At 67.7% G+C, this 115343-nt stretch carries 94 protein-coding genes; 30 read left to right on the top strand and 64 right to left on the bottom strand.

Annotated elements, in window-relative coordinates; all coding sequences use genetic code 11:
• Positions 1-261 precede the first annotated feature (261 nt).
• Entirely contained in the window at positions 262-780 is a 519-nt protein-coding gene (locus ACW4E8_RS12040; protein WP_456804719.1) for a MarR family winged helix-turn-helix transcriptional regulator, read from the top strand.
• Positions 781-841: 61 nt separating this feature from the next.
• Here the strand turns inward: ACW4E8_RS12040 and ACW4E8_RS12035 are convergent, their stop codons facing one another.
• The 13 genes from ACW4E8_RS12035 to ACW4E8_RS11975 form a co-directional block, all read right to left on the bottom strand.
• Positions 842-2260, bottom strand: coding sequence for an MFS transporter (locus ACW4E8_RS12035; RefSeq protein ID WP_456804746.1), 1419 nt, complete (start codon positions 2258-2260; stop codon positions 842-844).
• A gap of 121 nt (positions 2261-2381) precedes the next feature.
• Positions 2382-3338, bottom strand: a complete 957-nt coding sequence (locus tag ACW4E8_RS12030; protein ID WP_456804718.1) for a PDR/VanB family oxidoreductase — start codon at positions 3336-3338, stop codon at positions 2382-2384.
• A gap of 26 nt (positions 3339-3364) precedes the next feature.
• Positions 3365-4339, bottom strand: coding sequence for a VOC family protein (locus ACW4E8_RS12025; RefSeq protein WP_456804717.1), 975 nt, complete (start codon positions 4337-4339; stop codon positions 3365-3367).
• Positions 4340-4362: 23 nt separating this feature from the next.
• Positions 4363-5841 (bottom strand): aldehyde dehydrogenase, encoded by a 1479-nt coding sequence (locus ACW4E8_RS12020; protein WP_456804716.1) that lies wholly within the window; start codon positions 5839-5841, stop codon positions 4363-4365.
• 40 nt (positions 5842-5881) lie between these two features.
• Positions 5882-6682: an aspartate dehydrogenase gene (locus ACW4E8_RS12015; protein ID WP_456804715.1), complete on the bottom strand. Its 801-nt coding sequence runs from the start codon at positions 6680-6682 to the stop codon at positions 5882-5884.
• A 12-nt stretch (positions 6683-6694) separates the two neighbouring features.
• Entirely contained in the window at positions 6695-8410 is a 1716-nt protein-coding gene (locus ACW4E8_RS12010) for a thiamine pyrophosphate-binding protein (protein ID WP_456804714.1), read from the bottom strand.
• Positions 8403-9206 (bottom strand): SDR family oxidoreductase, encoded by an 804-nt coding sequence (locus ACW4E8_RS12005; protein ID WP_456804713.1) that lies wholly within the window; start codon positions 9204-9206, stop codon positions 8403-8405. Before ACW4E8_RS12005 ends, ACW4E8_RS12010 begins: the two co-directional genes overlap by 8 nt.
• Positions 9207-9211: 5 nt before the next feature.
• Positions 9212-10066, bottom strand: coding sequence for an IclR family transcriptional regulator (locus ACW4E8_RS12000; RefSeq protein WP_456804712.1), 855 nt, complete (start codon positions 10064-10066; stop codon positions 9212-9214).
• A gap of 38 nt (positions 10067-10104) precedes the next feature.
• Positions 10105-10641: a cupin domain-containing protein gene (locus ACW4E8_RS11995; RefSeq protein WP_456804711.1), complete on the bottom strand. Its 537-nt coding sequence runs from the start codon at positions 10639-10641 to the stop codon at positions 10105-10107.
• A 34-nt stretch (positions 10642-10675) separates the two neighbouring features.
• Positions 10676-11449, bottom strand: coding sequence for an SDR family oxidoreductase (locus tag ACW4E8_RS11990; protein WP_456804710.1), 774 nt, complete (start codon positions 11447-11449; stop codon positions 10676-10678).
• Positions 11442-12503: an aromatic ring-hydroxylating dioxygenase subunit alpha gene (locus ACW4E8_RS11985; RefSeq protein WP_456804709.1), complete on the bottom strand. Its 1062-nt coding sequence runs from the start codon at positions 12501-12503 to the stop codon at positions 11442-11444. Before ACW4E8_RS11985 ends, ACW4E8_RS11990 begins: the two co-directional genes overlap by 8 nt.
• 40 nt (positions 12504-12543) lie before the next feature.
• Positions 12544-12849: a recombinase-like helix-turn-helix domain-containing protein gene (locus ACW4E8_RS11980; protein WP_010811689.1), complete on the bottom strand. Its 306-nt coding sequence runs from the start codon at positions 12847-12849 to the stop codon at positions 12544-12546.
• Positions 12850-13100: 251 nt separating this feature from the next.
• On the bottom strand, positions 13101-13985 hold the full coding sequence (locus ACW4E8_RS11975; RefSeq protein WP_456804708.1) for an alpha/beta fold hydrolase: 885 nt from the start codon (positions 13983-13985) through the stop codon (positions 13101-13103).
• Between the two features lie 314 nt (positions 13986-14299).
• On the opposite strand from ACW4E8_RS11975, the gene ACW4E8_RS11970 reads away from it, so the two are divergent.
• Positions 14300-15394: a porin gene (locus ACW4E8_RS11970; RefSeq protein WP_456804707.1), complete on the top strand. Its 1095-nt coding sequence runs from the start codon at positions 14300-14302 to the stop codon at positions 15392-15394.
• 113 nt (positions 15395-15507) lie between these two features.
• Complete coding sequence (locus ACW4E8_RS11965) at positions 15508-16497, top strand: Bug family tripartite tricarboxylate transporter substrate binding protein (RefSeq protein WP_456804706.1); 990 nt, start codon at positions 15508-15510, stop codon at positions 16495-16497.
• 39 nt (positions 16498-16536) lie between these two features.
• Here the strand turns inward: ACW4E8_RS11965 and ACW4E8_RS11960 are convergent, their stop codons facing one another.
• Entirely contained in the window at positions 16537-18618 is a 2082-nt protein-coding gene (locus tag ACW4E8_RS11960; protein WP_456804705.1) for a 3-hydroxyacyl-CoA dehydrogenase NAD-binding domain-containing protein, read from the bottom strand.
• The gene (locus tag ACW4E8_RS11955; protein WP_456804704.1) at positions 18615-20000 is read right to left on the bottom strand and encodes an MFS transporter; all 1386 of its coding nucleotides are present in this window, start codon (positions 19998-20000) and stop codon (positions 18615-18617) included. Before ACW4E8_RS11955 ends, ACW4E8_RS11960 begins: the two co-directional genes overlap by 4 nt.
• Before the next feature lie 498 nt (positions 20001-20498).
• Here ACW4E8_RS11955 and ACW4E8_RS11950 point away from each other — a divergent pair, with 498 nt between their 5' ends.
• The 7 genes from ACW4E8_RS11950 (at position 20499) to ACW4E8_RS11920 (ending at position 28997) form a co-directional block, all read left to right on the top strand.
• Positions 20499-21683, top strand: coding sequence for an acyl-CoA dehydrogenase family protein (locus tag ACW4E8_RS11950; protein WP_456804703.1), 1185 nt, complete (start codon positions 20499-20501; stop codon positions 21681-21683).
• Positions 21684-21737: 54 nt separating this feature from the next.
• Positions 21738-22877 (top strand): acyl-CoA dehydrogenase family protein, encoded by a 1140-nt coding sequence (locus tag ACW4E8_RS11945; RefSeq protein ID WP_456804702.1) that lies wholly within the window; start codon positions 21738-21740, stop codon positions 22875-22877.
• 356 nt (positions 22878-23233) lie between these two features.
• A complete protein-coding gene (locus ACW4E8_RS11940; RefSeq protein ID WP_035825039.1) occupies positions 23234-24190 on the top strand; it encodes an ABC transporter permease in 957 nt (318 codons plus the stop codon).
• Positions 24190-25107, top strand: a complete 918-nt coding sequence (locus ACW4E8_RS11935) for an ABC transporter permease (RefSeq protein ID WP_456804701.1) — start codon at positions 24190-24192, stop codon at positions 25105-25107. The genes ACW4E8_RS11940 and ACW4E8_RS11935 overlap by 1 nt, the downstream gene beginning before the upstream one ends.
• A 127-nt stretch (positions 25108-25234) precedes the next feature.
• Complete coding sequence (locus ACW4E8_RS11930; protein ID WP_456804745.1) at positions 25235-26902, top strand: ABC transporter substrate-binding protein; 1668 nt, start codon at positions 25235-25237, stop codon at positions 26900-26902.
• 24 nt (positions 26903-26926) lie between these two features.
• Entirely contained in the window at positions 26927-27928 is a 1002-nt protein-coding gene (locus ACW4E8_RS11925; RefSeq protein ID WP_456804700.1) for an ABC transporter ATP-binding protein, read from the top strand.
• The gene (locus tag ACW4E8_RS11920) at positions 27915-28997 is read left to right on the top strand and encodes an ABC transporter ATP-binding protein (protein ID WP_456804699.1); all 1083 of its coding nucleotides are present in this window, start codon (positions 27915-27917) and stop codon (positions 28995-28997) included. Before ACW4E8_RS11925 ends, ACW4E8_RS11920 begins: the two co-directional genes overlap by 14 nt.
• 14 nt (positions 28998-29011) lie before the next feature.
• On the opposite strand, the gene ACW4E8_RS11915 is transcribed toward ACW4E8_RS11920, so the two are convergent.
• From ACW4E8_RS11915 to ACW4E8_RS11905, 3 genes are all read right to left on the bottom strand, one after another.
• Positions 29012-30250 (bottom strand): TetR/AcrR family transcriptional regulator, encoded by a 1239-nt coding sequence (locus ACW4E8_RS11915; RefSeq protein WP_456804698.1) that lies wholly within the window; start codon positions 30248-30250, stop codon positions 29012-29014.
• Positions 30251-30398: 148 nt separating this feature from the next.
• Entirely contained in the window at positions 30399-31982 is a 1584-nt protein-coding gene (locus ACW4E8_RS11910) for a fatty acid--CoA ligase (protein WP_456804697.1), read from the bottom strand.
• A gap of 75 nt (positions 31983-32057) precedes the next feature.
• Positions 32058-32840 carry an SDR family NAD(P)-dependent oxidoreductase gene (locus ACW4E8_RS11905; protein ID WP_456804696.1) on the bottom strand — a complete coding sequence of 261 codons (783 nt, stop codon included), beginning with the start codon at positions 32838-32840 and terminating at the stop codon, positions 32058-32060.
• Positions 32841-33105: 265 nt separating this feature from the next.
• Between ACW4E8_RS11905 and ACW4E8_RS11900 the strand changes: the two genes are divergently transcribed.
• Together ACW4E8_RS11900 and ACW4E8_RS11895 are read left to right on the top strand one after the other, a co-directional pair.
• The gene (locus ACW4E8_RS11900; RefSeq protein WP_456804695.1) at positions 33106-35442 is read left to right on the top strand and encodes a mechanosensitive ion channel family protein; all 2337 of its coding nucleotides are present in this window, start codon (positions 33106-33108) and stop codon (positions 35440-35442) included.
• A gap of 347 nt (positions 35443-35789) precedes the next feature.
• Positions 35790-36986 (top strand): helix-turn-helix transcriptional regulator, encoded by a 1197-nt coding sequence (locus ACW4E8_RS11895; protein WP_456804694.1) that lies wholly within the window; start codon positions 35790-35792, stop codon positions 36984-36986.
• 24 nt (positions 36987-37010) lie between these two features.
• Here ACW4E8_RS11895 and ACW4E8_RS11890 read toward each other — a convergent pair whose 3' ends face one another.
• On the bottom strand, positions 37011-37901 hold the full coding sequence (locus ACW4E8_RS11890) for a LysR family transcriptional regulator (protein WP_456804693.1): 891 nt from the start codon (positions 37899-37901) through the stop codon (positions 37011-37013).
• 106 nt (positions 37902-38007) lie between these two features.
• On the opposite strand from ACW4E8_RS11890, the gene ACW4E8_RS11885 reads away from it, so the two are divergent.
• The 4 genes from ACW4E8_RS11885 (at position 38008) to ACW4E8_RS11870 (ending at position 42220) form a co-directional block, all read left to right on the top strand.
• Entirely contained in the window at positions 38008-39231 is a 1224-nt protein-coding gene (locus tag ACW4E8_RS11885; protein ID WP_456804692.1) for a CaiB/BaiF CoA transferase family protein, read from the top strand.
• Positions 39228-39689 carry a MaoC family dehydratase gene (locus tag ACW4E8_RS11880; RefSeq protein WP_456804691.1) on the top strand — a complete coding sequence of 154 codons (462 nt, stop codon included), beginning with the start codon at positions 39228-39230 and terminating at the stop codon, positions 39687-39689. Before ACW4E8_RS11885 ends, ACW4E8_RS11880 begins: the two co-directional genes overlap by 4 nt.
• Positions 39690-40022: 333 nt before the next feature.
• A complete protein-coding gene (locus ACW4E8_RS11875) occupies positions 40023-41183 on the top strand; it encodes an acyl-CoA dehydrogenase family protein (protein ID WP_456804690.1) in 1161 nt (386 codons plus the stop codon).
• 38 nt (positions 41184-41221) lie between these two features.
• The gene (locus tag ACW4E8_RS11870; RefSeq protein WP_456804689.1) at positions 41222-42220 is read left to right on the top strand and encodes an acyl-CoA dehydrogenase family protein; all 999 of its coding nucleotides are present in this window, start codon (positions 41222-41224) and stop codon (positions 42218-42220) included.
• 31 nt (positions 42221-42251) lie between these two features.
• On the opposite strand, the gene ACW4E8_RS11865 is transcribed toward ACW4E8_RS11870, so the two are convergent.
• The 8 genes from ACW4E8_RS11865 to ACW4E8_RS11830 all read right to left on the bottom strand — a co-directional run bounded on the left by ACW4E8_RS11865 (position 42252) and on the right by ACW4E8_RS11830 (position 53475).
• Positions 42252-43805, bottom strand: coding sequence for a SpoVR family protein (locus ACW4E8_RS11865; protein ID WP_456804688.1), 1554 nt, complete (start codon positions 43803-43805; stop codon positions 42252-42254).
• Between the two features lie 135 nt (positions 43806-43940).
• Complete coding sequence (locus ACW4E8_RS11860) at positions 43941-45203, bottom strand: YeaH/YhbH family protein (protein WP_456804687.1); 1263 nt, start codon at positions 45201-45203, stop codon at positions 43941-43943.
• 37 nt (positions 45204-45240) lie between these two features.
• Positions 45241-47163 (bottom strand): PrkA family serine protein kinase, encoded by a 1923-nt coding sequence (locus ACW4E8_RS11855; protein ID WP_456804686.1) that lies wholly within the window; start codon positions 47161-47163, stop codon positions 45241-45243.
• Between the two features lie 427 nt (positions 47164-47590).
• Positions 47591-48778, bottom strand: coding sequence for an acyl-CoA dehydrogenase family protein (locus tag ACW4E8_RS11850; RefSeq protein WP_456804685.1), 1188 nt, complete (start codon positions 48776-48778; stop codon positions 47591-47593).
• Between the two features lie 136 nt (positions 48779-48914).
• Complete coding sequence (locus ACW4E8_RS11845) at positions 48915-49694, bottom strand: enoyl-CoA hydratase/isomerase family protein (protein ID WP_456804684.1); 780 nt, start codon at positions 49692-49694, stop codon at positions 48915-48917.
• A gap of 23 nt (positions 49695-49717) precedes the next feature.
• On the bottom strand, positions 49718-50701 hold the full coding sequence (locus ACW4E8_RS11840) for a Bug family tripartite tricarboxylate transporter substrate binding protein (protein ID WP_456804683.1): 984 nt from the start codon (positions 50699-50701) through the stop codon (positions 49718-49720).
• A gap of 34 nt (positions 50702-50735) precedes the next feature.
• A complete protein-coding gene (locus ACW4E8_RS11835) occupies positions 50736-52448 on the bottom strand; it encodes a long-chain fatty acid--CoA ligase (RefSeq protein WP_456804682.1) in 1713 nt (570 codons plus the stop codon).
• A 34-nt stretch (positions 52449-52482) separates the two neighbouring features.
• The gene (locus ACW4E8_RS11830; RefSeq protein ID WP_456804681.1) at positions 52483-53475 is read right to left on the bottom strand and encodes a Bug family tripartite tricarboxylate transporter substrate binding protein; all 993 of its coding nucleotides are present in this window, start codon (positions 53473-53475) and stop codon (positions 52483-52485) included.
• Positions 53476-53792: 317 nt separating this feature from the next.
• Between ACW4E8_RS11830 and ACW4E8_RS11825 the strand changes: the two genes are divergently transcribed.
• Positions 53793-54974, top strand: coding sequence for an AraC family transcriptional regulator (locus ACW4E8_RS11825; protein ID WP_456804680.1), 1182 nt, complete (start codon positions 53793-53795; stop codon positions 54972-54974).
• A gap of 13 nt (positions 54975-54987) precedes the next feature.
• On the opposite strand, the gene ACW4E8_RS11820 is transcribed toward ACW4E8_RS11825, so the two are convergent.
• From ACW4E8_RS11820 to ACW4E8_RS11790, 7 genes are all read right to left on the bottom strand, one after another.
• The gene (locus tag ACW4E8_RS11820) at positions 54988-56340 is read right to left on the bottom strand and encodes a TolC family outer membrane protein (protein WP_456804679.1); all 1353 of its coding nucleotides are present in this window, start codon (positions 56338-56340) and stop codon (positions 54988-54990) included.
• Between the two features lie 166 nt (positions 56341-56506).
• Positions 56507-61138, bottom strand: a complete 4632-nt coding sequence (locus ACW4E8_RS11815; RefSeq protein WP_456804678.1) for a beta strand repeat-containing protein — start codon at positions 61136-61138, stop codon at positions 56507-56509.
• Positions 61139-61212: 74 nt separating this feature from the next.
• Positions 61213-62598 carry an HlyD family type I secretion periplasmic adaptor subunit gene (locus tag ACW4E8_RS11810; RefSeq protein WP_456804677.1) on the bottom strand — a complete coding sequence of 462 codons (1386 nt, stop codon included), beginning with the start codon at positions 62596-62598 and terminating at the stop codon, positions 61213-61215.
• Positions 62585-64777, bottom strand: a complete 2193-nt coding sequence (locus ACW4E8_RS11805) for a type I secretion system permease/ATPase (RefSeq protein WP_456804676.1) — start codon at positions 64775-64777, stop codon at positions 62585-62587. The genes ACW4E8_RS11810 and ACW4E8_RS11805 overlap by 14 nt, the downstream gene beginning before the upstream one ends.
• A gap of 305 nt (positions 64778-65082) precedes the next feature.
• The gene (locus ACW4E8_RS11800; protein WP_456804675.1) at positions 65083-65289 is read right to left on the bottom strand and encodes a DUF6494 family protein; all 207 of its coding nucleotides are present in this window, start codon (positions 65287-65289) and stop codon (positions 65083-65085) included.
• A 155-nt stretch (positions 65290-65444) separates the two neighbouring features.
• A complete protein-coding gene (locus tag ACW4E8_RS11795) occupies positions 65445-66689 on the bottom strand; it encodes a CaiB/BaiF CoA transferase family protein (RefSeq protein WP_456804674.1) in 1245 nt (414 codons plus the stop codon).
• Positions 66689-67603 carry an SDR family NAD(P)-dependent oxidoreductase gene (locus tag ACW4E8_RS11790; protein WP_035820693.1) on the bottom strand — a complete coding sequence of 305 codons (915 nt, stop codon included), beginning with the start codon at positions 67601-67603 and terminating at the stop codon, positions 66689-66691. Before ACW4E8_RS11790 ends, ACW4E8_RS11795 begins: the two co-directional genes overlap by 1 nt.
• 189 nt (positions 67604-67792) lie before the next feature.
• On the opposite strand from ACW4E8_RS11790, the gene ACW4E8_RS11785 reads away from it, so the two are divergent.
• A complete protein-coding gene (locus ACW4E8_RS11785; RefSeq protein WP_456804673.1) occupies positions 67793-68695 on the top strand; it encodes a LysR substrate-binding domain-containing protein in 903 nt (300 codons plus the stop codon).
• A gap of 32 nt (positions 68696-68727) precedes the next feature.
• Here the strand turns inward: ACW4E8_RS11785 and ACW4E8_RS11780 are convergent, their stop codons facing one another.
• Together ACW4E8_RS11780 and ACW4E8_RS11775 are read right to left on the bottom strand one after the other, a co-directional pair.
• Positions 68728-69234, bottom strand: a complete 507-nt coding sequence (locus tag ACW4E8_RS11780; protein WP_456804672.1) for a DUF2628 domain-containing protein — start codon at positions 69232-69234, stop codon at positions 68728-68730.
• 194 nt (positions 69235-69428) lie between these two features.
• Positions 69429-69896 carry an MgtC/SapB family protein gene (locus tag ACW4E8_RS11775; protein ID WP_456804671.1) on the bottom strand — a complete coding sequence of 156 codons (468 nt, stop codon included), beginning with the start codon at positions 69894-69896 and terminating at the stop codon, positions 69429-69431.
• A 210-nt stretch (positions 69897-70106) separates the two neighbouring features.
• On the opposite strand from ACW4E8_RS11775, the gene ACW4E8_RS11770 reads away from it, so the two are divergent.
• From ACW4E8_RS11770 to ACW4E8_RS11750, 5 genes are all read left to right on the top strand, one after another.
• Entirely contained in the window at positions 70107-71276 is a 1170-nt protein-coding gene (locus ACW4E8_RS11770; protein WP_456804670.1) for an acyl-CoA dehydrogenase family protein, read from the top strand.
• Between the two features lie 9 nt (positions 71277-71285).
• Positions 71286-72485 carry a CaiB/BaiF CoA transferase family protein gene (locus tag ACW4E8_RS11765; protein WP_456804669.1) on the top strand — a complete coding sequence of 400 codons (1200 nt, stop codon included), beginning with the start codon at positions 71286-71288 and terminating at the stop codon, positions 72483-72485.
• Between the two features lie 74 nt (positions 72486-72559).
• Positions 72560-73942, top strand: coding sequence for an MmgE/PrpD family protein (locus ACW4E8_RS11760; protein ID WP_456804668.1), 1383 nt, complete (start codon positions 72560-72562; stop codon positions 73940-73942).
• Positions 73943-73952: 10 nt separating this feature from the next.
• Positions 73953-74771, top strand: a complete 819-nt coding sequence (locus ACW4E8_RS11755; protein ID WP_456804667.1) for an HpcH/HpaI aldolase/citrate lyase family protein — start codon at positions 73953-73955, stop codon at positions 74769-74771.
• 42 nt (positions 74772-74813) lie between these two features.
• A complete protein-coding gene (locus ACW4E8_RS11750; protein ID WP_456804666.1) occupies positions 74814-75680 on the top strand; it encodes an FAS1-like dehydratase domain-containing protein in 867 nt (288 codons plus the stop codon).
• A 160-nt stretch (positions 75681-75840) separates the two neighbouring features.
• Here the strand turns inward: ACW4E8_RS11750 and ACW4E8_RS11745 are convergent, their stop codons facing one another.
• From ACW4E8_RS11745 to ACW4E8_RS11735, 3 genes are all read right to left on the bottom strand, one after another.
• Positions 75841-76191, bottom strand: coding sequence for a hypothetical protein (locus ACW4E8_RS11745; protein ID WP_456804665.1), 351 nt, complete (start codon positions 76189-76191; stop codon positions 75841-75843).
• 1154 nt (positions 76192-77345) lie between these two features.
• Positions 77346-78317 carry a Bug family tripartite tricarboxylate transporter substrate binding protein gene (locus tag ACW4E8_RS11740; protein ID WP_456804664.1) on the bottom strand — a complete coding sequence of 324 codons (972 nt, stop codon included), beginning with the start codon at positions 78315-78317 and terminating at the stop codon, positions 77346-77348.
• Positions 78318-78373: 56 nt separating this feature from the next.
• Complete coding sequence (locus ACW4E8_RS11735) at positions 78374-79894, bottom strand: class I adenylate-forming enzyme family protein (RefSeq protein WP_456804663.1); 1521 nt, start codon at positions 79892-79894, stop codon at positions 78374-78376.
• 344 nt (positions 79895-80238) lie between these two features.
• Between ACW4E8_RS11735 and ACW4E8_RS11730 the strand changes: the two genes are divergently transcribed.
• Together ACW4E8_RS11730 and ACW4E8_RS11725 are read left to right on the top strand one after the other, a co-directional pair.
• Complete coding sequence (locus tag ACW4E8_RS11730) at positions 80239-81432, top strand: acyl-CoA dehydrogenase family protein (RefSeq protein ID WP_456804662.1); 1194 nt, start codon at positions 80239-80241, stop codon at positions 81430-81432.
• A gap of 11 nt (positions 81433-81443) precedes the next feature.
• Positions 81444-82571, top strand: coding sequence for an acyl-CoA dehydrogenase family protein (locus ACW4E8_RS11725; RefSeq protein ID WP_456804661.1), 1128 nt, complete (start codon positions 81444-81446; stop codon positions 82569-82571).
• A 75-nt stretch (positions 82572-82646) separates the two neighbouring features.
• On the opposite strand, the gene ACW4E8_RS11720 is transcribed toward ACW4E8_RS11725, so the two are convergent.
• The 3 genes from ACW4E8_RS11720 to ACW4E8_RS11710 form a co-directional block, all read right to left on the bottom strand.
• Entirely contained in the window at positions 82647-84434 is a 1788-nt protein-coding gene (locus tag ACW4E8_RS11720; RefSeq protein WP_456804660.1) for an acyl-CoA dehydrogenase family protein, read from the bottom strand.
• Between the two features lie 76 nt (positions 84435-84510).
• The gene (locus ACW4E8_RS11715; RefSeq protein ID WP_456804659.1) at positions 84511-85734 is read right to left on the bottom strand and encodes a CaiB/BaiF CoA transferase family protein; all 1224 of its coding nucleotides are present in this window, start codon (positions 85732-85734) and stop codon (positions 84511-84513) included.
• Positions 85735-85749: 15 nt separating this feature from the next.
• Entirely contained in the window at positions 85750-86736 is a 987-nt protein-coding gene (locus tag ACW4E8_RS11710) for a Bug family tripartite tricarboxylate transporter substrate binding protein (protein WP_456804658.1), read from the bottom strand.
• A 154-nt stretch (positions 86737-86890) separates the two neighbouring features.
• Between ACW4E8_RS11710 and ACW4E8_RS11705 the strand changes: the two genes are divergently transcribed.
• The 3 genes from ACW4E8_RS11705 (at position 86891) to ACW4E8_RS11695 (ending at position 89598) form a co-directional block, all read left to right on the top strand.
• Positions 86891-87775 (top strand): LysR family transcriptional regulator, encoded by an 885-nt coding sequence (locus tag ACW4E8_RS11705; RefSeq protein ID WP_456804657.1) that lies wholly within the window; start codon positions 86891-86893, stop codon positions 87773-87775.
• Between the two features lie 228 nt (positions 87776-88003).
• Positions 88004-89383 (top strand): DUF1329 domain-containing protein, encoded by a 1380-nt coding sequence (locus ACW4E8_RS11700; protein WP_456804656.1) that lies wholly within the window; start codon positions 88004-88006, stop codon positions 89381-89383.
• A 92-nt stretch (positions 89384-89475) separates the two neighbouring features.
• Positions 89476-89598 carry a hypothetical protein gene (locus ACW4E8_RS11695; RefSeq protein WP_456804655.1) on the top strand — a complete coding sequence of 41 codons (123 nt, stop codon included), beginning with the start codon at positions 89476-89478 and terminating at the stop codon, positions 89596-89598.
• Positions 89599-89670: 72 nt separating this feature from the next.
• Here ACW4E8_RS11695 and ACW4E8_RS11690 read toward each other — a convergent pair whose 3' ends face one another.
• The 22 genes from ACW4E8_RS11690 to ACW4E8_RS11585 form a co-directional block, all read right to left on the bottom strand.
• Positions 89671-90462 carry an SDR family oxidoreductase gene (locus ACW4E8_RS11690; RefSeq protein ID WP_456804654.1) on the bottom strand — a complete coding sequence of 264 codons (792 nt, stop codon included), beginning with the start codon at positions 90460-90462 and terminating at the stop codon, positions 89671-89673.
• Between the two features lie 25 nt (positions 90463-90487).
• Positions 90488-91588 (bottom strand): Rieske 2Fe-2S domain-containing protein, encoded by a 1101-nt coding sequence (locus ACW4E8_RS11685; RefSeq protein WP_456804653.1) that lies wholly within the window; start codon positions 91586-91588, stop codon positions 90488-90490.
• A 75-nt stretch (positions 91589-91663) separates the two neighbouring features.
• Entirely contained in the window at positions 91664-92842 is a 1179-nt protein-coding gene (locus ACW4E8_RS11680) for an NADH:flavin oxidoreductase (RefSeq protein ID WP_456804744.1), read from the bottom strand.
• A gap of 83 nt (positions 92843-92925) precedes the next feature.
• On the bottom strand, positions 92926-95367 hold the full coding sequence (locus ACW4E8_RS11675) for an efflux RND transporter permease subunit (protein WP_456804652.1): 2442 nt from the start codon (positions 95365-95367) through the stop codon (positions 92926-92928).
• 38 nt (positions 95368-95405) lie between these two features.
• On the bottom strand, positions 95406-96371 hold the full coding sequence (locus tag ACW4E8_RS11670; RefSeq protein ID WP_456804651.1) for a WD40/YVTN/BNR-like repeat-containing protein: 966 nt from the start codon (positions 96369-96371) through the stop codon (positions 95406-95408).
• Between the two features lie 70 nt (positions 96372-96441).
• Complete coding sequence (locus ACW4E8_RS11665; protein ID WP_456804650.1) at positions 96442-97644, bottom strand: acetyl-CoA C-acyltransferase; 1203 nt, start codon at positions 97642-97644, stop codon at positions 96442-96444.
• 12 nt (positions 97645-97656) lie between these two features.
• Positions 97657-98112, bottom strand: coding sequence for a MaoC family dehydratase (locus ACW4E8_RS11660; RefSeq protein ID WP_456804649.1), 456 nt, complete (start codon positions 98110-98112; stop codon positions 97657-97659).
• 40 nt (positions 98113-98152) lie between these two features.
• Positions 98153-98956, bottom strand: a complete 804-nt coding sequence (locus ACW4E8_RS11655) for an SDR family oxidoreductase (protein ID WP_456804648.1) — start codon at positions 98954-98956, stop codon at positions 98153-98155.
• Entirely contained in the window at positions 98953-100155 is a 1203-nt protein-coding gene (locus ACW4E8_RS11650) for an acyl-CoA dehydrogenase family protein (RefSeq protein ID WP_456804647.1), read from the bottom strand. The genes ACW4E8_RS11655 and ACW4E8_RS11650 overlap by 4 nt, the downstream gene beginning before the upstream one ends.
• Complete coding sequence (locus ACW4E8_RS11645) at positions 100152-101315, bottom strand: acyl-CoA dehydrogenase family protein (RefSeq protein ID WP_456804646.1); 1164 nt, start codon at positions 101313-101315, stop codon at positions 100152-100154. Before ACW4E8_RS11645 ends, ACW4E8_RS11650 begins: the two co-directional genes overlap by 4 nt.
• 11 nt (positions 101316-101326) lie before the next feature.
• Complete coding sequence (locus ACW4E8_RS11640; RefSeq protein WP_456804645.1) at positions 101327-102202, bottom strand: SDR family oxidoreductase; 876 nt, start codon at positions 102200-102202, stop codon at positions 101327-101329.
• Between the two features lie 10 nt (positions 102203-102212).
• Positions 102213-103364 carry an acetyl-CoA C-acetyltransferase gene (locus ACW4E8_RS11635; protein WP_456804644.1) on the bottom strand — a complete coding sequence of 384 codons (1152 nt, stop codon included), beginning with the start codon at positions 103362-103364 and terminating at the stop codon, positions 102213-102215.
• Positions 103365-103384: 20 nt separating this feature from the next.
• The gene (locus ACW4E8_RS11630) at positions 103385-104452 is read right to left on the bottom strand and encodes an acyl-CoA dehydrogenase family protein (RefSeq protein ID WP_456804643.1); all 1068 of its coding nucleotides are present in this window, start codon (positions 104450-104452) and stop codon (positions 103385-103387) included.
• 20 nt (positions 104453-104472) lie between these two features.
• A complete protein-coding gene (locus ACW4E8_RS11625) occupies positions 104473-105639 on the bottom strand; it encodes an acyl-CoA dehydrogenase family protein (protein WP_456804642.1) in 1167 nt (388 codons plus the stop codon).
• Positions 105629-106420, bottom strand: a complete 792-nt coding sequence (locus ACW4E8_RS11620) for an enoyl-CoA hydratase family protein (protein WP_456804641.1) — start codon at positions 106418-106420, stop codon at positions 105629-105631. Before ACW4E8_RS11620 ends, ACW4E8_RS11625 begins: the two co-directional genes overlap by 11 nt.
• A gap of 19 nt (positions 106421-106439) precedes the next feature.
• Positions 106440-107522 (bottom strand): NAD(P)H-dependent flavin oxidoreductase, encoded by a 1083-nt coding sequence (locus tag ACW4E8_RS11615; RefSeq protein WP_456804640.1) that lies wholly within the window; start codon positions 107520-107522, stop codon positions 106440-106442.
• Positions 107519-108409: an enoyl-CoA hydratase gene (locus ACW4E8_RS11610; RefSeq protein WP_456804639.1), complete on the bottom strand. Its 891-nt coding sequence runs from the start codon at positions 108407-108409 to the stop codon at positions 107519-107521. The genes ACW4E8_RS11615 and ACW4E8_RS11610 overlap by 4 nt, the downstream gene beginning before the upstream one ends.
• Before the next feature lie 7 nt (positions 108410-108416).
• Positions 108417-109217 (bottom strand): CoA-transferase subunit beta, encoded by an 801-nt coding sequence (locus tag ACW4E8_RS11605; RefSeq protein ID WP_456804638.1) that lies wholly within the window; start codon positions 109215-109217, stop codon positions 108417-108419.
• A 23-nt stretch (positions 109218-109240) separates the two neighbouring features.
• A complete protein-coding gene (locus tag ACW4E8_RS11600; protein ID WP_456804637.1) occupies positions 109241-110131 on the bottom strand; it encodes a CoA transferase subunit A in 891 nt (296 codons plus the stop codon).
• A 7-nt stretch (positions 110132-110138) separates the two neighbouring features.
• Complete coding sequence (locus tag ACW4E8_RS11595) at positions 110139-111035, bottom strand: VOC family protein (RefSeq protein ID WP_456804636.1); 897 nt, start codon at positions 111033-111035, stop codon at positions 110139-110141.
• A gap of 105 nt (positions 111036-111140) precedes the next feature.
• The gene (locus ACW4E8_RS11590) at positions 111141-111857 is read right to left on the bottom strand and encodes an EthD domain-containing protein (RefSeq protein ID WP_456804635.1); all 717 of its coding nucleotides are present in this window, start codon (positions 111855-111857) and stop codon (positions 111141-111143) included.
• A gap of 251 nt (positions 111858-112108) precedes the next feature.
• A complete protein-coding gene (locus ACW4E8_RS11585) occupies positions 112109-113296 on the bottom strand; it encodes a helix-turn-helix transcriptional regulator (protein WP_456804634.1) in 1188 nt (395 codons plus the stop codon).
• A gap of 232 nt (positions 113297-113528) precedes the next feature.
• Between ACW4E8_RS11585 and ACW4E8_RS11580 the strand changes: the two genes are divergently transcribed.
• Both ACW4E8_RS11580 and ACW4E8_RS11575 read left to right on the top strand, forming a co-directional pair.
• Positions 113529-114359 carry an SDR family NAD(P)-dependent oxidoreductase gene (locus ACW4E8_RS11580; RefSeq protein WP_456804633.1) on the top strand — a complete coding sequence of 277 codons (831 nt, stop codon included), beginning with the start codon at positions 113529-113531 and terminating at the stop codon, positions 114357-114359.
• Between the two features lie 43 nt (positions 114360-114402).
• Positions 114403-115302 (top strand): NAD-dependent epimerase/dehydratase family protein, encoded by a 900-nt coding sequence (locus ACW4E8_RS11575; protein WP_456804632.1) that lies wholly within the window; start codon positions 114403-114405, stop codon positions 115300-115302.
• Positions 115303-115343 lie beyond the last annotated feature (41 nt).

Raw genomic sequence — 115343 nt, 5'->3', positions numbered from 1 at the left:
TAACGCTCTCATATATCACGCCTGCACCCCATAGGGTACCCGTATTGCCGGCAGACCCCGCCCTGGGCCCGCCTATGCCCCTGGACGCAGGTGGTCGCGCAGCCAGGCCGCGCATTGCTCGCCCCGGGCGGCGGGCCAACGCACCACGATGGTCTGGTCGCGGCGGCGCAGCTCGACGGAATTGGCCAGCGCCTGTGAGACAATCGGGCCCGCCAACCGGCCCGAACTCTGCGGCCGGCGGACCCTGACCAAGAGGAACGCATGCCCCGTGACGCCGCGCCCGCCAACGGCCAGCCCGCGCCAGACACCAACAACACCAGCCCCTGGACCGACCTCGACGAGGCCGGCAGCGGCCTGACCGTCGACAATTTCCTGACCACGATGCTGAGCCAGCTGGTCACCGCGCTGCGCAGCACGGTGACCAAGCCCTATGCGGAACAGTTCGGCCTGACCGTGCCGGAGTGGCGCATCCTGGCGCTGCTGGCGCACGCACGCGAGCTGCCGTTTGCCGAACTGGTGACGCAGTCGACCTCGGACAAGGCGCTGGTGAGCCGCACGCTGCGGCTGCTGGAGGAACGGGGATTGGTGCGACTGACCTCAGCCGGCAACACGCCGCGCAAGAAGCTGATCTGCGCGATCAGCGAAGCCGGTGCCGCGCTGCATGACCAGGTGATGCCGCTGGCGCGGCGGGGGCAGGCGCAGGTGATCCGGCAGTTGTCGCCGGAGGAGCGGGAGGCGGTCTACCAGGGGTTGCGCAAGCTGTTGCGCACGCAAGAATAAGGAAAAAGGGCCGCCCCCGGATTGCGGGGCGGCCCGAAGGGAACGGGACGAGCACGCCCGTTCAGACCTCCAGTTCTTCCAGCACCCGCCCCTTGGTCTCGATGCCAAGGAAATGCACGGTGACAGCCGCCAGCGCGGGCACCACGGACAGTGCAAAGAAGGCGACGCTGAGGTTCCCGCTGCCGATGGTGCTGGCAATCAGCCCCGGCGCGAAGATTGCCGCCAGCTTCAGCCACGCCCCACCCAGCCCACACCCCATCGCCCGCACGCTGGTCGGATACAGCTCCGGCGTATAGACATAGGCGGTGATAAAGCCGCTGGCCAGGAACCCCATCGCCAGCGCGCAGAGGGTAGCGACCACGTACACGTTCGACGCGTGGAACACCCCCGCCAGCACCAGCGACAGCGCGCACAGCAGGAACGACACATTGATCACCGGCTTGCGCCCGACCTTGTCGACGATCATCGCGCACACCAGCGAACCGATCACGCCCAGCACCGAGGCTCCGGCGGCGAGGTTCAGCGCCAGCTGCAGCGGCGCGTGGTAGACGGTCTTGTAGACCGTGGGCAGCCACGTCGACAGCCCGTACTGGATAAAGCCGCAGGTTGCCCACAACATCCATACCGCCAGCGTGCGGCCAATATAGGGCTTGCTGACCAGGTCGCGCACGCGGCGGCGCGGGTGCTGGGTCATGCGTTCATAGGCGCTGGTGTCGCCCGGCGGCGGCAGCGGCGTCCTGGCGCGCGCCTCGAATGCCCGCAGCGCAGCGTCGGCCTCTTCCAGCCGGCCCTTCTCGGCCAGCCAGCGCGGCGATTCGGGGATCACGCGGCGCAGGATGAAGAACAGCACCAGCGGCACGCCGCCGATGAAGTACATCACCTCCCAGCCGTAGTGCGGCACCAGCCAGGCGCCGATGCCGTTGGATACCATCAGCCCGATCGGGAACACCACTTCGTACAGCAGCACGAAGCGCCCGCGCCCATGGGCGCGCGTGACCTCGTTGATATAGGTGGCCGCCACCGGCAGCTCGCCGCCCAGGCCCAGGCCCTGCACGATACGCAGCAGCGCGAAGATCTCGAACGACGGGGCAAAGCCGCAGGCCAGGCTCATCAGGCCGATGATGCCCGCACTCCAGCCGATCGAGCGCAGCCGGCCGAAGCGCTCGGCCAGGCCCGGGAACAGCAGCGCGCCAACCAGCTGGCCAACCGACGGCGCCGCGATCAGGAAGCCGATCTGGCCCGGCGTGAGCGACCACTGCGCGATCAGCAGCGGCAGCGTGGCGGCGATGGCGATCACGTCGAAGCCATCGAAGAAGGTGGCCAGGCCGATCAGCAGCCGGGCGCGGATATGCATGGCGTTGCCCGGCATACGCTCGATGCGGGCAACGATATTGCCGCGCGTGAGCGGGCCGCTGCGGGCCGCCGTTGCGCTCTGGCCAGCGCTGTCGGCCGTGGTCACGATACCTGCGGTGGCGGCCACCGGTGCGCCGGGGGACGCTGCGTCTTGTCTCTGGGTTAACACGGGACTTCTCGTCTGGTTCTTCGCGACAGGATTACTCCCTCTCCTCGCATGCGGGAGAGCGGAGCACCCGATCGAGACATTACAGGTCCAGCACCAGGCGATTGCCCTTGCAGCCGGATACGCAGACCATCATGGTCTTGTTGCTGGCGCGCTCGCTGCTGCTGAGCACGCTGTCGCGATGGTCGGGGCAGCCTTCCAGCACCGCGGTCTCGCACGAGCCGCACACGCCTTCGCGGCAGCTGTAGTCCATCTGCACGCCGGCATCGAGCAGCGCGTCCAGCAGCGACTTGCCGGACGGCACCTTGACGGTGGTGCCGGTGCGCGACAGCGACACGGTGTACTCGCCCTCCTGCACGGCCTCGGTCGAGGGGTCGGCGGCAAAGCGCTCGATGTGCACGTTTGGGTAGCCGTGCGCTTCGCAGGCAGCCTCGAACGCCTTCAGCATCGGGCCGGGGCCGCAGCAGTAGAAGTGCGTCTGCACGTCCAGGCCGGCCAGCATCGCCTTCAGGTCCGGCGGCACGCCGGCCTCGTCGTCGAAGTGAAAGCGCACGGCATCGCCATGGGCCGACAGCGGTTCGACGAACGCGGCCTCGGCACGCGAACGGGCGCAGTAGATCAGCGTGAACGACTTGCCCAGCTCGGCCAGGCGGCGCGCCATGCAGACGATCGGCGTGACGCCGATGCCGCCGGCGACCAGCACGGTGTGCGCGGCGCTTTCGTCCAGCGCGAAGTTGTTGCGCGGCGCCCCCACGGTCAGCGTGGCGCCCACGCGCAACTGCTCATGCACGTAGCGCGAACCGCCGCGGCTGCCGCGGTCCAGCAGCACGCCCACGGTATAGCGCTGGCGCGCTTCGGGCGCGCCGCACAGCGAGTAGCTGCGCACCAGGCCGTTGCCCAGGTGCAGGTCGATATGGGCGCCCGGGCTGTACTCGGGCAGGGTCTTCCCTTCGGGATCTTGCAGTTCGATGCTGACCACGCCGCGCGCTTCATAGCGCATGGCGTGGACGCGCAGGGTCAGGGACTGGTGGGCACTCATTGCTGCTTCCTTCGATGGCTGCTGACTTACCGCTTCTCGGTCAGGAACTTGCCTGCCGGTCCGCCCGCGTTCTTCTGGCGGCGGGTGTTGCCGTCGATGCCGCCTTCGATCGCCCATTCGGCGAACATGGTCGGGCCCGGCTCGAAAGCGCGCGGCTCCCAGTGTTCGTCCAGCTGGTCTTCGTCGGCGTAATACTCGATCAGGCCGCCGGCCGGGTTCTTGAAGTACCAGAAGTAAGCCGATGAGATCGGGTGGCGCCCCGGGCCGAGCTGCGTGTCCCAGCCCTTGCGCGAGACATGCATGCCGCCGCCGAAGACTTCATGGATGTCGCGCACGGTGAAGGCAACGTGGTTCAGGCCGCTCTTGGGTTCCGGCAGCTGCAGCAGGAACAGGTCGTGGTGGCCGCCTTCGGGCGTGCAGCGCAGGAAGGCGCCGCGGTCCGGGTAGCGGTCCGACGGCACGAAGCCGAACTTCTCGACATAGAAGCGCTCCGTGGCCTTGACGTCCTTGACGAAGAACACCACGTGGCCCACTTCGATCGGGGTGGCGTGGTCGTAGATCGGGCTGCGCTGGTTCAGGCGCGGCTTGTCGTTCCACGTGTTCATCAGCGCGCAGTCAACCTGCACGTCATGCTTGCGCGTGACCTGGAAGCGCACGGCCAGGCCGTTCGGGTCGGTGCAGCCGATGCGCAGGGTGTCGCCCTCACCCTGGCGCACGAAGCCCGGTGCGTCGGCGATCGCCTTGGCGAGATAGTCCAGCGAAGCCTGCGACTCCACACCCCACACCACTTCGCGCAGCGTCGGGCCGGCTTCGATCGCGGGCGGCAGCGTGGCATCGTCGATGCGGCGCACCAGCACGCGGCAGCCGTTGAGCGTTTCGAAATCCAGGCCCTGCGCGTCGTCGCGCTTGATGGCCAGGCCCCAGTCGGTGAAAAAACCACGGCAGGCGTCAAAGTCATCCGCGCCGTAGACGATTTCGTCGATCCCCAATACCTTGATCATTGCTTCTCTCCAGCCTGCCGGGGTCAGTGGTTGGCCCACGGCAGCGGTTGTTCGTTCAGGCCCCAGTACACGCTCTTCTGCTCCATGTACTGCAGGATGCCAAGGCGTCCCTTCTCGCGGCCCAGGCCGCTGTCGCGCCAGCCGCCGAACGGCGTCGCGATCGAGAACTGCTTGTAGGTGTTGATCCACACATTGCCCGCTTGCACGGCCCGTGCCACGCGCCAGGCGCGCTTGTAGTCGCGCGTCCAGATGCCGGCGGCGAGCGCATAGACGCTGTCGTTGGCCTGCGCGATCAGGTCGTCCTCGTCGTCGAACGGGATCGCCACCAGCACCGGCCCGAAAATCTCTTCCTGGCAGATGCGCGCGTTGTTATCCAGGCCTTCGATGATGGTCGGCGTGTAGAAATAGCCGTTCGGCAGGCCGGCCACGTCGGGACGCAAGCCGCCGGTGCGCAGCTGGCCGCCCTCGTCCACGCCCGCCGCCACGTACGACTCGATGCTGTCGCGGTGGCGGTCGGTGATCAGCGGCCCCATCTGGGTGCGCTCGTCAGCGGGGTCGCCCACGCGCAGGTGCGCGGCGCCGGCGGCCAGGCGGTCGATAAAGGCCTCGTACTGCGAGCGCGCCACGAACAGGCGCGAGCCGGCGATGCACGACTCGCCCGACGAGCTGAAGATGCCGTACAGCACGCCGTTGACCGCATGGTCCAGGTCGGCATCGTCGAACACCATGGTCGGCGACTTGCCACCCAGTTCCAGCGACACCGGCATCATCTTGTCGGCGGCGATATGGGCGATGTGCTTGCCGGTGGTGGTGCCGCCGGTGAACGACACGCGGCGCACCAGCGGATGCTTGGTGATGGCGTCGCCGATGACCGAGCCCTTGCCCGGCAGCACGCTGACCAGGCCCTTGGGCACGCCGGCCTCTTCGCAGATGCGCGCCAGTTCCAGCGCCATCAGCGGCGTGACCTCGGCGGGCTTGACCACCACGGCGTTGCCGGCGGCGAGCGCCGGCGCCATCTTCTGCGCCTCGCTGGCGATCGGCGAGTTCCACGGCGTGATCGCCGCGACCACGCCCATCGGCTCGTAGACGCTCATGGTCAGGCAGTCGCCGCGCTGGGGCGTGATGGTTTCTTCCAGCGTCTCGCAGGCGGCGGCAAAAAACTGAAAGGTGCCAGCGGCGCTGGCCACCAGGGCGCGCGTCTCGCTGATCGGCTTGCCGTTGTCCAGGCGCTGGCGCTGGGCCAGTTGCTCGCCCTGGGCGCGGATCAGCTCGGCCACGCGGTACAGCACGGCAGCGCGCTCATGCGGCTTGCGCTGGGCCCAGCCGCTGGTCAGAAAAGCCTGGTGGGCGCCCTGCACGGCTTCTTCCACGTCCGCCAGGCTGGCGGCGTTGAGCTCGGCCACCACTTCACCGGTGGCCGGGTAGCGCGTGCCGTAGCGGTCGCCGGTCCCCAGGCGCCATTCGCCCGCGATGCAGATGGGGAGTACTTCTTGCGTCTTCATTGTCGTTGCCTGCTAAGTCTGTGGGGCGTGGCTGCCGGGGCTAGATCGATACCGCGTGCGCCCGGTTGCCCAGTGCGCGTACCACGCTGAACACGGTCAGCGCGGAAGTCTTGGGATTGGCCGCGAGCGGCTTGCCGCGCATGGTCAGTTCGAAGCCACCGAAGGCGCCGCGTGCTTCCACGTGATGCACGTTTTCCACGGCGTGCGGATCGGCCAGCAGCTTCACCGACGTGCGATCCAGGCCGAGGCCGGCCAGCGACACCGTGGCAGCCACGTTGGCGTTCTTGGGATACAGGCGCGCCGCGTCGCGTGCCGTGCCTTCGAAGATCACGGTCGGCTCAGTCAACGCATCCAGGTCGAAGAGCTGTTCGGCCGGCGTGCCGGCCCAGGCGCGCGCCGGCTTGCGGCCGGTGTAGATGACTTCATCCAGCCCGCCGACACGCGCCGCGGCCAGCGCATCGATCGCTCCGATCGCACCCGACAACAGCTGCACCTGCGTCCCGCCGCGGCGCGCGGCCGCTTCCAGCCGCTCGGCCATGCCGGGCTCGGACAGCGCGCCCACCGACACCACCATGCATGGGATGCCGCGTTCCAGCGCCGGCACGATGTGCTCTTCCAGCGCATGGTGGCCGGCGCACTCGACCAGCAGGTCGGGGCGGCCCTCGTCCAGGTGCGTCGCCACGCGGGCGCCCGGCGCCAGCGCGGAGACCGCGTCGCGGGCCTCGTCCATCGTGTGCTCCGGCACGATCACCACGTCGAACACCACGTCAGGATCGCTCTTGAGCAATTCCATCACGCCGCGGCCGATCGCGCCGCAGCCAACCATGGACACATGCAGCATCTCCGGTCTCCCTCAGGCGGTAACAGTGGTTTGTTCGCGCGCCGGCTCTTCGTTGTCCTTGTTCACCGGGGGGCCGGCAAAGATGGTCTTGAAGGAACCGATCGACAGCATGTCGATTTCGAGCAGGAACGGGCCGGGCTCGACGGTGGCCGCTTCCAGCGCGGCACCCACGTCTGCCAGGTTGCTCACGCGGGCATGGCGCAGCGACAGCGACTTTGCCAGCGTGGCGTAGTCCGGCGTATGCAGGTCCACGTAGTGGCGGCGGCCGCCGTACTGCGCGTCCTGGATGTTCTTGATCACGCCGTAGCCCTTGTCGTTCATCAGCACGATCACCATGTCGGCGCGTTCCTGCACCGCGGTGGCCAGTTCGCCCAGGTTCAGGATAAAGCCGCCGTCGCCGGCCAGCGTGAAGGTCTTCTTGCCCGAAGCGGTCGCCGCAGCACCGATCGCGGCGCCGATGCCCATCGCCAGGCCCTGGCCGATGCCGCCGCCCAGCGCATGCACGCCGGCACGCGAATCGAAAATGCGCAGATGGCGGTTGCCCCAGGTGCTGTTCGACACGGTCACGTCGCGCACCCAGTTGAAGCTGCGGCCGACCGCGCCCTGCAGCGCCTGCACCAGCGCCGAGTACGGGCCAAGGCCGTCGACCAGGCCGTTGACGGCGGTGTCGTGCGCACGGCGCAGGTCGGCGGCGAAGGCCGGGTCGATCTGCATGCGCTTTTCGAGCCGGTCAGCCAGGGCGTCCAGCGCCAGCGCGGCGTCGCCGCTGACAAAGTAGTCGCTCAGGTAACAGCGGCCTTCGGCGGCCGGGTCGGCGTCGATGCGCAGCAGCGGGCGCGGCAGCTTCAGTTCGTACTTCAGGGTTTCATTGCCGCGCAGGCGCGAGCCCACCACCAGCATCGCGTCGCAGGTCTGGTAGAAGTTCTCGACCGGCTTGTGCAGGTTGAAGGCGCCCAGCGAGCGGGGATCGTCTTCCGGCACGATGCCGCGGCCCTGCGTGCTGGTGACCACGCCGAAGCCCAGGTCCAGCAGGCGCTGCACCTGCTTGCTGGCATGGCGCGCACCGCCGCCCAGCCACAGCAGCGGGCGCTTGGCCTTGACCAGGCGCTCGGCCAGCGCGTCCAGCGCATGGGCCGACGGCACGTGCTGCGGCACCGGCAGCGGCTGCAGGTCGGCCGGCATGTCGATCAGCGCGGCCTGGATGTCGATGGGGATCTCCACGCTGACCGGCCCGGTCGGCGCCGTCAGCGCGGTCTGCACGGCCAGCTTGATGGTGCTGATGGCGGTGTCGGCGCTGCGGATGCGGAAGGCGGCCTTGGACACGGCTTTCAGCATGGTGAGCTGGTCCGGGGCTTCGTGGATGTAGGCGAGGCTCTGGTCCAGGTAAGGCGTCTCGATCTGGCCGGTGATATGCAGCATCGGCGTGCCGGCGGTCAGCGCTTCGACCATGGCGCCGGCGGCGTTGCCCGCGGCGGTGCCGGTGCTGGTCAGGCATACGCCCAGGCCGCCGGTGGTACGGGCATAGGCATCGGCCATATTGGTGCCGCCCGCTTCGCCGCGCGCCGGCACGAAGCGGATCTTGCCGCGCTCGCCCATGGCGTCGAGGATCGGCATGTTGTGGATCGAGATCACGCCGAAGGCGGCCTTGACGCCGCACTGCTCGAGAAACGCCGTGATGGCGCAGCCGACGGTGACCTGCTGTTGTTCGTACTGTTGCTGATTAGGCATGATGGGAGTGTCCTCCGGAGATATCGATATGGCTGCCCGTGGTGTACGAAGACAACGGCGAGGCAAGGAACAGGATGGCGCGGGCTGCCTCGATGGGCAGGCCCAGGCGGCCAAGGGGAATATGTTTCTGCTGGGCCAGGCGCGCGGTCCATGCGGCCCAGTCCAGGTGGCGGTCTGCATCGGAGCGCGCCTCGAAGCGGCGGCGCCACTGGCCCGATTCGACCAGCCCGATCAGGATGCCGTTGACGCGGACACCCTTGGGCGCAAACTCGGTGGCCATCGAGCGCACCAGGTTGAGCACGCCGGCACGGGCGGCCGAGGTGGCCACCATGTGCGGCTCCGGCTGCTGCGCCAGCAGCGAGTTGACGCAGACCACGGCGCCCTGGCCCGAGCGCTCCAGCTGCGGCAGGAACGCGCGCGTCGGGTGGATCACGGAGAAGAACTTGAGCTGCAGTTCTTCCATCCAGGCCGCGTCCTCGGTGTTGGCGAAGGTGGACACGCGACCCTGGCCCGCGTTGTTGACCAGCATGTCGACGTTGCCCAGCGTGGCCTGAACGGCGGCGGCAAAAGCGGCGACCTGTTCAGGCTTGAGCACGTCGCAGGTGGCGGCATAGAGCCGGCACCCGGCAAACTTCTCGCGCAGCTGCGCCTCGGCGCTGCGCAGGCGGCTCTCGTCGCGGCCGCACATGGCGACGGCGGCGCCTGCTTCAAGCAGCAGCTCGACGGTCGCCAGCCCGATGCCGGAGGACCCGCCGGTAACGACGGCAACCTTGCCGCCGAGTTCAATCATGGACATTGTCCTCACTCCCGATACAGATTCACCACCTTGGCGCCACTGCTGTGCAGCGACGGGCGGTAGTCGAGCAGGCGCGACAGCTCGCCCGCGGTATCCCTGACCTTCTCCACCATCGCATCCAGTTGCGCCGGATCGATATGCGCGGCGGGGATGGTCGCGCCCAGCGCCGCCACCACCTTGCCGGTACGGTCGCGCACAGGCGCGGCGATGGTGGAAATACTGGCCTCGAAGAAGCCTTCCTGCAGCACGTAGCCGCGCTCGCGGTCGCGCTGGACGATCTCGTGCAGCTCGTCGACCGTGCGCGGCGTGCTGTCGGAGAAGACTTCGAGGTGAGTCTCCGGATACAGTGCGCGCAGCTCCGCCAGCGACAGGTCTTCGAGCAGCACGCGCCCGAGCACCGTGGCATGCGCCGGCAGACGCGTGCCGACGTTGACCGAACTCGCAAACGGCCGCGGCGACACCGCCTTGGCCACATAGACGATCGAACGCCCGTCGCGCACCACCAGGTTGCTGGGATAGCCGATCTCGTCGCGCAGCCGCTCCAGCAGCGGGCGACCCAGCTCGGTCAGCTCCAGCGACGCCAGGTATTCAAACCCCAGGCGCAGCACCGCCATGCCCAGCCGGAAATCCCGGCCGCCATCGGCGCGCTCGACAAAGCCCAGCATTTCCAGCGTGGCCAGCAGGCGGAACACGGTCGAGCGCGGCACCTTCAGGCGGCGCGCCAGTTCCGCGGCCGACATGGTGCGGTCCTTGCTGCTGAATTCGCTCAGCAGGCGCAGGCCGCGCTCCAGGCCCGGGACGATGTACTTGTCCGGGGTCTCGTTGGCGGCGGGCGTGGCCGGGATGGGGTTGCTGCTCATGGCTTCGGTGAATGCGCGCTGACGGACGTTCGCCGGCATCAGCGCTTGATCTTCGTCAGCGGGTGCTCGGGCGGGTAGGTCGGCGTGATCGGCTTCCTGGCACCCAGCATCACGCACATCAGCGCGTCTTCCTCGCCGATGTTGATTTCCTCGCGGTAGACGCCCGGCGGCACCGAGACCAGGTCGCGGTCGGTCAGGATGGTCTCGAAGCGCTCGCCGTCCTTTTCCAGGATCAGCTTGACTTTGCCGCGCAGGATGAAGAACACCTCTTCCACGTCGGTGTGGATATGCGACGGGCCTTCATGGCCGGCCGGGATGATCATCGTGGAGAAGGTGAAATGCTCGCTCGGCACGGTGTTGGTGTCGGCGGCCACGCCGGTGCCGCCGGTGCCCAGGTAGCGCATCTGCGCGCGGCGGTACTTGGGGTCGTAGTCGGCCTGGAACTTCAGCGCGTCCCAGTCGTACTTGCGCGTGGAGAAGCGCGCCACGCGGCTTTCCATCCACTGGTCGAACGAGGCGTCCTCCGGCTGGTCCCAGGAACGCTTGATGTTTTGTGGTTGAGAAAGATCGCTCATTTGGATTCCTTCTGTTTTCAGTGGATCGGTTGGATCAATGCATGACAAAGCCGCCGTTGACCGCCAGCGTCTGGCCGGTCACGAAACGGGCGAGGTCGGACAGCGCAAACAGCACCGCGCCGCAAACATCGTCGGGCAGTTGCTCGCGCGTGATCGCGCGCTGCTCGCGGTACAGGTCGTGCCGGTGCTGCGGCACGTATTCGGTGGCTTCCACCAGCGTCAGGCCCGGGGCCACGGCGTTCACCGTGATCTGGTCCTTGCCCAGTTCACGCGCCAGCGACCGGGTCATGCCGATGATGGCGCTCTTGCTCGCCACGTAGGCCAGCAGGTTGGGCGCGCCCCACAGCGGCGTGTCAGACGCCAGGTTGACGATGGCGCCGCGGCCGCTGGCGCGCAGCGCCGGCAGGCAGGCGGTGGTCATCAGCCAGGTGCCGCGCACGTTGACGTTCATCACGCGGTCCCAGGTGGCGATGTCGATGGCGGCGGCGTCACGGCCGCCGGAATCCGTCACCGCGGCGTTGTTGACCAGGCCGTCGAGCCCGCCCAGCGCCTTGACCGCGGCCTCGGCGCAAGCCTGCACCGAGGCCGGATCGGACAGGTCCAGCGTGACCGGCACCACCTTCAGGCCGCGGGCGCGCAGGGCGTCGGCTTCCTGCTGCAGGCGCTCGGCCAGGATGTCGGCCATGGCCACGGTGGCGCCGGCTTCGGCCAGCGACTTGACGAAGGCCAGGCCCAGTCCGCGCGCGGCGCCGGTGACCAGCACCTTGCGCCCGGCCAGCAACGTGTTGTTGGTGTTTGCCTCAGGCATGGCTGGCGGCTCCGGCGGGTTGCAGCATGGCGACGGGCTCGTCGGCCACTTCCTGCTCGGCGCGGCGCTTGAGCAGGCGGCGCACGCGGGTAATGCCGGCGTCGTGCTGGTACAGCATCTCGTGGTCGCGCGCGTTCGGGGCCATCATTTCCAGCACCACGCGGTCCTGCTCCAGCACGTCCCAGTGCAGCTGCTCCAGGCGGTTGCGATACAGGAAGCGCCACACGTCGCGCTCCCAGCCCTGCACGTGGCGGGTACGCCAGAAGAACACCATGCAGTGGTCGTCATCCACCGGCGTGGCCGTGCCGACGATGCCGAACGGGCCGCCCGGGCCAACCTTGGCGCGGTACGGAATCGCCAGGCGCAGCCACAGCGTGCCGGTCTCGCCAAATTCGACCCAGTCGAAATTGACGCCGCGCTGGCCGGTCTTCTCGAACACCAGACCATGCTCGGTCTCGCGGATCTGCATCACGGCGGACTTCTCGCCGCTGGCCATCGAGTGCGACACCGCATGCAGGTAGGCACCGTGCATCGGGTCCATCACGTTGTCGATGGCGTAGCGGTAGTTGCAGTCCCAGTGCGCCACGCACAGGAAGTTGCTGTGCTCGTCGCTGACCAGCTCTTCCGGCAGGCGCAGTTCGTCGGGGCTGCCCTCGCCTTGCGGGGCCTGGTCGCCGAACCACAGGAAGATGGCGCCGGCCTTCTCCTGCACCGGGTAGCTGCGCACGCAGGTGCGGCCTTCCAGCGGGCAGCTTTCCACCGCCGGCACGCTCTTGACCTGGCCGTCGCCGCCGACCTCGACGCCGTGGTACCAGCAGGCAACGCGGTCGCCCAGGTTCCAGCCCATCGACAGGCGTGCGCCGCGGTGCGGGCAGCGGTCTTCCAGGGCGTGGACCTGGCCGGCGCCGTCGCGCCACAGCACGATGTTCTGGCTCAGGCGGGTGATGCCGATCGGGGCATGGGACACCGCCCACGAGGCGGCGACCGGGTACCAGTAGTTGCGCAGGCCGGTGTTCAGGCGGGCTTCGGTGCGGGCTTGCTTGTTCGATTCCATGGTTTTCTCGCTTCGAGGCTGGACTTGGACTGGGGCGGGCTCAGGCACCCAGCCGGCGCATTTCGGACAGGAAGCGCTCTTCGGTCCAGGGCTGGCCGTCCACGCCCAGGAAGCCGGCGTCATTGAAGGCGCGCACGATGTCCTGCGGGTTCTGCGCGCCGCCTTCGAACGCGGCTTCGAGGGCATCGCCCAGCGCGTTCTCATAGGCGGTCGGTGCGGCGGCGCGGGTCTGCCAGACGATGTTGGCGACCTTGCCGGGTTGCTCGATATGGCCCTTGCCTGCCACGTTGTTCGGCGCCGGACGCTCCCAGGGCACCAGGTTCGGGTTGTACGAGAGGCTTTCCATTGCGCTTTGCTCCATGTCTTGCAGCGGGGGGACCGTGTTCCGCGTGCCTCGTCGACCGGTCTCGCGATCGCCTGGCTACGTTTTACTAATGAAACACTGGTTTAGATATTGAACACAGGTACGACTATAGACAACGCGGTCGCAAAAATTGACTGGGGTTAACCCGCTATCAGCACTACGAAATCTGGAAGGGGTGGCGCAAGGTGCGCGCCACCGCGTGGGATGCGGCGGCAGGCGCCGCCGCGGTGGCTTCAGATAATGTCGTCCAGCACCGAGCGGATCAGCCGCGCGGTGGCGGCGGCCTGGTCGATATAGCAGGCATGGCCGGCATCCGGGATCAGCGAGAACGGCAGGCCGAAGCGTTCGGCCAGCGTGCTGCAGGCTGGCGGCGTGGTGACGACATCGCGGCTGCCGCAGGCGATCTGCGTGGGCAGGGCGTCCGGGCGCCGCGCCAGGTAGGCGTGGATGTCGTCGCCGCACAGCATCGCCACCGCCTGCCGGTAGCCGTCCGGGTTCAGCCGCTGCATGTTCCAGCGCACCCATGCCTGGGCGCCGGGGTCGGCCTCCTCGCTCAGCAGCCGGGCCGGCCCGCGTTGCGCCAGGCCATCGACGCCCAGGGATTCCAGCGCCTCCAGCCGCTGGCGCGCAACCTCCCTTGCCTCGGCTTCCCTCCCCGCGCCGCCGTAGCCTTGCGCCACGCTGAGCAACAGCAGGCGCGCAGGCAGCTGTCGTGCGTTGGCGACATAGGCCGCCGCCATCAGCGCGCCCAGCGAATGCCCGACGATCAGCGCCGGCTGCACGCCCAGCGCCTGCAGCAGTCCGTCCAGCCGCTGCGCATAGTCAGACGCCAATGGCCGCGCCTGCGCCAGCGGCGACGAATCGCCATAGCCCGGCGCATCCCAGGCGATCACCTGCGCGTGCGCGGCCAGCAGGCTCGCGCACGGCAGCCACGACGCGGCGCCGGAACTGATGCCGTGCAGCAGCACGACCGCCGGGCCCTTGCCCCCCCCGCAGCGGTAGGCCACGCGCTCGCCGCCCGCGCCCACCTGCACCGCGCGCTGGGCAAACCCGCTGTCCAGGGCTTCCAGCAACTGCCGGTCTGGCTCGGCTGGCATATGGGGCTGATTTTGTTCCATATATAAAACTTAGGTTTGAGAATAAAACTTTTGAAGCATAGGCGTGTCGGGGCGCAGCTGGGATGAGGGTTAACGATAAAAAGATCGAAGACCTCCGCGCAGAGCCGGCGTTAGCCGTCGTGAGGCCGCCTCACTAGGGATAACCCTCCTCACATCTTGTGGAAACTCACAGCTATATTTTGCCTGACGTTTCTTATGTTGTTTGATGTTTCATATATAAAACACAAAAGAGACCGAAACAACATTCGCGGCCGCCATCCGCAGTGGCTGCGGACGACAAGACGACAAAACGGAAACCGGAAGGAAACTGGTAGATGAAACTTGCACGAATCGCCGCAGGCCTGGCCGCGGCTTTCCCCCTGCTGGCCTCGGCACAATCTTCGGTCACCCTGTACGGGGTCATCGACACGGGCGTCGAGTATGTGAGCAATGTCGGCGCCAACGGCGACGGCCTGGTGCGCATGCCCAACCTGACCGCCACCGTGCCCTCGCGCTGGGGCATCCGCGGCACTGAAGACCTGGGCGGCGGCCTGAAGAGCATCTTCGTGCTGGAGTCGGGCTTCTCGCCGGATTCGGGCACCTCCAACCAGGGCGGCCGCTTGTTCGGGCGCCAGGCGCTGGTCGGGCTGACCAACCAGTACGGGCAGCTGTCGTTCGGCCGCCAGTACACCATGCTGTTCTGGGCCACGCTCGACAGCGATGTCCTGGGGCCCAATGTGTACGGCTCGGGCTCGCTCGACAGCTACCTGCCCAATACGCGCGCCGACAACGCGGTGTCGTACAAGGCCAACTTCAGCGGCTTCGTGGTGGGCGCCACCTACAGCTTCGGGCGCGATGCGGTCAACGCCGGCCCCAGCCCCTCGGGCACCAACTGCGCCGGCGAGAACGCCGCCGACAAGAAGGCGTGCCGCGAGTGGTCGGCAATGCTCGGCTACGACAACAAGACCTGGGGCGTCACCGCCGCGTATGACTCGCAGCGCGGCGGCCCGGGCGCCTTCGGCGGCCTGACCAACAGCAACCTGACGGACGACCGCCTGTCGCTGGGCGGCTACATGCTGTTCCAGCGCGCCAAGATCGGCGCCGGCTGGATCCGCCGCGACAACGAGGGCAGCCCCACGCCGATCAGCGACCTGTACTACGCCGGCGCGTCCTACGACATCACCCCCGCGGTCAACCTGGCGGGCCAGGTCTACTTCCTGAACTACCACGGCAGCGACAACCAGGCCATGCTTTATACGCTGCGCGCGATGTACAGCTTCAGCAAGCGCACCTCGGCGTACGCCACCGCCGGCTTTATCAACAACGGCGGCCAGCTGGCCATGTCGGTCAGCGGCGGCTCGCCTGGCTCGAACCCGCGCCCGGGCGAGAACCAGTGGGGCTCGATGATCGGCATCAAGCACGTTTTCTGATTTCCTCCGCGCCCCCCGGCGGTACCGTCCGGCGCAAGCAACGCGCCGGGCGCCAACACAGCCATTGGCCCCCGGCCCGTCCGGGCGCCACGTCTTACAGAGGTCTGAACATCATGAAGTCCGTACGCCGCAAAGTACTCGCCACGCTGGCCGCCGCGACCGCGCTGGTCGCCATCACCGGCACTGCCCTGGCCCAGGGCGCATACCCGAACAAGCCCATCACCATCGTTGTGGCCTATCCGGCCGGCGGCGACGTCGACGTGCTGGCGCGCATGTTCGCGGAAAAGCTCGCGCCGCGCCTGAAGCAGTCGGTGGTGGTAGAAAATCGCACCGGCGCCGCCGGCACCATCGGCAGCGCCTACGTGGCGCGCGCCAACCCGGACGGCTACACCCTACTGCTGGCCCCCAACACCGTTGCTATCGCGCCGCTGGTGCTCAAGGCCGGCACCGGCGCCAGCTATGACGTGCAGCACGACCTCACGCCCATCAGCCAGATCGGCACGCAGTCGCTGTTCGTGGTCGTCAACAAGGGCAGCGGCATCACCAAGGTCAGCGAGCTGGTGGCGCGCGCCAAGGCCGGCAAGGTGGAAACCTATGCCACGCCCGGCAATGGCTCGCCGATGCACATCATGGGCGAACTGTTCAACAAGTCAGCCGGCATCAAGATCAGCCAGGTGCCCTACCGCGGCCTGGCGCCCGCCATCGTCGACGTGATCGGCGGGCAGGTGCCGGTGACCTACATCACCTACGGCGCGATCTCGCAGTACGTCGGCAACGGCAGCCTGGTGCCGCTGGCAGTGGCTGACCAGAAGCGCTCGCCGTTCGCGCCCAACGTGCCGACGCTGGCCGAGCTGGGCTACAAGGACGTGGAGATCGGCGCCTGGCAGGCCCTGCTCGGGCCCAAGGGCATGCCGGCCGACCTGGTGCGCACGCTCAACACGCACGTCAATGAGATCCTGAAGATGCCCGACGTGGTGGCGCGCATGGCCACCATCGCGGTCACGCCTTCGGGCGGCGAGCCGGCGGTGCTGTCGAAGCTGATCGCCGCCGACACGGCCCGCTATACCAAGGTGGTCAAGGAGTTCGGCATCCAGGCCGACTGAGTTCGCCCGCCGCGCCGGGGGACTCCCCCCCGGCGCCCTCTATTTGAGGTCCGCAAACTTGCGGCCCTGCGCCACCAGTTCCTCCAGCAGCGGCGCCGGCGCGAAGTCCGCGCCATACAGCGCCTCGTAGCGCCGCATCGCCGCCAGCACCTTGTCCAGGCCGATGGTGTCGGCATAGCACATCGGGCCGCCGCGATACACCGGCCAGCCGTAGCCGTTCACCCAGATCACGTCGATGTCCGAGGCGCGTATCGCCTTGCCTTCCTGCAGGATCTTCGCGCCTTCGTTGATCATCGGATAGATGCAGCGCTCCAGGATCTCCTGCTCCGACACCACGCGGCCGGTCCTGCCCTGTTTCGCGGCGAAGTCGCGAATGACCTGCTCGACCACCGGCGACGGCTTCGCGTTGCGCTGTTCGTCGTAGTCGTAGTAGCCGGCGCCGGCCTTCTGCCCGCGGCGGTCCATCTCGCACAGCACTTCACGCAGCGTCGAGCCGCTGGACTTCTCGCGCACCCAGCCGAGATCAAGCCCGGCGAGATCGCTCATGGCGAAGGGGCCCATCGGAAAGCCGAAGTCGTACAGCACGCGGTCCACGTCCCACGGCAGCGCCCCGTCCAGCACCAGCTTCTGGGCCTCGCGCTGGCGCTGGGCCAGCATGCGGTTGCCGACAAAACCCGGGCACACCCCGACCAGCGCCGCGACCTTGCCGATCTTACGCGCGAGTTCCATCGCGGTGCGGATCACCGGCTTTGCCGTCTTGTCGCCGCGCACCACTTCCAGCAGCTTCATCACGTTGGCGGGCGAGAAAAAATGCAGGCCGATGACCGCCTCCGGGCGCGAGGTAGAGGCCGCGATCACGTTCACGTCCAGCGCCGAGGTATTGGTGGCCAGGATGGCACCCGGCCTGGCGATCCGGTCCAGCTTGCCGAACAGCTCTTGCTTGACCTCCATGTTCTCGAACACGGCCTCGATGATCAGGTCGGCATCGGCCAGCTGCTGCAGGTCCAGCGTGGGCGTGAGCAGCGCCATGCGGGCCTCGACATCGGCCGCACTGAGCCGGCCCTTGCGCGCGGTGTTGTCGTAGTTGCCCCGGATCGTCTTCAGGCCGCGGTCGAGCGCCTGCTGCGAGGTCTCGACGATGGTCACGGGGTAGCCGGCGTTGAGGAAGTTCATGGCGATGCCGCCGCCCATGGTGCCGGCGCCGACGATGCCGATGCGCTTGACCGCAAGCGCGGGCGTGTCGGGTCCCACATCCGGCACGTTCCATACCTGGCGCGAGGCAAAGAAGTAGTAGCGCTGTGCCGCCGACTGCGTGCCGTTGAGCAATTCGGTGAACAGTTCGCGCTCGCGCTTCAGGCCGGCTTCGAAGGGCAGCTCCACCGCCGCCTCGATGCAGCGGATATTGAATTCGGGCGCATCGAAGCCGCGAAAGCGCCGCGCATTGGCCTTGCGGAAGGCAGCGAACAGTTCCGGCTTGCCGCGCGCGGCCGCCACCTTGTCATCGGATTCGCGCACCTTGCGCAGGGGCCGCTTCCCGGCCACCACCTTGCGCGCGAACGCCACCGCGTCGGCACGCAACGAGGCGTCGTCGGTCAGCAGGTCGACCAGACCCATCTCCGCCGCGGCGCTGGCCGCCACATGCGCGCCCGACGTGACCATCTCCAGCGCCTTTTCCGCGCCCACGATACGCGGCAGCCGCTGGGTGCCGCCCGCCCCCGGCAGCAGACCGAGATTGACTTCCGGCAGCCCGCACTTTGCCGAGCGCGTGGCGATGCGGTAGTGGCACACCAGCGCCAGCTCCAGCCCGCCGCCGAGCGCGGTGCCGTGGATGGCGGCCACCACTGGCTTGGGCGCGTCCTCGATCATGGCCTGCACCTCTGCCAGCGACGGGCCCGCCGGCGGCTTGCCAAACTCGGTAATGTCCGCGCCCGCGACAAAGGTCTTGCCGGCGCAGATCAGCACCACGGCCTTGACGGCATCGTCGGCGAGCGCGCGCGCCATGCCGTCGCGGATGCCGCTGCGCACGGCGGCGGACAGTGCATTGACGGGGGGCGAGTCAAGGGTCAGGACGGCGATGTCGGCGTCCACCGTGAGGTCGGTCACGGCGTTGATGGCGGTCATGGATCGGTTCTCCTGGATTGAATCGGTGTGGGGTGCCGGTGCAGGCCCGGCGGATGCTCAAGCGCCGCCCTGCGCCGGCGCGGGTCGACAATGCGCAGGGCCAGTACGAAGGCGGCGCACTTGACCAGGATGGCCAGCGCGAACACGACCCAGAAGCGCACGCCCTGGGCCAGCAGGCCGCCGCAGACCGGGCCGATGGCCATCATCGCGTAGGTGGCGGTATCGGACACCGCCAGCAGCATGGGCCGGTCCTTGCGGCTGCCGAACTCCATGACGAGGTTGTCCGCGGAGATGAAGAAGCCGCCAAAGGCGGCCCCCAGCCCACAGAAGGCCAGCAGGAAGCCGGGCAGCGTGGTGCCGCACAAGAGCAGCAGCGTTGCCGCCACCCACAGCGCGATGCTGGCCAGGAATACCAGCCGGTAGCCGTGGCGGTCGGCGATGCGGCCCCAGGCCAGGCTGCTGGTGGTCTGCGCCAGCAGGTAGGCCAGGCTCATGTAGCCCAGCACCGCGCCGGACAGGTCGATATGAGTGCCGGCATAGATCGCATAGAACGGCATCGCCATCATGCCGAACGCCACCAGCGCACGCGCCACGAAGAAGCGCACGAAATCGCGATCCGCGCGCAGCAGCGCCGGCACCTCGGCCAGGCGGCGCAGGAAGCCCGCCGGCAGGCGCACGTCGTGCAGGGTCGGCTCGCGCATCTGCGTGAGCGCTGAAATGCCGATGCTGGTCAGCACGAAGGCCGCCAGGAAGGTGGCGGCATAGCCGTTGCCCAGCACCTGGTTGCCCACCAGGTAGCGCCCGCCCAGCCACGCCACCGCGGCCGCGGTGAGCCCGCCGCAGAAATTGCGCAGCGCGGTCAGCCGGCCGCGGCGCGCCAGCGGGATGATCTTGGAGGTCAGGTAGTTGAAGCTGACGTTCTGCACGCCGTTGAGCAGCCCGAACAGCAGCAGGAAGAGGCCCGCCGCGACCAGCGCCGCCTCGCCCGACAGCCACAGCGCCGACAGCGCCAGCCCCAGGATCTGCGCGCGCACCAGCCAGCCCACCAGGTAGATCAGCGGCATCACGCGCGGGCGGTGCTCGATCAGCGTGGCGCCCCAGATCGACGACGCGGCCATGCCCGCATATTGCGCGGACAGCACGATGCCGACGGTCAGCTTGGAACCGGACAGCAGGTACAGGTAGGCCGGCACGAAGGTGGGCGCTGTCACCAGCCGGAACCCGGTCATGCCCAGCATGCCGTGCGCCAGGTACGCGCGGGCGTTGCGCGGCAGATGCTGGTCGACATGCTGGAGATAGCACCGCTCAGCCTGTTCATGCGCGCTCAGGTCAGGTCCCTCGTCGGGGCCGGCTACCCGCTCGGGGGTCCGTGCGCCTGTCATGCGCCGGGACCTGTGCCGCCCGATTCCAGCCAGCGCACGCAGTCCGGCGCGCGGGCACCGGGATACGAAACGGTTCGCTCACCGAGCGAAGGCATGACGACGGGCACGGCTCATGTCTCTCTGTGCTTTCCGCTGTTTTAGTGATAGCGGTATGTTTTGAATGGATGCTATCACAGGAAACACCTCAACGCCTGAGCGCGCTGCCGATGGGCACTTACGCCAATTTATCCGGCAATTTCTCGGATATTTCTTGCTCATACAGGAATAGTGACATGCCCCATGGTTCTGCAATGCGGGCCATGGCACACCTGGCCATGGCACCCCGGCATCCGTTTTAGGTAATTGAGTATTGACGCTGCCAGGTGCGACTTGTATAACGGGATACGCCGCCTGGCCGGTCCGCCACAGAACGGACCAGCCAGGTGCGGGCGACCTCACCGGCAGCGCGCCAGAGAAAGAGGCGTCCAGCGACAGGCCCCCGAGAACAAGGAGACACGCGTGGACGAGTTGGAGACCTTCCGGCAGCAGGCGCGCGCCTGGCTGGAGCAGAATTGCCCGGCCGAGATGCGGCAGCCGGTGCGCAACGAAGACGACATCTGCTGGGGCGGGCGCAGGTTCCGCTTCCAGTCCGAGGCCCAGCGCCAGTGGCTTGGCCGCATGGCCGACAAGGGCTGGACCGTGCCCGAATGGCCCACGGAATACGGCGGCGCCGGCCTGGCGCGCGAGCAGGCCAAGGTGCTGCGCGAGGAAATGGGCCGGCTCGGCTGCCGAGTGCCGCTGCAGAGTTTCGGCATCTCGATGCTTGGCCCCGCCCTGCTCAGGTACGGCACCGAAGCCCAGAAGCGCGAGCACCTGCCCCGCATCGCCCGCGGCGAGATCCGCTGGTGCCAGGGCTACTCCGAGCCCAACGCCGGTTCCGACCTGGCCGCGCTGCAGACCCGCGCCGAGGACCGCGGTGGTCATTTCCTGGTCAACGGCCAGAAGGTGTGGACGTCCTATGCCGACCAGGCCGACTGGATCTTCTGCCTGGTGCGCACCGATGCTGCGGCGCAAAAGCACACCGGCATCAGCTTCCTGCTGTTCGACATGGAAACGCCGGGTGTGACGACCCGGCCCATCCTGCTGATCTCCGGCAAATCCCCCTTCTGCGAGACCTTCTTCGACGATGTCGCGGTGCCCCGCGCACAACTGCTCGGCGAGCTCAACGGCGGCTGGGAGATTGCCAAGTACCTGCTCACCCACGAGCGCGAGATGATCAGCGCCATCGGCAGCCGCGGCATGCGGCAGCCGCTTGGCGCGCATGCGGCAAAGACCATCGGGCTGGACGCCGCCGGCCGGCTCGACGAGCCGATGCTGCGCGCGCACATCGCCCAGTTCGAGATCGACGAGGCCGCCTTTGCCGCGGCCGGCGAGCGGGTGCGCGACCTGGCCCGCCAGGGCGAGGGCATCGCGGCGTTCTCGTCGGTGCTCAAGTACTACGGTGCGGAACTGAACAAGCGCCGCTACGAGCTGCTGGTGTCGATCGGCGGCAGCGACGCGCTGGAATGGGAAAGCGAGCGCAGCCAGCAGGGCGCGCTGGCACGCGCGTGGCTGCGCAGCAAGGCGAACTCGATCGAGGGCGGCACCAGCGAGGTCCAGCTCAACATCGTCGCCAAGCGCCTGCTCGGTCTGCCTGGCGCCTGAGCCCGGCCCCGCACGCTTCCCCCCGCTGCTCCGTACCCAGACACGAGTCCGCCCATGCCCATCGTACTGAACCAGACGCAGGAAATGCTGCGCGACAGCGCCCTGACCTTCCTGCGCGAATCCGCCCCGATCTCCGCGCTGCGCACGCTGCGCGATACCCGTGACGAGACCGGCTTCTCCCGCGCCTTGTGGCAGCAATTTGCCGAACTCGGCTTCGCCGGCGTGCTGGTGCCCGAGCAATATGGCGGCAGCGGCCTGGGCGTGGTGGAGGCCGGCGTCATCATGGAAGCGATCGGGCGCACGCTGGCGCCCTCGCCGTTCCTGTCCACCGCCGTGCTGGGCGCGGCGCTGCTCACCCACTACGGCAGCGATGCGCAGCGCACGGCGATGCTGCCCGCCATCGCCGCCGGCCAGCACCTGACCGCGCTGGCACTGGAAGAGAGCGCCAGGCACCGGCCCACGCGCCATGCCCTGCGCGCAAGCGCCGACGGTGAGGGCTTCCGCCTCGATGGCGACAAGGTCTTTGTCGTCGATGGCCACGTCGCCGACACCCTGATCGTGGCGGCGCGCACCGCCGGCGCGCCCGACGACCGCGACGGCATCACGCTCTTCCTGGTGCCCGCCGGCAGCGCCGGCCTCTCGATCGAGCGCACGGTCATGGCCGACGCCACCAATGCGGCGCGCGTGACCCTGCGCGAGGTCCGGCTGCCGGCCGCCGCTGTGCTGGGCACCCCCGGCAATGGCGCCGCCATGCTGGAGCGCGTGCTGGACGTGGGCCGCGCCGTGCTGGCGTCGGAACTGCTCGGCATCGCCGACGAAACCTTCGACCGCACGCTTGCCTACCTGAAGGAGCGCCGCCAGTTCGGCCGCATCATCGGCGAGTACCAGGCGCTGCAGCACCGCGCCGCGCACCTGTTCACCGAGATCGAGATCACCCGTGCCGCCGTGCTGCAGTGCCAGCAGCGGCTCGATGCCGGCACGGACGACGCCGCCGGCCTGGTCTGCGTGGCCAAGGCGCGCGCTGGCACCACCGCGACCCTGGCCGTGCAGGAGGGCGTGCAGATGCATGGCGGCATCGGCATGACCGACGCGCTGGAGATCGGCTTCTTCATGAAGCGGGCACGCACCGCCCAGGAACTGCTCGGCGATACCAACGCCCAGTTGCAGCGCTGGGCGACGCTGCGCGGCTACTAGTCGCGCGCGCTGGCGCAGGCAACGTGCAGCCGGGCCCGGCGTGCGCGTGCCGGCGCGCGTCCCGCACACCGCCGCGGGGCCATGGAAAACCACTAGCTTTTCCGCGCGGCAATCGGGTTGTTTTCGTTTCGAACGATCAGTATGCTGGAATCACAGCCGCGCAAGACCACCCGCAACGGTGTTTCGCCACCGGCGAAATAGCAAGAATCACTCCCCACCTGCAGCAGAATCCTGTGTTGACGGATGCAAAGGGATCGGGAGACAGGAGACGACATGTACCAAGCATCATGCAGATTCGTGTTGCCGGTATCTTCCGTTTCGGCTAGCCGCGCCAAGGCAGCGCTGCGAGGGCTGCGATGAGCGCCTACGTGCTGCGCCGGCTGCTGGCGCTGGTCCCCACGCTCTTGTTCGCCAGCCTGATCGTCTTCACCATCGTGCGCATGGTGCCGGGCGATGTGGTCGACCTGATGCTGAGCCAGAACGACATCAGCGCCGATACCCGCACCCGCGAAGACCTGGTCCGCGCCCTCGGCATGGACCGCCCGATGTGGCAGCAGTATGTGCACTGGGTTGGCGGCATCGTGCTGCGCGGCGACCTGGGCCAGTCCCTGTGGCAGGGCGAGCCAGTGCTGTCGATGGTGACCGCGCGCATCCCCGCCACCTTCTCGCTGGGCGTGATCGCGCTGGTGGTGGCGCTGTCGGTAGCGCTGCCGATCGGCGTGCTGTCTGCCATCCGCCAGGACAGCGCCGCCGACTACATTGCGCGCTCGTTCTCCATCCTGATGCTGGCCATCCCCAGCTTCTGGCTCGGCACCATGGTGATGGTGTTCCCCTCGGTCTGGTGGGGCTGGTCGCCCGAGGCTCGCTACGTGCCCTTCCATGAAGACCCGGTGCAGCATGTGCGCAACATGCTGATCCCCGCCATCGTGCTGGGCATGGCGCTGTCCGCCATCACCATGCGCATGACGCGCACCATGATGCTCGAGGTGCTGCGCCAGGACTATATCCGCACCGCCTGGGCCAAGGGCCTGAGCGAGCGCCTGGTGGTGCTGCGCCACGCCCTGCGCAATGCGCTGATCCCGGTGGTGACGCTGATCGGGCTGCAGGCGCCGCTGCTGATCGGCGGCGCGGTCATCATCGAGCAGATCTTCGCGCTGCCCGGCATGGGCCTGCTGCTGCTCGACGCCGTGCACCAGCGCGACTATCCGGTCATCACCGGCGTGTTCCTGGTGGTGGGTGTCGCGGTGATGCTGATCAACCTGCTCGTCGACCTGAGCTACGGGCTGTTCGATCCGAAAGTGAGGCACCGCTGATGGCCAAGCCCGCCCTGCACCCCAATCCCGTCGCCCCCGCGGCCGCTGCCGCACCGGCCCGGCGCGCCGTGCCCGGCCGCGGGCTGCTCAGTCGGCTGTTCCGCGACAAGCCGCTGGGCGCCGCCGGCGCCGTCATCTGCGCCATCTTCCTGTTCTGCGGCGTGTTTGCCGACCTGCTGGCGCCGTACGGCATGAACGAGATCAACATGCTGCAACGGCTGCAGGCGCCCTCCTGGGCGCATCCGTTCGGCACCGACAACCTTGGCCGCGACATGCTGTCGCGCTGCCTGTACGGCGCGCAGCTGTCGGTGGTGATCGGCCTGTGCGCGGCCACGCTCGCCACGGCGATCTCGGTGCTGCTCGGCATCCTGACCGGCTACCTCGGCGGCAAGCTGGACCTGATCGTGCAGCGCATGGTCGACGCCTGGATGAGCTTCCCGGACCTGGTGATCCTGATCGTGGTGGTCTCGGTGCTTGGCCCGGGCAGCTGGCAGATCGTCTGCACGCTGGGGCTGCTGCTTGGCATCGGCGGCTCGCGCATCGTGCGCAGCGCGGTGGTCTCGGTGCGCGAGAACATGTATGTCCACGCCGCGCAGTCTATGGGCGCATCCACCACGCGCATCCTGTGGCGCCATATCCTGCCCAATGTGCTGCCCCCGGTGATCGTGCTGTTCACCACCCGGGTCGGCACGGCAATCCTGGCGGAATCGGGCCTGTCCTTCCTGGGCCTGGGCGTGCCGCCGCCCGCGCCGACGTGGGGCGGCATGCTTTCCGGCGACGGGCGCACCTTCATGTTCCAGGGTCCGTGGCTGGCGCTGGCACCAGGCATCTGCCTCACCATCGTGGTCTACGCGATCAACATCTACGGCGACGCCCTGCGCGACCTGCTGGACCCGCGCATGCGCGGCACGCGCTAGCGCCTGCCCGAATAGCAGTCCCCTGCCGCGCTGGCGCGGCGGGGCACGGATTTCCCGCGCGGCCATGCCGCCGGGCCAACGGCAGTCGACCACGGAGGGCTTCGGTTTGAACACACAGGCATCCTCGATGTTGGCGGGCGTGGTGCTCGCATTGTGCGCAGCCACGGCGGGCGCCCAGAGCGACGCGCCCAAGTACGGCGGCACGCTGGAGATCGGCTCGGTCTACCCGACCATCTCGGCGCTGTCATGGGACCTCGCCGACTGGAACTGGAAGCAGAACTACGACACCGGCCAGGTCTACGAGCAGCTGTTCGTGGCCGACCTGTCCAAGTCCAGGCGCCTCGGCGGCAAGTACAGCTTCCAGGCCGACGCGTGGCTGCCCGAGGACGCCATCCGCGGCGAACTGGCCGAAAGCTGGAAGTGGCTCGATCCGCAGACGCTGGAAGTCAGGCTGCGCAAGGGCGTCAGGTTTCCGGCCAAGCCCGGCGTGATGGAAGAGCGCGAACTGGTGGCGGACGACGTGGTCTTCAGCTACACGCGCCAGGCCGAAAGCGCGAAGAAGATCCCCACCTATTTCGACCACCTTGCCAAGGTGGAAGCGAAGGACAAGCATACGGTGCTGTTCCGCTTCAGCAAGTACAACGCCGAGTGGGACTACCGCTTCGGCTGGGGCTATTACTCCGGCATCATGCCGAAGGAGGTGGCCACCGCCGGCGCCGGCAATTGGAAGCACGTCAATGGCAGCGGCCCGTTCCAGCTGACCCAGTTCGTGCAGGGCAACGCCAGCACCTATACGCGCAACGCCTTGTATTGGGATACCGAGAAGGTGGGCAGCAAGGATTTCAAGCTGCCCTTCGTCGACAAGATGGTGCTGCGCACCATCAAGGACGAAGCCACGCGCAACACCATGCTGCGCACGGGCAAGCTCGACGTCATGGAAGGCATACGCTGGACCTCGGTGGAGGAGCTGAAGAAGAACGCGCCGCAGCTGCAGTGGTCGCGCTGGCTGTCCTTCACGGGGCAGTACCTGGCCATGCGCGTGGACGCCAAGCCCTTCAACGACATCCGCGTGCGCCGCGCGCTCAACATGGCGGTCAACAAGCAGGAGATCGTCAAGCAGTACTACGGCGGCAATGCGGAGCTGTTTGCCTATCCGCAGCACCCTGACTATGAGGGCTACTTCGAGCCGCTCAGCGCCATGCCTGAGAACGTGAAGGAGCTCTTCACCTACAACCCCGACAAGGCCCGCAAGCTGCTGGCCGAAGCCGGCTACCCCAAGGGCTTCAAGTTCAAGGTGCAAGTGTGCGCATGCGCCCCGGACCATATGGAACTGCTGCCGTTGATTGCCGCGTACCTGGAACAGGTCAACGTGCGCATCGAGATCCAGCCGATGGAGTACGGCGCGTTCCTGTCCGCGATGACGACCCGGACCAATGCGCCCGGCTACATGATGGCCAACGGCCATACCAATCCCACCACCACGATCCGCAAGAGCTTCGTGCCGGGCCAGGTATGGAACGCCGCGCAGTGGGGCAACGACGCTTACACCAAGCGGGTCGAATCCGCCTTCGAGCTGCGCGATCTCGGCAAGCGGCAGGAAGCGCTGCGCGGGCTCACGCGCGACATCCTGGCCGAGGCGCCCTATATCTGGCTGCCCACGCCCTACATGTACACCGCCTGGTGGCCGTGGGTGCGCAACTACGGCGGCGAGCTGCGCGCGGGCGCGGTGCGGCCCGGGCCGATCTATGCACGCATGTGGATCGACCAGGACATGAAGAAGAAGCTTGGCTTCTGAGCCGCGCCACCCGAGGAGACACGCATGACGCAGCCCATCCTGCAGGTCAGGGACCTCACCACGCGCTTTCGCACCGATCGCGGCGTGGTGACCGCCGTCGACCAGGTCTCGTTCGACGTGGCCCCGGGCGAGACCCTGGCCATCGTCGGCGAATCCGGCTCGGGCAAGAGCGTGACGGCCCTGTCGATACTGGGCCTGATCCCCGCCCCGGCCGGATCGATCGACGCCGGCGAGATCGTGTTCGAGGGCCAGGACTTGCTCAAGCTTGGGCAGCGCGGCATGCGCGCCATCCGCGGCAACCGCATCGCGATGATCTTCCAGGAGCCGATGTCGTCGATGAACCCGGCGCTGACCATCGGCAAGCAGATTGCCGAGCCCATCCACCTGCATCGCGGCCTGCCCTGGAAGACCGCGCTGGGGATGGCCGGCGAGCTGCTCGGCAAGGTCCAGATCCCCGAGCCCCAGAGCCGGCTTTCAGCCTATCCGCACCAGTTCTCGGGCGGCATGCGGCAGCGCGCGATGATTGCCATGGCACTGGCCTGCGAGCCGCGGCTGATCATCGCCGACGAGCCCACCACCGCGCTCGACGTCACCGTGCAGGCCCAGATCCTGGACCTGCTGAAGGACCTGGCCGAGCGCATGGGCACGGCACTGATCCTGATCACGCATGACCTGGGCGTGGTGGCGCGCTATGCCGACCGGGTCGCCGTGATGTACGGCGGCAGGCTGGTGGAGACTGCCTCCGCCGAGGCCCTGTACCGGCAGCCCGCCCACCCCTACACGCGCGGGCTGATGGCCTCCGTGCCGCGCATTGACGGGGACACCGGGCAGCCCCTGGTTCCCATCGAAGGCCAGCCGCCTGACCTGACGGCGCTGGGCCCGGGCTGCGCCTTCCTGCCGCGCTGCAAGCAGGCGACCGACCAGTGCCGCAGCGCCCGGCCGCCGTTGCGCGGCGTGCCGGACGCGGCAACGCGGCAGTTCTCCGACCAACATTTCAAGGCGTGCTTCGTCCATGAACTCCATTGAAGCGATAGCGGAGCCGGCAACGGGCAACGGCGGTGTGCAGGCGGGCGTGCAGCGTGACGTGCAGCGTGACGTGCGGGGCGACGTGCAGAGTGGCGATGAGATCCTGCGCGTCGACGACCTCAAGGTGCATTTCCCCGTCACGCGCGGCGTGCTGCTCAAGCGCCAGGTGGGCTCGGTCAGGGCGGTCGACGGCGTGTCATTCACGCTGCGCCGTGGCGAGACCCTGGGCCTGGTCGGCGAAAGCGGCTGCGGCAAGTCCACCACGGGGCTTGCCATCCTCAAGATGCTGGCCGCCAGCGCCGGACGCATCGCCTTCCGCGGCGAAGACCTGGCCAGCTTCACGCGGGCGCAGGAGAAGCAATTCCGCCGCAGCGTGCAGATGGTCTACCAGGATCCCTTCGGCTCCCTGAACCCGCGCATGAAGGTCAGCGACATCATCAGCGAACCGCTGGAGGTGCATGACTTCCCCGGCGGGCGTAGCGCCCGCCGCGCGCGCGTGGCGGAGTTGCTGGACATGGTCGGGCTGCTGCCCTATATGGCGGACCGCTACCCGCACGAGTTCTCCGGCGGGCAGCGCCAGCGCATCGGCATCGCCCGCGCGCTGGCGCTCGGGCCCAGCGTCATCGTCTGCGATGAGCCGGTGTCGGCGCTCGACGTGTCGATCCAGGCGCAGGTGGTCAACGTGCTGATGTCGCTGCAGCGGCGGCTTGGCCTGTCCTACCTGTTCATCGCGCACGACCTGGCCGTGGTGCGGCATATCAGCGACCGCATCGCGGTGATGTACCTGGGCCGCATCGTCGAGATCGCAAGCCGCGAGGCGCTCTACGCCCGCCCCCGCCATCCCTACACCCAGGCGCTGCTGTCGGCGGTGCCGGTGGCCAGCGTGGAAGGCGAGCGCAGCCGCAAGCGCATCGTGCTGCAGGGCGAGGTGCCGAGCCCGATGAATCCGCCGTCGGGATGCCGCTTCCATACCCGCTGCCCGTTGGCGATGGCGCGTTGCCGCACCGAAGACCCGGCGCTGCAGGCGCTGCCGGATGGGCAGATGGTGGCCTGCCACCTCTACACTTGAGCGTGCGCTAGCGCTCAGGGCTCCGACAGGATCCCCATCAGCAACGGCCGCACGAACAGGTCAGCGGCGTTGTCCGGATGGGCGCCGCGCACCCAGCGGGACAACTCCACCGCAGCATTGATCATGCCGTTGACCTGCAGCGCGGCAATGGACTGGTCCAGTGCCCGGATCGAGCCATCCTGCATGCCCAGCACCAGGAAGCGCACGATCCGCGCCGACAGCCGGCTCATGGTCAGCATCTTCTCCTTGCGCATGTCCTCGGGCAGCGCGCCATAGATGGTCAGGCGCAGCAGCGGCCCCTGGCTGGAGAACTGGTATTGCACCAGCGCCCGCGACACCGCGCACAGCTTGTCCCAGCCGGTGCCGGGGCCGTTCTCCACCAGCGTCTGGGTATTGCGGATCACTGCGAACATGCGGTCGACGCAGGCCGAGATCAGGTCGTCCTTGTTCTCGTTGTGGTGATAGAACGCGCCCTTGGTCAGGTTCAGCCGCGCCGAGATGCGGTCGGCCGACGCGCCGCGATAGCCCTGTTCGTTGAGCAGCTCGGTCGCCGCGCGCAGGAAGGCCTCCTGCGTGGTCTCGGGCTTGTCCGGCGCCGGCAGCAGCGCGGACACATCCATCTGCGCATGCCAGCGGGCCGACGGCGCGGCAATGCCGTGCAGCAGCACGTCGACCACGGTCTGCGCCACCTTCGGATAGTCCTCAGGCTCATAGCGCTCCACCCACGACATCGCGCCGGTAGCCAGCGACAGCAGCAGGTGGGCGCGCGCGCTCAGCGCACTGCGCTGCGCCGGATCGGCCGGCGGGCGCTCGCGCAGCAGCTGGCGGATGCGGCGGAACATGTCGGTGTAGGCGTCGAATGCGATATCGGCATGGCTGTCCGGCAGCGCCCGGATCTCGCGAAAACTCATCAGCTCAGGCCGCTCGCCGGTGGCGGTGCGCGCCAGGCGCTCGAAGAACAGCGCGATGAAGGCCTCCACCCGGTCGCGCGGCGCCGGCTGCTGCAGGGCCGCGCTGGCAATATCCACCATCTCGCCGATGGTGCGCAGCAGGCACGCCACCACCAGGTCTTCCTTCTTGCGGTAGTAGTACGTGATGCTGTTGGTGCTCAGGCCCACGTCCTCGGCGACATCCGACAAGGTGGTGCCCCGTACGCCCTGGTGGTTGAAGCGCCGCGCGGCGGCGTCCAGGATGGCCTCGCGCTTTTCGACATAGCGGCGGGTCAGGCGGGCTTGCGCGGGGTCCTTGGACATGGCTGGGGGGGTGTTGTCGCGCAATATTGCGGGTGGACGTCGTGAGGCGGCACGGTGCCTGCGCGGATTATAGCGGGCGCCCCGCTCCCTGCCCGCCAAAGCAAAAGCCCGCCAGTGACGGCGGGCTCTTGCTTGCTGCTTGCCGGCGTCAGTTCACCCGCCGGTTCATCCCTTCCCAGAACGGCTCGCGCAGCTTGCGCCGCAGCAGCTTGCCCGACGGGTTGCGCGGCAGCGCCTCGACAAACTCGATGCTCTTGGGCACCTTGAAGCCCGCCAGCCGCTGGCGCGTCCACGCGATGATGCCAGCCTGGTCCGGCGCCTGCCCCGGCTTGAGCACGACGATGGCCTTGACCGCCTCGCCCCACTTCTCGTCCGGCACGCCGATCACCGCCACGTCAGCCACCTGCGGGTGGCCGTAGATCGCGCTTTCGACCTCGGCCGGATAGACGTTCTCGCCGCCGCTGATGATCATGTCCTTGACGCGGTCATGGATGTACAGGTAGCCCTCGGCATCCATGTAGCCCGCATCGCCGGTGCGCAGCCAGCCTTCGGCGTCGATGGTGCGCGCGGTTTCTTCGGGCTGCTTCCAGTAGCCGGCCATATTGTGCTGCGAGCGCACCACGATCTCGCCGACTTCGCCGGGCGCGAGCTGGCGGCCTTCATAGTCGACCACCTTGATCTCCACGCCAGGCAGCGGCTTGCCCGCGGCGCGCATGCGCGGCACTTCGTCGGTGGTGTGGTCCTCGGGCGGCAGTGCCACGATGGTGCCGGTGGTCTCGGTCATGCCGTACTGCTGCACGAAGCCGCAGCCGAACACTTCAATCCCTTCGCGCAGCAGCGCCGCGGGAATCGGCGCGGCGCCGTACAGCAGGTACTTCAGGCGCGAGTAGTCCACCTGGCGCGCGCGCGGGTCGCGCAGCACGATCTGCATCGCGGCCGGCACCAGGAACAGCTTGCTGATGCGTTCCTTCTCGATAAAGTCGAGCACCGCGCGCGGGTCGAACTCGCGCGCGACCACGCCCTTGGCACCGGACAGCAGGTTGCGCAGGCCCCAGCCGGAGCCGCCGATATGCGCCACCGGCATCGCCACCAGCGAAACATCGTCGGCGACCCAGTGCGACCAGAGCACGTTCTCGCGCTCGCTGACTTCGGTGCCGATGGTCAGGTTGCGGTGCGTGAGCATCGCGCCCTTGGGCCGGCCGGTGGTGCCGGATGTGTACAGCTGCAGCAGCACGTCATGCGCGGCGGGCTGGTGCGCGGGCGGCGTGTCCGGCTGCGCGTCGCGCCAGTCGGTGTAGCACTGCCAGTCGCCTTGCTCGGCGCACGGCTCCATCACCACCACCTTGCGCACCATCGGCAGCGCGGGCAGCAGGTTCCGGACCATTGCCGCCGATTCCGCCCCGACGAAGAGCACCACGGCATCGCAATGGCCGAGGATGAACTCCACCTCGGGCGGCGCCAGGCGCCAGCTGGCCGGCGTCATCACCGCGCCGATCCTGGACGCGCCAAGCAGCAGCTCGAAATAGTGGTCGCTGTTCTTGCCGATATAGCCTATGCGCTCGCCGACCCCGGCGCCTTCAGCCAGCAGGGCCTGTGCCACGCGATTGGTGTTGCGCTCGAACTCGGCATAGGTAGTCTGCCGGCCTTCGAACGCATACGCCACCGCCTCGGGCCGCAGGCGCGCGAAGTGGCGTACCGCGTGGGGCAGTGTCGTCAGGTAGCTGAAGTCCATCCGCGTCTCCTGATTCTGATAGTGGCCGGACCAGCGGTGCGCGGGCCCGGCCACGACGATGTGCTGGCGCTACGCTCAGCGCGGTGCCATGCGGATGGCGCCGTCCAGGCGCACCGATTCGCCGTTGAAATAGCCGTTGCGGCACATCTCGACGGCCAGCGACGCGAACTCTTCCGGCTGCCCCAGGCGCTTGGGGAACGGCACCGAAGCGGCCAGCGCGGCCTTGACGTTCTCTGCCGCGCCCTGCAGCAGCGGCGTATTGAAGATGCCCGGCAGGATGGTGTTGACGCGGATACCCTCGCCCGCCAGGTCGCGCGCGATCGGCAGCGTCATGCCGACCACGCCGGCCTTCGATGCCGAGTACGCGGCCTGGCCCATCTGGCCGTCCTGCGCCGCCACCGACGCGGTATTGATGATCACGCCGCGCTCGCCGCCGGCAGTGTCCAGCGTCAGCATGCCCGCGGCCGAGCGCGCGATGCAGCGGAAGGTGCCGATCAGGTTGATCTGGATGATGCGCTCGAAGGCATCGGTCGGGAAATGCTTGATCTGGTCCGGCGCTTCCTTGGAACGCGAGGCGGTCTTGATGGCGTTGCCCGTGCCGGCGCAGTTGACCAGGATGCGTTCCTGGCCGATGGCGGCGCGCGCCTTGGCAAAGCCGGCCTCGACCTCGGCCTCTGAGGTGACGTTGACCTGGCAGAACACGCCGCCCAGTTCACGCGCCAGCGCTTCGCCCTTTTCCACGTTGAGGTCGAACAACGCCACGCGCACGCCCTGCGCTGCCAGCGCACGTGCCGTCGCCGCGCCCAGGCCCGAAGCGCCACCCGTCACCACTGCCGATACCGATGCATTGAGTTCCATACCGTCTTTCCCTTGTCTCTTGTTCCTGGCCCGGCCGGATCCAGCGCGGCCCCGTGGTTTGATGAAGCCGGCAGGCGCAAAAATCGCCTGTACCGGAGTGGGGTCGAGATTCGTGGATCGGCCGTTGTGACGCATCGTCCGAAGCGACGAATGACGATAGCGCGTGCCTGCGGCGCGCTCCGGCACCCCGCGCGACCGATGCGCTACAGTGACGCGATCGACGGCCATTCCGGCGCCGCCCGGCACCGGCAACCGACTACGAACCATGCACAAACCCGAACCCAACGCCCCCACCCCTGCGCCCCGCTGGCATGCCGCACTGCAGCCGGTGCTGCGTGCGCTCGCCATGCTGGCCGCGCTGTTGACGCTGCTGTCCGCCATCCCGGCGCACGCCACCCCGGCCGGCTCCCTCGCCGCACTGCTGGGCAAGGCGGAGAAACCCGCGGCGCCGGCCAGCGCACCCGCCGCCAGCGTGCCGCTGGCGCAGTCGCTGGACCAGGTGATCGCCACGCTGCAGAACGACGGCGAGCGGCGCACCCTGGTGGGCCAGCTGCAAACCATGCGCCAGGGGCTGGGTGCCTCCGGGGCCGCGCCCGCCTCCGCGGCGGCGGCCCCGGCGGGCGCCTCTGCGCCCGGCCTGATCGGTGCCGTCGCTGAAGTGCTGGACGAGGTCGATACCCATCTGCGCAAGGATCGCGGCCCGTGGCAGTTCTGGCGCTGGCGCACGCGCTTCGCGGGCGAGGAATGGCACGCCGCGCTCACCCACAACGGCACCCGCACGACGCTGGCCTCGCTGCGTGAATTCGCGCTGGTGCTGGCAGCCTGGGCGGTGAGCGGCGGGGTCTTGTGGGAGATCGGCCACCGCATCCGGCGCCGGCGCGCGCGCAAACCCACGCGCGCCGAGCGCGGCAAGCTGCCCGAGCTGCCATCGTGGGTCGACGTCGGCGTCTTCATGCTGCGCCATATCGGGCCCTGGGTGGTGGCATTCGGGCTGACCTTGCTGCTGGCCCAACGCGTATTTGCCCAATCGCCGGCCAGCGTCGCCGCCGTGCTGGTAGCGTATGCAATCGTGGCGGGGGCGATCGCGGCAGCGGTGTGCCAGGTCATCTTCACGCTGTTCCGCAGCGCGCACCGGCAGCTGGCGGTGCGGCAGCTGCTGGCGCACTCACCGTGGCTGCTGTTCTGCACGGGGGCGCTGGCGGCACTGGGCGACGGCGCCACCGACAGCCGCGTGATCGCCGTGCTCGGCACCAACCTGTGCGCGCTGGTGGCCACCGTGGCCAATATCGCCGCGGCCCTGGGCATCGGCGCGTTCGCGCTGCGTTTCCGCCGGCAGATCGGCCAGCTGATCAGCCAGCGGCCGCTGGCCTTCCGCCAGGCCCGCCCGGCCGTGACCGACCTGCTGCGGCTGGCCGGCCAGGCCTGGCACCTGCCGGTGCTGGCGGTGGTGGTGGCATCGGTGGTCGGCACCATCCTGGCCACCGGCCATGCGGATGTGTTCCTGCGCCGCACGGTGGCATCGGTGGCGCTGTTCCTCGCCGGGCTGCTGCTGACGATGGTGGCGGGGCACTCGCCCAAGGCCACCGCGCGCGCGCCGCGCATCCGCGACCGCCGCCGCTCGGCCTACCTGCAGCGCTTCGGGCGCTTTGCGCTGGCGCTGGTGCGCGTGCTGATCTGGGCGGTCTTCATGGAGATGGTGATGCGCGTCTGGGGCACGTCGCTGGTGCGCCTGGCCGAGTCGTCCGCCGCGGGCCGCCATCTCACCGAGACGGTCTTCAGCGTCACCAGCACCGTGCTGCTGGCCTGGCTGGTGTGGCTGCTGATCGACACCTCCATCATGCAATCACTGTCACCGGCGCACGGGCGCGGCGCGCAGCCCAGCCTGCGGGCCAAGACCATCCTGCCGCTGGTGCGCAACGCCTCGTTCATCAGCCTGCTGGTGATCACGGTGATCGCGGTGCTGGCCAACCTGGGCGTCAACGTGACGCCGCTGCTGGCCGGCGCGGGCGTGGTCGGCCTGGCCATCGGCTTCGGCGCGCAAAGCCTGGTGCAGGACCTGATCACGGGGCTGTTCATCGTGGTCGAGGACTCCATCGCCATCGGCGACTCGATCGAGCTGCCGGACCACGCCGGCGTGGTCGAAGCCATGACCATCCGCACGGTCAGGCTGCGCGACGGCCGCGGCGCGCTGCACACGCTGCCGTACAGCCAGATCAAGGCAGTCAAGAACCTGTCGCGCGGCTATGCCTACGCGGTGTTCAACATCGGCATCACCTACCAGAGCGACCTGGACCAGGCGCTGGAGCTGATCCGCACCACCGGCGCCGAACTGGCGCGCGACCGTCACTACGCGCGCAACCTGATGTCGGGGCTGGACATCCTGGGGCTGGACCGCTTCGACCCCAACGGGCCGGTGGTGATGGCACAGTTCAAGACCCGGCCGCTGATGCAGGCCGAGATCACGCGCGCGTTCAACGCGCGGCTCAAGCGCAATTTCGACGCCAGCGGCATCCGCATGGCATCGCCGAGCCTGACGATTCAGGTGGGTGGCGGGGTCGCGCAACTGGCGGGCAAGGAGGACGTGAGCCCTGCGCCACAATAGCCAGCGCTGCTGTGGCATGGGAGAAACGCTGGACTATTTCAGCGTTGAAGATTTTGAAGTTTTCCTCAAGCCTCTTACCATCGCACCGCGGCATGATCACGCCCCTGCCTGGTCTGGCGGGGGGTTGCGCCGCGCAATCCGTGTTTTCCCCAGCGACACGGGGGATAAAACAAACAACATTGTTTGGCATGATTGCGATGCGGCGAACATGACGGGACAATGCCGCCGCCAGCAGCATCCGTATCGGCGCAGATACAGAACGCCAGAACGGGACCGATAACACAAAAAGATGTAGCCACTTGCCGTGGCGCAGAGCAATAGGCGTTTGCCACCGGGGGGATCTGAACATGGGCGAACACCCGACTACGGACGAGGACTTCCATCGTCTGGTCGACTCAATCTACGAGTCCGCGCTGGACGTTGCGGCCATGCCCGCCGCCCTCGACCTCTTTTCCCGATACACCTGCACAGGCAGCCCGCGTTACCTGATCTGGGACAAGCTGGCCGGCCATGCCCGCCTTGGCGTGACCCCGCACGGCTGCTTCACCAGCGGCGTCAGCATGCCCGACTGGCTGCCCGGTCCGCTCGACCTGCCCCATCCTGGCGCTTGCTGCCCCCCCAATGACGCCCCCGCGCTGGCCTGCGACGACACGTCCGCGCTGGCGGCCTCGCACGATGGCGGCATGGCGGATGCGGCCACGGCTGCGCTGGCCTGCAGCGGACTGGAACAAGGCATCCGTCTGATTGAGAACGCCGAGGTTTGCGTGCTGATGAGCGGCACCAGCGCGGGCAGCATCAGCACAGGCCAGCGCGAGCGGCGCCTGGCCCACGTAATGCCGCACTGGGTGCGCGCGGCACGGATGCAGCAGCGCAACTTCGAGCTGAGCGGGCTGGCCAGCCTGGGCCTGGCCGGGCTGGATACGCTGGATTTCGGCGTGATGGTGCTGCAGGCGGACCTGCGCGTGCGCTATGCCAACAGCTGGGCCGAGGCGCTGGTGCAGGCCGACGGCCACCTGTCGCTGCAGGGCGGCGTGCTGCGCGCCCACAGCGACACGCTGCAGGCGGTGCTGCGCAAGCTGCTCGACGGTGCCATGCGTGCCCGCGGCACGGAAGCGGCCTCCGGCTCGTGGATGCACATTACCTCCGGCGGACAGCCGGTGCCGATCATCGTCACGCCGCTGGTGTCGCGCCAGCCGGTGGAGGGGCCGTGGCAGCTGCCGGCCGCGATGATGCTGTTCGGCAACTCGGAATCGCGCTCGGTGCTGGATGCCGGCGTGCTGACCTCGCTGTTCGGGCTGTCGCGCAAGGAAAGCATTATCGCGATCCGCCTGGCTGCCGGCGAAACCCTCAACGAAATTGCCGAGCGCGAATTTCTTTCGCCCCACACCGTGCGCGTGCATATCCGCGACACGCTGCGCAAGACCGGCACGCATCGCCAGTCAGAACTGGTGCGGCTGCTGCACCTGCTGCCGGGCGTGAACCTGGAGCGCGCCGCCGTAGCCCCGCCCCTGCGGCCGCGCGCGCGGCGCCCGCGCGCGGCCTGAAGCGCTGCACCACCCGCCTTCCCATCAGTTCACCGCCGCCTGCGCCGCCGCCAGGAAGCGCTGCACCTGGCGGTCGCCGTCATCGGGCCGCGCCGCCAGCGCAATGCCGATGCGCCCGGCCGGCCGCGGGCTGGACAATGACAGGAAGCGCACGCGCCGGTTGGCGTAGCGCGCCGCCACGCTTGGCACCAGGGCCACGCCAAGCCCACTCTCGACCAGGCTGACCTGGGTCTGCACCTGCACCGCCTCCTGCGTGACGCGCGGCACAAAGCCCGCCTGCTGGCACAGCAGCATTGCCACTGCGTGCAGGTTGGGCACCTGCGCCGCCGGATACATGATGAAGGGCTCGTCCGCGAGCGCGCGCAGCGGGATGGCGTCTGCGCTTGCCAGCGGGCTGTCAGCCGGCACCGCCGCGACAAAGACGTCGTTTTCCAGCGGCGTCAGCGAATAGTTGCCGGTGTTCAGGATCGGGAAGCGCACCAGGCCGGCGTCGATCTGGTGCTTTTCCAGGCGGTCCAGGATCGCGGCCGTGGTGGATTCATGCAGGATCAGCTCGATGCCGGGATGCGCCGCGCGGAACGCCGGGATCAGCTTGGGCAGCAGCGCATACGTCGCCGAGCCGATAAAGCCGATGCGCAGCGCGCCGCGCTCGCCTTGCCCCGCAGCGATCGCCGCGGCACGTGCCTGCTGTGCATGGAACAGCGCACGGCGCGCATCGTGCAGCGCGGCCTCGCCCGCCTGCGTCAGCCGCACCCCGCGCGAGGTGCGCACGAACAGCGCCGTGCCGAGCTGGTCCTCGAGCTTGCGGATGGAAATGGAAAGCGGCGGCTGCGCCATGTGCAGGCGTTCAGCGGCGCGGTGGAAGTTGCCCGTCTCGGCCAGGGCGACGAACTGCTGCAGCTGGCGGAAGTCCATGGCTCGTTAATATCCTGTGAATATCGATTTCTAAAAAACTAATATTAGACCAAGCCTCGCCTGCGGATCTACCCTGTGCCCCACAGTCAAAAAGATCGGAGACAACATGCTGCCGCTTGCAGGCATCCGCGTGGTCGACCTGTCCACGGTGGTGATGGGGCCGTATGCCAGCCAGTGGCTGGCCGACCTTGGCGCCGAGGTGATCAAGGTCGAGCCGCCCGAGGGCGATTCCACGCGCCGCACCGGCCCCGCCACCGAGCCCGGCATGGCGGCCATTTTCCTGGGCGTGAACCGCAGCAAGCGCAGCGTGGTGCTGGACCTGAAGCAGCCGGCCGCGCAGGCCGCGCTGGACCGCGTGCTGGCCGGCGCCGACGTGCTGATGCACAGCATGCGCCCGCAGAAGCTGGCCGCACTGGGGCTGGCGCCCGATGACGTGCGGGCGCGCCATCCGGAGCTGGTCTTTGTCAGCCTGCTCGGCTTTGCCGAGGATGGGCCCTACGGCGGCCGCCCGGCGTACGACGACATCATCCAGGGCCTGTCCGGCAATGCCGCGCTGATGGCGGCGCAAACCGGCGACAGCCGCTACTTCCCCACCATCGCCGCGGACAAGACCAGCGGGCTGGTGGCCGCGCTGTCGGTCTGCGCGGCGCTGGCCGGGCGCGCGCGGCGCAATGCCGACGGCAGCACCGGCCACGGCACGCTGGTCGAAGTGCCGATGTTCGAATCCATGGTCGCCTTCAACCTGGTCGAGCATTTCTACGGCCGCCATTTCGAGCCGCCGCGCGGCCCCAGCGGCTATCCGCGCGTGCTGGCGCCGCTGCGCCGCCCGTACCGCAGCGCCGACGGCTATGTCTGCATGATGCCGTACACCGACGCGCACTGGCGCGACTTCTTCCACGCCGCCGAGCGCCTCGAGCTGGCCGTCGATGCGCGCTTTGCCGACATCGCGGCACGCACGCGGCATATCGAGACGCTGTACGAGCTCACCGGCGAAATCGTGCAGGGACAGACCACTGCGCACTGGGTGGAGCTGTGCGAACGCCTGCAGATCCCGGTGGCGCGCATCAATGAACTCGACGACCTGCCGGCCGATCCGCACCTGGCCGCCACCGGCTTCTTCGAAACCATCGAAGACCCGGCCATGGGCACGTTGCGTTTTCCCGGCGCGCCGGTGCGCTTCAACAGCCAGCGCGCGCCGCTGGGCATCCCGCCGCGGCTGGGCGAGCACACCGGGAGCGTGCTGGCGCAGGCGGGACTATCCGCAGAAGCGATCGCGCAATTGCAACAAAGCGGTGCCGCACGCTGCGCACCCGCCAAGGAGACACCATGACGCATGCAGAACTGCCCCGCCTCGGCCAGGGCTTCTACTGGCAGGACTTGCAGGAAGGCCAGGCCTTCCGCACCTTCGCCCGCACCGTGACCGAGACCGACCTGGTCAATTTCATCTCCGTCACCGGCATGGTCGAGGCCATCTTTATCGAAGCCGGCTATGACGGTGGCGCCATCCAGGGCCGGCCGGTGCCGGCGGCGCTGACCTACACGCTGATCGAGGGCTTCATCCTGCAGACCATGATCCAGGGCACCGGGCTGGCCATGCTGGAGTTGACGCAGCAGATCCACGCGCCAGTGATGGTGGGCGACACTATCCGTGCCACCGTGACCGTGACCGGCATCCGACCGACTTCGCGCAGCGGCCGGGCGGTGGTGGATTCACGTATAGAGGTGTTCAACCAGCGCGAAGAAAAGGTCATGACTTATACCGCGCGCCGGCTGCTGGCGGGACGCTGAACCATACTGCTGCGTGGATGGAGGAAGCAAGCAAAATGAAGGCAAAGATTTTCATCGGTACGGGTGACGGCCAGCGCGCGCATGCGCTTGTCGCGGACAAACTGGCATCACGCGACGGTGCGTGCTTCGCTGCAACGTCTTGCCTACCGATTGCGTGCTCCCTCTCCCGCTTGCGGGAGAGGGTTGGGGTGAGGGCCGGCGGGTCGACGAAGTGATGCGTGTCGGTATGCCAGCGCCTGCCCTCACCCCCTGCCCCTCTCCCGCAAGCGGGAGAGGGGAGCAAACCACGGGCATCTGAAAAGCCTTTGCAATATCAAGCCACAGGATCTCAACGTGACCGCATTACTTTCGACCTTCAGCCTGACCTCCCTGCCGCCGCACGCCGTGGCGTTCCGCGGCGAGGTGCGGGCCTTTCTCGATGAACACCTGCCCGCGCTGCCGCCGGAAACGCGCGCGCGCTCGTGGATGGGCTTTGATGCCGGTTTCAGCCGGGCGCTGGCCGCGCGCGGCTGGGTCGGCATCACGCTGCCGGCGCAGTTCGGCGGCGCGGGCCTGGACCCGTTTTCGCGCTTCGTGCTGGTGGAAGAACTGCTGGCCTGCGGCGCACCGGTGTCGGCGCACTGGATCGCCGACCGCCAGAGCGGCCCGCTGATCCTGCGCTACGGCAACGACGCGCAGAAGGCGCGCTACCTGCCGGCGATCAGCCGCGGCGAGGCCTTCTTCTGCATCGGCATGAGCGAGCCGAACTCCGGCTCGGACCTGGCCAGCGTGGCCACGCGCGCGGTGCGCCAGGCGGACGGCAGCTGGCGCCTGAACGGCCGCAAGATCTGGACCACCAATGCCGACCGCTGCCACTTCATGATCGCGCTGGTGCGCACCTCGGGCACGCCGCAGGACCGGCAGACCGGGCTGTCGCAGTTCATCGTCGACCTGCACGCACCGGGCGTCACGGTGCGGCCGATCCATGACCTGGCGGGCGATGCGCACTTCTCCGAAGTCACCTTCGACGACGTGGCGCTGGCCCCGGACGCGCTGGTCGGCCAGGAAGGCAGCGGCTGGGAGCAGGTCAACGCCGAGCTGGCGTTCGAGCGCAGCGGCCCGGAGCGCCTCTATTCCAGCGTGGTGCTGCTCGACACCTGGCTCGACGCCATGCGCCGGCTGCCGCCGGCACGGCGCGACACCGTGACCGCGGGCCGGCTCGCCGGCCACCTGGCGGTGCTGCGCGCCATGTCGCTGGCAGTCACGTCGCGGCTGGCCGCCGGTGAAAGCCCGGTGGTGGAGGCCGCGCTGGTGAAGGACCTGGGCACGACCTTCGAGCAGTCGATCCCCGCGCTGGTGGAAGCCGCGCTGGGTGATGAGCCCGCGCTGGCGGCCGATGGGGCGCTGTACCGCACCCTGGCCTATGTCACGCAGATCGCGCCGTCGTACTCGCTGCGCGGCGGCACCCGCGAAATCCTGCGCGGCATGATCGCGCGCGGGCTGGGCCTGCGCTGAATCCGCCCTGTCGACCGCCATCCTGAACGAGATACCCCATGCATAACGCCTATTCCGACGCCCTCGACGCGCTGCTGCGCGACTGCTGCCCGCCCGCCACCGTGCGCGCGCTGGAACAGCAGGCCGACCCGCAGCCGCTGTGGCAAGCGCTGCTGGAAAGCGGCTTTGCCGATTGCCTGCTGCCCGAATCCGCCGGCGGCGCCGCGCTGCCGCTGCGCGAGCTGGCGCCGGTGCTCTTTGTCACCGGCCGCCACGCCTTGCCGCTGCCGCTGGCGCAGACCATCTTTGCGCGCGCGCTGCTGCAGGCGCATGGCATCGCCCTGCCCGCCGGCCCGGTCGCACTCGCCGGCTTTGAAGACGGCGCCGGCGCGGCGCTGGTGGCCGATGCCCGCCATGCGCAGTGGTTCCTGCTGCAGGACGGCGAGCGTTGCCTGCTGCTGTCGGCGGCCGACGCCCGCGCCGAAGCTACCGGCGCCCATCACGACCTGACGCTGCGCGTGCCGCGCCCTGACGCCTCGGCGCCAGCGGCCTTTTCACTGCCCGCCGGTAGCCTGCGCACGCTGGGCGCCTGCCTGCACACGGCGCAACTAGCCGGCGCGCTGTCGCACGTGCTCGACCTGACGCTGCAGTACGCCAACGACCGCCAGCAGTTCGGGCGCGCCATCGGCAAGTTCCAGGCGATCCAGCACCAGGTCAGCGAGATGGCCGAGCACGTTGCCGCCGCACGCGTGGCCGCACAGCTGGCCTGCGACAGCGGCTCCGGCACGCCCGACCGGCTGCGCGCGGCCATCGGCAAGCTGCGCGCCAGCGACGCGGTCACGCCGGTGGCCGCCATCGCCCACGCCGTGCACGGCGCCATCGGGATCACGGAGGAATACGACCTGCAGCTCTATACGCGCCGGCTGCATGCGTGGCGCGTGGCCGACGGGTCGGAGCGCTGGTGGAGCCGGGTGCTGGGCGAGGAGGTGTGCGCCAGCGCCGGGCGCAACGCGGTGGAACTGGTGCGCGAATGGTGCGAGCCCGCGCCCGCCGCCTGAGCGGCGGGGCTTAACCCCGGCAATTGCGGGATCAGGCGGCCAGGCTGAGGCCGCCGCCGTGCGGGCGGCGGTGGCGCCGTTCCGGCTTGCACTCGTACTTCAGCTCGGTGCGGCCGTCCTCGTAGGCCACCTCGAGCCGCACGGTGAAGCCCCACAGCCGGGTCACGTGCCGGATCACCTCGTCAAAGTTGTGCGCCAGCGGCCGGCGGTCGTTCTGCAGGTGCCGCAGCGTCAGCGAGCGGTCGCCGCCCACGTCGACATTGGTGACCTGGATATTGGGCTCCATGCCGGAGAGGTCATATTGCGCCGCCATCAGCTGGCGGATCGCGCGGTAGCCTTCATCGTTGTGGATCGCGGTGACGCGCAGCTTGCCTTCGCGATCATCGTCCAGCACCGAGAACAGCTTCAGCTCGCGGATCACGCGCGGCGACAGGAACTGCAGCAGGAAGCTCTCGTCCTTGAAATTGCGCATGGCAAAGTCCAGCGTCTTGCGCCAGTCGCTGCCGGCGAATTCCGGGGCCCAGCGGTAGTCCTCTTCGGTCGGGTTTTCGCACATGCGGCGCAGGTCCTTGAACATCAGGAAGCCGATCGTGTAGGGGTTCATGCCGCTGTAGTAGGGGCTGTGGTACGGCGGCTGGTAAATCACGTTGGTATGCGCCTGCAGCAGCTCCATCATGAACGCATCGTTGACCAGCTTTTCCTCGTAAAGCTGGTTGATGATGGTGTAGTGCCAGAACGTGGCCCAGCCTTCATTCATGACCTTGGTCTGGCGCTGCGGATAGAAGTACTGCGCGATCTTGCGCACGATGCGCACGATCTCGCGCTGCCATGATGCCAGCTTGGGCGCGTTCTTCTCGATGAAGTACAGCAGGTTCTCCTGCGGCTCCGACGGGAATACGATATCCGCCTCGGACGCGTCGTCCTCCGACGCCAGCGCATGCGGCCGGTGCTTGGGCAGGGTGCGCCACAGGTCGTTGACCTGCATCTGCAGGTAGTTCTCGCGATCGGCCTGGCGCGCCTTCTCTTCGGTGATGGACAGCTTCTTGGGCCGCTTGTAGCGGTCCACGCCATAGTTCTGCAAGGCGTGGCAAGAGTCCAGCAGCAGTTCCACCTCGCGTTCGCCGTAACGCTGCTCGCACTCGGCCACGTAGTTCTTGGCAAACAGCAGGTAGTCCACGATGGCGTCCGCGTTGGTCCAGGTGCGGAACAGGTAGTTGCCCTTGAAGAAGGCGTTGTGGCCGTAGCAGGCGTGCGCGATCGTCAGCGCCTGCATCGGCATGGTGTTCTCCTCCATCAGGTAGGCGATGCAGGGATTGGAATTGATGACGATCTCGTAGGCCAGCCCCATGTGGCCGCGCTGGTAGCTGCGCTCGGACGCCAGGAAGTGCTTGCCGTAGGACCAGTGGCTGTAGCCGACCGGCAGCCCCGACGACGCGTAGGCGTCGAGCATCTGCTCGGCGGTGATGATCTCGATCTGGTTGGGATAGGTATCCAGCCCGAATTCGCCGGCGATGCGGGCGATCTCGCGGTCATACCGTTTGATCAGCTCGAAGGTCCATTCCGAACCCGTGGAGAGATAAGCCATCTTCGCCCCTTGTTGCCCGGGCAAGGCGCCAGACCCGTCCGGCGCGCACGGCATCGCCGCGCCGCGTGGTCCGCGTTGCCTCGCCATTTGCCTTCACTGTGGCCCTCCGCAAGGAAGGCCAGGATCGGCGCCACCCTATGCTGCGCGCTTCTGGAACAGGTCGTGCAGCACCGGGTAGATCTCGTCCGCACCGATGATGCGCTGCATCGCAAAGTGATCGAACTGTCCCTTGACCGTCAGATACTCTTCCCAGAGGTTCTGCGGCTCTTCCGATGCGACTTCAACATATGCATAGTACTGCACCAGTGGCAGGATCGAATCGCGCAGCAGGCGTCCGCACAACTCGGAATCACCGGCCCAGTTATCACCGTCTGACGCCTGCGCGCAGTAGATGTTCCACTGGCTCGGCGGATAGCGGTCGTGGATCACTTCCACCATCAGCTTCAGCGCACTGGACACCACGGTACCACCGGACTCGCGCGAGTGGAAGAAGTCTTCCTCATCGACTTCCTTTGCCACCGTGTGATGGCGAATGAACACCACATCGATGCGCTCGTAGTTGCGCTTGAGGAACAGGTACAGCAGCATGAAGAAGCGCTTGGCCAGGTCCTTGCGGCTCTCGTCCATCGAGCCGGACACGTCCATCAGGCAGAACATCACCGCCTGGGCCTGCGGGCGCTTCTTCAGCACGCGGTTGTTGTAGCGCAGGTCGAGCTTCTCGATAAAGGGCACGCGGTCAATGCAGGCACGCAGGTGCCGCATCTTCTCCATCAGCTCGAGCGTGCCTTCGGCATAGGGGCCGTCCTTTTCCAGCGCCGCGCTGTAGTCCAGTTCCAGCTCGCGCAGGCGTTTCTGGTAAGGGCTGGACAAGGCGATGCGCCGCCCCAGCGAGCTGCGCATGGTGCGCAGGACCGACAGGTTGGCAGGCGTGCCGTCGATGGAATAGCCGGCGCGCACCTTGCGCACCTCGGCGATCTTGGCGAGGTGGCGCTTGGCCAGGTCTGGCAGCGCCATGTCCTCGAAGAAGAAGTTCAGGAAATCCTCGCGCGACAGTGTGAAGACGAAATCGTCCTCGCCTTCGCCGCTGTCGCTGGCCCGCGAACCGGTCCCGCCAGCGCCCTGCTGCTGGCGGTCGAAGGAGTCGCCCTTGACGAACTTCTTGTTGCCAGGGTGAATCCACTCGCGCCGCCCGCCCGGGCCGTGGTGGAAGATCGGTTCGGAGATGTCCTTGACCGGAATGGACACCTGGCCGCTCTGCTCGATGTCCATGATCTTCCGGCCGGACACCGCCTTTGCCACCGCTTGCCGGATCTGCTCGCGGTAGCGCTTGATGAAACGTTGCTGGTTGACGGCACTCTTGTTGCCGCCGTTCTCGCGCCGATCGATGACCGTAGCCATAAGTTTCCCTCGTTGAGAGACCTGTTCCGCGGCGCCGTTACGATGACTTTCTTACGCGCAGATACCACTCCACCAGAAGTCTCACTTGCTTGGGCGTGTACCCCTTCTCGACCATGCGGTTGACGAAGTTCTCGTGCTTGTCCTGGTCTTCGCGAGAAGACTTGGCGTTGAACGAGATCACCGGCAACAGGTCCTCAGTGGTGGAGAACATGCGCTTCTCGATCACCATCCGCAGCTTTTCATAGCTGGTCCAGACCGGGTTCTTGCCGCTGTTGTTGGCCCGCGCCCGCAGCACGAAGTTGACGATCTCGTTGCGGAAGTCCTTCGGGTTCGAGATACCCGCGGGCTTCTCCACTTTCTCAAGCTCGTCGTTCAGCGCGTTGCGGTCGAGGATCTCGCCGGTGTTGGGATCGCGGTACTCCTGGTCCTGGATCCACAGGTCGGCGAACGCCACATAGCGGTCGAAGATGTTCTGGCCATACTCCGAATACGACTCCAGGTAGGCGGTCTGGATCTCCTTGCCGATGAACTCCACGAACGGCGTGGTCAGGTACTCCTTGATGTACGACAGCAGCTTGGATTCCTGCTCCGGCGGGAACTGCTCGCGCTCGATCTGCTGTTCAAGCACGTACAGCAGGTGCACCGGGTTGGCCGCCACTTCGGTGTTGTCGAAGTTGAAGACCTTGGACAGGACCTTGAAGGCAAAGCGCGTCGACAGCCCGTTCATGCCTTCGTCGATGCCCGCATAGTCGCGGTATTCCTGGTACGACTTCGCTTTCGGATCCACGTCCTTCAGGCTCTCGCCGTCATAGACGCGCATCTTCGAGAAGACATTGGAGTTCTCGGGCTCCTTGATGCGCGTAAGCACCGCGAACTGCGCCATCATCTTCAGCGAGTTGGGCGCGCACGGCGCGGCCGACAGCGAACTGCTGCGCAAAAGCTTGTCGTAGATCTTCACCTCGTCGGACACGCGCAGCACGTACGGCACCTTGACGATATAGATCCGGTCCAGGAAAGCCTCGTTGTTCTTGTCCGCCTTGAAGGTCGTCCACTCCGCCTCGTTCGAGTGCGCCAGGACGATGCCGTCGAACGGGATCGCGCCGAAGCCTTCGGTACCCTTGTAGTTGCCTTCCTGCGTTGCCGTCAGCAGCGGGTGCAGGACCTTGATGGGCGCCTTGAACATTTCAACGAACTCAAGCAGGCCGCGGTTGGCCAGGCAGAGCCCGCCGGAATAGGAGTAGGCGTCCGGATCGTCCTGCGGAAAATCTTCCAGCTTGCGGATGTCGACCTTGCCGACCAGCGAGGAAATATCCTGGTTGTTTTCGTCGCCAGGCTCCGTCTTCGAGATCGCAATCTGCGACAGCACCGAAGGGCGCAGCTTGACCACCCGGAACCTGGTGATATCGCCGTTGAACTCGTGCAGGCGCTTGACCGCCCATGGCGAGGCAATGGTGTTCAGATACCGGATCGGAATGCCGTAGTCCTCTTCCAGGATCTTGCCGTCTTCCTCTGGCGCGAACAGCCCCAGCGGCGACTCATGGATCGGCGAACCCTTGAGCGCGTAGATGGGGATCTCCTCCATCAGCGCCTTGAGCTTTTCAGCGAGCGAGGACTTGCCACCACCCGGAGGCCCGAGCAGGTAGAGGATCTGCTTGCGCTCTTCCAGGCCCTGCGCCGCGTGCTTGAAGAACGCGACGATCTGTTCGATCGTGTCCTCCATGCCGTAGAAGTCGCGGAAGGCCGGATAGATGCGGATGACCTTGTTGAAGAACAGGCGGGACAGCCTGGGGTCGTGGTGGGTATCCACCAGCTCAGGCTGGCCGATTGCGGCAAGCATGCGTTCGGCAGCAGTCGCGTAGGCAGTCGGATCCTTCTTGCAGATCTCCAGGTACTCCTGGATGCTGTATTCCTCTTCCTTGCGAGCTTCGAAGCGCGTAGCGTAATGGCCAAAAATGTCCATACCTCACTCCCGTCAGAGTTCACGTCCGAGGCGTGCTACCCCTAAGGCTTCGCGCAACGTTCGCGGCACACCACCCCGGCCTGGCGACCTGTCATGTTGCGAAGTCTTTACTTCATCATAGTCAAATAACGGCGATGGTGGTGTCCGAGTTGACGAATCTTGCATCGATGCAACGGCTGTTTCGTTGCTGCATTTTCTGCATGATTTCGCTTCAGCTTTTGGCTGGATTTCCGCTCGGGCCTTGCCCCCGCACGCGACGGGCCATTGACCATGCTTGTGAAACACCTTACACCTTTCCCGCCATCCGTGCACATCCGGTTTTGTAACCATACGCACGAAAGCCGGCACTGGTGCCGGCTTTCGCTTTTGCGCATTTTCTTACGCGTTTGCGCGCACTAGCACGCGCACACTGCTGCTAGCGGACGCGTCAAAGCGTGCGCGCGACCAGCTCCTTCATGATCTCGTTGGAGCCGCCGAAGATCTTGCTCACGCGTGCGTTCGCATACATACGCGCGATCGGGTATTCAAGCATGTAGCCGTAGCCGCCGTGCAACTGCAGGCACTCGTCGATGACCTGGCAGTTCTGCTGCGTGCACCACCACTTTGCCATGGCGGCCGTGGCAGCGTCGAGCTTGCCGTCCATCAGGCGCAGCATGCAATCGTCGACAAAGGTCGCGGCAATGGTGGCGACCGTCTTGCACTCCGCCAGCTTGAAGCGCGTGTTCTGCAAATCGGCCAGCGGCTGGCCGAACACCTTGCGCTGGCGCACGTATTCGGTGGTCAGCTCGATGGCGCGCTGCATGGTCGCCACGGCCCCGAGCGCAATGATCATGCGCTCTTGCGGCAGTTGCTGCATAAGCTGGTAGAAACCCTGCCCCTCCTGCGTGCCCAGCAGGTTGGCGCACGGCACCAGCACGTCGTCGAAGAAGAGCTCGGCGGTGTCCTGCCCTTTCTGCCCGATCTTTTCGAGAATGCGGCCACGACGGAAGCCCGGCAGGTCGCGCGTCTCCACCATGACCAGCGACACGCCGCGCGAACCGGCTTCCGGATCGGTCTTGGCCACCACGCAGACCAGGTCGGCGTGATACCCGTTGGTGATGAAGGTCTTTGCACCGTTTATGCGATAGCAGTCCCCGTTTTCGGTCTGTTCGCGCACCGCACGGGTGCGTATCGCTTTGAGGTCCGAACCGGCGCCAGGTTCCGACATGGCAATGGCCGCCACCATTTCGCCGCTGGCCATTTGCGGCAGCCATTTCTTCTTCTGCTCTTCCGTGCCGTAGTTGAGCAGGTAATGTGCCACGATGCCGCTGTGCACATTATTGCCAAGGCTGGTGCAGACGGCGCGCGACATTTCCTGGGTGATGACGGCCTCGTGGGCAAAGGTGCCGCCACCGCCGCCGTATTCCTCGGGGATGCTGGCGCACAGCAGCCCGATCTGGCCGGCGCGGCGCCAGACCTCGCGGTCGATATAGCCCTGGTCGGCCCAGCGGGCCTCGTTGGGCGCCAGTTCGCGCTCGATGAAGCGGCGCACGGTTTCCTGGAACATCCCCAGGTCTTCGGTCATCCAGGGGGTCTGGCGTACGGCGGGCGCCGTGTGCTGGTCGTGGGATCCCATATGGTGTGCTGATATCAGGGTAAACGAGAAAATGAGCAGGCGACCGGTGCCGTCCGGCCAGCGCCCGCCTGAATACGTAAACTACGGCTTGGCGAGGCAGCCGGATGCTGCGGGGCAGCATGACCGGCGCCGCCGCTCAGTCCGGCCAGCGGTAGCGCAGCGGCTGCTTGGCCATGAAGCGGTCGGCAGCCTCGCGGCGATAGGCGGTGGAGAAGGCAATGCCCTGCCCGTCAGCTTCCATCGCCAGCATGGTGTGCAGGTCCTGGTTCAGCGAGGCGTTCAGCGCCTGCTTGGTCAGGCCCACCGCCACCGGCGATGCCTCGGTGAAGGCCTGCGCCAGCGCCCGCGCGCGTTCCTGCAGGCTGTCCGCCGGCACGATTTCCATGACGATGCCAAGGTCTTGCGCGGCCTGGGCGTTCAGCTCGCGCATCGAGAACATCAGCGCCTTGGCCCGCTGCAGGCCGATCATGCGCGGCAGCGTGTAGAACACGCCACAGTCGGGGATCAGCCCCATGCGCAGGAACGGCAGCCCGAAGCGCGCGCGCGGCGTGGCCAGGATGATGTCGGCCGTCAGCGCCAGGCTGAAGCCTGCGCCATAGGCCGCGCCGTCCACCGCGGCGATGACCGGCACGTCGAGCTGGATCAGGTCTTCCAGCCAGCCGTGCACCTTCTGCAGGCGCTTGCGGCCCTGCTCGGCATCGATCTCGACCTGCATCGAGCTGATGTCGCCGCCCGACGAGAAATCGGTGCCGGCGGCGGTCAGGATCAGCGCGCGCACGCTGTCGTCGGCGCGTACCCGGCGAATCACTTCGCCGATCTCGTCGCGCATCGGCAAGGACAGCGCGTTCTTGCGCGCCGGCGAGTCCAGCGTCAGCGTGGCGACGCCGTCCTCGACGGCAAAGCGGATGGTTTCCATCGGTGGGCTCCGGGAGGCGGGTTTCAGTCGAGCTGGATATTGGCGTCGCGCACGATCTTGGCCCACTTGGGCGTGTCGCCGGCGACCACGGCCGCCAGTCCCTGCGGCGCGGACCCGACCGGCTGCAGGCCCATGCTGGCCAGCTTCTGCGTCACTTCGGGCAGCCGCACGATGCGCGCGGTCTCTGCCGCCAGCTTCGCCGTCACATCCTTGGGCGCATTGGCCGGCAGGAACAGCCCGTACCAGCCGTTGGGCTCGAACCCCGGCAGGCCCAGTTCAGTGAAGGTCGGCACATTGGGCAGCGCCTTGTAGCGCTGGGTGCCGGTGATGCCGAGGATCTTGAACTTGTTGCTGCCCAGGTACGGGTTGGCCGAGGTCACGTCGACAAAGGCGCTGTCCACCTGGCCGCCGAGCAGGTCGCTCATCAGCGGCGCCGCGCCCTTGTAAGGGATATGCGCGATCTCGATGCCTGCCTGCTGCTTGAGCAGTTCGCCATGCAGGTGCGACGAGGTGCCGTTGCCGTAGGAGCCATAGCTGAGCTTGCCGGCCTTGGCCAGCGCCAGGAACTCGCGCATATTGCTGGCCGGCACGCGGTTGGGCACCACGAACAGGTCGGACGACCTGGCGATCAGCGAGACCGGCGTGAAGTCCCTGGCCACGTCGTACGGCGTGCGCTTGTACAGGGCCGGCGACTGGATCAGCGCGGTGATCGCCAGCAGGAGGGTGTAGCCGTCGGCCGGCGCCTTGGCGACGGTGTCGTTGCCCAGCATGCCGCTGGCGCCGGGCTTGTTTTCCACCACCACCGGCTGGCCCAGGCTTTCGGCCAGGCGCTGGCCGATCAGGCGGCCCACGGTGTCGGTGCCGCCGCCGGCCGGGTACGGCACGATCATGCGAATCGGCTTGCTCGGATACGGTTGCTGCGCGAAGGCGCTGCCCGCGCCGCCGAGGATGGCCGCGCCGGCCAGGGTGCCGGCCTGTGCCAGCCAGTTGCGTCTGCTTTGCTGCATGCTGTCTCTCTCTTTCCTGAATTCGGCGCTGGCGTCAGGCGCTCGGGTTGTCCGCCTGCATCTCGCGCTCCTGCAAGGCGCGCCACAGGATCTTGCCGGTGGCCGACTTGGGCAGCGCATCGACCACGTCGACGATGCGCGGCACCTTGTACGCGGCCATATGCTCGCGGCACCAGGCCATGATGCGTTCGGGGTCGGCTTCAGCCGTGCCGCGTGCTTCCGGGCGCAGCGCCACCACGGCCTTGACGGTCTCGCCGCGGCGCTCGTCGCGGGCGGCGATCACGCAGGCTTCGTGGATGGCCGGGTGCCCGTACAGCAGGTTCTCCACCTCGGCCGGCCAGACCTTGTAGCCGGACGCGTTGATCATCCGCTTGAGGCGGTCGCGCATGAAGAAGTAGCCTTCCTCGTCCATGAAGCCGAGGTCGCCGGTGCGCAGGAAGCGCTTGCCGCCGATCTCGATGAAGGTGGCCGCGTTGGCTTCCGGATTGTGCCAGTAGCCCTGCATCACCTGGCCGCCGTGGACCACGATCTCGCCGGTCTCGCCGTAAGGCAGTTCCTGCAGCGTCTCGGGATCGACCACGCGCGCGTCCACGCCGAAGGTGGCGATGCCCAGGCATTCGCGCTTGGGCTGGTTGCGCGGGTTCGACAGGATGAAGGCCGCGGTCTCGGTCATGCCGTAGGCCTCGACGTAGGGCAGGCCGAAACGTTCCTGCAGCATATTGGCCACCGCTTCGGGCATGGCCGCGCCGCCGCCGCCCACGTAGGCCAGGCTCGACAGGTCGCGCGCGTCGATGCCCGGCTGGGAGAAGAAGTCCACCATCATCGCCGGCGGCGCACCCCAGACCGAGACGCGGTAGCGCTCGATCAGGTCCGCGGCCAGCGCGCGGTCCCAGCGCGGCATCAGCACCACGGTGGCGCCCAGGTAGAGCGGCGAGTTCATGCAGTTCTGCATGCCCAGCAGGTGGAACATCGGCGCCACTGCCAGCACCACGGATTCGGGCGTAGCGCCGCGCCAGATCACCGAACCGGCCGCCGCGGTCATCAGCGTGCCGTGGCTATGCATGCAGCCCTTGGGGTGGCCGGTGGTGCCGGAGGTATAGGCCAGCATGCACAGCGTGTCGTAGCCCGCCTGGTGCGGCAGCGGCCGGTGCCCGGCGGCGCTGGCCGCGTCCCAGGCCACCGGCATCGCGCCGGAGGGCGCAGCCTGCGGCGCGGGCGGCGGTTCGCGCAGCCAGGCCGGCACGGCCAGGCCGCCGTCGTCGCGCAGCATGCCGGCATAGTCGTGCAGGATCACATGGCGCAGCGCCGGGCCGTGCAGCGGTGCCACGCGCTGGTACAGCTCGCTGCCGGCAAAGGCGGCGACCGCGCCGCTGTCCTGCACCACATGGGCAAGTTCGGCCTCCAGCCACATCGGGTTGGCCGGCACCACCACGCCTTCGGCGCGCAGGATCGCGTAGTAAGCAACGATGAACTGCGGGCAGTTCTGGCTGAACAGCAGCACCCGGTCGCCCGGCTGGATGCCGCAGGCCTGCTGCAGGTAGCCCGCCATCCGTTCGATCTCGTCCTGCAGCTGGCCGTAGGAAATCGCGGTGCCGAAATACTGGATCGCGGTCTTGTCCGGATAGCGGTGCGCCGCCGCCTCGACGTTGTAGAACAGGCTGGTGCGCGGCGTATGCAGCGCGGCCGGCAGGCCAGGCGGCCAGGCCGGGGAACGGAACGGCTGGTTGGTACTTGTAGCAGGCTTCATTTGCAGCAATCGATACAGGTCAGTCGGGAAGAACTCAGTCCAGGCGGATGTTGTTGGTGCGGATGACCTTGCCCCAGCGTGCGTAGTCAGCCTGGACGGTCTGCGCGAACGCATCCGGCGTGCTGCCGGTCAGGACGATGCCCATGTCGCTCATGCGCTTGCGAATGTCTGGCTGGGCCAGGACGCGATTGACGTCGGCCGAGTACTTGTCGACGATGGCCCGGGGCGTGGCGGCAGGCAGGAACAGGCCGAACCATCCCAACCCGTCCATGCCGGCAACGCCCGCCTCGCGGAAGGTCGGCACATCCGGCAACTGCGGCGAGCGGCTGCCGCCGGTCACGGCCAGCGCGCGCAGGCGCCCCGAGGCGTTGTGCGGCTTGGCGCCCATCACCGAGATGATGGCGGCCGGCACCTGCCCGCCCAGCAGGTCGTTCAGCTCCGGTGCCTCACCCTTGTATGACACATGGACCATGTCCAGTTTGGCGGACTCCTTGAAGATCTCGCCGTACAGGTGGCCGCTTGAGCCGGTGCCGTAGGAGCCGTAGGAGAACTGCCTGGGCTTGGCGCGGACCAGCTCGATGAATTCCTTCAGGCTGGTGGCCGGCACCGAGTTGTGCACGGCAAAGACCAGGTTGGTGGTGCCCAGCTCCGACACCGCGGCAAAGTCCTTGACCGGGTCCACCGGCGGCTTCGCATACAGGCTGGGCGCCTGCACGAGGGTGGTGATCGTCAGCAAGGCGGTATGGCCGTCAGGCTCGGCGCGGGCCACGGCCTCGGAGCCGATCATGCTGCTCGCGCCGGGGCGGTTCTCCACCACCACCGGGCGCGACCAGGCCTTGCCAAGCCCGTCGGCAATGGCACGCGCGAGCACGTCGGTGGCGCCGCCGGCCGGGTATGGCACGACCAGCCGGACCGTCTTCGACGGGAATTGCCCCTGGGCGAAGGCGGCATCCCCACCCAGCACCCCGGCCACGGCCAGCAACCCGGCCCCAAAGCGCCACAGCGCACTACGACGATCTGCCTGCATGTGTTGTCTCCATTGTTTTTCCTGAGGCGGGAACGGGTCTTAGCCCCGTTTCTGGTCCCGTCCGGGCCGGTGCGCCGGCCTTGTATCGGTATTAGCCGCAGAGTGCGCGATGCTGCGGTGCGTGGACAATGACCAGACAAGCCAAAATGATTGGCCGAATCGCTCAGATGGAAGGCAGCCTTTGGCAAATCCCGATTGTGCGGTGCAGTCGCGGCTTGCTAAGGTGGCGAGACGATGTGGCGAAACGTCCGGGAACGCCCGCGGAACCAGCCGTTCCGCGGTGCCGGCGCCGACGCGCCACCGTGATGAGGAGACCCATGCATACCGCTGTCCTGTCATCGCTGCGCCCGACCGTGCCAGGCAAGCTGCACCTCGCCGGCAGCGCACTGCCGCCGGCGCCCGGGCACGGCCATGCCCCAGGCCGTGCCGATGCCCCGGCCACCACGGCGCAGGCCGCGCCACAGGCCTCGGCGCGCCACACCATTGCGATCCAGCATGTGGATCACATCCTGCTGGGCCCGCGCCGGCTGGGCCACGACCTTGCCGCGCTGCTGCGCCGGGCCGGGATTTCGCCGGCGCTGCTGGCCTCGCCCAATGCGCGCGTCACCCAAGGCCAGTACGCGGCGCTGATCCGCACGCTGCGCCGCGTCATGCGCGATGAACTATGGGGGCTGCTGGACCGGCCCGTGACCCCGGGCGTGTTTGCGCAAGCGTGCCGCAACCTGATCCATTGCGCCACGCTGGAGGACGCCATCCGCGCCGGGCTGCGCCTGTACCGGCTGCATATCGACGCCTTCGCGCCACGCCTGCATGTCAGCGCCGACGGCAAGACCGCCTCCGTGGTGCTGCATCCGCGCGCGCCGGCCTCGGCCTGCCGCAGCTTTGCCGAATCGACTTTCGTGTTCCATGCCTACGCGCTGCTCAGCTGGCTGGTCGCCGGCCATATCCCGCTGGCGCGGGTCGACCTGAGCGCCGCGCCGTCACAGGGCGGCCCGGAGACCGAGCGCGTCTTCAAGACCGCCGTGCATTACGGCCAGCCTGTCTCCGTGCTGCATTTCGATGCCGCCAGCCTGCGCCTGCCGGTGATGCAGGACGCCGCCAGCCTGCGCGAGTTCCTGCGCGAGACGCCGCGCAACCTGCTGATCCGCTACCGCGACAACAGCTGCCTGGCCGAGCGCATCCGGCAGCACTTGCGTTCCCACCTGGATGACGAACTGCCGTCGCTGGAACAGATGGCGCAGATGCTGCGGCTCACGCCCCAGACGCTGCGCCGCCGGCTGCGCGACGAGGGCAGCGGCTACCAGAGCATCAAGGACAGCCTGCGGCGCGACGTGGCCATCGGCATGCTGGAGCGTCCGTGCATGACGCTGCAGGACGTGGCACTGCGGCTCGGGTTCTCCGAGCCGAGCACGTTTCACCGGGCATTCAAGAAATGGACGGGCGTGGCGCCGGGCGAGTATCGGTTGCGGGGGATGCGGGGGGAAGCTGTGCCGGGCTGAGGCGGCGCCATCGTTATCTCTGGCCCAGCGGCGGCCCTGTCCGCTGCCCCACCTGCACCATCCCCTCCCTGGGCACCGGCACCTGCAGGGTCGCCAGCAGCAAGCCCATGCCGGCAAGGATGCGGTACTGGCTGGCCAGTTCGGTGTACTGGCCGGTCACGTAGGCAGTGCGGGCGCTGAAGTACTCATTCTCGGCATTGAGCAGGTCAAGCAGGCTGCGCTGCCCGATCCGGAACTGCTTGCCGTAGCTGACGCGCGTGGCATCGCTGGCCTGCACGTATTGCCCGAGGCTCGCCAGCCGGTCCTGCGCCGTCAGGTAGGCGTTGAAGGCCTGCGACACGCTTTCCTGCACCTGCCTGCGCAGCCGGTCCAGGTTCTGTTCCGCTTCCTGAACCTGGTACCCGGCTTCATTGATGCGTGCCTTGTCGGCGTTGCCGCGGAACAGGTTGTAGCGCACCCGCAGCATCACACTGCGCTCATCGGTCGTGCCGAGCACGCGGTCACGGTCGCGCGCCACGCCGACCTCCAGATCCAGCCTTGGCCACATTGCCGCCTTGGCCAGCGAGCGTCCGGCCTGGGCTTCGGCAATATCGGCCTGCCCGGCGCCCAATGCCGGATGGCTGGCGCCTGCCACCTGCTGCGCCTCGCGTTCGGTGGCAGGCAGCACCGCCGACAGCGATTCCGGCCTGGACAACGCCTCCGGCGGCGCCCCGACCACGCGCAGGTAGGCCGTCATGGCGTCCTGCAGGCTGCCCTGCTCGGCCCTCAGGCTGGCCTTGGCCAGCGCCAGGCGGCTCTCGGCCTGGTAGAGGTCGGCGCGGCGCAGCACGCCGTTGTCGGCGCCAAGCCTGATCTGGTCATAGATGTGCTGGTGCGCTTCGAGATTGGCCAGGCCGATGGCCACGGTTTCCTGGCGCCGCAGCACCTCCACATAGACGCCGACCGTGCGCAGCGCGATGTCTTCGGCAGTCGCGCCGACACGATAGGCCGCGCCGTCGATCCGTGCGCCCTGGCGCTCCACGTCGCTGCTGGTGGCAAAGCCATCGAACAGCATCTGCGAGATCGTCACGCCGGCCGCGTGGCTGGCATAGGAAGAGTCAGACAGGCCCATCAGCCGTGTGCTGTGGCTGTCCAGGCGTACGCGACCGGTGGCGGCATTGACATCGACCCGCGGCAGGTAACCGGCGCGCGCCTGCGTCAGCCCCTCGTCCGCGGCCAGCCGGCGGCTGCCCGCCGCCAGCACTTCGGGATTGGTATGCACGGCTTGCTCGACTGCCTGGCGCAGCGCCTGGGCTGCCGCGTGATGCGGCACCACCATGGCTGCCCATAGCAGTACATGTGCCAGCCGGCACCATGTCGTTGTCATGCTTCCCCCACTCGGGCGCACCCGCTGCCTCGTATCGCGCTGGCCGGCGCCTGCGCGATGCGGGAAGCGGTGCGCTACCCGTTTATTATGGTTTTCAACTGCACCGGAATCCGGTCTTACTGCTGCCCTGCATTTCCCTCTCTGAATCCGCCACCGATCGCACGCCTCAGGCCGTGTGGATATTGCCGTTGCTCAACAGCGTGTTGAGATCGAGCCCGACCACGCCCTGAAGCACGGCCACGTCCTGGAATGCGGCAGCCGCGCCACTGCCATCCCGATCCAGGCTGACCACGGTGTTGCCATCGACTTCCGACAGGCGGACGAACTGCGCCGCATTGGCGGTGGTCACGCTGACGCCGGAAAGCAGGTCGGCAAGATCCAGCACGTCGCCACCCGCTGCCACTGGTGCCACGTCGAAGTCGCCGATCGTGTCCACCGAGGCGGCATCGGCGCGCAGGAAGCGGAAGGTGTCGCTGCCTGCGCCGCCCGTCAGCCTGTCAGCCCCGGCGCCGCCGGTCAGTACGTCGTTGCCAGCGCCTCCCGCGAGCAGGTCGTCGCCCGCGCCGCCGCGCAACACGTCGTTGCCGGCCGAGCCGGTGAGGTTGTCGTTGAATGCCGAACCGATCACGCCTTCCATGTTCTTGTAGGTGTCGGTACCAAGGCCAGTCACGCCCGGGCCTGCCGTGGTGGCGATACTGCTCTGCGTCATCGTGAAGACAACCGAGCCCTTCGCATCGGAAAAGTCCAGCAGGTCGAGGCCTGCGCCGCCGTCGATGATGTCATTGCCCCCGCCACCGCGAATGATGTCGTTGGCGGAGCTGCCGGTCAGCGTGTCACTGCTCCCCGAACCGATCACGCCCTCCATGTTCTTGTAGCTGTCGGAACCGAGTCCGGTCGCCGAACCCAGGTTGACCGAGGTGGCGAGGCTGCTTTGTATCAGCGAAACGGAAACCCCCACGGCGGCATCAGAGAAATCCAGCAGGTCTATGCCTGCGCCGCCGTCGATGATGTCATTGCCCGCGGCACCCCGCAGCACGTCGTCGCCGTCGCCGCCGTTGAGCGTGTCGGCTCCCGTTCCGCCAATAAAGGTGTCGGCAATTGCGGCGCCCGTCAATGTATCGCTCTGGCTGCCACCATCCAGGTAGGAAGCCTGGTAGTCCCGGCCCGCCAAGGACACCGTGGCATCGTTTGCGGTCAACAAGACATTGACCGTGACGGTCGCCGTGCTGGTGCCGCCGGCTCCGTCTGAAACGGTATAGCTGAAGGTGCCCTGCGGCGTCTTGTCTACGTCGAACCTGATGTAGCTGCCATTGGTTTCCGGCGCGAACATCAGGTTGCTGATCCCGGCTGTGTGAGGCCCAAGTGCGGTGACTGACAACGCCATCCCATCGACATCGCCATCATTGCCAAGCAGTGCGCTGACCGGAATCAGGACGGTGCTGGTGGTGTTGCTGTTGCCATTGTTGTTGTTCGAGACATAAATCACGTCTGCGGCTGCTACGGGAGCGTCGTTGACCGGATTGACCGTGATCGCCACCGCGTCGGTATCGACGGCACTGCCATCGCTGCTCTGCATTTGCACCGATGCCACACCCGCATAGTTGCCGTCGCCAACGAAACGCAGGCCGTCCAGCGCGGCATTTATCGCCGCGTCGCTGCCCGTGAACGTCATGGTGCTGTCCGCAGTGCCGTCGCCCGCCAGGAACTGCAGCCCGGCGATACCGTTGAGCGTGAGCGCGCCGGCGGTCGCGGTCAGCGTCACGGTATGGCTGGCGTTGTCCACATCAGAGAGGCTGAGCGCATTGCCTTTGGCCGAACTGAACACCAGCGGCATGTCTTCGTTGACGGCCTGCGCCGTCGGCACAGTGTTCACCACGGCATCGTTGGCGCCAGTGATATTGACGGCAATCACTTGGGTGGCGGTGAGGTCCGACGATTGCACGGACAGCGTGTCGGTGACTTGCTGGCCAGCGGCGAGCGACTCTGCCTTGCTGTTGTCCAGCGTGTAGGTCCAGGCGCCGGTGTTGCTGTCGAAGCTGAAGGTGCCGTACTGCCCCGCCAGGCTCTCCGGCGCCACCGCGGCGAAGTGCGCTTCATCGGCATCGACATCGGTGACCGCCAGCTTGCCGCTGGCGGATGCGTCGCCAGTTTCAGCGTTGCCTGCGCCGCCAGCTTCGGTCACCGCCTTGTCTTCGCTGGCTGAGGCCGTGATGGTGGCGTGGTCGTTGGCGCCGGTGATGTCAACCTTGATGGTCTGCTGCGCGGTCTGGTCGGCCGAAGACACTGTTAGCGAATCGCTGACCTGCTGGCCCGCGATCAGGGTATCGGCCTTGGTGTTGTCGAGCGTATAGGTCCAGGCGCCGGTGTTGCTGTCGAAGGTGAAGGTGCCGTAATGCCCCGCCAGGCTCTCCGGCGCCACCGCGGCGAAGTGCTCTTCACCGGTATCGACGTCAGTAACCGTCAGCTTGCCGCTGGCGGATGCATCACCAGTTTCTGCGTTCCCTGCGCCGCCAGCCTCTGTCACCGCCTTGTCCTCACTGGCTGAGGCCGTGATGGTGGCGTGGTCGTTGGCGCCGATGATGTCGACCTTGATGGTCTGCTGCGCGGTCTGGTCGGCGGAGGACACCGTCAGCGAATCACTGACCTGCTGGCCCGCGAACAGTGCATCGGCCTTGGTGTTGTCGAGCGTGTAGGTCCAGGCGCCGGTGTTGCTGTCGAAGCTGAAGGTGCCGTACTGCCCCGCCAGGCTCTCCGGCGGCACCGCGGCAAAGAGTGCTTCATCGGTATCGACGTCAGTGACCGTCAGCTTGCCGCTGGCGGATGCGTCGCCAGTTTCAGCATTGCCTGCGCCGCCGGCTTCGGTCACCGCCTTGTCCTCGCTGGCCGAGGCCGTGATGGTGGCGTGGTCGTTGGCGCCGGTGATGTCGACCTTGATGGTCTGCTGCGCCATCTGGTCGGCCGAAGACACCGTCAGCGAGTCGCTGACTTGCTGGCCCGCGATCAGGGCATCGGCCTTGGTGTTGTCCAGCGTGTAGGTCCAGGCGCCGGTGTTGCTGTCGAAGGCGAAGGTGCCGTACTGCCCCGCCAGGCTCTCCGGCGCCACCGCGGCAAAGTGCGCTTCACCGGTATCGACATCGGTAACCGTCAGCTTACCGCTGGCGGATGCGTCACCAGTTTCAGCGTTGCCTGCGCCCCCAGCTTCGGTCACCGCCTTGTCCTCGCTGGCCGAGGACGTGATGGTAGCGCCATCGTTGGCACCAGTGATGTCGACCTTGATGGTCTGCTGCGCGGTCTGGTCGGCGGAGGACACTGTCAGCGAATCGCTGACCTGCTGGCCCGCGATCAGTGCATCGGCCTTGGTGTTGTCGAGCGTGTAGGTCCAGGCGCCGGTGTTGCTGTAGAAGCTGAAGGTACCGTACTGTCCCGCCAGGCTCTCCGCCGGCACCGCGGCGAAGTGCGCTTCACCGGTATCGACGTCAGTGACCGTCAGCTTGCCGCTGGCAGATGCGTCACCGGGGTCGGTGTTGCCTGCACCACCAGCCTCGGTCACCGCCTTGTCCTCGCTGGCCGAGGCCGTGATGGTAGCGCCGTCGTTGGCGCCGGTAATCCGGATGCTCAGCGATGATGCCGCGCCGGCCTGCCCGTCGGACACCTCATAGTTGAACGTGTCCTGGACTTGCTGCCCCTGCCGCAATGCCTGCACCTGGCCATTGCCGTTGTCCAGCGTATAGCTGTAGCTGCCGTCGGCGTGGAGCGTCAGCGTGCCGTACTGGCCGGCATAGGTGCCAGGATTGGCTACGGCCAGCACGTTGCCCGCATCGACGTCGCTGTCGTTCGACAGCACATTGCCGGTGATCGGGTTCGGAGAGTTGTTCTCGCCGATCGCGTTGGTATCGGCCATTGCCGTGGGCGCATGGTTCTCGTAGCCGGCGAAGTCTGCCTTGGTCAGTTCGTGCAGGCCATTGAGCCTGATGACCATTTCCGCCGTCGCGGGATTGCCATCGACATCCACATAGACATAGGTATTGCCGCCGGATTGCTGGAACCAGGCGCCATGGGCCGTAGGCTGGCGTCCACCCCATTCAAAGCCGGAATTGCCCAGCACCGGCCGCAGGTCGAGACGGTCCGCGCCCCGCTGGAAGTCCGTGATGATGTCCATGCCGGCCGCGGTGGAGTCGGACACCGCGTTGTAGACGAACACGTCACCGCCACTGCCGCCGCTCAACGTGTCGCCGCCGCCCCCGCCGCCAATGTTGTCATCGCCACCTTCGCCATAGATGGTGTCCTTGCCGTTGCCGCCGGCAATGATGTCGGCGCCGCCCAGGGCGGCATTGTTGCCGTTGTCCCCGTAGATGAGGTCATCGCCGTTGCCGCCCTGGATACGATCGTTGCCCGGCTGAGCGGACTCATGGCCGCGCCCGAGAAGAAAGTCGGCATAGCTGTCGTAGCCGTCGCCATACAGCGTATCGCCGCCGTTGTCGCCGGTGTAAAGCGCCGAGGAACCGTCGATGCTGCCAATCACGTCATCGCCGCTGCCGCCATAGACCGCGTCGGTGCCGTTGCCACCGGACAGGTTATCGTTGCCGCGCCCGCCGAACACGCGGTCCTTGCCGTTGGCACCCAGCAGCGTGTCATTGCCGTCGCCGCCTTCGACGATATCGTCGCCGTTGCCGGCATCGACATAGTCGTTGCCATCGCCGGCGCTGACGTAGTCATTGCCATTGCCGCTCAGGATAGTGTCGGCGGACGTGGTGCCGCTGATGCTGTCGCTGCCGTTGCTACCTGTCAGGGTTGCCATGATCACTCTCCGTCCTGAATGCCGGCCTGCTGGCCATGCCTTGCTTGTTATCGTCGTGGGCAATCCGCCCGCTCTTATCGTTCCCGGAACGCCAGTTCCCTGGTCTTGATGATGGGCTTGAGCAGGTAATGGAGCACTGTCTTCTGCCCGGTCAGCACATCGACCGTGGCCACCATGCCGGGCAGGATGGGTACCTGCACGGCACTGCCGCCTGGCCGGTTGTCGCGGGTGCGCACGCGCACCAGGTAGTAGCTTTCGGGGCGCTCGCCCGGGCGCTCCGGCGTCAGCGTATCGGCGCTGATATGTTCCACGGTGCCGGGAAAGCCGCCATAGACCGAGAAGTCGTAGGCCGACAGCTTGACCACCGCCGACTGGCCGGGCCGCAGGAAAGCAATGTCGGCAGGCCGCACGCGCGCCTCAACCAGCAGCGTGTCTTCCAGCGGGACGATCTCCAGCAGGTCCATGCCGGGCTGCACCACGCCGCCCACGGTATTGATCTTGATCTGCTTGATGACGCCCGCAAGCGGGGCGCGTACCAGGGTGCGGTCGACGCGGTCCTGCAGCGCCGTGTTGGTGGCGCTCTGCGCGGCCTGTTCGGCCTTGGCCTGGTTGAGCTCCTTCATGGCCTCGGCGCGATAATGCGTGCCCAGTTCGTCGGCTTTCTGCTGGCTCTCGCGGTAGGCGGCCTCCAGGCGCGGCATGGCGAGCCGCGCGGCCTCGAGCTCGCCTTTCAGGTCATTGGCCTGGCGCTCCAGCCGCAGCAAGTCGACCTCGGACACCACGCCCTGCGCCACCATCGGGCGCATCATGGTCAGCTCCTGCGCCACCAGGCGATGGCTCTGCCGCAGTTGCTGTTCGCGCGAGCGCTTCTCGGTCAGTTCCTGCCTCCGTTGCTCTGACTGCTGGCGCAGCACGGCAAGATTGGCATCGAACGCGCGCTTGCGCGACTCGAACAGCGCGCGCTCCTCGGACACGAAGCGGCGGCCCTCGGCATCGGCCGGCGCACTCGCCACGAACGCCGTGCCGTCGGCCTCGGCGCTCAGGCGCGCAATGCGTGCCACCAGCGCATCGTCCCTGGTGCGGCCCTCCTGGTATGAAGCCGTGAAGCGGGTATCGTCGATGCGCATCAGCGGCTGGTCCTTGTTCACCACCTGCCCCGGTCGCACCATGATCTCGGCGATGATCCCGCCTTCGAGGTTCTGCACCACCTGCACCTGGCTCGACGGGATCACCTTGCCCTCGCCTACGGCCACCTCGTCCACCTGCGCCAGCGCGGCCCAGGCCAGCGCCACCAGCACGAAGACCAGGGCGGACCAGAGAATCCAGTGCGTGAAATAGCGCGGTTGCGCCATCGCGGCCGCATCGCGCTCGCACATGAATGCGGTGTCGTCGGCGCGCGGCCTCAGCGCGGCGATCAGGCGCCGCGCCGGCCCCATGCGTTGCGGATCAGGAAGCGACATGGAGCTTCCTCCCCGCGAGCGCGTTCAGGACTTCGGCCTTGGGGCCATCGGCCACGATACGGCCCTGGTCCATCACGATCAGGCGATCGACCAGGCTGAGCAGCGAGCCGCGATGCGTGACCAGGATCAGCGTGCGCCCGCCCAGCGCCGAGGCCAGGCGCGCCTTGAACTGCTCCTCGGTACGGTTGTCCATGGCGCTGCTGGGTTCGTCGAGCAGCAGCAGCGGCGGCTGCAGCAACTCGGCACGGGCAATGGCAATAGCCTGGCGCTGGCCGCCCGACAGGCCTTCGCCGCGCTCTCCCAGGCGCAGGTCATAGCCGTCAGGCAGGCGATCGACAAAGTCGCTCACGCCGCCCAGGCGCGCCGCGCGCAGCACCGCTTCGTCGTCGGCGTATGGGGCGCCCATCACGATGTTGTCGCGTAGGGTGCCGCTGAACAGCATCACGTCCTGCGGCACATAGCCGATGTCGCGCCGTAGCGCCGCCGGGTCCAGCTGGCGCACCTCCGCGCCGTCGACCAGCACGGTGCCGGCATCCGGTGCGTACAGGCCGAGGATCAGCTTCTCGATGGTGGTCTTGCCTGAGCCGATGCGGCCGATCAGGCCGACCCGCTCGCCGCTGGCAATGCGGAACGAGACCCCATCCAGAGCCGCGATGTCGCGGCCCGGATAGCGAAAGCTGACCTGCCGGAACTCGATCTCGCCGCGCAGCGGCGGACGGTGCAGGAAATGCTTGCCCGGCGGGCGCTCGACGGGCAGCGCCATCATGCGGTCGATGCCGGCCAGCGCCGTGCGCGCCTGATGATAGCGGGTGGTCAGCCCTGCCACTTGCGAGAGCGGCGCCAGCGCCCGGCCGGCAAGGATGGTGCAGGCAATCAGGCCGCCCGTGGTCAGCCGGTCGTCGGCGATCAGGTAGACGCCGATCACCACCACCACCAGCGTGGCAGCCTGCTGGGCGAACAGTGAGAGGTTGATCACGCAGGCGGAGAGCAGCCGCGCCCGCAGTCCCAGCTGCGCCATCTGTCCGACCACCTGCTCCCATTTGCGCTGGGCGGCACCTTCGGCACCGCTGGTCTTGATGGTCTCCAGCCCCACCAGGGTTTCGACCAGTGCGGCCTGGCGCTGGGCCGCGCAGGCGCTGCTGGCGTGTACCGCGCGCGACAGCGGCCCCTGCAGCAGCAGGCTGATGCCGATCACCAGCGGCACCGCCAGCAGCGGCACCCAGGCCAGCGGGCCACCGACCCAGAACATGGCCGCAATGAAGACCGCGGCGAACGGAAGGTCGACCAGGGTCGTGATGGTGGCCGAGGTCAGGAACTCGCGCACCGACTCGAATTCATGCAGCTGGCTGCTCAGGCTGCCCACCGACGCCGGCCGCGCCTTCATCTCGATGCCCAGCACCTTCTCGAACACCGTCGCGGAGACCGTGACATCGATGCGCCGGCCAGCCACGTCGACAAAATAGCCGCGCAGCGTGCGCATCACCAGCTCGAAGCCAAGCACCAGGCCGACGCCGATGGCCAGCGCCCACAGCGTTTCCAGCGCATGATTCGGCACCACGCGGTCATAGACGTTCATGGTGAACAGCGGCATGACCAGCGCGAACAGGCTGAGCAGCAGCGAGGCAACCAGCACCTCGCCATAGAGCGGCCACGACTGGCGCATCACGCCCCAGAACCATCCATGCGGCGGCGTCGGCCCGGCATCGCCCGCCGCCTCGAAGCGGTGCGCGGGCCGGGCGAAGATGGCATGGCCGGTGTACCGGGCCAGCAGGTCTTCTCGGCGGACCGGCTGCTCGCCGTCGCCCCATTCCGGCTGCGAGACCAGCAGCATGCCCTCGTCGCCACGGCGCAGCAATACGCACGCCTCGCCCTGGTCGAGCAGCAGGATGGCGGGCAGCACCAGGTCCGGGATTTCGTCCAGCGGGCGCTTGACCAGCCGGGCCGACATGCCGGCGCGTGCGGCCGCGCGTGGAAACAAGGCAGGGGTCAGGCGATTCGCATCAAGCGGCAGGCCCGCAATCAGCGCTTCGGCCGCAACCGGCCGCTGGAAGCGCCGGGCCAGCCAGAGCAGGCACGCCAGCAGCGGATCCTCGGGGCGCGCGTGCCGACATGCCGGATCCGGCAGGTTCCAGCCGGTGTCCTCGATGTTCCTTGCGGGCGTAGCGGCGGCGGCATGCATGGCAACGGCCCCCGCGCTTCAGAGCGGCGCGTGGCCCGTGCGGTGGCGTGTGACCCGCCCTTGCGCACGTCGCGTTGCACGGCCTGCGCATACCCCGCCCCCAGCGCAATGCATGCGCTCGTTGCATCCAGCCATGGTGTCCCCCCGGTCCCATTGGTTCGACGTTTCCGGGAAGATTATGTGAGGGGGGCCTGCGCGCCCATCGTGCAGATGGATCAACTTGCGCAACAAAAGGACCGGACAGGGTCATCCTTTTGGCGTTTCACGCAAGAAACAGAACCACTGCGAACACCGCCACGACCGGCTTACTCAAGCTGGATCTCGCCGTCGAACCGCGCCTTGAGCTGCACGCCCGCCAGTTCCAGGGTCACCGACACCGGAAAGCGCTCGGTACCGGCAATGGTGCCGTCGGCCAGCGCCTTCGCAACCGCCTGCTCGATGTCGCGCTGGGAACTGACGCCGACCACCTTCAGGAACTTGCGGATGCTGAGGTTGAAGGTCTCTTCGTTCATGGCTGTCTCCTGGGGAACCGGGGGAACCGCGGAAAGCGGCTTGCGGCCGCTACCCAGACAGCCTAGGCGATGGAGAGACTTTGTGCAGGTGCCTGCCGTGCCAGGGAAACTGACAGAAGGTGCCCGGCAGCTTCCCGCCAGGCACCCGCCTCCTGTCAGACCACGCCTTGCTCGCGCAGCCTGGCGATGCGCTCGGCCGACAAACCCAGCACCGTTTCCAGCACGTGCCCGGTATGCTCGCCCAGCCGCGGCGGCGGTGCGTCGTATTGCACCGGAGTTGCCGACAGCCGCAGCGGACTCTTGACGGTCGGGCACAGGCTGCCATCCTCGCGCACCAGGTCGACCTGCAGCTCGCGATGCCGCACCTGCGGGTCTTCCAGCACCTGGCCGTAGTCGTTGATCGGCCCGCACGGGATGCCCTGCGCTTCCAGCGCCTGCAGCCAGTGCGCCGTCGGCCGCGTGCGCATATGCGCCTCAAGCAGCGGCACCAGCGTGTCGCGATGGATGATGCGGCCGGGGCCGGTGGCAAAGCGCTCGTCGGCGGCCAGGTCGGGACGCTCGACGCCGCGGCAATACGCCTGCCACTGCCCGTCGTTGCCGGCCGCCACGATCATGTAGCCGTCGGCAGTGGCGAACACATGGTAGGGCACCATATTGGCGTGTGCGTTGCCGTAGCGCGGCATGGCCTTGCCGGTCACGCGCTGGGCGATGATCGGCGTGGCGCCGACCGCCACCACCGCATCGAGCAGCGCCATGTCGATATGCTGGCCTTCGCCGGTGCGCTCGGCATGGCGCAAGGCGGCCAGCACGGCCACGGTGGCGTACATGCCGGTAAGCATGTCGATCACCGCCACGCCCACCTTCTGCGGCCCGCCGCCGGGCAGGTCGTCGCGCTCGCCGGTGACGCTCATCAGGCCGCCCAGGCCCTGGAAGATGAAGTCATAGCCGGGCTTGTGCGCGCTCGGCCCGGTCTGGCCGTAGCCCGTGATCGAGCAGTAGACGATGGACGGGTTGATCGCCTTGAGGCTTTCATAGTCCAGCCCGTAGCGCTTCAGGTCGCCGACCTTGTAGTTCTCCAGCACGATCTGCGACTTCGCCGCCAGTTCGCGCACGATCTCCTGCCCTTGCGGGCTGGCGATATCGAGCGTCACCGACTGCTTGCCGCGGTTGGCGCCGGCAAAGTAGGTGGCGTCGCGCGACGGCTGCCCGTCCGCGCCAGGCAGCCAGGGCGGCCCCCACGAACGGGTGTCGTCGCCCGCGCCGGGCCGCTCCACCTTGATGACTTCGGCCCCCAGGTCCGCCAGGTTCTGCGCGCACCAGGGACCGGCCAGGATGCGCGACAGGTCCAGCACCCGCACGCCGGCAAGCGCGCCGTGCGCCGGGGCCTGGCTGCCCGCCATCAGATCGGGTCCCAGCTGATCACGTCGGGCGAACGCTCCAGCTTGAAGAAGCTGTTGCGCATGGCCGGCATGGCGATCTCGCCCACCGTTTCAGGCGTCCAGCCCTCGCTCATATGCACCGAGCGCACCGGGCGCGGCTGGCTCATCAGGATGATCTCGTTGGCGCGCACCGCGAAGATCTGGCCGTTGACTTCGCTGGCAGCCGGGCTGGCAAGGTAGACCGCCACCGGGGCGATCTTGCCGGCTTCCATCTTCTGCAGCTTGGCCACGCGTGCCTTCTCTTCCGGCGTTTCGGCCGGGATCGAGCTGGTCATGCGGCTCCAGGCGAACGGTGCGATGCAGTTCGAGCGCACGTTGAAGCGCTGCATGTCCAGTGCGATCGACTTGGACAGCGCGGCAATGCCCAGCTTGGCCGCCGAGTAATTGGCCTGGCCCAGGTTGCCGATCAGGCCGGAGGTGGAGGTCATGTGCACGTAGGCGCCGCTCTCCTGGTCCTTGAAGTAGTTGGCCGCGGCGCGGCTGACGAAGAAGGTGCCGTGCAGGTGCACATCGATCACCGAGCGCCATTCTTCTTCATTCATCTTGAAGAACATGCGGTCGCGCAGGTTGCCGGCGTTGTTGACCACGGCGTCGATGCGGCCGAAGTTGTCCAGCGCGCATTGCACGATGGCATTGGCGCCGTTCCAGGTCGACACGCTGTCGGTATTGGCCACGGCCTCACCGCCGGCGGCGCGGATTTCCTCCACCACGCGCTGAGCGGGGCCAGCGTCGCCGCCCTCGCCGGTCATCGACACGCCGAGGTCATTGACCACCACCTTGGCACCGGCGGCGGCCAGTGCCAGCGCGATGCCGCGCCCGATTCCACCACCTGCGCCCGTCACCAGCGCGACCTTGCCTGCCATCAAACCGCTCATTGCGTTGCTCCTCTGAATACTTTTTGTGCGGTCACCGACCGCAAACCCGGCGAAACACCCCTGCGCCGCGGGCATCGCCCGCCGATGCGGTCAATCCGGATGTCCACGCCGCAGTGGATACGATAAATTGACGGCCGAGACTTTGGAATTCACGAATCACAAAACTGGCCTTTGGCCTGACGGAAGCCCATGCATTACGACCTGACCGACCTCCGCCTCTTCCTGAACGTTGGCGAGACGGAGAACCTGACCCGCGCGGCCGAACGCAGCTTTCTTTCGCTGCCCGCGGCCAGCACCCGGATCAAGCAACTGGAAGAGGCGTTCCAGACACAATTGCTGATCCGCCAGGTCAAGGGCGTGCGCCTGACGCCGGCGGGCGATGCGCTGCTGCGCCACGCCCGCGAGGTCTTCCGCGAACTGGAATGCCTGCACGCAGACCTGCGGCCCTATGCCAAGGGCGTCAAGGGCCGCGTGCGGCTGCTGGCCAACACCACCGCCACCAACTCGTTCCTGGCCACCGGCGTATCGCGCTTCCTGAGCGAGAACCCGGACGTGGACATCGAGCTGGAAGAGCACCTGTCGCAGGAAATCGTCTCGGCCATCAGCGCCGGCGCCGCCGACCTGGGCATCGTGGCCGGTGAAGTCGCCACCCAGGACCTGGACGCGATGCACCTGTGCAGCGATGAGCTGATCGTGATCGCCCCCGTCAACCACCCGCTGCCGGCCTTCAAGCGGCTGCATTTCGCCGACCTGCTCGATACCTGCCGCTTTGTCGGCCTGAACCAGTTCAGCGCGATCCAGTCGTTCCTGGACCGCATCGCCGGCGGCATGGGCAAGCGCATCAGCCTGCGCATCCAGGTGGGCAGCTTCGATGCCGTATGCCGCATGGTCGAGGCCGGCGCGGGCATCGCCATCGTGCCCAACAGCTGCGCGCGCCGCTACGCCAGCCGCAAGGTGCTGCGCTTTATCAAGCTGGAAGACGAATGGGCCAAGCGCGAGCTGCGCCTGGTGCGCCGCCCGGGGCGCGAACTGCCCCAGTTTGCCGAAACGCTGATCCAGTACCTGGTCGACGCGGCGCGCGAGCCGGTGTAAGCCGGGGGGTTGCCGGACAGGCAGTCGACAGTTCAGCCGGCGGCCAGCCCGCCGCCCTGCACCACCAGCCCCGCCAGCGGGCTCAGCGACACCGCCATCACCACCAGCAGCAGGCCCATGGCGAACACACCGGGCCAGCTGGTGCGGCCACAGCGCGCCAGGGAGTCGTGCACCAGTTCCGGTGAAAAATGGTACTCGCGCAGGTGCCGGATGGTCGCCTCGGCATGCCAGCGGTAGATCTGGTTGCCATACATGCCCAGCAGCAGTGCCATGGCATACAGCATCGGCCGGACCGCCAGCGGCATCTTCAGCCCGAACAGCGCGTGCAGCACCGGCTCGGCGCAGACGATCAGCGCATAGACCCCCACCTGCCAGTACATGCGCCGGTAGGCCATCCAGAACGGTCCCAGCAGGCACGCCGCCCAGTTCCACGACATGCCGCCGCGCGTCTCGGCCAGGGACCAGCGCTGGCTGTAGTACGCATAGCGCGGCCCCACGAATGCGGCCAGCGCCGCGTCGTCACGGATCGATGATTTCATGCCTGCCTCCCCTGCTCTGCTGCGGCTGCGCCTCCGGAGCGCGGCGCAACCTGTGCCACAGCATAGGGCGCGCCGCGCGCGGCTTGCGTGCGCTGGCGCGCATTGCAGTGGCAAATGACGCAAATTGGCGGGCAAGCGAACAGACCGGCGCACGCCGGGCGGCACGGGTGCCGGATGCGCCGGGCGCGGGTGCGCTATTTCCAGCGCTGCAGGAGCTGCAGGATGCCCAGCGTGAAAATGGTGGCGATCACCGCGGTGGTATCGCGACCCAGGCCGGCAGCCACGCCGATGGCCGCGACCATCCAGATGCTGGCGGCGGTGGTCAGGCCCTCGATGTGGGCTTCGTCGCTGTGCTTCAGGATCGCGCCGGCGCCAAGGAAGCCGATGCCCGTAATCAGCCCCTGCAGCACGCGGCTGATGTCGGCCAGCGGCACCCCGGCCTGCAGCGGCACCAGCACGAACAGCGCCGAGCCCAGCGCCACCAGCATATGGGTGCGCAGCCCCGCTGCCTTGCCGGAGATCTCGCGCTGATAGCCGATCAGGCCGCCCAGCAGCATCGCCATGAACAGGCGCGCCAGGATGCGGGTGGCCTCGGCAGCGTCCGGCACATCGGCGAACTCGGCGCGCAAGACACTGAAAACTTCAGACCAGACCCCGTCCATGGCTCGCCTCCGGGTGCTTTGGTGCAGACCTGAGCGTAGCACGGGTGGCCTGCCGGCAACCGGGCCTGCGGGCCGCAAGGCGCTGGCGCCACATGCAGCTTTCGCCTCCCCTGCTTCCGGCCCACCTAAGCCGCTCTTTCGCAAATCCGAATTTCAGCGTGCCGGGGGCTCGGGAATAATGGCCCCATTCAATCTGAGCGGGGCTACCCCATGCACGCACATCAGGATCCAGACCAGCTGTACCCCGAAATCCGCGAAGCGGTGCGCGACCTCTGCGCCGGCTTCGATTCGGCGTACTGGCAACGGGTGGAAGAGCAGAACGCCTTTCCTGAGACCTTTGTCCAGGCGCTGACCCAGGCAGGCTGGCTGTCGGCGCTAATCCCTGAAGCCTATGGCGGCTCGGGCCTGTCGCTGACTGCGGCCTCGGTCATCATGGAAGAAATCAACCGCAGCGGCGGCAATTCCGGCGCCTGCCACGGCCAGATGTACGTGATGGGCTGCCTGCTGCGCCACGGCTCCGAAGCGCAGAAACAGCGCTGGCTGCCGGGCATCGCCTCGGGCGAGCTGCGCATGCAGTCGATGGCCGTGACCGAGCCCACCACCGGCACCGACACCACCAAGCTGAAGACCACCGCGGTGCGCCAGGGCGACAAGTACATCGTCAATGGCCAGAAGGTGTGGATTTCGCGCGTGCAGCATTCGGACCTGATGCTGCTGCTGGCACGCACCACGCCGCTGGACCAGGTCAAGCGCAAGTCCGAGGGCCTGTCGGTGTTTGTGGTGGACCTGCGCGATGCCATCGGCAAGGGCCTGACGGTCAAGCCGATCCGCAACATGGTCAACCATGAGACCAACGAGCTGTTCTTCGACAACCTTGAAGTCCCCGCAGAAAACCTGATCGGCGAGGAAGGCAAGGGCCTGAAGTACATCCTTGACGGCCTCAACGCCGAGCGCATCCTGATCGCCGCCGAGTGCGTCGGCGATGGCTACTGGTTTGTCGAGCGCGCCAGCAACTATGCGCGCGACCGCATCGTGTTCGACCGCCCGATCGGCCAGAACCAGGCCGTGCAGTTCCCGATCGCGCGCTCGTATATCAATGTCGAGGCCGCCAGCCTGATGCGCTACAAGGCCGCGCAATTGTTCGACGCCGGCAAGCCGTGCGGCAAGGAAGCCAATATCTCGAAGCTGCTGGCCGCCGACGCCTCGTGGGAAGCGGCCAACGTCTGCCTGCAGACGCACGGCGGCTTCGGCTTTGCCGCCGAGTACGACATCGAGCGCAAGTTCCGCGAGACGCGCCTGTACCAGGTGGCCCCGATCTCGACCAACCTGATCCTGTCCTACGTGGCCGAGCATGTGCTCGAGCTGCCGCGTTCGTTCTAAGGCCCCTGCATGTCCCATTCCCCCAAAGGCATCCGCCCGCTCGACGGCATCCGCGTGGTCTCGCTCGAGCACGCCGTGGCCGCGCCCTTCGCCACGCGCCAGCTGGCCGACCTGGGCGCGCGTGTGATCAAGGTCGAGCGCCCCGGCGCGGGCGACTTTGCCCGCGGCTATGACGAGACCGTGCATGGCCAGGCCTCGCACTTCGTCTGGCTCAACCGCGGCAAGGAAAGCCTGACGCTGGACCTGAAGCAGGAAGCCGCGCAGAAGGTGCTGCACCAGCTGCTGGCCGACGCCGACGTGCTGGTGCAGAACCTGGCCCCCGGCGCCGCCGCGCGCATGGGCCTGGACTTCGACACCCTGCACGCCCGCTACGGCAAGCTGATCGTGTGCGATATCTCGGGCTACGGCGATGCCGGCCCCTATCGCGACAAGAAGGCCTATGACCTGCTGATCCAGGCCGCGGCCGGCCTGATCGGCATCACCGGCGGCCCGGACGAGCCCTCGCGCGCGGGCATCTCGATTGCCGACATCGCCGCCGGCATGTATGCCTATACCGGCATCCTGTCAGCGCTGCTGCAGCGCGGGCGCACCGGCGAGGGCGTGCGCGTGGAAGTCACCATGCTTGAAGCGCTGTCCGAATGGATGGGCTACGCGCTCTACTTCGGCCACTACGGCGGCACGCCGCCGGCGCGCTTCGGCGCCTCGCACCCGGCCATCGCCCCGTACGGCGTGCACCGCACCGGCGACGGCGGCAGCGTGATCTTCGGTCTGCAGAACGAGCGCGAATGGCGCGCCTTCTGCGAGAAGGTGCTGGAGCAGCCTGAGCTGCTGCAGGACGAGCGCTTCGCCACCAACTCCGGCCGCGTCAAGAACCGACCCGCGATGACCGAGATCATCGAGCAGCGCTTTGCCTCGATGACCGTGTCGCAGGCGGAGGCGCTGCTGGACGCCGCCCAGATCGCCAACGCGCCGATGAACGACATCGAGGCCGTCTGGAACCACCCGCAACTGGCCGCCCGCAACCGCTGGCGCGAAGTCGCGGTGCCCGGCGGCACCATCGGCGCGCTGCTGCCGCCGGCCAACCTGTCGGGCGTGGAGCCGGTGATGGGCGACGTGCCCGCGCTGGGCGCGCACAGCCGCCAGATCCTGGCCGAGCTCGGCTACGCCGACAGCGACATCGCCGCGCTGGCGGACAAGCAGACCATCTGAACCAATGCCGGCGCCCGGGAAGACCGGGCGCCTTTTTCCTTTCCGCAAACCCCAATTCAATCTCCGGAGCCGGCATGAGCCAACCCGCAGACACCAACTACCCCACCCGCCAGCTTTGCGACTTCCTGGCCGACCTCAAGCTGGCCGACGTGCCCGCGCCCGTGATCGAGCGCACCAAGGACCTGTTCCTGGACTGGATCGCCTCGGCCATCGCCGGCAAGGATGCCCCCGCCGTGCGCAAGCTGCAGGAGTTCGCCGCGGCCATGGGTCCGGCGCAAGGCGGCGCCGAAGTGCTGGTGGACCGCCGCCGCACCTCGCCCTACTTTGCCGCGCTGATCAACGGCGCCTCCTCGCACGTGGTCGAGCAGGACGACGTGCACAACGGCTCGGTCCTGCACCCGGCCGCGGTGGTGTTCCCTGCCGTCGTGGCAGCCGCACAGGCCGAGGGCAAGACCGGCGCCGAAGTGCTGCTGGCTTCGATCGCCGGTTATGAGGCCGGCATCCGCATCGGCGAATTCATGGGCCGTTCGCACTACCGCGTGTTCCACACCACCGGCACGGTGGGCACCCTGGCCGCCGCCGCGGCCGTGGCCAAACTCTATGGCCTGGATGCCGAAGGCATCAACCAGGCACTGGGCTCGGCCGGCACGCAGGCCGCGGGCCTGTGGGAATTCCTGCGCGACGCCGCCGACTCCAAGCAGCTGCATACCGCCAAGGCCGCGGCCGATGGCCTGCAGTCGGCCTGGCTCGCGCGGGCCGGCTTCACCGGCGCGAAGCAGATCCTGGAAGGCGCGCAGGGCATGGCTGCCGGCATGTCGAGCGATGCCAACCCCGCCTGCCTGACCGACGGCCTGGGCACGCGCTGGGCCACCGCCGAGACCTCGTTCAAGTTCTTCGCCTCATGCCGCCACACGCACCCGGCCGCCGATGCGCTCAAGGCGCTGATGCAGCGCGAAGGCATCACCGCCGACCAGGTCGCCAGCGTTACCACGCACGTGCACCAGGGCGCCATCGACGTGCTCGGCCCCGTGGTCAACCCCACCACCATCCACCAGGCCAAGTTCTCGATGGGCACGGTGCTGGGGCTGGTGGCCGTGCACGGCCATGCCGGCCTGGGCGAGTTCGAGCAGCATGCGCTGCAGGACCCGAAGGTGACCGCCTTCCGCGGCAAGGTCGGCATGGAACTGGATGCCGAGATCAACGCCGCCTACCCGCGCCAGTGGATCGGCCGCGTCACCGTCAGGACCACCGACGGCCGCACGCTGGCAGCGCGCGTCGACGTCCCCAAGGGCGATCCCGACAACACCCTGTCGCGCCCGGAACTGGAGGCTAAGGCGCTGCAGCTGGGCGCGTTCCGCCACGGCGCGAGCGAGGCCGAGATGCGTGCCATCATCCAGCGCGTGTGGGCGCTGGAGCAGGCCCCGAACGTCAACGACTGGCTGCCCGCCGCAGGCTGAGAACCAAGACATGTCCACTGCAGCCACCTACCTGTTCGTGCCGGGCGACCGGCCGGAACGCTTCGACAAGGCCGCGGCCGCCGGCCCCGATGTGATGATCCTGGACCTGGAGGACGCGGTCCATCCGGACGCCAAGCCCACCGCGCGCGAAGCCATCGCTGCCTGGCTGGCCGAACGGCCCGCGGCCAATGCCTTTGTCCGCATCAATGACAGCGCCTCGCCGTCCTTTGCCGCCGACCTGGCCTGGCTGCGCGCGCTGCCGCCGGGCACAGCCTTGGCCGGCCTGCTGGTGCCCAAGGCAGAAGATGCCGCCGCGCTGGCCACCATCGCGCAGGCCCTGCATGCGATCAACCCGCAGGGCGAACTCGTGGCCATCATCGAGACAGCGGTCGGTCTGCATCAGATCGACGCCGTGGCCACCGGCGTCGCACGTCTTGCCTTCGGCTCGCTCGACTATGCGGTCGACCTGGGCTGCAGCCATACGCGCGACGCGCTGGCCTTTGCGCGTGCGCGCATCGTGCTGGCCTCACGCGTGGCCGGGCTCCCGCCGCCAGTCGACGGCGTGACCACCGCGCTGAAAGATGAAGCCGTGCTGGCCAGCGACGTTGCCTATGCGCGCGAACTCGGCTTTGCCGGCAAGCTCTGCATCCACCCGGCCCAGCTGGGCGCGGTGCGCGCAGGCTTTTTGCCCAGCCCCGAGCAGCTCGACTGGGCCCGCCGCGTGCTGGAAGCTACCGCCAGCGGCAGCCATGCGGTGCAGGTCGATGGCAAGATGGTCGACCGGCCCGTGATCGAGCAGGCCCGCCGGCTGCTGGCACTGGCGCAATAACCCGCCGCCCGACAACCTTCACGCACGACAAGGCCTACTGTCATGACTGACGCCACATCTGAACTCGAACGCCTGCGCGGCTGGATCGGCCGCAGCGAATCGCGCACCGAAACGCTGTCGCCCGAACCGGTGATCGGCCTCGCCGCCACCTTCGACCTCGACCCCGAGGCCGTTGCCGCCGGCCCGCTGCCGCCGCTGTGGCACTGGCTCTACTTCCTGCCGCGCGCGCCGCAGCATGAACTGGGACGCGACGGCCATCCCACCCTCGGCGGCTTCATGCCGCCGGTGCCGCTGCCGCGCCGCATGTGGGCCGGCAGCGAGCTGACCTTCAGCCATCCGCTGCATATCGGCGATACCGTCACGCGCACCTCCACCATCAAGGACGTGCAGTACAAGACCGGGCGCACCGGTGAACTGTGGTTCGTCGCCGTCGATCACGAGCTGACCGTCAACGGCAAGACCGCGGTCAACGAGCGCCACGATATCGTCTACCGCGCCATGCCCGACCCGTCCAAGCCGCAGCCGCCGCGCCCGCGGCTGGAGCAGACCGCGCAGTGGCAGCGCACGCTGCAGGCAGACCCGGTGATGCTGTTCCGCTACTCGGCACTGACCTTCAACGGCCACCGCATCCACTATGACCGCCAGTACACGCGCGAGGTCGAGGGCTATCCCGGCCTGGTGGTGCACGGGCCGATGCAGGCGATGCTGATGCTGGATCTGGTGGCGCGCGACCAACCGCAGGCGCGCGTGCGCCGCTTTGGCTTCCGCGGGCTGGCGCCGCTGTTCGACCAGGACACCATCATCGTTGGCGGTGCGGCAGATCCGGCGCAACCTGGGCGGCTGGTGCTGTGGACGGGGGACGATGCCGGCGGGCAGGCGATGCAGGGTTGGGCGGAAGTGGAAGGCTAAGAAGTGGGAGCCGCAGGCGGATGTCGCATGCGGCTGACTTCCTTCTGTTTGCCGCCAGCGGCAGGGGCGAGGGCGGAGTCGGGTTCCGGTCCACTGATTCACTGAGACTGGCCGGCGCCTGCCATTTCAATGAATCAGTGGACTCGTGCATCCGGGAGGGCTAGCCGACCATCGCCTCCTCAATTCCCTCCGCGAACTCTTCTACCCTGTCGGCCAGCAATCCAAGGGAGGCCAGGCAGAGCCCTCGCAAGGCATCCAACGTAGCCGGCCGCAAGGCTACGCTCCCCTCTTCTTGTGCGTCACATTCGCTGTGCGTAACCAACGTCAGTACGCAGGCCGTGCCTCGCGCAACCGCATCGGCCTGATCCAACAGATTCAATAGCAAGAGTTGCCGAGGAACAGGTAGCGCGTCCTCACGCGCTGCACGGCGGGTTTCGGGACTGAACCGCGAAAGCGAATCATCTAGTCGAGGTGGGGTGAAGGCGTCGGGTTCGATGGTGGACTGGTGCATTGCTGACCTCTGTAACGTAGAAGTGGAGGCCCGCCGCTCATTCTCACTTGAGGTGGCGGGCCAGACGACGGGGGTGAGAAAACCGGACGTTACCCGGTCCAGCCGAAGCTGGCCCCGCCCGGCCCGCCGTAAAGTGAAGGCGCACACAAGCGCAACGGACTCGAAAATTGCCGCTTACGCGACCGTCCGCTGGAACGTGAACCGGGTTCTCACACCCGACTCCTGTTGATCAGGAGCCCAGCCAGTCTAGAGAACCCTGCCGTTCACAATCAAGGAGCAGATTGTGAAGGATCGATACGCTAAGTCAAGCGTCAGTTGCCAACGTCCACAGAGCGGAGAACTCCACGCCTTGGCGAAGGCACGCATCACGGCTTACAGGCAATGCCTTGATGGCATTCAACAAGGTACTTCGGCGGATTTGTGGTGGTGGCTCTTGGAGAGGCCCCGGTTTCGCCCCTAAAGGGGCGAGTCACTTTTGTCCGAGCGACAAAAGTAACCAAAAACGCGTCGCCTGGGCGGCTGGCCATCCATTCCACGGCGTGGGTGGTTCGGGCGGTGGTGATTTCCGTTCGATGGGGTTGGTGGTTCGACCCTGCTACGCACCCTGTCCGGTGCCTACGTCCACGGACTATTGGACGAACCCGACTTTAGGCCATTGGCAGCCTGCTAACCACCGCGTCGGTGGGACGCCTTCGGCTGCGCTTCGCGCCGGCCCTAACGTGGTAGCGCCAACGACCGCGTTCTGACTTGCGCTTTTGGCCCTGCATCATTGGCGACAGCGCCGTGCGAGCGCAGCGACGCACTCCGTGCCTGGGCACTTGACCTGCGATACTGAGTGCGCGCAGCGCAGCCGAAGGCGTCCCACCGATAACCTGATTAGCAGGCTGCCAATGGCCTAAAGTCGGGTTCGTCCAATAGTCCGTCGACGCAGGCACCAGACAGGGAGCGTAGCTGGGTCGAACGGGCAACCACGCAAAACGGCAACCACCACCGCTTGAACCACCAACGCCGTGCAATTTATGGCCAGCCGCCCAGGCGACGCGCTCTTTGGTTACTTTCTGTCGCTCGGACAGAAAGTGACCCGCCCAGCAGGGCGGAACAGGGCCGTCGACCTACGACAACATCGAACCAGCCCCCCCAAGCCCCTCCCCCCCTCAATCCGCCTGAATCTTCGCCGCCTTCACCACCCCACCCCAAAGCGCCAGCTCCCGCTGAATCCGATCCCCCAGCGCCTTCGGCGTGCTGATATTGACGTCATACCCCCCAGCCGTCATGCGTTGCCGGAAGGCAGCATCCTCCCCAACCGCCTTCTGCGCCTTGACCAGCTTGTCCACCACATCGCCAGGCAGCTTCTGCGGCCCCACCAGCGCATACCAGCCAGTCAGGTCATAGTCCTTCTGGCCAGACTCGATCATGGTCGGCACGTTCGGCAGCGCCGGGTTGCGGGTCTTCGACGTGACCGCCAGCGCCCGCACCTTGCCGCCATTGATATGCCCGATGGCCGTGCCGGTAATATCGAACATGAACGTCACCTTGCCGCTCATCACGTCAGCCATGGCCGGCGCATTACCCTTGTACGGCACGTGCAGCATCTTCACGTTGTTCATCTGAGCCAGCAGCTCCGCGGACAGATGGTTCGATGCCCCAATGCCGGCCGAGCCGAACGAGACCCCCTCAGGATGCTTGCGCGCGTAGTCGACCAGTTCGCCCACGTTCTTCGCCGGGAAGTCCTTGTTCACCAGCAGCACGTTGGTGTAGTCGGTGATCAGGCCGATATAGGTGAAGTCCTTGACCGGATTGAAGTTGACCGAGTGCTGGATCAGCGGGGTCATGGTCATGGTCGGGCTGGCGACGAAATACAGCGTGTAGCCGTCCGGCGCCGCCTTGGCGGTCATGTCGGCCGCGATCGCGCCGCTGGCGCCCGCACGGTTGTCCACCACCACCGGCTGCTTGAGCACGCGCCCAAGCTGCTCGGCATAAATGCGCGCGGCGGTATCGACCGGGCCGCCCGGCGCGTAGCCCACCAGCAGCTTGACCGGCCGCGACGGGTAGGCCTCGGCGGCCCACGCCGCGCCCTGCAGCAGCAGCGTGGTGGTCACGGCTGCCAGTGTCGTCCATGTCTTCATTGTTGTCTCCTCCAGGTATGGCTGTAGTGCCGGGGGCCACCAGGCCCGCCGGGCGTTTAGTCGAGCAAGGCGCGCAGCGGCTGCTTGAGCAGCTTGCCGCTCGCCGTGGTCGGAATCACGTCGACGGTGCGGACCTCGGCGGGGCGCTTGTACGGGGCCAGGCTCTCGCGCAGGTAGGTGTCCAGCGCCTTGCGGTCAAGCTCGGCGCCGTCCTGCATTTCAATGAAGGCCACCACTTCCTCGTTGCCGTCGCCGGTGGTGCGTCCAACCACGGCCGACTGGCGCACGCCGGGGAAGGCATTGATCACCGACTCGACCTCGATCGGGTAGACGTTGAAGCCGGAGCGGATGATCAGGTCCTTGGAGCGGCCGGAGATAAACAGCGCGCCATCGGCATCCAGGTAACCCAGGTCGCCGGTGTTGAGCCAGCCGCCGGGCAGCAGTGCCTCGGCGGTCTGCTCGGGGTTGCGGTAGTAGCCCAGCATCACGCCCGGGCCGCGCACGCGGATCTGGCCGCGCTCGCCGGCGGGAAGCAGCTTGCCTTCGGCATCGGTGATCTCGATCTCCACGCCTTCGACGATATAGCCGGCCGAGCAGTCGGCGCGCGGGGCTTCCATGCGCGTGATGAAGAGCGAGCCGGCGTATTCGGTGATGCCGTAGCCATGGTGCAGCGCCTGGCCGAACAGGGTTTCGACCTCGCGCTTGAGCGTGGGGTCCAGCGGGGCGCCGCCGGTATAGAGGTAGCGCAGGCGCGGATAGGCGCCGGGCTTCGCGCCGACGGTGGGCGCCACCGCCATGATGCGCGTGAACATGGTCGGCACGCCCTGCAGGATGGTGACGCCGGGCGATGCCAGCGACTCGAACACTTCATTGGCGTCGAAGCGCGGGCGCAGGAACAGGCTGGCGCCGGCATACAGCGTGGCCATCAGCACCGTGGCAATGCCGAAGATATGCGACATCGGCAAGGCGCCGTAGGCCACGTCGGCCGGGCCCATGTCGCGCGAGGTGGCGGAGATGCCCGCAAACTGCGTCAGGCCCGCATGCGGCACCATCACGCCCTTGGGCGCGCCGGTGGTGCCTGAGGTATAGATCAGCGTGGCAACGCTGCGGGCCAGCCCGGCCGGCTCGCGCTGCGGCGGGGTGGCCGCGCGCACCACCCGCATGCCAGCGTCGAACACCGGGCAGCCGGTGGCCTGTGCGCCCAGCCGCTCGCCGTGCGCCGCGGCCACGTCGGAGACATGGCCGGTGAACAGCACCAGCGCCGGCTGCGCATGATCGCGGATATTTTCGATCTCGCGCGCGGACAGGCGCGCGTTGACCTGGATCGGCCAGGCATGCAGCAGGCTGCTGGCGAACAGCGTGACCACCATCTCGTTGCAGTTCTCGCCAACCACCATCACGCGGTCGCCCTCGCCCACGCCCTGCGCCGCCAGCCAGTCGCGGGCGGCCTCGATGCGCCGCCACAGCTCGCCGTAGCTGATGACGGCGCCGTTCTCGTGCAGGCACGGCGCGTCGGGCGTCTGCGCGGCCCAGTAGCGGGGGATGTCGTGGATATATTCGGGGCGGAAGGAAGACATGGTGCTGGTAGGTCTCTCGATGCAGGCTGAGTCGGATATGCGGCGGAATGCACCCGGCCACATGAAACTGGCTGCATCAGTTTGCGGCAAGCCCCGTGCCGGAGCCATTTGGAATTCACTAAGGCCGTGTTCATCAACGCCACTGGCCAGCCACCGTTCGCCCCGCCACCACCCGGCGCAGGTGGTTCCGCCTCCACGAAGGACGGCTTTATCATTGATGAAGCAAAGAATCGCGCCCGGCCCCTACAATCGGCCGGCACAGTGAGGGCCGCCGCTTTGACGCACTGCACAACCAAGCTGGGCAAGAAGCGCCGCGCGGCCCGCGTACCACAGGGGACATTCAGATGGATTTGCGTTTCACCGCCGAGGAACAGGCCTTCCGCGAGGAGGTCCGCGCATTCGCGCAGGCCAGCCTGCCGGAAGACATCCGCAACAAGGTACTCAACCACCAGCGCGTGGAAAAGGACGACTACATCCGCTGGCACCGCATCCTGCAGGCCCGCGGCTGGGGTGCGCCGACCTGGCCCAGGCAATGGGGCGGCACCGGCTGGACCGCGCTGCAGCGCCTGATCTTCGAGATCGAGACCTTCCGCGCCGGCGCGCCGCGCCTGCTGCCGTTCGGCCTGACCATGATCGGGCCGGTGCTGATGAAGTACGCCAGCCCCGAGATGCAGCAGCGCTTCCTGCCGCGCATCCCCAATATCGACGACTTCTGGTGCCAGGGCTACTCCGAGCCGGGCTCAGGCTCCGACCTGGCCTCGCTGAAGACGCGCGCGGTGCGCAAGGGCGACAAGTACATCGTCAACGGCCAGAAGACCTGGACCACCATGGCCCACTTTGCCGACTGGATCTTCTGCCTGGTGCGCACCGACCCGGAGGCCAAGGCCCAGGAAGGCATCTCGATGCTGCTGATCGACATGAAGTCGCCCGGCGTGACCGTGCGCCCGATCAAGACGCTCGACGGCGGCCATGACGTCAACGAGACCTGGTTCGAGGACGTGGAAGTGCCGGTCGAGAACCTGGTCGGCGAAGAGAACCGCGCCTGGACCTACGCCAAGTACCTGCTCGGCCATGAGCGCACCGGCATTGCCGGCATCGGCCACTGCAACCGCGAGCTGCGCCTGCTCAAGCACTACGCCAGCCAGGCCACCGACGGCGCCGGCCGTCCGCTGATCGAAGACGTGCGCATGCGCGACAAGATCGCCCGCGTCGAGATGGACATCATGGCGCTGGAAATGCTGCTGCTGCGTGTCGCCACGCAGGCCGCCGGCACCCCCGGCCCCGAGGCCTCGATCGTCAAGATCCGCGGCTCCGAGGTGCAGCAGGACCTGGGCATGCTGATGATGGAAGTGGCCGGCCCCAACGCCTGGCCGTATTCGCCGGACTGGCTTGAGCCGGGCGCGACGCAGCCGGTGGCGGGCCCTGACTGGGCCGCCCCTGCCGCCTCCACCTACTACGACATGCGCAAGACCTCGATCTACGGCGGCGCGACCGAAGTGCAGAAGAACATCATCTCCAAGATGATCCTGGGTTTCTGAAGGGATAGGACATGGACTTCACCTACAGCGAAGAGCAACAGATGCTGGCGGACAGCCTGCGTCGCTTCATCGATACCGAATACACCTTCGAGGCCCGCCGCAAGAGCGCGCGCGCAGGCGAAAGCCTGGATCGCGGCATGTGGAACAAGCTGGCTGAAATGGGCGTGCTGGGCCTGACCGTTCCGGCCGACTTCGGCGGCTTCGGCGAAAGCCCCGCCAGCCAGCTGGTGGTGCAGCGCGAACTGGGCCGCGGCCTGGTGCTGGAGCCGGTCACGCCCAGCGGCGTGATGGCCGCGGCCATCCTGGCCGCCCACGGCAGCACCGCGCAGAAGGAAGAATGGCTGCCCGCGATCGCCTCGGGCGAGCGCATCGTCACGCTGGCCTACCTGGAGCCGACCACCCGCTACCGCCCGGAATCGGCGCGCGCCAGCGCCGAGCGCAGCGGCGACGGCTACGTGCTCAACGGCATCAAGAGCGTGGTCTGGCACGGCGCCGCCGCCGACGCCTACCTGCTGACCGCGCGCGTGGCCGGCAGCAATGAGATTGCGTTGTTCCTGGTGCCGCGCGACAGCAAGGGCCTGGGCGTCACCGCCTACCCGACCATCGACAGCCTGCGCGCCGCCGACCTGTCGCTGCAGGACGTGACCGTGCCGGCCAGCGCGCTGGTGGGCGAGCCCGCCGACGGCCTGGCCGCGCTGGGCGTGGGCCTGGAGCACGGCGTTGCCGCGCTGTGCGCCGAGGGCGCCGGCGCCATGGAAAAGCTGATCGAAATCACCGCCGAGTACCTGGGCACGCGCCAGCAGTTCGGCAAGCCGCTGGCCAGCTTCCAGGCACTGCAGCACCGCATGGCCGACATGCTGGTGCAGAAGGAGCTGGCGCTGTCGATGGCCTACGTCGCAGTCCAGGCGCTGGACGAGGCCGATCCCGCCGCGCGCCGCCGCATGCTGTCCGCGGCCAAGGTGACGCTGGCCCGTGCCGGGCGCTTCGTCGGCCAGCAGGCCGTGCAGCTGCATGGCGGCATGGGCATGACGGATGAGCTGTCCGTGGGCGACTACTTCAAGCGCCTGACCATGCTGGACCAGTTGCTGGGCGACAGCGACTACCACCTGCAGCGCTTCGGCGAAGTGATGGAAGCCTGACCCTGGCTGCGGCCGCTGGCCGCACGCTTGCGCGGGGCCGGGCACTTGCCCGGCCTCGCGCCGTTCAAAACCCCTTCAGCTGCCGATCGCCGCGCAAGCCGCTTCGAATGAGATCGGATCGCCCTGCAGCAGCAGCGCGTCCGTCTTGTCCTCTCCGGCCCTGACCGGGCAGGCGAGGGGATCGGCTGGCGACAGGTAGTGGCGAAGCACCGAGCTGGCCAGCAGCAGGCGCCTGCCGTCGACGCCAGGCTGTGCGCCTTCCCAGGCCAGTACCGCCGCGGCCGTGGCGTAGTAAAGCGCACTGGCTGCGCGGCGGACTTCCGCTTCATGCCCGTCGTCCTCCGCGACGCATTCAGCCAGCGCGACGGATCGGCCCAGTGCCTGCTGGACCGCATGGCGCAAACTCGCCGGCAGGCGCGGGGCTTGCTCCAGCCGCCCGGACAATTCCGCCAGTAGCAGATGCTGAGCGCCATCCTTGCGCACAGCACGCTGGATAGCATCGAGTGCGTTGATGTTGCTGGTTCCCTCCCAGAGCACGCCGATATGAGCGTCACGCACCAGTCTCGCGTTGACGAAATCCTCGATATAGCCGTTTCCGCCCCGGATTTCCATGGCGCCCGTGGCAACCGTGATGTTGTCACGGCAGGCCCGGAACTTTAACAGCGGCGTCAGCAACCGCAGGACCTTGCCGGCCGCTGCATCGCCTTCATTGGCTCTGCGCATGACGTCCGCGGTTGTCATGGTCATCGAGAGTGCTGCCTCGGTCGGAATCATCAGCTTCAGCAACTGCCGGCGCAGCAGCGCATGGCCAATCACCTCCCGCCCGAATGCCGAACGGGACCTTGCGGCAAGCGAGGCTTCGTTCAGGCAGCGCCGCATCATCGCGGCGGCGCGCACGGCATGAGAGAGACGCGACAGGTTGACCTGCTCCATCATCTGCTTGAGGCCGCGGTCGGGGGCGCCTACAAGGTAGGCCAGCGCCCCGTCCAGCCTGATTTCCCCGCTCGCCATCGAGCGCGTTCCCAGTTTGTCCTTGAGACGCACGATGCGATAGGCATTGCGCCTGCCGTCCTCCAGCCTGCGCGGCAGTGCAAACAGAGCGAGGCCGCTGGTGCCGGCCGGCGCCCCCTCGGGCCGCGCCAGCAGCAGCGCGATATCGGCATCGGTGTGGGAGCAGAACCATTTCTCGCCGTAGAGCCGCCAATGGCCGTCGACCTGCCGCGCCACTGTCTCGATCGCGCCGACATCCGAGCCGCCGGCCTTTTCGGTCATGAACTGAGTCCCCTTCCACAACTGGTCCGGATCCGGCGACAGCATGCGGGGCAGCAGCTTCGCCTGCAGTTCCGGGCTGCCGTACTTGCGAATCAGGTGGATCGACGTGTCGGAAACACTGATCGGGCACATCTGTCCGAACTCAGACTGCACGAACAAGTACTGGAATGCATATTTGGCCACCGGGGAAAGCGGCGCACTGCAACCCAGGACGCCTTCGCGGTGGCTCATGGCATGGAACTGGAAGTCGCCGAACGCGATATGCTCCATCTCCTGATAGGCGGGGTGATACTCGATCCAATCCTCGTCTTCGCCCCAGCGTGTGCGCGCGTGCAGGACAGGAGGATGCTTGTCGGCCACGATCGAAAGGGCGTTCAGGCGGGCGCCCGCCAGCGCACCCATGCGCTGGTAATGCGGAAGCAGGTGGCTGCGCACGTCTTCCGGCAGATAGAGCGACAACAGGTCCTGCAGGCCGCGGTCCAGCGCAAGGAAATCGAGACCCGCGCAATCCGGAGCGAGGCGATGGGAGCTTTGGTCAGAACTGGCGGGACGTGGACGAACGTAGTCGTCATAATTGGCTTGGAATGACATGAGAGCCTTGTTCAGTTGACGAGGGAAACCGGGCGGCGGCAGGCCATCGGATCGCGTGCCGGCCAGCCTGGCGCAATCAGATCGCGCCGGCCGCGCGCAGGCGCTTCAGATCCGCAGGCTCGAGCCCGAGGAGTTCGGACAGCACGGCGTCCGTATGCTGGCCAAGCGCAGGCGGGCCTGCCTTGTAGTCGAGCGGCGTGGCCGAGAAGCGCATCGGGCTCGCAATGCCGGGGCAGGAGCCCCCGTCCGGCAGCGGCAGGTCGATCCGGATGCCGCGATGCTGAACCTGGGCGTCGGCGAGGGCCTGGCTGAAATCGTTGATCGGCCCGCAGGGCACACCCGCGGCTTCGAGGCGGGCCAGCCAGGATGCCGTGGTATCGCCACGCATGATGTCAGCCAGCATGGGCAATAGCAGCTCTCGGTTGACCAGTCGGCCGGTCACCTTGGCAAAGCGTTCGTCCTCCGCCAGTTCCGGTCTTCCGATCGCCTTGCAGAAGGCCGCGAACTGGCCATCATTGCCGACGGCCACCACAAAGCTGCCGTCCCGGCTTTCGAATACCTGATACGGCGCGGCGTTGGGATGCGCATTACCCAGCCGGCGCGGCAGCTTGCCGGAGACCATGTAGTTGACGGCCTGGTTGCTGTTGAAGGCAAGCATGCAGTCGAGCAAGGCCATGTCGATATGCTGGCCCTGCCCGCTGCGCTCACGCCAGGCCAGCGCAGCCGTAATGGCCAGGCTGGCGTACATGCCGGTGGTAATGTCCGCGACGGCAATGCCAACCTTCTGGGGGCCACCTCCGGGCAGGTCATCGCGTTCACCGGTGATGCTCATCAGTCCGCTCATGCCCTGGAATACAAAGTCGTACCCTGGGCGGTGCCGGTAGGGGCCGGTTTGACCGAAGCCCGTCACGGAGCAGTAGATCAGGCGCGGATTCACTTCGCGCAGATCGTCATAGGCGAGGCCGTAACGTGCCAGCGTACCGACCTTGTAGTTTTCGACCAGCACGTCTGACGTGCTGGCCAGGCGCCGGATGATGTCCTGGCCTTGCGCGCTCGCCAGATCGACGGTGATGGACTTCTTGCCGCGATTGGTCGACGCGTAGTACCCGGAGTCCTCCCCCAGGCCGCCATCCGCGCATGGCAGCCATGGCGGGCCCCAGCCGCGCGTTTCATCGCCCACTCCCGGGCGCTCGACCTTGATTACCTCGGCACCGAGGTCAGCCAGGTTCTGTGTGCACCACGGCCCGGCCAGCACGCGGCTCATATCCAGTACGCGGACATGGGAAAGCGGTTTTGTCATGGTATTGGTCTCGATTCAGTCAGCGCGAATGTGGGAAGCCGTGATGACTCTTCCATAGCGGGCGTTCTCGTCGCGCATGTAGGCTGCAAACGCTTCCCCGTAGTACCCGGCTGGCTCGGCGCCGCTTTGCAGCAGCGTGCGCCGGACATCGGGTTCATTCACGATGCGCTCGATCTCGCCGGCGAGCTTGCTCACAATGGCGGTCGGGGTGCCGCGTGGGGTCATGAACCCCACCCAGGCTGCCATCTCCATGCCCGCATAGCCGAGCTCCGCCGTGGTTGGCACGTCGGGCAGGACGGCTGACCGCTTGCTGCTCATGACTGCCAGGGCCCGGATCTTGCCCGCGGAGATCTGCGGCATCCCGGTAAAGGCCGGTTCGAAGGTCACCGAGACTTCATTTGCCATCACGGCGGCCTTGGCGGGCGCGCTTCCTTTGTACGGCACATGCAGCAGTTCGACGCCGGCCCGTGCTTTCAGCATTTCACCGGCCAGGTGGGCCGTCGAGCCATTGCCATAGGAGGCGTAGCTGACGCTCCCGGGCTTCGTGCGTGCCAGCTGCACCAGATCACCAAGGGTCTTCGCCGGCAACTGCGGATTGACCACGATCACGCTTGGGGCACTGGCCACCATGGCAATCGGCGCAAAGCTCTTGACGGGGTCATAGCGAAGACTTGGGTAGAGCCATGGATTGATCGTGAGCGTCGTGTTGGTCGCGGCCAGCAGCGTGTAGCCATCGGGCCTGGCGCCGGCAACCAGCTCGGCACCGACAATGGTGGCGGCGCCCGGGCGGTTCTCCACCACCACCGGCTGCCCGAGGCGCTCACCCAGCTTCTGGCCTACCACGCGCGCCACGATGTCTGTCATGCCTCCCGCGGCGTAGGGGACAACGATACGGATGGCCTGGCGTGGATAGTCTGTCTCCGGCGCCGCGGTGGCCGCCGACACCGCGAGCGGGGTCATCGCGGCAACGCAGCCCAGCACTGCATGGAAGGCCTTGTCCACAGTTTGTCTCCTCTGGTCTTGTTATCACGCGTCGATGGCCGGGCGATTGCCGGGGGCGGCGTGTTGGAGCCTATTCTTGTGGCTGTGATTGGGCGCGTCCAATATAATTTTTTGGCCTATTAATACAAGAACTGAATCAATCCGGGGAGCGCCAATGGATCTCAGGCAACTGCGTTACTTCGTTGCTGTCGCCGAGGAACTGCATTTCGGGCGTGCGGCTGCGCGCCTGGCAATTACGCAGCCGCCGCTAAGCTTCAATATCAGCAAGCTTGAGGAATCGCTCGGCGTTCAGTTGCTGCGACGCAGTACGCGAGAGGTCGCACTGACACCCGCAGGCAAGGTGATCTACCAGGAGGCGCTCCGGATGCTCACGCTGGCGCGCAATGCCCAGGAAATGGCGAGCCGTGCCGCGCGCGGGGAGACCGGGACAGTCCGCGTCGGCTTCGTGGGCTCAGCGCTCCTCACGTCCCTGGGCGACAGGATTCGCGCGCTTGGCGCCGGTGGCGGCGACATCAATGTGATCGTGCATGAACTGAACAGCTTCGAGCAGATCGATGCGCTGCAAGGCAGGCAGATCGATATCGGCATCATTCACCCGCGCGTCATTCCCGCCGGCATCTCGTCGTGCACACTTCATTCGGAGCGGTTCGTGTGCTTGCTGCCGGCCGCCCATCCGCTTGCAGACCGGCAACTGATCGATATCCGCAAGCTGCGCGACGAGGATTTTGTGCTGTTCCCGCGGCACTTCTCTCCGGAGTTCCACGACAAGATTGTCGCCATGTGCGTGCGCGCCGGATTCACGCCCAACATCCGGCATGAAGTCCGCCACATGCTGACGATCGCCACGCTGGTCTCGAAGAACTTCGGTGTGTCGCTGGTCCCGCAATCCGTGGATACGGTGGTACTACCGAACCTGGTCTGCCGGCCACTGTTCAGGCAGGGGAAGCTCTCCGAGTTGCAGGGAATCTGGCGCAGTGACGAGGACTCGCCGGTGGTGCTGTCGATGCTGGATGCATTGGGGGGAAAGCCTGGAGCGTAACGCGCTATCGCACTGCCAGCTTGCCAACGTAACAATGCCGCGATTCCGGCACTCCACACGGATCGCCCCCCGCCCCGCGCCAGACCCCACCCTCCGCCACGCCGGACGCTAGGGAAATCCACTAGTCCGTTCCAACGATTCCCCACCGCCGCGCCATCACTACGCTGTCACCACAGGCACAGGCACAGCCCGCGCCGGCCATTCCTCTTTACAAGGAGCGAGACTTCAATGACATCCAGCACAAGACAACTGATACGCGGTGGCCTGCTGCTCACCAGCATGGCCCTGGCGGCGGCATCGTGGGCGAAGGCCACCCCGGAGGAGCTCAAGCAACTTGATGGCACCCTCACGCCGATGGGCGCCGAGCGTGCCGCCAGCAAGGACGGCGAGGTCCCGGCGTGGACCGGCAAGTGGCTGGGCACGCCGGCCCATGTCAAATACCAGCGCGGCGAACGCTACCCGGACCCGTATGCCGATGAGAAGCCGCTTTTCGTCATCACCGCGCAGAACATGGCGCAGTATGCCGAGCGGCTCAGCGACGGGCAGAAGGCGCTGTTCAAGAAGTACCCCGACACCTTCAAAATGCCGGTCTACTCAAGCCATCGCGACTTCCGGTATGAGGACACCGTCTACAAGGACATCCGCACCTACGCCTCCACCGTCAGCATGACGAGCGATGCCAACGGCCTGAAGGAAGCGGGACCCCAGGTTCCCTACCCGATTCCAAAAACCGCGATGGAGCTGTTGTGGAACCAGCGCTTCTCGTCGGCCATCGGCACCGAGAAGGCGCAGTTCGACCAGGCCGTGGTCTATCCGAACGGTTCGATCGCGTGGGGGCGCGTCTCGTACAGCATCCTGTCGCCGCGCAACAACGGCAAGTTCGACCCGCACAACGCCATCAACGAGCGCTCCTTCTTCCGCACCGCTACCGACTTGCCGTTGCGTGACCGCGGCCAGGTGATCGTTGGCTACGCGGTCTGGGACCAGGAGGGTTCTGACACCAACCGCACGTGGATCTACAATCCGGGCACGCGGCGGGTGCGCCAGGCGCCGGAATTCGGCTTTGACCAGCCCCAGGGCCCCGGCGGCTTCCGCACCGTGGACGACGACCGGCTCTTCAACGGCTCGGGCGAGCGCTACAACTGGAAGATCGTCGGCAAGAAGGAGATCTTCGTCCCGTACCACAACTACAAGCTGCTGAGCACTTCCGTCAAGTACAAGGAGCTGCTCACGAATGGCCATGCCAATCCGGACGTGATGCGCTATGAACCGCATCGGGTATGGGTACTGGAAGCAACGCTCAAGTCCGGCTTCCGCCACCAGTATGCGAAACGCGTGCTGTATCTCGACGAAGACAGCTGGCTCGCCCTGGCGGCCGACAACTACGATGGCCGCGGCCAGTTGTGGCGCACCAATCTCCAGGCCTCGGTGTACGCCTATGATGCACGCCGCTACTATCCGACCACGGTGTTCTACCATGACCTGATTTCGGGTGCCTACCTGGCCGACCGCCTGACCAACGAAGGCCCGATGGCAACGCTGAACAACAGCCCGGAATTCAACGAGTCGTTCTTCTCCCCGGACGCCGCGCGCGGGTCGGGTACCTGATCCGATCGTGATATCCGGCCGGGCGCAGCCTTTGGCGCCCGGCCGCGCTCCCCAGCCCCCAGAAGTCGGAGACGATTTTTGGGGGTTTTTACATGGCAAAGCCCAGCCGCTCCGATTGCAACCCGGGCTACGCCGGTTGCTTCTACCTCGAAAAGGAAGCCATGTATCCCGGCAAACGCGAGCGCCGGATGCAGGACGATGTCGTGGTCGCGTAAGTCCGGAACGCCATCGAATAAAAAATGGGGCATCCGCCGCGAGCCGCGACGGATGCCCCATTGGCCAGCAGATCAGAAGTTCAGCGGTCGCTGCGCGGCATCCAGGCCGCCGTCGATGAATACCACGTTGCCATGGATGTAGGCAGCCTGCGGCCCGCACAGGAAGGCAATCAGCGCGGCCACCTCTTCAGGCTGGGCACGGCGGCCCAGCGGCGGCAGGAAATCGCGGATGGCGTCGCCATAGCGCGGATCCTTCAGGCCGGCCTGCAGCAGCGGCGTTTCCACCGCGCCCGGCGCGACCACGTTGAGGCGCACGCCGGCCTGGCCCCACGCGGCCGCACGTTGCCGCGCGGCCGCCGCCACCGCATGCTTGGAACTGGCATAGGCGATATAGCCAGCCTGGTCCCGGGTGGCTTCCGCCGCCGCGGCGGCTGCCACCATCGCGCGCACGCCGGACTCGTCACCGGCGAGGTAGGCGTCACGCAGCGGACTGCCCTCCCAGGACTGGAGGGTGGCCGAATTGGACGACACCACCACGGCGCACGGATCCGAGCCCTGGCGCAGCCCCTCGAACAGACCATCCAGCAGCGCCACCACGCCGAAGTAGTTGACCGATGCCACCAGCGTGGCGGGCTCGACATGCGGGCCCAGGCCGGCGCAGCAGACCAGCTGGTCGATGCGGCCGCCCGACCGCGACAGTACGGCGTCGATCGCGGCAGCGCGGCCCTGCTGGCTGGACAGGTCGGCAAGGATGTCGGCATCGCGCAGGTCGATGCCGATGACCCGGCAGCCGTCCGCGAGCATGCGCTGGCGCACGGCCGCACCCATGCCGGACGCGGAACCGGTAATGACTACGGTTTTCATGTGTTGGGTTCCGTGAGAGTTTCGGTCAGGCCTCGAACACATGCCGCAGCGCCGGCGGCTCGATGTTGCCCGGGTTCAGCTCAAAGGTGCGCCGCGCCACGCTGGACGGCCGCACCTGTTCCACGTCGGTGTAGAACTGCTGGTACCAGTCACGCATCTGGTAGATCGGCCCGTCGCCTTCGCACAGCAGCGGGTTGTCGATGCGGATCTTGCTGTCCCAGATCGCCACGTCCTCGTAGAAGGCCTGTTTGGCCTGCTCCACATAGGCTTGCGCCATGGCGCGGTTCTGTTCCTCGGACAGACCCGGGATCTTCTTCACCAGCACGCCGTAGCGCAGCGCGAAGCTGTTGAGGTCGATCGGCACATGGCAGTTGAGCAGGATCGAGTGGATCTGCTGGTCGCCCATCTGTCCGATCATCTCGGTGATGTGGTACGCGGGCCCGAAGTACGTGGACAGCGCCGTCAGCTGCGCATCGCCCGAGAGCCGGGCACTGCGCCCGATCATCAGCTGCGTGGCCTTGTGGTCTTCGAACAGGTTGGCAAAGTAGTCCACCGGCGCGCCATGGACCGTGCCGAAATGCGCCATGTCAGAGATATTGTCGACCAGCTCGCGGCAGTTGGTGCGGATCAGCATCTCGTCGATGGCCCAGTCCGACCATTCCGATGAGAAGCAGGCCTCGATGCGCGGAATCGCCACCTCGGGGGGCGCCGGGCGGCCTACGGGATCGTGCCAGATGAAGAGCAGCCGGTTCTGCTCGCAGGTCTCCCAGGCGCCGACACGGGCCTTGGGCGGCACCCGCTTGCAGTAGGGGATGGACTTGCAGCCGCCGTCGCCACCCCACTGCCAGCCGTGGAACGGGCAGACCAGGTTGTCGCCCTGCACGGTGCCGGTGCTCAGGTCTGCGCCCATGTGCGGACAGTAGCCGTCGATCACGCGAATCGCGCCGGTGGAGTCGGCAAACGCCGCCAGGCGCCGGCCGAAGATATTCAGCGTGTGCGGCACGCCGTCGCGGTAGGCCTCGGCCAGGCCGAGGCAATGCCAGCCGCGCGCGTAGCGGGCCTCGGGCGGGCGTGATTCGATCTTGTAGCCGGTCTTGTAGCCAGTCTGGTTGCCGTCAGCGGTCATGGCGTCTGTCTCCTTGAATTCCCGTGGGACCTTCAAGATAAGAGCGTCTGGCCGGCGGCTCATCGTCCCATCGGACTACTGCAGCGCGGCAGTTTGCGTCAGCGCCGGGTCATTGCCCGGGCCATGTACGCAACTGACGCCGGCCGGATCGTAGATCCGGGCCACGCAGCCATTGCAGCTGTCACAGGCCGAATGCGCCACCGCGCCGCTGCGCCAGTTGGCGACCAGCGCGGGATCGTGGATCAGCGCGCGCGCCAGCGCGACGCAGTCGAAGCCCTCTTCCATCAGCTGCGCGACATTGCCGATCGACTTGACGCCGCCGATATAGGCCAGCGGCATGCGCACTGCCCGCCGCACCACGCGCGACGCCTCCAGGAAGTACAGCTCGCGAAAGGCCAGCGCGCGCGGCGTGCGCTTTTCCAGCATGGTGATGCCGAAGCGCGCCACCGCGGTCGGTGCGGCGGCCTTCATCTGCGCCGTGGGCATGGGGCTGCCGAACAGCGCCCACGGGCTCTCCACGTTGCGCCCGCCGCTGAGGGTCAGCAGGTCGGCGCCTTCCGCCTCCAGCAGGCGCGCGGTCACGGCGGAATCCGCGGGTTCGTTGCCGCCCGGCACGCCGTCGCTGACGCTCAGCTTGCAGCAGACCGCCAGCTCGGCGCCGACCGCGTCCTTCACCTGGCGCAGCACCGCGGCCGGAAAGCGGGTGCGGTTCTCCACGCTGCCGCCGAACGCATCGCGCCGCCGGTTGCTCAGCGGCGACAGGAACTGGTTGAGCAGGTAGCCGTGCCCCATGTGGATTTCCACCGCATCGAAGCCGGCTTCGCGCGCCAGCCGCGCCGCCGCGGCGAACTGGCCGGCAACGCGCGCCATGTCCGCCTCGCGCATGGCACGCTGGAAATACACGCCGTGCAGCATGCCAAAGGCATTGAGTCCGGACGAAGCACTGCCCGGCGCGCGGCTGCCGCCATGGCGCATGGTGGTGAACGAGCCCGCATGGGTGATCTGCAGGCAGGCCGCCGCGCCTTCGCGATGCACGGCATCGGTCAGCACGCGCAGGGGCGCAACCTGCTCCGGGCGCATGCTGAGCTGGTGCGAAAAAGTCAGGCCGTCGTCGGCCACCGCCGCATACGCCACCGTGGTCATGCCCACGCCGCCCGCGGCAAGCTCGCGGTGGTGCCTGACCAGCGCCTGGGTCGGCAAGCCATGCGGCGTCATGCCCTCGTTGGCGCCGGCCTTGATCAAGCGGTTGCGCAGTGTAAGCGGGCCGATGCGGACCGGCGTGAATGCCGCCGCGGAAGCCTGGTGATCGTGCATGCTGTCTCTCCGGGCCATCGGCCCTATACCACGTCGGATTTCAAGGCGTGCGCCGGCGGCACCGTCTCGCCGCGCGCGGCGCCACCGGTACCACCGGCGGCCACGCGCGCACGCTCTTCTTCCTCCACGCCCAGCCACGCAGCCAGCGCCGGCAGCAACGATACCGCACCGAACAGGTTCACCAGGAACATGAACGCGAGCAGGATCCCCATGTCGGCCTGGAACTTGAGTGCGGCAAAGGCCCAGGTGCCCACGCCGATGCACATCGTCAGCGCCGTGAACAGCGCCGCCGAACCGCGCTGGCGCATGGCCTCGGCAAAGGCCTGCGGCAAGGCCTGTCCTTCCTCGCGGATCTGGTGCTGGATGCGCTCATACAGGTAGATGCCGTAGTCCACGCCAACGCCCACGCCCAGCGTGATGACCGGCAGCGTCGACACCTTCAGCCCGATGCCAAGCCGCGCCATCAGCGCATTGCACAGCACCGACACCAGCGTCAGCGGCACGATGATACACAGCACCGCGCGCCACGAGCGGAACGTCAGCAGGCACAGCAGCGTGATCGCGCCGAAGATCGACAGCAGCATGGTCACTTCGGCTTCCTCCACCGCCTCATTGGTGGCCGCCATCACGCCGATATTGCCGCCTGCCAGGCGGAACGCCACGTTGGGGGTCTTGTCGGCGGCGGTGAAGCGGCGGATCTCGCGGATGATGTGGGCGATGGTGGCGCCCTCATGGTTGGCCGTGTAGATCAGCACCTGGATGGCCTGGCAGTTCGAGGTATTCATGCCGTTGTCCGGGTCGAAGGCCTTGGCACCCTGGCTCAGGCCCTCGCTGCTGCGCGGCAGCGCCTCCCAGCGCGGGTTGCCCTCGTTGTAGGCGCCGATCACCACCTTGGCCAGCGACGATACACTCACCACCGACTGCACGCCGGACACGCCGCGCATATGCATCTCGAAGCGTTCCACCGCACTCATCACCGGGTAGTGCAGGCAACCGTCATCGAAGCCGGTGGGCTCCACCACCACGGTCAGCGCATCCGAGCCGATGTTGTACTGGCTCACGATGCTGGCGCTGTCGCGGTTGTAGCGCGAATCCGCGCGCAGTTCCGGTGCGCCGCTGCCGACATCGCCGATCTTGAGGCCGCGCGAATCGATGGCGCCGGCCGCCAGCAGCGCGAGCGCGGCCACGAACACGCCCAGCGCCGGTCCCGGGCGCGCCAGCGCGCCAAATTTCTGCCACAGCCCGCCGGTTCCCTGCGCGCGCCGGGCCTGCGCCGATGCCAGCGCCGACGGCTCCAGCCGCGTGTACGACAGCAGGATCGGCAGGAACACCTTGTTGGTCACGATCATCAGCAGCACGCCCAGGCAGGCCGTGATGCCAAGCTCGCGCACGATGTCGATCTCGATGCGCATGATGACCATGAACCCGAGCGCGTTGGTCAGCAGCGCGACCGTGCCGGGGATGAACAGCTTGCGGAAGGCCGCGCTGGCGCTGTCCAGGGCATTGTGCCCCTGCACCACTTCCTGCTTCCAGGCATTGGTCATCTGCACCGCGTGCGAGACCCCGATCGAGAAGATCAGGAACGGCACCAGGATCGACATCGGGTCGATGCCGTAGCCCAGCAGCGGCAGCAGGCCCAGCAGCCAGGCCACGGGCAGCAGCGCCACCACCAGCGACAGCAGCGTGATGCGCAGCGAGCGCGTGTACAGCCACAGCAGCAGCGCGGTCACGGCGAAGGCCAGCGCGAAGAAGCCCATCACGCCGGCGATGCCCTCTTCCACATCGCCCACCAGCTTGGCAAAGCCGACGATATTGACCTCGACGTCGGTGCCGCTGAATTCCCCGCGGATCTTCTCCAGCTGGCGCGCGACCGAACCGTAGTCGATGGTCTTGCCGGTGGCCGGATCGGTCTCGCGCAATTCCGCGCGGATCAGCGCGGACCTGAGGTCGTTGCTGACCAGGCGGCCGATCTGGCCGGAGCGCGCCACGTTGCGGCGCACCTTGTCGAGCTCGGCCGGCGTGCCGGAGAAGCGCCCCGGCACCACCACGTCGCCGCGAAAGCCTGCCTCCGTCACCTCGGTGTAGCGCACATTGGGCGTGAACAGCGAGAACACGCGCGACCGGTCCACGCCGGGAATGAAGAACACGTCATCGGTGGCACGGCGCAGCTTGTCCATGAAGGCCGCGTTGTAGATGTCGCCGTCGCCCTTCCAGCGCAGGCTGAGCAGCACCGTATTGGCACCGGAGAAGGTGCTCGCGTACTTGGTGAACACCTGCATGTACGCATGCTGCAGCGGGATCATCTTGTTGAAGCCGGGATCGAGCCGCAGCCGCGTGGCCGAGACGCCCAGCGCCACGGTCACGGCCAGGCACAGCGCCAGCAGCAGGCGGCGCCGGTGCATCAGCAGGCTGGCGCAGGCATCGACAAAGCGGCCCAGGCGGCCGGAGGAATGGGGGCGGGTCATGATCGTTCTCGCATTCGGTAAGCCAGGGTCAGGCGGGGTCAGCGGGGGTTGGCGGCGAGCGTGGCGCCGGCAAGGCCGCCATTGCCGCCCAGCGCCAGCTTGTCCTTGCCGGCAGGGGCCAGCGCGGCCAGGGTCTGCGGGCTGCCGGCGGGCAAGGCGGTGAAGTGGCGCCCGCCGTCGGCGGACATCACCAGCGTGCCACCCTGCCCGGCCAGCACGACGCGGCCATCGGGCAGCTCGACGCCGCCGAAGAACGAGGTCTTGAGGCCAGTGTCCGCGGCCTGCCAGGTGGCACCGAAGTCCTCGCTGCGCAAGGCGTTGCCGCGCATGCCGAAGGCCAGCCAGGCGCCGTCGCGCAGCGGCAGCACGCCGTACAGCGAACCCTCGTAGGGGGACTTCATCACCTCCCAGCGGCTGCCGCCGTCGGGCGAGCGCAGCACCAGGCCGGCTTCGCCGACCAGCATCAGGCGTCCCTGCGCATCGCCGGCGATGCCGTTGAGGTGGCGGTCCTGCATGGCCTTGTCAGCGGCCTCCTCCCAGTGCCTGCCCTGGTCGCGCGAGACCAGGAAGCGGCCAAAGCTGCCGACGGCAAACCACGGGCCGCCCGCCTGCGCCCAGGCGCCCAGCAGCGGGTCGGACGAGCGCGCGTCGAAGGCCACCTGCTGCCAGTGCACACCGCCGTCTTCGGTGCGCAGGATCCAGCCGCTGTGCCCGACCGCCATGCCGTGGCGGCTGTCGGCAAAGGCCACCTGGGTCAGCGCGGCGCCTTGCGGATGATCCACGACGGCCGTGCGCCAGTTGCCGCCCTGGTCGTCGCTGAACAGGATCTGGCCGCGCTCGCCCACTGCCACCAGACGCTCGCCGGCGCGCGCAATGCCGTTGACCTGCAAGCCGTCCGGGCGCAGCGTCGTGGCCGCGAACGGCGGCAGCGGGCGCGGCGCGAAGGCCCATACCGCGGTGGCCAGCACGGCCAGCGACATGGCAACGCCGATCAGTCGTTTCATAAAGTCTCCTCCGATTGGAGTGATGGCAGGCGGCCTCGTTGCGGGCCGGTTCCTGCAGGGCTGCTTGTGATTACAGAACGTCGAACAGCGCGGCGGCGCCCATGCCGCCGCCGATGCACATGGTCACCACCGCCTGCTGCACGCCGCGGCGCCGGCCTTCAATCAGTGCATGCGCGGTCATGCGCGCACCCGACATGCCGAACGGATGGCCGATCGAGATCGCGCCGCCGTTGACGTTCAGCCGCGCATCCGGGATGCCCAGCTTCTGCTGGCAGTACAGCACCTGGCAGGCAAAGGCCTCGTTCAGCTCCCACAGGCCCACATCCGCCACCGTCATGCCATGGCGCGCGAGCAGTTTGGGCACGGCGAACACCGGGCCGATCCCCATCTCGTCCGGCGCGCAGCCCGCCACCGCCATGCCACGGTAGCGGCCCAGCGGGCGCAGGCCGCGGCGGCGGGCCTCGTCGGCGCTCATCAGCAGCACCGCAGCGGCGCCGTCTGATAGTTGCGAAGCATTGCCGGCGGTGATGTGCTCGCCGGCGGCCACAGCCTGTCCGCCGCTCCAGACCGGCTTCAGCGCCTCCAGGCTGCTGGCGGTGGTATCGGGCCGGTTGCACTCGTCGTGCGCAAGCCGAACGGTCTCGTGGCCGGTCAGCGTGCCGGCCTTGTCGAACAGCGCACGGCGCGTTTCCAGCGGCACGATCTCGTCGTCGAAGGCCCCGCGCCGCTGTGCCTCGGCGGTGCGCTGCTGGCTGCGCCAGGCGTAGGCGTCCTGCTCGGCGCGGCTGATGCCGTAGCGGCGCGCCACTACCTCGGCGGTCTCGATCATTGCCATGTAGGCTGCCGGCTGCCGCGCCAGCACCGCTTCGGACTGGGCGCGGTAGCTGTTCTTGTGCTTGGTCTGCGTCAGCGAGATGGATTCCGCGCCGCCGGCCACGATGATGTCGGCCTCGCCGCACTGGATCGCACGGGCGCCCGCCGCGATCGTCATCAAGCCCGAGCCGCACATGCGGTCCATGGTCATGCCGGGCACGCTGTCCGGCAGGCCGGCCGCCACCGCGCACAGGCGGCCCAGGTTGTAGCCCTGGGTGCCCTGCTGCGCGGCCGCGCCGATCAGCACATCTTCCACCTCGGACGGATCCACGCCGGCGCGCTCCACCACCGCGCGCACCACGTGGCCGCCCAGCGCCGGGGCCTCGGTGTCGTTGAAGGCACCGCGGAAGGCCTTGCCGATCGGTGTGCGCGCGACGGCGACAATGACTGCTTCTTTCATGCTGATTCCTGTTCAGAAGTAATAGCGGCTGATGGTCTCGGCCACGCAGGCCGGCTTGTCCCCGCCTTCGATTTCCACGGTCATGCGCACCACCGACTGCACGCCGCCCTGCAAGGTCTCGGCCCGCACCAGTTCCCCCACCCCGCGCACGCGCGCGCCCACGCGCACCGGCGCCGGGAAGCGCACCTTGTCGCAGCCGTAGTTGACGCCCCACTTCATGCCTTCGACCGTGACCAGCTCCGGCAGGAACTGGTTGACCAGCGCCAGCGTCAGGTAGCCGTGCGCAATGCACGCGCCGTATGGGCCCTGCGCGGCGCGCTCCGGGTCCACGTGCAGCCACTGGTGGTCGCCGGTGGCATTGGCGAACTGGTTGACCTGTTCCTGTGTGATCTGGGTCCAGGCGCTCTCGCCGAGGCGCTGGCCGACGGCGGCGTGGATGTCTTCGGCAGAACGGAAGATTTTTGGCATGTCTGGTTCCTGCGTTGTTCCCGGTCCCAACTGTTTCCCTTCAAGCCCGCTGGCTGCTCACCGGCAGCACCTCGCCCGTCATGTACGAGGCATAGTCGCTGGCCAGGAACACCATCACATTGGCCACCTCCCACACCTCGGCCGCGCGCCCGAAGGCTTCGCGCTCGCTGAGCTGGCGCAACAGGTCGGCCGGCGCCGACTTCTTCAGGAAGTCGTGCAGCGCGATGCTGGGTGCCACGGCGTTGATGCGCACGCCAAATTCGGCGGCCTCCATCGCGCTGCAGCGCGTCAGCGCCATCACCCCGGCCTTGGCCGCGGCGTAGTGCGACTGCTCCTTCTGCGCACGCCAGCCCAGCACCGAGGCGTTGTTGACGATGGCGCCGCGCCGGCGCGCCTGCATGTGCGGCAACATCGCGCGCGTCATGCGGAAGGTGCCCGTGAGGGAAATATCGATCACGCGCGACCACTCGGCATCGTCCATATCAACTAGGCGGCGCGAGCCGCCCAGGCCGGCGTTGTTGATCAGTACGTCGGTGCCGCCCAAATCTTCTTCGGCGGCGGCCACAAGTGCGCGCACCTGCGCCTCATCCGACACATCGCAAAGCTGGCCATGGATCGCCTGCAGGCCGGTTTCCGCGCGCAGGCGCCCGACCGCTTCGTCCAGCCGCTTCGGGTGGACGTCGGAGATCATCAGCGCGCGGCAACCCTCCTCCGCGCAGCGGCGCGCGGCGGCAAAGCCGATGCCGGCGCCCGCCGCGGCGGTGATGAGCACGCTCTTGCCGGCGAGCAGCTGATGGCCTGGCACATAGGCCGGGGCGCTGGGGATTTCGGTGTTCAGGGTCATGGCTGTCCTCGTGCTTCGCGCGGCATGCCAAGGCCGCGTTCGGCGATGATGTTGAGCTGGATTTCGTTGGTGCCGGCGTAGATGGTGTCGGCGCGCGAGAACAGCGCCATCTGCTGCAGCCGCGTGCGGCGCGTGTCGCCGGCGTCCAGCACATTGGCCAGCGGGCCCAGCACGTCCAGCGCCAGCTGGCCCAGGTCGCGGTGCCAGTTGGACCAGTAGTACTTGTAGATCAGCGCCTCGCGCTGCAGCGCGGTGCCACCGTCCTGGCCTGCCTGCGCCGCGCCTGCCAGCATGCGCAGCGCATTGGCGCGCATCACGCGCAGGCCGGCCCAGGCGCGCGCAATGCGCTGGCGCACCAGCGCGTCGCGGCTGCTGCCGTTGTCGCGCGCGGCCTGCGCCACCCATTCCAGCTCGTGCGTGAACTGCATCTGCTGGCCCAGCGTGGAGATGCCGCGCTCGAAGCCCAGCAGCGCCATGGCGATGCGCCAGCCATCGCCGGGCGCGCCCAGCACATCGGCGGCGGCGGCACGGGCGCCGTCGAAGAACACTTCATTGAATTCGGCGCCACCGCCCATCTGGCGGATCGGCCGGATCTCGATGCCGGGCTGGCCCAGCGGCAGCATCAGGAAGATCAGGCCCTTGCTGCCGCGCGAGCCGGGCTCGCAGCGCGCCAGCACGAAGATCCAGTCCGAATCGTGCGCGAGCGAGGTCCACACCTTCTGGCCGCTCACCAGCCAGTCGCCAGTGGCCGCATCGCGCTGCGCCCGCGTGCGCACATTGGCCAGGTCCGAGCCCGCCCCAGGCTCCGAATACCCCTGGCACCAGAACGTGGTGCCATCAAGGATGCCGGGCAGCAGGCGCGCCTTCTGATCCTCGGTGCCGAAGGCGACCAGGGTCGGGCCGATCAGCCCCTCGCCGATATGGCCCATGCGCCCCGGTCCCCCTGCCCGCGCGTATTCCTCATGGAAGATCACCTGCTGCATGACCGGCAGCTCGCGCCCGCCATGTGCACGCGGCCAGCCCAGGCCGGTCCAGCCGCCTTCGGCCAGCCGGCGCTCCCACGCCTTGCGCAGTTCGGGATAGGCCTCTTCGTCGCCGGGGCCGCCGCGGTGCTTCAGGCAGGCGAACTCGCCGGCCAGGTTGGCGGCCATCCACTGCGCGACTTCGGCGCGGAATGCCGCCTCGTGATTCGCTGTCATGCTGTCCTCCAGGCGTGCGGGCCATTTGCTGCGAGATACGCCAGCGCCGCGCCGGCACCGCCCAGCCAGTGGCTGGCGGCCTGCGCGCGCTTGAAATAGAGCTGGGGGTCGTATTCCCAGGTGAAGCCGACGCCGCCATGCAACTGGATGGCCTCCTGCGCGCAGAAGCGCAGGGCATCGTCGGCGGCCACGGATGCGGCGGCGATGTCAAGGCGAATGCCGGTGCCATCGGCCACATCGCTCGTTTCCCACGCCTGCGCCGCGCCATACACGGCCGAGCGCGCCGCCTCGACCAGCACCATCATCTGCGCGCAGCGGTGCTTGACCGCCTGGAACGAGGCGATGGCGCGTCCGAACTGGATCCGTTCCGATGCATAGGCCACGGTCAGGTCCAGGCATTGCTGGGCCGCGCCAAGCTGCTCCGCTGCCAGCATCAGCTTGCCGTGCCACCAGGCCTGGGCCAGGCCCTGCGCCGCCGCGTCCCCGCGTGCCAGGCAGGCACTTGCGGAAACGGGCAGCCCGTCCAGCCGCAGCGAGGCCAACGGCCGGGTGCGGTCCAGCGTATCGAGCGGCGCCAGCCTGATTCGCTCATCGTCAGCCAGCGCGACAGGCTCTAGCAGGAATAGCGCGGGCGCACCGTCATCGAGCCTCGCCGGCACCAGCAGCCAATCGGCGCCGAAGCCATCGGGCACCTGAGCGGCGCCGCCGCGCAGCACGAAGCCGTCCGCGCTTGCCTGCGCAGTGATCGCTACCCCGTCGTAGTGCCAGCCGCCATCGTCAGGCAGCACCGCGGCGCCACGGCACTCGCCAACGGCCAGCCGCTCCAGCCACTGCGCGCTGCCGCGCTCGCCGAGGCTGGCCTGCAGCCACGGCGCGACCAAGCAGGCGCTCGACCAGAACGGCACGCAGGCCAGGCGCTGGCCCAGCTGCTCCTGCAGCAGCATGAGCCCGGTAGCACCCAGGCCCACACCGCCCACGGCTTCCGGCAATGCGATGCCGCACCAGCCGAGTTCACCCGCGATCGCGCGCCACAGCGCGTCATCGTGAGCCGGGCCTGCCTCGGTCACGCGCCGCACCGCCGCCGAATCGCTGTGCGCGGCGAGGTAGTCGCGCGCGCTGTCGCGGACCATCTGCTGTTCGACGCTAAGGGAGAAGTCCATGGCCGTCGCGCTCAGCTGCCGTAGACTGGCTGGGGCGCCTGCGCCTGCGCCAGCAGTTCCACCACGGCTGCGCCCAGTTCGGCCGGCTGCCAGCGCGATCCCTTGTCGGTCTTGGGTCCGGTGCGCCAGCCGTCGGCCACCGAGACCATGCCGCCGGCCGCCTCGAACATGCGCCCGTTGACCTGCGCGGACGCGGCGCTGCCCAGCCACACCACCAGCGGCGCGACGTTGGCCGGGTCGTAGTAGTCAAAGCCGTCGGCCGGCGCCCGCATCATGTCGGCGAACACGTCTTCGGTCATGCCGGTGCGCGCCGCCGGCGCCAGCGCATTGGCGGTGATGCCATAGCGGCCCAGCTCGGCGGCCTGCACCAGCGTGAGCGCGGCAATGCCAGCCTTGGCGGCGGCGTAGTTGGACTGCCCGACCGAACCCTGCAGGCCCGCGCCGGAGCTGGTGTTGATGATGCGCGCGTCAACGGCGCGGCCGGCCTTGGCGGCATCGCGCCAGCGCCGGGCCAGCAGGTTGGCCAGGCAGAAGTGGCCGCGCAGGTGCACGCGCATGACGTCGTCCCAGTCCGCTTCGGTCAGGCTGACGAACATGCGGTCGCGGCAGATGCCGGCGTTGTTGACCAGCACGTGGACCTCGCCGAAGGCCTCGACCGCGGCATCGACGATGCGCTGCGCGGTGGCCAGCTGCGTGATGTCGTCGGCGCTGGCCAGCGCGCTGCCGCCCGCCGCGCGGATCTCCGCGCAGACGGCCTCGGCCGCCTCGCGCCGGATGTCGTTGACGACCACGTTGGCGCCCTCGGCGGCGAAGGCCAGCGCATAGGCGCGGCCCAGCCCGCCGCCGGCGCCGGTGATGATGACGGTGCGTGCGTCGCAGATTCCCATGGCGGTCTCCTTACAAGCGTTCGATGATGGTGACGTTGGCCAGGCCACCGCCTTCGCACATGGTCTGCAGGCCGTAGCGCCCGCCGGTTCGTTCCAGTTCGTGCAGCAGTGTGGTCATCAGGCGCGCGCCGGTGGCGCCCAGCGGGTGGCCCAGTGCGATGGCGCCGCCGTTGGGATTGGTGCGTTCCGGGGCGTAGCCGGTCTCGGCCAGCCACGCCATCGCCACCGAGGCGAACGCTTCATTGATCTCGACCACGTCGATATCGGCCAGGCGCAGGCCGCTGCGCGCCAGTGCGCGTTTGGTCGCAGGGATCGGCGCGGTCAGCATCCACAGCGGGTCGTCTCCCAGCACGCTCATATGCGCGATGCGCGCACGGGGCGTGAGCTGGTAGCGCTTGAGCGCGTCTTCTGAAACGATCAGCAGCGCGGCGGCGGCATCGGCGGTCTGGCTGGACACGGCCGCGGTCAGCGAACTGCCGGGCATCAGCGCTTCCAGCGCAGCCATCCTGGCCAGCGTGGTATCGGGGCGCGGCGTCTCGTCATGCTTCACGCCTTCGCACGGCACGATCTCGCGCGCAAAGCGACCGCCTTCGATGGCCGCGGCGGCGCGCTGATGGCTTGCCAGCGCGTAGGCTTCCATCGCCTCGCGCGACAGCTTCCAGTGATCGGCAATGCGCTGCGCGGCATGGAACTGTGACACCGGCGCATCGCCAAAGCGTGCCTGCCAGCCCTTGCTGCCCGAGAACGGGTCGGCAAACCCCAACGCCTGCCCGGCCAGCATGGCCGACGAGATCGGGATCTGCGTCATGGTCTGAACGCCGCCGGCAATCACCACGTCCTGCGTGCCGCTCATCACCGCCTGCGCGGCAAAGTGCACGGCCTGCTGCGAGGAGCCGCACTGGCGGTCCACGGTCACGCCCGGCACCGTCAACGGCAGGCCGGCAGCCAGCCACGCGCTGCGGGCAATATTGCCGGCCAGCGGGCCGATGGTGTCGACGCAGCCGAACACCACGTCGTCATAGTCTTTGGCCGGGATGCCGTTGCGGCGCACCAGCTCGGCCAGCACGAAGCCGCCCAGGTCGGCGCCGTGCATGTGCGACAGTCCGCCCTTGCGGCGCCCGGTGGGCGTGCGCAGGGCATCAACGATATAGGCGTCTTTCATGGTCTTTGCTCTCTTTGGAATCAGGCGAAGGTGGCGCCGGCGCCGATGTCATGCGCGCCGTCAAGGATGTGCGCGCCTATGCGCGCCTTGTGGAAGGCACGGTCGCCCCAGCTTCCCGCCAGGGCCCAGGCCCGCTTGGTGAAGATCTGCAGGTCCAGCTCCCAGGTGTAGCCCATTGCGCCATGCACCTGGATGGCCTGGCGCGCCGCGCTCCACGCGCAGCGCGCGGCGGCCACGCGGGCGTGCGAGACATGCAGGCCCGCATCGGGCAGGCCATGCGCCAGCGCTGCGGCGGCGCGCAGCAGCACCGGCCTGGCGAATTCAAGCTGGATCGCCACGTCGGCCAGCAGGTGCTTGACCGCCTGGTAGGCGCCGATGGCCTTGCCGAACTGCTTGCGCTGCGCGCTGTAGTCGATCGCCAGGTCCAGCATGCGCTGCGTCAGGCCCAGCTGCTGCGCGGCCACGCCGAGCGCGCCGCGGTTCAGCGCGCTGTTCCACAGGCCACTGCCGGACGGGATCAGCTCTGTATCCGCGGCCGGCGTCCACGCCAGCTCGAACAGACGGCGCGAAGGATCGAGCCCGGTGCGCGCCGTCAGCACGGCCTGGTCGGGCCGCAGCAGGTGCACGGCACCTTCGTGCGCGCACAGGATGGCGTCGGCGACATGGGCGTCGGCAACCAGCCGCTCTTGCGGATGTGCGACCGCCACGCGGGCATCGCCGGGGGCGATGCGCTCCAGCAGCGTGGCGCAGCGTTCGCGCACCGAGGCGTTCGGCGCTGCCGCGAGCGCGTCACGCAGCAGCCCGGCCGCGACCAGCGCGGTGTCGAGCAAAGGCTCGGGCAGCGCAAAGTAGCCGCAGGCCTGCGCCAGCGGCGCCCATTCGACCTCGCCCAGCCCAAGTCCGCCCTGCTCCTGCGGCACCATCACCGCGGTCAGCCCCTGGTCGGCAAGCTGGCGCCACAGCGCGTCGGAGCGGCCGGACTCGGTGGCCCACAGCTCGCGCGTCAGCTCGGGCGTCATCTCGGTCATCAGGAAGCGCCGGATCGCGTCGGCAAACTGTTCCTGCTCTTCGGTCAATGCGAAATCCATGGTGTTTTCCCCGGGTGCCGTCATGCGCGCGGCATGCCGAGCAAGCGCTCGGCGACGATATTGCGCTGGATCTCGTTGGTGCCGGCATAGATCGGGCCGGCCTGCGAAAACAGGAAGCCGTCCAGCCAGTGGCCGAGCGAACCCGGCGGCTGGCCGTCCGGCGCGACCTCTGCCCCCTGCCCCAGGATGGCGAGCGCGGTATCGTGCATATGGATGTCCAGCTCGGACCAGAACACCTTGTTCGTGCTCGACTCCGCGCCGATATGGCCGCCCCGCACCAGGCGGCTCGCGGTGGCGTAGGTGGAGAGCGTGTAGGCCTCGGCGTCCATCCAGGCGCGCAGCACTGCCTCGCGCAGAGACGGGTCGCGGTCCGCCGCCTCGCGGTTGGCCTGGTACAGCCTGACCAGCGCGCGGGCGGTTTCCTGGAAGCGCGCCGGCGAGCGCAGCATCAGGCCGCGCTCGAAGCCGGCAGTGGCCATGGCCACCTGCCAGCCGGCGCCTTCGGCGGCCAGGCGGTTTTCCACCGGCACGCGCACGTCGTCGAAGAAGATCTCGGCAAAGCCGGTCTGGCCGTTGAGCTGGCGGATCGGGCGCACGGTGATGCCGGGCGTGTCCAGCGGCATCAGGATGAAGGTCAGGCCATGGTGTCGCGTCGAGGCCGGGTCGGTACGGAACAGGCCGAACAGCCAGTCCGCCCACACCGCCCGCGTCGACCAGATCTTCTGGCCGTTGATCACATAGTCATCTCCCTGCCGGATCGCGCTGCAGCGGATCGCGGCCATGTCCGAGCCGGCGTTCGGCTCGGACCAGCCCTGCGCCCAGACATGCTCGCCCGAGGCCATGCGCGGCAGGAAGCGCGCCTTCTGCGCCTCGGTGCCGAATTCCATCAGCGTGGGCCCGAGCAGGAAGATGCCGTTCTGGTTGACGCGCATCGGCGCGCCGGCGCGCCAGTACTCTTCCTCGAAGATCAGCCACTCGATCAGGTCGCAGCCGCGCCCGCCCAGTTCGGCCGGCCACGTGACCATGCTCCAGCGGCCCTGGTTGAGCGTGGCTTCCCAGGCGCGGTGCTGGGCGAAGCCCGCTTCGGTATCGAAGCTCGCCAGCGGCGTGCGCGGCACGTGCGCGGCCATCCAGTCGCGCACCTCGGCTCGGAAGGCGCGCTGTGCGTCGGTGTATTCAAGCTGCATCGCGCTCTCCCTGCGCAAAGCGGGCCTCGCGGCCTTCGACAAAGGCGGCGCGCGCCTCGCCGGAATCGGCGCTCATATAGGCCTGCAGCGTGAAACCCTGTTCCCAGCGGTACTTGTCCTCGAGGTTGCCGTCTTCCACGCCATTGAGCGCTTCCTTGGCCAGCTGGAGCATGGCCGGGCTCTTGGCGGCGATCTGGCGGGCCAGCGTCATGGCGGCGTCGCGCAACTCGCTGCGCGGCACCACGCGCTCGACCGCGCCCAGCCGGTACGCCTCGGCGGCATCGATCATCTCGCCGGTGAAATACATCGCCCTGACCTTCTGCACGCCGAACATGCGCTGCAGGTGGGCGCCGCCGCCCATGGCGCCGCGGTCGATCTCCGGCACGCCGAAGCGCGCGCAATCGGCGGCCACGATGATGTCGGCCGCGCCGCAGATGCCGATGCCGCCGCCCAGCACGAAGCCGTGCACGGCCACGATAACCGGCTTGGGATTGCGGTGCACGGCGCGGAAGGTAGCGTAGTTGCCGGCGTTGACATCGACGATGCGCTGCGGATGCGCGGCCAGCTCCTTGATGTCGACGCCGGCGCAGAAGCCGCGGCCTTCGCCGCGCAGCACGATCACGCGCACGGCGGGATCGGTGCCCAGCTGGTCGATCGCGGCGGCCAGCGCATGCCAGCCGGCGCTGTCGAGCGCATTGACGGGCGCATGGTCGATCACCAGTTCGGCGATGCCGTCGGCGGTGTCGATGCGGAACGGCCCGGTCTTGTGGTTAATTTGCATGGTTTCCTCTGTCTGTGGGTCAGGCCGCTGCAGCCAGTCCGGCGCCAGCCAGCGCCGCAAGGCGCGCCTGCGCCTGCGCGGCCATGCCGGCCACGATCTGCTCGCAGGATTCAATGGCCCGGATCGCCGCGGCTGCCTGGCCGCTGGGCAGCACGCCTTCATCGGGGCATCCCTCCACCATGGCGCGCTGGATCAGCACCGGCGCGTTGGCGGCCATCAGGGTCTGGGCGGCGCTGTAGTCCTGCTCGCGCATCGCGCGCCAGGCGGTGGCCAGCATCTGCGCGCTGCGCATGCCGGTACGCGCCTGCCATTTGCGCGCGGCCGTCAGCGCCAGCCAGGTGCGCCGCAGCGGACCGGCCTTCTCCAGCGCCAGCAGCAGCTCGTTGTCGATCATTCGCTGCGGCAGGCCGTCAATGGCCAGCGATACGCGGATGCTGGCCGGGTCGCGCACCTTGACGTAGCGCTCCAGCGTTGGCGCCGGCACCGGCGATTCGGCCGACATCAGGAAGCGCGTGCCCATGGCCACGCCGGCCGCGCCGTAGGCCAGTGCCGCCGCCAGTCCACGGCCGTCGAAGAAGCCGCCGGCGGCCACCACCGGCACGCTCACGCTGTCCAGCACCTGCGGCAGCAGCAGCGTCGTCGGCGTGCCGCCGGTATGGCCGCCGCCCTCGCCGCCCTGCACGGTGACCACGTCCGCACCCAGTTCCACGGCCTTGGCCGCATGCTTGGCCGCGCCGACGGTCGGCATGCAGACCACGCCTGCCGCCTTGAGCTTGCCGATCATCTTCGCGTCCGGGCCGCGCCCGTAGCTGACGGCGCGCAGCCGGTGGCGGATCGCCATCTCGATCACTTCATCCGCGTTGGGCTGGAACATGTGGAAGTTGATGCCGAAGGGCCGGTCACTGAGGGCCTTCACGCGCAGGATCTCGCGCTCGACCTCGCCGGGCGGAATCGTGGCGCCGGCCAGGAAGCCGAAGGCCCCGGCATTGCCGCTGGCCGCGACCAGCTTCGCATCCGCCACCCAGCCCATCGCCGTCTGCACGATGGGGTAGCGGCAGCCCAGCAGGTCGCACAGCACGGTGTGCAGGCTCGCGGTGCTCATGCCTTGTCCTCGCTGCCGGTGCGCTGCGAAGCGGCCATGGCGCGCGCGTCATAGCCGCCGAGCTTGTCGCCGCTGACCAGTTCGTTGTGCGCATGGGCGAAGTGGTGCCAGGCAAAGACGGCATCCATCGCGGTGCGCTTGCCCTGCAGGTCTTCCACATGGTTGACCGCCTGCTTGGTCAGCGTCAGGCCCAGCCGCGGCATCTGCGCAACCTTTGCGGCCATACCGTAGACGGTGTCTTCCAGCGCGTCGCGCGGCACCACGCGGTTGACCATGCCCATGCGCTCGGCGCGTTCGGCGCCCATGCGCTCGCCCAGGAACAGGAACTCCTTGGCGATGCGCGGATGCAGCTCGTAGGGATGCGCGAAGTACTCCACGCCGGGAATGCCCATGCGCACCACCGGATCGGCAAAGAAGGCATCGTCCGACGCCACGATCAGGTCGCATACCCAGGCCAGCATCAACCCGCCTGCAATGCAGGCGCCATGCACCATGGCGATGGTCGGCTTGGGCAGTTCGCGCCAGCGCCGGCACATGCCCAGGTAGACCTCCTGCTCGCGGGCATAGAGGAACTCGCCGCCCGGCTTGTTGACATGGTCATACCAGAGCGAGGCACGCTCGAAGGACTCGTTGATGTCGCGTCCCGGCGTGCCGATGTCGTGCCCGGCCGAGAAGTGCTTGCCGGCGCCGCGCAGCACGATCACCTTGACCGCGTCGTCCGCGGCGGCGCGCCGGTAGGCCTCGTCCAGCGCATAGGTCATCCTGGAGTTCTGCGCGTTGTGGAACTGCGGCCGGTTCATGGTCACGGTGGCAATGCCGTCCGCGACCTGGTAGAGCACCTCGGCATTAGGGCCAAGGCTGATGGCTTCGGTAGCTGGCGTTGTCATGTCGGCCTCACACGCGTCCGGAAGGATTGCCGCGCACGATTGCCGCGCGCAGGTTGTGCGGATCAAGCTGGGCGATCAGCCGCAGCTCTTCCGGTGTCGGCGGCGCCGTCTCCGGCAGGGCCTCGCCGGGTGTATTCGCCAGCGCAAAGCCCGTGGCCGCCTGCACCTGGTCGAAGCTCGCGCCCGGGTGCAGCGAGCGCACGCGGATGGCATGGTCAGCCCCCCCGAAATCCATCACGCACAGGTCGGTGACGATCACGCGCAGGTCAACGAAGCTGCGCATGCCTTCGATCTGGCGAGCCGGGTTGTAGCCTGCGCTGCAGACCATGTCGACTTCACCGGCGACGAACGCGCGCGTGCTGTGGGCGGGCACGAAGAAGGAGTTGGCGTGGTGGATGCTGTTGCCGGGAAAGCCGCGCGCGCCCAGCAGCTGGGTCTTGGGCTGCGCATGCGTGCCGCCCAGGCAGGAGATATTGGCCTGGCCGAAGCGGTCGATCTGCGTCGGCATCACCAGCGCGTGGCGCCGCCCGCCCCACAGGCAGTCGAACACGCGCGAGTAGCCCATCCAGCCGCTGGCGCGCACCTTGTAGCCGGGCTCGCGCGGGCCCAGCGGCACCGGCGTTTCCACCAGGTAGGCCTCGCCGTCGGTCAGCAGCAGGCCCGGGTTGTGCGCAAGCCGCGCCAGGCCGGCGGCGATGCGCGGGCCGGTGCCGATGCCGGTGGCCAGCACCTCGCCGTCGTCGCGCCATTCGCGGGCGGCGGCGGCAATCATCAGCTCGGCGCGGGTGAATTCATAAGTGGCGCTCACGGTCGCTCCTTGGGTTGGCGGGTTCAAAGTACCGGCAGCGGCAGGTCGTGCACGTGGCCAAGGCCGCCGATGCGCTCCAGGTAGGCCGCTTCGCTCGCGCCCACCACTTCGTCGCGGTAGGTGCGGAAGCCGTCCTCGGCCTCGGCGCCGGCGCAGTACGCCTTCAGCGCGGGCAGGTCCCAGCCGTAGGCCGGCGCGCAGGAAGTGGGATGGGCGCCGCCGGGTGCGTGCACCACGCCCGCCACCAGCGAGCGCTCGAAGGCGTTGTTGCGCGCGCGCGCCAGGTCTTCATCCTCAAGGCGCGGGTGCAGCGTTTCGCAGCTCACATAGCAGCGGTGCGCGGCACGTGCGAACCATTCATCGAAGAACGGATCGGGGCCGTCGATGCGGGTGTTGCCGAGCACATCGCTGTCGTTCACGTGCAGCAGCGCGGCATCGAGCTCGATCGCCGGCATCGCCACCAGCACTTCGCCGTCGGCATAGGGCGAGCGCACCGTCTTCAGCTGTGGGTTCTGGTCCAGCACGTCGGTGCCCAGCGCGGCGCGCGTCGGCAGGAACGGCAGGCGCGCGGCCGCGGCGCGCAGGCCCAGCTGCAGCATGCCTTCGTCAAGCTCCGTCACCTCCAGCACGCCGCGCTCGCGCGCCTGGCGGAAGTAGGGTTCGAGCGGAATCACGTCGAGCGAGACAAAGCCGAACACCAGCCGGCGCACCTTGCCGGCCGCGCACAGCATGCCCACCTCGGGGCCGCCGTAGGCGACCACGGTCAGGTCCTTCAGCGGCGAGCGCAGGATCTCGCGCACCAGCGCCATCGGCTTGCGGCGCGGGCCCCAGCCGCCGATGCCGATGGTCATGCCATCGGCGAGCTGGCCGACCACGTCGGCCGCGCTCATGGTCTTGTCGATTGTCTTGGTCATGGTGTGTTTAGCGGTATCCGATGCTGAAGTCGTGTCCCCACAGGCTGACGCGCGTGGCCTCGTAGGCGGCGTGGTGGCTCCAGTCCACCACCAGGCCGCCGTGGCCGAATTCGAGGTCGAAGCCGCCGGGGGTCTTCATGTAGAAGGAAGTCATGCGGTCATTGCAGTGCTGGCCCAGCGTGGCGGAGAGCCTCACGCCGTGCTGCTGCACGCGGTCCAGCGCGCGGCCCACCTCGGCCATGTCGGGGACCTCGGCCATCACGTGGATGCAGCCGGCTTCCGACGGCATCTCGAAGATCGCCAGGCTGTGGTGGCGGGCGTTGCCGCAATGCAGGAAGTGGATGCGCTTTTCCGGTTCGGCCGGGTCGTTGGTAAAGCGCACGCGGAAGATGTCGGACAGGCCGAAACCCATCACCTCGCACAGGAAGGCATAGGTCTGATCGAAGGCCGGCGCGGGCAGGACCGCATGGCCCGCCCCCATCGGGTCCGTGATGAAGCGCGGCACGCCCACCGGCGAGACAAAGCGCAGGAAGTCCGAGCGCATGCCCCAGGAGATCTCATGGCGGTTGCCCGAGGGATCGGCAAACCAGGCCATGGCCTGCACGCGGCGCTGTGCCAGTTCCGCGGCGCTGGCGTGCACGACCTCCACCTTGGCCTGGCGCAGCGTGTCGAGCGCATGACGGTAGGCCGGCTCGTCGGCCAGCTCCCAGCCCGATGCCAGGTAGCGGTCGCGCGCGCCCGGCACCACCAGGTAGCGGTAGTCGCGCTCGTCCATCTTCACGTACAGCGCACCGCCGGGGGCGCCGGAACAGGCCATGCCCAGCACCTGTTCGGCATAGTGCCGCCATTGCCCCAGGTCGGTGGACTCGACCACGATGTAGCCAAGCGCACGGATATCCAACATGCCGGTCTCCTCAGGTTCGTTGCCACTGCTGGCTGATGGGACCATTCTTCCGTGCGCTGCAGCCCGGCACATCGTCCAGTGGGACTAGCCGGTCCGGCGCGGGCGTCAGGCCGCTGCCGGGCGCACGAGGTACTGGCTGGTGGGGATCACGTCGATCTTGTCGAAGTCGATGAAGCGCTGGCAGCTTTCCATCATGGCCTGCAGGTTGCGCTGGAACTTGTCTTCGTCGCCGGCCGCGTCAAAGAACGCCTGCGGGTCGGTCATCGCCGCATCGGGGAAGCCCTCTTCGACAATGGCGTCGTAGTGCGGCGCGGCGTAGGTGAGCGGCCGCACCACCACGTTCTGCACGTAGAGGAAGTTGTCCTGGGTCTCGACCGCCACCGGCGTGTGGTGGTTGTGCCAGATGTCCAGCCAGGCCTGCGGCGTAAGCCGGGGCGGCCGGGTAAGGAAGGCAAGCTGCGCGAAGCCGGGCGTGCGTTCGCCCGGCGCGGCCGGGAAACGTGTATTGCGGATAGGCTGGGACTCCGTCACCAGGTAGCCGGCCATGCGGCCCACGGCGGCCTCGATCGCCTGGTCGAACGGCTGCCGCAGGCGGTCGATGGCGCTGTCCATCCAGACCGAGACCAGCCCTTCCATTTGCGGGCGGGTATTCGCCTGGCGCAGGCCCGCGGCCGGCAACACCGCGTCATCCGCCACGTTCACCTGCAGTCCGCGTGCGCCCAGCGCCAACAGCTTGTCCGCAAGCGTCGTGCGCAGCCGGCGCGCGAACTCCCACGGCTCGGTCTGAGAATCGCGCCAGACGATATAGATGACTTTTTCCATGCTCCACGCTCCCTGGTACAGGTGCCGGCCGGGGCCGGACAGGTTGATGCGTGCGAGGAACAGGACCGGGCGTGGACAGCACGCGCCGCTGCGTCCGTCTGACGTGCCATCCGTGTGCCGCGCCCGCTTGTCGGATGCATGCTAGGGGCGCGGATGGCGGGTCTCATCCTCCATTCGGACTAGGAGGACCGATCATCGGGGGGAAGCAACGCGTGCCTGGGAACACGCGTGCGTGGATGACGCCCTGGCGCTCAGCCCAGCGTCACGACACTGCTCAGCAGCATGCGCACCAGCGTGGCCTGCCGCGTGACCCCGGTCTTGGAGAAAATCGCGCGCAGGTGGGCGCGGGCCGTGTTCTTGCTGGTGCCCAGCGCCTCGGCGGCTTCGTCAAGCGTCATGCCGTCGGCAAGCACCAGCGCCAGCGCGGTTTCGGCGGGCGTGAGGTCGAACAGCTTGCGCACCACCTCGTGCGAGGCGCGCGACTTGCGCTCGGGATCGCGGATAAAGACCGCGCAGGCCGGGCGATGCCGGTGGTCTTCCGACCATTCGCTGAGCGGAATGGTGCGGATCAGCACGCCGAGCTTGCCGCGCCCCGAGGGACGGGTGATCGACATGGCTTCGGCCAGCGCCGGCGCGCTGCCGTGGTGCCCCATCTGGGCGCGGCGCAGCAGGTACTGGAACTTGCGGCTTTCCTGTGCGTAGGCGATCTCGAAGTTGCCGCCGTTGAGGCGGATGCCGTCGTTCTCCGCCAGGATCTCGTCGGCTTCCGCATTCTTCTTCAGGATCGCGCCGGCTGCGTCGAGGATGACCATGCCCACCAGCATGCGATCGATCGCGCCCGCATAGAGGCTGCGCTCCGATTCGACCACATCCAGCCTGGAATGCAGCCGGACCGCGCGCCTCAGGTGCGGCAGGATGGTGGCGCAGGCCGCCTTGTCCACCGCGGAGAAGTCCTGCGCGTCGTGCTGGCGGCAGACGCGCAGCCGGCACTCGACCCCGTCTTCGGTGCGGATGTCCGCGCCCAGCAGGTAGCGCACGCCAAGCGGCTGCAGGAACTGCCGGTAGATCTCGCTGCGGCACCAGTTGCCGGCGCCCATCGCTTCGTCGACCGTCACGGCCCGGTCGGTGGGCAGGTTGATAAAGGGATCGATGGCGTAGTAGTAGGTGTTGTACGACGCCTCGGCCTCCAGCGAAGTGCCGTCCTGCGACGCGTGCACCGCGATGCCACTGCGGTCGCTCGCGGGCGAGCGCAGGATGAAGCTCACATAGCTGGCACCAAGTTGCTTGCGCAGCATTTCCAGCGCGCGGCCCCAGGGCACGGGTTCCATCGGCCCTTCGTAGACCGCCGCCAGCAGCGCGCTGAAATGCGGCAGGCTCAGTCCGGACTGCGCAAACCAGGGCGACGCCACCCCTTGCGCCTCAACGGTCGCCATCAACATTGTCTGTCTCCTGTTTCCACACCCCATGCGTGGACTGACCGGTGCTCTGCGGCACCTGGGCAGCGCAGATTATAGGGAGGCTGCCTGCCGATGTCCGGCGCGCAGCGCTCATGTTTGCCCTGGTTTGCGCCCTCTCAGTGTTTTCCCTGACCTGCAATCGGACGATGCCCGTCCCGCCTGCCGCCGATCAAATGGCCGCACACCGCAGTGCAACCGAAGGAGAACGACTCAGATGGATTTCACCGACAAGACCGTGCTGGTCACCGGCGGCGGCGCCGGCATCGGGCTCGCCACCGCGCAAGCCTTCCTGGAACAGGGTGCGCGCGTGGCGCTGATCGAGATCGACGCACAGCGCGCCGAGCAAGCCCGGGCGCTGCTGGGCAAGCCCGGCGCAGAAGTGCTGGTGGTACAGGGCGATGCCACCGATGCCGGCACCGTGCGCGAACTGGCTGCGCAGGTCGAACAGCGCTTCGGCGTGCTGGACGTACTGGTCAACAACGTCGGCGATTTCCTGCGCATCGCCAAGCCGTTCGAGCACTATGCCGACGACGAGATCGCCAGCCTGTACGCCGCCAACCTGGGCCACGTCTTCACCGTCACGCGCGCCATGCTGCCGCTGCTGCGGCGCAGTGCCGCCGGCAGCATCGTCACGGTGTCGTCGATCGAGGGCTTCCGCGGCATTCCGTACTGCAGCGTCTACGGCGCCTTCAAGGCCGCCATCACCGGCTTCACGCAGAGCCTGGCACTGGAGCTGGCGCCGGCGGGCATCCGCGTCAACCTGATCGCCCCCGAGACCACCGAGACGCCACAGGTTCCGGTGTCGCAGATGGTCGCGGCGGAACACCAGCACCATATCCCGCGCTGGATTCCGCTGGGTCGCTTCGGTACGCCGCGCGACATTGCCGACGGCATCCTGTTCCTGGCCAGCCCGCGCGCGGCCTGGATCACCGGCACGGCGCTGCATGTCAATGGCGGCGCCCTGGCCGCGGCCGGCTGGTATCGCGACCCCAAGGGCGCGTGGACCAACATGCCGGTCATCGGCGGCAACGGCATGAACCTCTGATGGCCGCGCACCGCGGCCACACCACCCCACCAAGGAGACAAGCATGAAGATACTGATCGTCGGCGGCACTGGCATGATCGGGGGCCACGCGGCCCTGCACCTGCGCAGCCGCGGGCACGAGGTCACCATCGCGGGGCGCAACCGCCCCGCGCCCGGCACGGCGCTGGGCGGGCTGGACTTCCTGCGCTGCGACTACATCGCCAACGACGTGCCGGCCGCGCAGCTCGGCGCCTTCGACGCGCTGGTCTTCGCCGCCGGCAACGATGTGCGCCACGTGCCGCCTGGCGGCGACGAAGCCGCACACTGGGAACGCGCCAACATCGAGGGCGTGCCGCGTTTCCTGCGCGCGGCGCGCGATGCCGGGATCCGGGTCGCCGTCCACGTCGGCAGCTTCTACCCGCAGGCGCAGCCGCAGCTGGTCGAGGACAACGCCTACATCCGCTCGCGCAAGCTGGCCGACGAAGGCGTGCGCGCGCTGGCCACCGATGCCTTCCGCGTGAGCAGCGTGAACGCGCCGTTCGTCGTAGGCACAGTGCCGGGCATGACGGTACCGATGTTCAAGGCCTATACCGACTACGCCCGCGGCAACTTTGCGCCGATGCCGGATTTCGCGCCGCCTGGCGGCGTCAATTTCATCTCGGCCACTTCGCTCTCGGAAGCGATCGAAGGCGCCCTGTTGCGCGGTGAAAACGGCAAGGCCTACCTCGTGGGTGACGAGAACCTGTCGTTCCAGGATTATTTCGGCGCCTTCTTCCGCGACGCGGGCCGCCCGGTGCCGCCTGTCATCGACCAGGAGCATCCCTTGCTGCCGGACTCGGCCATCTGCTTCGGCCGGGGCAACACCCTCTACTACGAGCCGGATGCGGCCGAGACCGCCCTGCTCGGCTATCGCCGCCGCGACATCCTGCGCACGGTCGGAGAGATCGTGACGCAGTACAGCTAACCCTGCGCTGCGGCGGCCCGCGCAAACAGGCCTCCGCAGCC

The organism is Cupriavidus sp. CP313 (assembly GCF_054072015.1).
This window is presented reverse-complemented; position numbering and strand designations above follow the sequence as displayed.

Bases quoted from the DNA above. Each gene is read 5' to 3' on its own strand.
- ACW4E8_RS12040 (WP_456804719.1), top strand. From the start codon at position 262: ATGCCCCGTGACGCCGCGCCCGCCAACGGCCAGCCCGCGCCAGACACC.
- ACW4E8_RS12030 (WP_456804718.1), bottom strand. From the start codon at position 3,338: ATGAGTGCCCACCAGTCCCTGACCCTGCGCGTCCACGCCATGCGCTAT.
- ACW4E8_RS12025 (WP_456804717.1), bottom strand. From the start codon at position 4,339: ATGATCAAGGTATTGGGGATCGACGAAATCGTCTACGGCGCGGATGAC.
- ACW4E8_RS12020 (WP_456804716.1), bottom strand. From the start codon at position 5,841: ATGAAGACGCAAGAAGTACTCCCCATCTGCATCGCGGGCGAATGGCGC.
- ACW4E8_RS12015 (WP_456804715.1), bottom strand. From the start codon at position 6,682: ATGCTGCATGTGTCCATGGTTGGCTGCGGCGCGATCGGCCGCGGCGTG.
- ACW4E8_RS12010 (WP_456804714.1), bottom strand. From the start codon at position 8,410: ATGCCTAATCAGCAACAGTACGAACAACAGCAGGTCACCGTCGGCTGC.
- ACW4E8_RS12005 (WP_456804713.1), bottom strand. From the start codon at position 9,206: ATGTCCATGATTGAACTCGGCGGCAAGGTTGCCGTCGTTACCGGCGGG.
- ACW4E8_RS12000 (WP_456804712.1), bottom strand. From the start codon at position 10,066: ATGAGCAGCAACCCCATCCCGGCCACGCCCGCCGCCAACGAGACCCCG.
- ACW4E8_RS11995 (WP_456804711.1), bottom strand. From the start codon at position 10,641: ATGAGCGATCTTTCTCAACCACAAAACATCAAGCGTTCCTGGGACCAG.
- ACW4E8_RS11990 (WP_456804710.1), bottom strand. From the start codon at position 11,449: ATGCCTGAGGCAAACACCAACAACACGTTGCTGGCCGGGCGCAAGGTG.
- ACW4E8_RS11985 (WP_456804709.1), bottom strand. From the start codon at position 12,503: ATGGAATCGAACAAGCAAGCCCGCACCGAAGCCCGCCTGAACACCGGC.
- ACW4E8_RS11980 (WP_010811689.1), bottom strand. From the start codon at position 12,849: ATGGAAAGCCTCTCGTACAACCCGAACCTGGTGCCCTGGGAGCGTCCG.
- ACW4E8_RS11975 (WP_456804708.1), bottom strand. From the start codon at position 13,985: ATGGAACAAAATCAGCCCCATATGCCAGCCGAGCCAGACCGGCAGTTG.
- ACW4E8_RS11970 (WP_456804707.1), top strand. From the start codon at position 14,300: ATGAAACTTGCACGAATCGCCGCAGGCCTGGCCGCGGCTTTCCCCCTG.
- ACW4E8_RS11965 (WP_456804706.1), top strand. From the start codon at position 15,508: ATGAAGTCCGTACGCCGCAAAGTACTCGCCACGCTGGCCGCCGCGACC.
- ACW4E8_RS11960 (WP_456804705.1), bottom strand. From the start codon at position 18,618: ATGACCGCCATCAACGCCGTGACCGACCTCACGGTGGACGCCGACATC.
- ACW4E8_RS11955 (WP_456804704.1), bottom strand. From the start codon at position 20,000: ATGACAGGCGCACGGACCCCCGAGCGGGTAGCCGGCCCCGACGAGGGA.
- ACW4E8_RS11945 (WP_456804702.1), top strand. From the start codon at position 21,738: ATGCCCATCGTACTGAACCAGACGCAGGAAATGCTGCGCGACAGCGCC.
- ACW4E8_RS11940 (WP_035825039.1), top strand. From the start codon at position 23,234: ATGAGCGCCTACGTGCTGCGCCGGCTGCTGGCGCTGGTCCCCACGCTC.
- ACW4E8_RS11935 (WP_456804701.1), top strand. From the start codon at position 24,190: ATGGCCAAGCCCGCCCTGCACCCCAATCCCGTCGCCCCCGCGGCCGCT.
- ACW4E8_RS11930 (WP_456804745.1), top strand. From the start codon at position 25,235: ATGTTGGCGGGCGTGGTGCTCGCATTGTGCGCAGCCACGGCGGGCGCC.
- ACW4E8_RS11925 (WP_456804700.1), top strand. From the start codon at position 26,927: ATGACGCAGCCCATCCTGCAGGTCAGGGACCTCACCACGCGCTTTCGC.
- ACW4E8_RS11920 (WP_456804699.1), top strand. From the start codon at position 27,915: ATGAACTCCATTGAAGCGATAGCGGAGCCGGCAACGGGCAACGGCGGT.
- ACW4E8_RS11915 (WP_456804698.1), bottom strand. From the start codon at position 30,250: ATGTCCAAGGACCCCGCGCAAGCCCGCCTGACCCGCCGCTATGTCGAA.
- ACW4E8_RS11910 (WP_456804697.1), bottom strand. From the start codon at position 31,982: ATGGACTTCAGCTACCTGACGACACTGCCCCACGCGGTACGCCACTTC.
- ACW4E8_RS11905 (WP_456804696.1), bottom strand. From the start codon at position 32,840: ATGGAACTCAATGCATCGGTATCGGCAGTGGTGACGGGTGGCGCTTCG.
- ACW4E8_RS11900 (WP_456804695.1), top strand. From the start codon at position 33,106: ATGCACAAACCCGAACCCAACGCCCCCACCCCTGCGCCCCGCTGGCAT.
- ACW4E8_RS11895 (WP_456804694.1), top strand. From the start codon at position 35,790: ATGGGCGAACACCCGACTACGGACGAGGACTTCCATCGTCTGGTCGAC.
- ACW4E8_RS11890 (WP_456804693.1), bottom strand. From the start codon at position 37,901: ATGGACTTCCGCCAGCTGCAGCAGTTCGTCGCCCTGGCCGAGACGGGC.
- ACW4E8_RS11885 (WP_456804692.1), top strand. From the start codon at position 38,008: ATGCTGCCGCTTGCAGGCATCCGCGTGGTCGACCTGTCCACGGTGGTG.
- ACW4E8_RS11880 (WP_456804691.1), top strand. From the start codon at position 39,228: ATGACGCATGCAGAACTGCCCCGCCTCGGCCAGGGCTTCTACTGGCAG.
- ACW4E8_RS11870 (WP_456804689.1), top strand. From the start codon at position 41,222: ATGCATAACGCCTATTCCGACGCCCTCGACGCGCTGCTGCGCGACTGC.
- ACW4E8_RS11865 (WP_456804688.1), bottom strand. From the start codon at position 43,805: ATGGCTTATCTCTCCACGGGTTCGGAATGGACCTTCGAGCTGATCAAA.
- ACW4E8_RS11860 (WP_456804687.1), bottom strand. From the start codon at position 45,203: ATGGCTACGGTCATCGATCGGCGCGAGAACGGCGGCAACAAGAGTGCC.
- ACW4E8_RS11855 (WP_456804686.1), bottom strand. From the start codon at position 47,163: ATGGACATTTTTGGCCATTACGCTACGCGCTTCGAAGCTCGCAAGGAA.
- ACW4E8_RS11850 (WP_456804685.1), bottom strand. From the start codon at position 48,778: ATGGGATCCCACGACCAGCACACGGCGCCCGCCGTACGCCAGACCCCC.
- ACW4E8_RS11845 (WP_456804684.1), bottom strand. From the start codon at position 49,694: ATGGAAACCATCCGCTTTGCCGTCGAGGACGGCGTCGCCACGCTGACG.
- ACW4E8_RS11840 (WP_456804683.1), bottom strand. From the start codon at position 50,701: ATGCAGCAAAGCAGACGCAACTGGCTGGCACAGGCCGGCACCCTGGCC.
- ACW4E8_RS11835 (WP_456804682.1), bottom strand. From the start codon at position 52,448: ATGAAGCCTGCTACAAGTACCAACCAGCCGTTCCGTTCCCCGGCCTGG.
- ACW4E8_RS11830 (WP_456804681.1), bottom strand. From the start codon at position 53,475: ATGCAGGCAGATCGTCGTAGTGCGCTGTGGCGCTTTGGGGCCGGGTTG.
- ACW4E8_RS11825 (WP_456804680.1), top strand. From the start codon at position 53,793: ATGCATACCGCTGTCCTGTCATCGCTGCGCCCGACCGTGCCAGGCAAG.
- ACW4E8_RS11820 (WP_456804679.1), bottom strand. From the start codon at position 56,340: ATGACAACGACATGGTGCCGGCTGGCACATGTACTGCTATGGGCAGCC.
- ACW4E8_RS11815 (WP_456804678.1), bottom strand. From the start codon at position 61,138: ATGGCAACCCTGACAGGTAGCAACGGCAGCGACAGCATCAGCGGCACC.
- ACW4E8_RS11810 (WP_456804677.1), bottom strand. From the start codon at position 62,598: ATGTCGCTTCCTGATCCGCAACGCATGGGGCCGGCGCGGCGCCTGATC.
- ACW4E8_RS11805 (WP_456804676.1), bottom strand. From the start codon at position 64,777: ATGCATGCCGCCGCCGCTACGCCCGCAAGGAACATCGAGGACACCGGC.
- ACW4E8_RS11800 (WP_456804675.1), bottom strand. From the start codon at position 65,289: ATGAACGAAGAGACCTTCAACCTCAGCATCCGCAAGTTCCTGAAGGTG.
- ACW4E8_RS11795 (WP_456804674.1), bottom strand. From the start codon at position 66,689: ATGGCGGGCAGCCAGGCCCCGGCGCACGGCGCGCTTGCCGGCGTGCGG.
- ACW4E8_RS11790 (WP_035820693.1), bottom strand. From the start codon at position 67,603: ATGAGCGGTTTGATGGCAGGCAAGGTCGCGCTGGTGACGGGCGCAGGT.
- ACW4E8_RS11785 (WP_456804673.1), top strand. From the start codon at position 67,793: ATGCATTACGACCTGACCGACCTCCGCCTCTTCCTGAACGTTGGCGAG.
- ACW4E8_RS11780 (WP_456804672.1), bottom strand. From the start codon at position 69,234: ATGAAATCATCGATCCGTGACGACGCGGCGCTGGCCGCATTCGTGGGG.
- ACW4E8_RS11775 (WP_456804671.1), bottom strand. From the start codon at position 69,896: ATGGACGGGGTCTGGTCTGAAGTTTTCAGTGTCTTGCGCGCCGAGTTC.
- ACW4E8_RS11770 (WP_456804670.1), top strand. From the start codon at position 70,107: ATGCACGCACATCAGGATCCAGACCAGCTGTACCCCGAAATCCGCGAA.
- ACW4E8_RS11765 (WP_456804669.1), top strand. From the start codon at position 71,286: ATGTCCCATTCCCCCAAAGGCATCCGCCCGCTCGACGGCATCCGCGTG.
- ACW4E8_RS11760 (WP_456804668.1), top strand. From the start codon at position 72,560: ATGAGCCAACCCGCAGACACCAACTACCCCACCCGCCAGCTTTGCGAC.
- ACW4E8_RS11755 (WP_456804667.1), top strand. From the start codon at position 73,953: ATGTCCACTGCAGCCACCTACCTGTTCGTGCCGGGCGACCGGCCGGAA.
- ACW4E8_RS11750 (WP_456804666.1), top strand. From the start codon at position 74,814: ATGACTGACGCCACATCTGAACTCGAACGCCTGCGCGGCTGGATCGGC.
- ACW4E8_RS11745 (WP_456804665.1), bottom strand. From the start codon at position 76,191: ATGCACCAGTCCACCATCGAACCCGACGCCTTCACCCCACCTCGACTA.
- ACW4E8_RS11740 (WP_456804664.1), bottom strand. From the start codon at position 78,317: ATGAAGACATGGACGACACTGGCAGCCGTGACCACCACGCTGCTGCTG.
- ACW4E8_RS11735 (WP_456804663.1), bottom strand. From the start codon at position 79,894: ATGTCTTCCTTCCGCCCCGAATATATCCACGACATCCCCCGCTACTGG.
- ACW4E8_RS11730 (WP_456804662.1), top strand. From the start codon at position 80,239: ATGGATTTGCGTTTCACCGCCGAGGAACAGGCCTTCCGCGAGGAGGTC.
- ACW4E8_RS11725 (WP_456804661.1), top strand. From the start codon at position 81,444: ATGGACTTCACCTACAGCGAAGAGCAACAGATGCTGGCGGACAGCCTG.
- ACW4E8_RS11720 (WP_456804660.1), bottom strand. From the start codon at position 84,434: ATGTCATTCCAAGCCAATTATGACGACTACGTTCGTCCACGTCCCGCC.
- ACW4E8_RS11715 (WP_456804659.1), bottom strand. From the start codon at position 85,734: ATGACAAAACCGCTTTCCCATGTCCGCGTACTGGATATGAGCCGCGTG.
- ACW4E8_RS11705 (WP_456804657.1), top strand. From the start codon at position 86,891: ATGGATCTCAGGCAACTGCGTTACTTCGTTGCTGTCGCCGAGGAACTG.
- ACW4E8_RS11700 (WP_456804656.1), top strand. From the start codon at position 88,004: ATGACATCCAGCACAAGACAACTGATACGCGGTGGCCTGCTGCTCACC.
- ACW4E8_RS11695 (WP_456804655.1), top strand. From the start codon at position 89,476: ATGGCAAAGCCCAGCCGCTCCGATTGCAACCCGGGCTACGCCGGTTGC.
- ACW4E8_RS11690 (WP_456804654.1), bottom strand. From the start codon at position 90,462: ATGAAAACCGTAGTCATTACCGGTTCCGCGTCCGGCATGGGTGCGGCC.
- ACW4E8_RS11685 (WP_456804653.1), bottom strand. From the start codon at position 91,588: ATGACCGCTGACGGCAACCAGACTGGCTACAAGACCGGCTACAAGATC.
- ACW4E8_RS11675 (WP_456804652.1), bottom strand. From the start codon at position 95,367: ATGACCCGCCCCCATTCCTCCGGCCGCCTGGGCCGCTTTGTCGATGCC.
- ACW4E8_RS11670 (WP_456804651.1), bottom strand. From the start codon at position 96,371: ATGAAACGACTGATCGGCGTTGCCATGTCGCTGGCCGTGCTGGCCACC.
- ACW4E8_RS11665 (WP_456804650.1), bottom strand. From the start codon at position 97,644: ATGAAAGAAGCAGTCATTGTCGCCGTCGCGCGCACACCGATCGGCAAG.
- ACW4E8_RS11660 (WP_456804649.1), bottom strand. From the start codon at position 98,112: ATGCCAAAAATCTTCCGTTCTGCCGAAGACATCCACGCCGCCGTCGGC.
- ACW4E8_RS11655 (WP_456804648.1), bottom strand. From the start codon at position 98,956: ATGACCCTGAACACCGAAATCCCCAGCGCCCCGGCCTATGTGCCAGGC.
- ACW4E8_RS11650 (WP_456804647.1), bottom strand. From the start codon at position 100,155: ATGACAGCGAATCACGAGGCGGCATTCCGCGCCGAAGTCGCGCAGTGG.
- ACW4E8_RS11645 (WP_456804646.1), bottom strand. From the start codon at position 101,315: ATGGACTTCTCCCTTAGCGTCGAACAGCAGATGGTCCGCGACAGCGCG.
- ACW4E8_RS11640 (WP_456804645.1), bottom strand. From the start codon at position 102,202: ATGGGAATCTGCGACGCACGCACCGTCATCATCACCGGCGCCGGCGGC.
- ACW4E8_RS11635 (WP_456804644.1), bottom strand. From the start codon at position 103,364: ATGAAAGACGCCTATATCGTTGATGCCCTGCGCACGCCCACCGGGCGC.
- ACW4E8_RS11630 (WP_456804643.1), bottom strand. From the start codon at position 104,452: ATGGATTTCGCATTGACCGAAGAGCAGGAACAGTTTGCCGACGCGATC.
- ACW4E8_RS11625 (WP_456804642.1), bottom strand. From the start codon at position 105,639: ATGCAGCTTGAATACACCGACGCACAGCGCGCCTTCCGAGCCGAGGTG.
- ACW4E8_RS11620 (WP_456804641.1), bottom strand. From the start codon at position 106,420: ATGCAAATTAACCACAAGACCGGGCCGTTCCGCATCGACACCGCCGAC.
- ACW4E8_RS11615 (WP_456804640.1), bottom strand. From the start codon at position 107,522: ATGAGCACCGCGAGCCTGCACACCGTGCTGTGCGACCTGCTGGGCTGC.
- ACW4E8_RS11610 (WP_456804639.1), bottom strand. From the start codon at position 108,409: ATGACAACGCCAGCTACCGAAGCCATCAGCCTTGGCCCTAATGCCGAG.
- ACW4E8_RS11600 (WP_456804637.1), bottom strand. From the start codon at position 110,131: ATGACCAAGACAATCGACAAGACCATGAGCGCGGCCGACGTGGTCGGC.
- ACW4E8_RS11595 (WP_456804636.1), bottom strand. From the start codon at position 111,035: ATGTTGGATATCCGTGCGCTTGGCTACATCGTGGTCGAGTCCACCGAC.
- ACW4E8_RS11590 (WP_456804635.1), bottom strand. From the start codon at position 111,857: ATGGAAAAAGTCATCTATATCGTCTGGCGCGATTCTCAGACCGAGCCG.
- ACW4E8_RS11585 (WP_456804634.1), bottom strand. From the start codon at position 113,296: ATGTTGATGGCGACCGTTGAGGCGCAAGGGGTGGCGTCGCCCTGGTTT.
- ACW4E8_RS11580 (WP_456804633.1), top strand. From the start codon at position 113,529: ATGGATTTCACCGACAAGACCGTGCTGGTCACCGGCGGCGGCGCCGGC.
- ACW4E8_RS11575 (WP_456804632.1), top strand. From the start codon at position 114,403: ATGAAGATACTGATCGTCGGCGGCACTGGCATGATCGGGGGCCACGCG.